This is a genomic window from Mycobacterium sp. NGS57 (assembly GCF_059812405.1).
Map to the genome: position 1 here is coordinate 56,159 of NZ_JCALCP010000010.1, position 114,438 is coordinate 170,596.

General features: G+C 70.2%; 100 protein-coding genes and 1 riboswitch (2 of these 101 only partly in view). Of the genes, 56 read left to right on the top strand and 44 right to left on the bottom strand.

All coding sequences use genetic code 11. From position 1 onward, the window contains the following. The 4 genes from AC5Y43_RS19435 to AC5Y43_RS19450 all read right to left on the bottom strand — a co-directional run. Positions 1–304: the 5' portion of a 3-beta-hydroxysteroid dehydrogenase gene (locus AC5Y43_RS19435; RefSeq protein ID WP_499975079.1), read on the bottom strand. 797 nt of this gene lie to the left of the window's left edge; 304 of the gene's 1,101 nt are visible here — the first part of the coding sequence; its start codon is at positions 302–304; its stop codon lies off the left edge, out of view. A 74-nt stretch (positions 305–378) separates the two neighbouring features. Beyond that, complete coding sequence (locus AC5Y43_RS19440) at positions 379–615, bottom strand: exodeoxyribonuclease VII small subunit (protein WP_499975080.1); 237 nt, start codon at positions 613–615, stop codon at positions 379–381. Continuing rightward, positions 605–1,840 (bottom strand): exodeoxyribonuclease VII large subunit, encoded by a 1,236-nt coding sequence (xseA, locus tag AC5Y43_RS19445; RefSeq protein ID WP_499975083.1) that lies wholly within the window; start codon positions 1,838–1,840, stop codon positions 605–607. The genes AC5Y43_RS19440 and xseA overlap by 11 nt, the downstream gene beginning before the upstream one ends. Continuing rightward, positions 1,837–2,427 (bottom strand): lipid droplet-associated protein, encoded by a 591-nt coding sequence (locus tag AC5Y43_RS19450; protein WP_499975085.1) that lies wholly within the window; start codon positions 2,425–2,427, stop codon positions 1,837–1,839. The genes xseA and AC5Y43_RS19450 overlap by 4 nt, the downstream gene beginning before the upstream one ends. Before the next feature lie 89 nt (positions 2,428–2,516). Between AC5Y43_RS19450 and AC5Y43_RS19455 the strand changes: the two genes are divergently transcribed. Next, positions 2,517–3,515 carry a 4-hydroxy-3-methylbut-2-enyl diphosphate reductase gene (locus tag AC5Y43_RS19455; protein ID WP_499975087.1) on the top strand — a complete coding sequence of 333 codons (999 nt, stop codon included), beginning with the start codon at positions 2,517–2,519 and terminating at the stop codon, positions 3,513–3,515. Here the strand turns inward: AC5Y43_RS19455 and AC5Y43_RS19460 are convergent. Further along, positions 3,512–4,501 (bottom strand): DUF6542 domain-containing protein, encoded by a 990-nt coding sequence (locus AC5Y43_RS19460; protein ID WP_499975088.1) that lies wholly within the window; start codon positions 4,499–4,501, stop codon positions 3,512–3,514. The genes AC5Y43_RS19455 and AC5Y43_RS19460 overlap by 4 nt on opposite strands. A gap of 97 nt (positions 4,502–4,598) precedes the next feature. On the opposite strand from AC5Y43_RS19460, the gene ychF reads away from it, so the two are divergent. Continuing rightward, positions 4,599–5,672, top strand: a complete 1,074-nt coding sequence (gene ychF, locus AC5Y43_RS19465) for a redox-regulated ATPase YchF (protein ID WP_499975090.1) — start codon at positions 4,599–4,601, stop codon at positions 5,670–5,672. 5 nt (positions 5,673–5,677) lie between these two features. Here the strand turns inward: ychF and AC5Y43_RS19470 are convergent, their stop codons facing one another. After that, positions 5,678–5,968: a VOC family protein gene (locus AC5Y43_RS19470; protein WP_499975092.1), complete on the bottom strand. Its 291-nt coding sequence runs from the start codon at positions 5,966–5,968 to the stop codon at positions 5,678–5,680. A gap of 347 nt (positions 5,969–6,315) precedes the next feature. On the opposite strand from AC5Y43_RS19470, the gene AC5Y43_RS19475 reads away from it, so the two are divergent. After that, complete coding sequence (locus AC5Y43_RS19475; protein WP_499975093.1) at positions 6,316–6,621, top strand: PIN domain-containing protein; 306 nt, start codon at positions 6,316–6,318, stop codon at positions 6,619–6,621. Between the two features lie 44 nt (positions 6,622–6,665). Further along, positions 6,666–7,016 carry an Mtp family mycobacterial-type pilin gene (locus tag AC5Y43_RS19480; protein ID WP_499975094.1) on the top strand — a complete coding sequence of 117 codons (351 nt, stop codon included), beginning with the start codon at positions 6,666–6,668 and terminating at the stop codon, positions 7,014–7,016. 39 nt (positions 7,017–7,055) lie between these two features. On the opposite strand, the gene AC5Y43_RS19485 is transcribed toward AC5Y43_RS19480, so the two are convergent. Then, a complete protein-coding gene (locus AC5Y43_RS19485; RefSeq protein WP_499975096.1) occupies positions 7,056–7,364 on the bottom strand; it encodes a hypothetical protein in 309 nt (102 codons plus the stop codon). A 92-nt stretch (positions 7,365–7,456) separates the two neighbouring features. Between AC5Y43_RS19485 and AC5Y43_RS19490 the strand changes: the two genes are divergently transcribed. After that, on the top strand, positions 7,457–7,855 hold the full coding sequence (locus tag AC5Y43_RS19490) for a VOC family protein (RefSeq protein ID WP_499975098.1): 399 nt from the start codon (positions 7,457–7,459) through the stop codon (positions 7,853–7,855). Between the two features lie 26 nt (positions 7,856–7,881). On the opposite strand, the gene AC5Y43_RS19495 is transcribed toward AC5Y43_RS19490, so the two are convergent. Further along, on the bottom strand, positions 7,882–8,478 hold the full coding sequence (locus AC5Y43_RS19495; protein ID WP_499975100.1) for a TetR/AcrR family transcriptional regulator: 597 nt from the start codon (positions 8,476–8,478) through the stop codon (positions 7,882–7,884). Between the two features lie 90 nt (positions 8,479–8,568). Between AC5Y43_RS19495 and AC5Y43_RS19500 the strand changes: the two genes are divergently transcribed. The 4 genes from AC5Y43_RS19500 to AC5Y43_RS19515 all read left to right on the top strand — a co-directional run bounded on the left by AC5Y43_RS19500 (position 8,569) and on the right by AC5Y43_RS19515 (position 11,774). Next, positions 8,569–9,492, top strand: coding sequence for a metal-dependent hydrolase (locus AC5Y43_RS19500; protein WP_499975102.1), 924 nt, complete (start codon positions 8,569–8,571; stop codon positions 9,490–9,492). A 10-nt stretch (positions 9,493–9,502) separates the two neighbouring features. Continuing rightward, positions 9,503–10,621, top strand: coding sequence for a hypothetical protein (locus AC5Y43_RS19505; protein ID WP_499975104.1), 1,119 nt, complete (start codon positions 9,503–9,505; stop codon positions 10,619–10,621). A 96-nt stretch (positions 10,622–10,717) separates the two neighbouring features. Beyond that, entirely contained in the window at positions 10,718–11,308 is a 591-nt protein-coding gene (locus tag AC5Y43_RS19510) for a peptidoglycan endopeptidase (RefSeq protein ID WP_499975106.1), read from the top strand. Between the two features lie 142 nt (positions 11,309–11,450). Further along, on the top strand, positions 11,451–11,774 hold the full coding sequence (locus tag AC5Y43_RS19515) for a putative quinol monooxygenase (RefSeq protein ID WP_499975107.1): 324 nt from the start codon (positions 11,451–11,453) through the stop codon (positions 11,772–11,774). On the opposite strand, the gene AC5Y43_RS19520 is transcribed toward AC5Y43_RS19515, so the two are convergent. Beyond that, positions 11,771–12,463, bottom strand: coding sequence for a guanylate cyclase (locus AC5Y43_RS19520; protein ID WP_499975109.1), 693 nt, complete (start codon positions 12,461–12,463; stop codon positions 11,771–11,773). The two genes, AC5Y43_RS19515 and AC5Y43_RS19520, sit on opposite strands and share 4 nt — an antisense overlap. Positions 12,464–12,490: 27 nt before the next feature. Here AC5Y43_RS19520 and AC5Y43_RS19525 point away from each other — a divergent pair, with 27 nt between their 5' ends. Then, entirely contained in the window at positions 12,491–12,664 is a 174-nt protein-coding gene (locus AC5Y43_RS19525) for a hypothetical protein (RefSeq protein ID WP_499975112.1), read from the top strand. On the opposite strand, the gene AC5Y43_RS19530 is transcribed toward AC5Y43_RS19525, so the two are convergent. Beyond that, complete coding sequence (locus tag AC5Y43_RS19530; protein ID WP_499975380.1) at positions 12,619–13,458, bottom strand: adenylate/guanylate cyclase domain-containing protein; 840 nt, start codon at positions 13,456–13,458, stop codon at positions 12,619–12,621. The genes AC5Y43_RS19525 and AC5Y43_RS19530 overlap by 46 nt on opposite strands. A 121-nt stretch (positions 13,459–13,579) precedes the next feature. On the opposite strand from AC5Y43_RS19530, the gene AC5Y43_RS19535 reads away from it, so the two are divergent. Together AC5Y43_RS19535 and gnd are read left to right on the top strand one after the other, a co-directional pair. Further along, positions 13,580–14,989, top strand: coding sequence for a glucose-6-phosphate dehydrogenase (locus AC5Y43_RS19535; protein WP_499975114.1), 1,410 nt, complete (start codon positions 13,580–13,582; stop codon positions 14,987–14,989). A gap of 9 nt (positions 14,990–14,998) precedes the next feature. Continuing rightward, entirely contained in the window at positions 14,999–16,021 is a 1,023-nt protein-coding gene (gene gnd / locus AC5Y43_RS19540; RefSeq protein WP_499975115.1) for a phosphogluconate dehydrogenase (NAD(+)-dependent, decarboxylating), read from the top strand. Positions 16,022–16,248: 227 nt separating this feature from the next. Here gnd and AC5Y43_RS19545 read toward each other — a convergent pair whose 3' ends face one another. From AC5Y43_RS19545 to AC5Y43_RS19555, 3 genes are read right to left on the bottom strand one after another with little or no spacing between them, the layout of a single operon-like run. Next, positions 16,249–17,109 carry an alpha/beta fold hydrolase gene (locus AC5Y43_RS19545; protein ID WP_499975117.1) on the bottom strand — a complete coding sequence of 287 codons (861 nt, stop codon included), beginning with the start codon at positions 17,107–17,109 and terminating at the stop codon, positions 16,249–16,251. 24 nt (positions 17,110–17,133) lie between these two features. Continuing rightward, positions 17,134–18,516, bottom strand: coding sequence for a cytochrome P450 (locus AC5Y43_RS19550; RefSeq protein ID WP_499975119.1), 1,383 nt, complete (start codon positions 18,514–18,516; stop codon positions 17,134–17,136). Positions 18,517–18,532: 16 nt separating this feature from the next. After that, complete coding sequence (locus tag AC5Y43_RS19555; RefSeq protein WP_499975121.1) at positions 18,533–19,858, bottom strand: hypothetical protein; 1,326 nt, start codon at positions 19,856–19,858, stop codon at positions 18,533–18,535. Positions 19,859–20,270: 412 nt separating this feature from the next. Here AC5Y43_RS19555 and AC5Y43_RS19560 point away from each other — a divergent pair, with 412 nt between their 5' ends. From AC5Y43_RS19560 to AC5Y43_RS19605, 10 genes are all read left to right on the top strand, one after another. Further along, positions 20,271–21,035 carry a thioesterase II family protein gene (locus AC5Y43_RS19560; protein ID WP_499975124.1) on the top strand — a complete coding sequence of 255 codons (765 nt, stop codon included), beginning with the start codon at positions 20,271–20,273 and terminating at the stop codon, positions 21,033–21,035. Between the two features lie 414 nt (positions 21,036–21,449). Then, positions 21,450–22,772 carry a beta-ketoacyl [acyl carrier protein] synthase domain-containing protein gene (locus AC5Y43_RS19565; RefSeq protein WP_499975126.1) on the top strand — a complete coding sequence of 441 codons (1,323 nt, stop codon included), beginning with the start codon at positions 21,450–21,452 and terminating at the stop codon, positions 22,770–22,772. Then, the gene (gene mbtD / locus AC5Y43_RS19570; RefSeq protein ID WP_499975128.1) at positions 22,772–25,783 is read left to right on the top strand and encodes a mycobactin polyketide synthase MbtD; all 3,012 of its coding nucleotides are present in this window, start codon (positions 22,772–22,774) and stop codon (positions 25,781–25,783) included. Before AC5Y43_RS19565 ends, mbtD begins: the two co-directional genes overlap by 1 nt. Continuing rightward, a complete protein-coding gene (locus AC5Y43_RS19575; RefSeq protein ID WP_499975130.1) occupies positions 25,776–32,150 on the top strand; it encodes an amino acid adenylation domain-containing protein in 6,375 nt (2,124 codons plus the stop codon). Before mbtD ends, AC5Y43_RS19575 begins: the two co-directional genes overlap by 8 nt. Beyond that, the gene (locus tag AC5Y43_RS19580) at positions 32,147–36,529 is read left to right on the top strand and encodes an amino acid adenylation domain-containing protein (RefSeq protein ID WP_499975132.1); all 4,383 of its coding nucleotides are present in this window, start codon (positions 32,147–32,149) and stop codon (positions 36,527–36,529) included. The genes AC5Y43_RS19575 and AC5Y43_RS19580 overlap by 4 nt, the downstream gene beginning before the upstream one ends. Then, complete coding sequence (gene mbtG / locus AC5Y43_RS19585; RefSeq protein WP_499975134.1) at positions 36,526–37,839, top strand: NADPH-dependent L-lysine N(6)-monooxygenase MbtG; 1,314 nt, start codon at positions 36,526–36,528, stop codon at positions 37,837–37,839. Before AC5Y43_RS19580 ends, mbtG begins: the two co-directional genes overlap by 4 nt. Next, positions 37,820–38,035: an MbtH family protein gene (locus tag AC5Y43_RS19590; RefSeq protein ID WP_499975135.1), complete on the top strand. Its 216-nt coding sequence runs from the start codon at positions 37,820–37,822 to the stop codon at positions 38,033–38,035. The genes mbtG and AC5Y43_RS19590 overlap by 20 nt, the downstream gene beginning before the upstream one ends. A 72-nt stretch (positions 38,036–38,107) precedes the next feature. Further along, the gene (locus tag AC5Y43_RS19595) at positions 38,108–38,575 is read left to right on the top strand and encodes a VOC family protein (protein WP_499975136.1); all 468 of its coding nucleotides are present in this window, start codon (positions 38,108–38,110) and stop codon (positions 38,573–38,575) included. Between the two features lie 101 nt (positions 38,576–38,676). Further along, on the top strand, positions 38,677–39,582 hold the full coding sequence (locus AC5Y43_RS19600; protein ID WP_499975138.1) for an alpha/beta fold hydrolase: 906 nt from the start codon (positions 38,677–38,679) through the stop codon (positions 39,580–39,582). A 4-nt stretch (positions 39,583–39,586) separates the two neighbouring features. Further along, positions 39,587–40,831 carry a WS/DGAT domain-containing protein gene (locus AC5Y43_RS19605; RefSeq protein ID WP_499975139.1) on the top strand — a complete coding sequence of 415 codons (1,245 nt, stop codon included), beginning with the start codon at positions 39,587–39,589 and terminating at the stop codon, positions 40,829–40,831. A 1-nt stretch (position 40,832) separates the two neighbouring features. On the opposite strand, the gene AC5Y43_RS19610 is transcribed toward AC5Y43_RS19605, so the two are convergent. Together AC5Y43_RS19610 and AC5Y43_RS19615 are read right to left on the bottom strand one after the other, a co-directional pair. Further along, positions 40,833–41,438, bottom strand: a complete 606-nt coding sequence (locus AC5Y43_RS19610; protein ID WP_499975141.1) for a MarR family transcriptional regulator — start codon at positions 41,436–41,438, stop codon at positions 40,833–40,835. Further along, positions 41,435–43,024: a pyruvate, phosphate dikinase gene (locus AC5Y43_RS19615; protein ID WP_499975143.1), complete on the bottom strand. Its 1,590-nt coding sequence runs from the start codon at positions 43,022–43,024 to the stop codon at positions 41,435–41,437. The genes AC5Y43_RS19610 and AC5Y43_RS19615 overlap by 4 nt, the downstream gene beginning before the upstream one ends. Positions 43,025–43,130: 106 nt before the next feature. Here AC5Y43_RS19615 and AC5Y43_RS19620 point away from each other — a divergent pair, with 106 nt between their 5' ends. Then, entirely contained in the window at positions 43,131–43,637 is a 507-nt protein-coding gene (locus AC5Y43_RS19620; RefSeq protein ID WP_499975145.1) for a DoxX family protein, read from the top strand. Between the two features lie 11 nt (positions 43,638–43,648). On the opposite strand, the gene AC5Y43_RS19625 is transcribed toward AC5Y43_RS19620, so the two are convergent. Next, positions 43,649–46,411, bottom strand: coding sequence for a PE family protein (locus AC5Y43_RS19625; RefSeq protein ID WP_499975147.1), 2,763 nt, complete (start codon positions 46,409–46,411; stop codon positions 43,649–43,651). A gap of 131 nt (positions 46,412–46,542) precedes the next feature. Next, a complete protein-coding gene (locus AC5Y43_RS19630) occupies positions 46,543–49,791 on the bottom strand; it encodes a LuxR C-terminal-related transcriptional regulator (protein WP_499975149.1) in 3,249 nt (1,082 codons plus the stop codon). Between the two features lie 354 nt (positions 49,792–50,145). On the opposite strand from AC5Y43_RS19630, the gene AC5Y43_RS19635 reads away from it, so the two are divergent. The 4 genes from AC5Y43_RS19635 to AC5Y43_RS19650 all read left to right on the top strand — a co-directional run bounded on the left by AC5Y43_RS19635 (position 50,146) and on the right by AC5Y43_RS19650 (position 55,233). Further along, a complete protein-coding gene (locus AC5Y43_RS19635) occupies positions 50,146–51,927 on the top strand; it encodes a PPE family protein (protein ID WP_499975151.1) in 1,782 nt (593 codons plus the stop codon). Further along, positions 51,924–52,940, top strand: a complete 1,017-nt coding sequence (locus tag AC5Y43_RS19640) for a PPE family protein (protein ID WP_499975152.1) — start codon at positions 51,924–51,926, stop codon at positions 52,938–52,940. Before AC5Y43_RS19635 ends, AC5Y43_RS19640 begins: the two co-directional genes overlap by 4 nt. Before the next feature lie 45 nt (positions 52,941–52,985). Then, a complete protein-coding gene (locus tag AC5Y43_RS19645; protein WP_499975154.1) occupies positions 52,986–53,732 on the top strand; it encodes a methanethiol S-methyltransferase in 747 nt (248 codons plus the stop codon). A 139-nt stretch (positions 53,733–53,871) separates the two neighbouring features. Beyond that, a complete protein-coding gene (locus AC5Y43_RS19650) occupies positions 53,872–55,233 on the top strand; it encodes an HNH endonuclease signature motif containing protein (RefSeq protein WP_499975156.1) in 1,362 nt (453 codons plus the stop codon). Positions 55,234–55,237: 4 nt separating this feature from the next. Here the strand turns inward: AC5Y43_RS19650 and AC5Y43_RS19655 are convergent, their stop codons facing one another. Together AC5Y43_RS19655 and AC5Y43_RS19660 are read right to left on the bottom strand one after the other, a co-directional pair. Continuing rightward, complete coding sequence (locus tag AC5Y43_RS19655) at positions 55,238–56,611, bottom strand: flavin monoamine oxidase family protein (protein WP_499975157.1); 1,374 nt, start codon at positions 56,609–56,611, stop codon at positions 55,238–55,240. Positions 56,612–56,674: 63 nt separating this feature from the next. After that, complete coding sequence (locus AC5Y43_RS19660; RefSeq protein ID WP_499975158.1) at positions 56,675–58,084, bottom strand: FAD-dependent oxidoreductase; 1,410 nt, start codon at positions 58,082–58,084, stop codon at positions 56,675–56,677. Positions 58,085–58,201: 117 nt separating this feature from the next. Between AC5Y43_RS19660 and prpD the strand changes: the two genes are divergently transcribed. After that, positions 58,202–59,698, top strand: coding sequence for a 2-methylcitrate dehydratase PrpD (gene prpD, locus AC5Y43_RS19665; RefSeq protein ID WP_499975161.1), 1,497 nt, complete (start codon positions 58,202–58,204; stop codon positions 59,696–59,698). Here the strand turns inward: prpD and AC5Y43_RS19670 are convergent. The 3 genes from AC5Y43_RS19670 to AC5Y43_RS19680 are packed head-to-tail and all read right to left on the bottom strand — an operon-like array spanning position 59,695 to position 63,168. Then, positions 59,695–60,609 (bottom strand): HpcH/HpaI aldolase/citrate lyase family protein, encoded by a 915-nt coding sequence (locus AC5Y43_RS19670; RefSeq protein WP_499975163.1) that lies wholly within the window; start codon positions 60,607–60,609, stop codon positions 59,695–59,697. The two genes, prpD and AC5Y43_RS19670, sit on opposite strands and share 4 nt — an antisense overlap. Before the next feature lie 17 nt (positions 60,610–60,626). Further along, on the bottom strand, positions 60,627–61,811 hold the full coding sequence (locus tag AC5Y43_RS19675; RefSeq protein ID WP_499975165.1) for a CaiB/BaiF CoA transferase family protein: 1,185 nt from the start codon (positions 61,809–61,811) through the stop codon (positions 60,627–60,629). Continuing rightward, a complete protein-coding gene (locus AC5Y43_RS19680) occupies positions 61,804–63,168 on the bottom strand; it encodes an LLM class flavin-dependent oxidoreductase (RefSeq protein ID WP_499975169.1) in 1,365 nt (454 codons plus the stop codon). The genes AC5Y43_RS19675 and AC5Y43_RS19680 overlap by 8 nt, the downstream gene beginning before the upstream one ends. Before the next feature lie 63 nt (positions 63,169–63,231). Between AC5Y43_RS19680 and AC5Y43_RS19685 the strand changes: the two genes are divergently transcribed. Further along, positions 63,232–63,906: a GntR family transcriptional regulator gene (locus tag AC5Y43_RS19685; RefSeq protein WP_499975174.1), complete on the top strand. Its 675-nt coding sequence runs from the start codon at positions 63,232–63,234 to the stop codon at positions 63,904–63,906. Here the strand turns inward: AC5Y43_RS19685 and AC5Y43_RS19690 are convergent, their stop codons facing one another. After that, positions 63,907–65,403 (bottom strand): potassium/proton antiporter, encoded by a 1,497-nt coding sequence (locus AC5Y43_RS19690; protein WP_499975176.1) that lies wholly within the window; start codon positions 65,401–65,403, stop codon positions 63,907–63,909. Between the two features lie 116 nt (positions 65,404–65,519). Between AC5Y43_RS19690 and AC5Y43_RS19695 the strand changes: the two genes are divergently transcribed. Both AC5Y43_RS19695 and AC5Y43_RS19700 read left to right on the top strand, forming a co-directional pair. Then, the gene (locus tag AC5Y43_RS19695) at positions 65,520–66,203 is read left to right on the top strand and encodes a potassium channel family protein (protein WP_499975383.1); all 684 of its coding nucleotides are present in this window, start codon (positions 65,520–65,522) and stop codon (positions 66,201–66,203) included. Between the two features lie 228 nt (positions 66,204–66,431). Continuing rightward, a complete protein-coding gene (locus tag AC5Y43_RS19700) occupies positions 66,432–68,165 on the top strand; it encodes a DUF3556 domain-containing protein (RefSeq protein ID WP_499975178.1) in 1,734 nt (577 codons plus the stop codon). Here the strand turns inward: AC5Y43_RS19700 and metE are convergent. The 8 genes from metE to AC5Y43_RS19740 form a co-directional block, all read right to left on the bottom strand. Then, complete coding sequence (gene metE, locus AC5Y43_RS19705) at positions 68,162–70,429, bottom strand: 5-methyltetrahydropteroyltriglutamate--homocysteine S-methyltransferase (RefSeq protein ID WP_499975180.1); 2,268 nt, start codon at positions 70,427–70,429, stop codon at positions 68,162–68,164. The genes AC5Y43_RS19700 and metE overlap by 4 nt on opposite strands. A gap of 139 nt (positions 70,430–70,568) precedes the next feature. After that, a riboswitch (cobalamin riboswitch) is annotated at positions 70,569–70,780 on the bottom strand. A gap of 9 nt (positions 70,781–70,789) precedes the next feature. Beyond that, entirely contained in the window at positions 70,790–71,434 is a 645-nt protein-coding gene (locus AC5Y43_RS19710) for an SDR family oxidoreductase (RefSeq protein WP_499975183.1), read from the bottom strand. Positions 71,435–71,525: 91 nt separating this feature from the next. Then, a complete protein-coding gene (locus AC5Y43_RS19715; RefSeq protein WP_499975186.1) occupies positions 71,526–72,368 on the bottom strand; it encodes an SDR family oxidoreductase in 843 nt (280 codons plus the stop codon). Positions 72,369–72,445: 77 nt separating this feature from the next. Further along, positions 72,446–73,756: a TetR/AcrR family transcriptional regulator gene (locus tag AC5Y43_RS19720; protein WP_499975189.1), complete on the bottom strand. Its 1,311-nt coding sequence runs from the start codon at positions 73,754–73,756 to the stop codon at positions 72,446–72,448. A 147-nt stretch (positions 73,757–73,903) separates the two neighbouring features. Continuing rightward, the gene (locus AC5Y43_RS19725) at positions 73,904–74,551 is read right to left on the bottom strand and encodes a nitroreductase family protein (RefSeq protein WP_499975385.1); all 648 of its coding nucleotides are present in this window, start codon (positions 74,549–74,551) and stop codon (positions 73,904–73,906) included. Between the two features lie 2 nt (positions 74,552–74,553). Further along, on the bottom strand, positions 74,554–75,642 hold the full coding sequence (locus AC5Y43_RS19730) for an acyl-CoA dehydrogenase family protein (protein WP_499975191.1): 1,089 nt from the start codon (positions 75,640–75,642) through the stop codon (positions 74,554–74,556). Then, positions 75,639–76,790: an acyl-CoA dehydrogenase family protein gene (locus AC5Y43_RS19735; RefSeq protein WP_499975193.1), complete on the bottom strand. Its 1,152-nt coding sequence runs from the start codon at positions 76,788–76,790 to the stop codon at positions 75,639–75,641. Before AC5Y43_RS19735 ends, AC5Y43_RS19730 begins: the two co-directional genes overlap by 4 nt. Positions 76,791–76,802: 12 nt before the next feature. After that, a complete protein-coding gene (locus AC5Y43_RS19740) occupies positions 76,803–77,792 on the bottom strand; it encodes an SDR family NAD(P)-dependent oxidoreductase (protein WP_499975195.1) in 990 nt (329 codons plus the stop codon). Positions 77,793–77,973: 181 nt separating this feature from the next. Between AC5Y43_RS19740 and AC5Y43_RS19745 the strand changes: the two genes are divergently transcribed. The 9 genes from AC5Y43_RS19745 (at position 77,974) to AC5Y43_RS19785 (ending at position 88,853) form a co-directional block, all read left to right on the top strand. Further along, on the top strand, positions 77,974–79,623 hold the full coding sequence (locus AC5Y43_RS19745; protein WP_499975386.1) for a nitric oxide reductase activation protein NorD: 1,650 nt from the start codon (positions 77,974–77,976) through the stop codon (positions 79,621–79,623). A gap of 112 nt (positions 79,624–79,735) precedes the next feature. Further along, the gene (locus AC5Y43_RS19750; protein ID WP_499975196.1) at positions 79,736–80,590 is read left to right on the top strand and encodes a CbbQ/NirQ/NorQ/GpvN family protein; all 855 of its coding nucleotides are present in this window, start codon (positions 79,736–79,738) and stop codon (positions 80,588–80,590) included. Between the two features lie 83 nt (positions 80,591–80,673). Further along, positions 80,674–81,786 carry an ABC transporter substrate-binding protein gene (locus AC5Y43_RS19755; RefSeq protein ID WP_499975198.1) on the top strand — a complete coding sequence of 371 codons (1,113 nt, stop codon included), beginning with the start codon at positions 80,674–80,676 and terminating at the stop codon, positions 81,784–81,786. Between the two features lie 7 nt (positions 81,787–81,793). Continuing rightward, positions 81,794–82,939 carry a spirocyclase AveC family protein gene (locus AC5Y43_RS19760; protein ID WP_499975199.1) on the top strand — a complete coding sequence of 382 codons (1,146 nt, stop codon included), beginning with the start codon at positions 81,794–81,796 and terminating at the stop codon, positions 82,937–82,939. Beyond that, a complete protein-coding gene (locus AC5Y43_RS19765; protein WP_499975201.1) occupies positions 82,932–83,906 on the top strand; it encodes an SDR family NAD(P)-dependent oxidoreductase in 975 nt (324 codons plus the stop codon). Before AC5Y43_RS19760 ends, AC5Y43_RS19765 begins: the two co-directional genes overlap by 8 nt. Then, entirely contained in the window at positions 83,906–85,123 is a 1,218-nt protein-coding gene (locus AC5Y43_RS19770; protein ID WP_499975203.1) for a cytochrome P450, read from the top strand. The genes AC5Y43_RS19765 and AC5Y43_RS19770 overlap by 1 nt, the downstream gene beginning before the upstream one ends. Before the next feature lie 101 nt (positions 85,124–85,224). Then, positions 85,225–86,709: an aldehyde dehydrogenase family protein gene (locus AC5Y43_RS19775; RefSeq protein ID WP_499975204.1), complete on the top strand. Its 1,485-nt coding sequence runs from the start codon at positions 85,225–85,227 to the stop codon at positions 86,707–86,709. 186 nt (positions 86,710–86,895) lie between these two features. Beyond that, complete coding sequence (locus tag AC5Y43_RS19780) at positions 86,896–88,053, top strand: thiolase family protein (protein ID WP_499975206.1); 1,158 nt, start codon at positions 86,896–86,898, stop codon at positions 88,051–88,053. Continuing rightward, positions 88,050–88,853 carry a crotonase/enoyl-CoA hydratase family protein gene (locus AC5Y43_RS19785; protein ID WP_499975208.1) on the top strand — a complete coding sequence of 268 codons (804 nt, stop codon included), beginning with the start codon at positions 88,050–88,052 and terminating at the stop codon, positions 88,851–88,853. Before AC5Y43_RS19780 ends, AC5Y43_RS19785 begins: the two co-directional genes overlap by 4 nt. Here the strand turns inward: AC5Y43_RS19785 and AC5Y43_RS19790 are convergent. The 3 genes from AC5Y43_RS19790 to AC5Y43_RS19800 are packed head-to-tail and all read right to left on the bottom strand — an operon-like array spanning position 88,850 to position 91,454. Continuing rightward, positions 88,850–89,866: an NAD(P)/FAD-dependent oxidoreductase gene (locus tag AC5Y43_RS19790; RefSeq protein ID WP_499975209.1), complete on the bottom strand. Its 1,017-nt coding sequence runs from the start codon at positions 89,864–89,866 to the stop codon at positions 88,850–88,852. The genes AC5Y43_RS19785 and AC5Y43_RS19790 overlap by 4 nt on opposite strands. Then, positions 89,863–90,363, bottom strand: a complete 501-nt coding sequence (locus AC5Y43_RS19795) for an isoprenylcysteine carboxyl methyltransferase family protein (protein ID WP_499975212.1) — start codon at positions 90,361–90,363, stop codon at positions 89,863–89,865. The genes AC5Y43_RS19790 and AC5Y43_RS19795 overlap by 4 nt, the downstream gene beginning before the upstream one ends. Positions 90,364–90,383: 20 nt before the next feature. After that, on the bottom strand, positions 90,384–91,454 hold the full coding sequence (locus AC5Y43_RS19800) for a type III polyketide synthase (RefSeq protein WP_499975388.1): 1,071 nt from the start codon (positions 91,452–91,454) through the stop codon (positions 90,384–90,386). Between the two features lie 90 nt (positions 91,455–91,544). On the opposite strand from AC5Y43_RS19800, the gene AC5Y43_RS19805 reads away from it, so the two are divergent. Then, positions 91,545–92,690 (top strand): NAD(P)H-binding protein, encoded by a 1,146-nt coding sequence (locus AC5Y43_RS19805; RefSeq protein ID WP_499975214.1) that lies wholly within the window; start codon positions 91,545–91,547, stop codon positions 92,688–92,690. After that, a complete protein-coding gene (locus AC5Y43_RS19810; protein ID WP_499975216.1) occupies positions 92,687–93,406 on the top strand; it encodes a CPBP family glutamic-type intramembrane protease in 720 nt (239 codons plus the stop codon). Before AC5Y43_RS19805 ends, AC5Y43_RS19810 begins: the two co-directional genes overlap by 4 nt. Here AC5Y43_RS19810 and AC5Y43_RS19815 read toward each other — a convergent pair. Next, a complete protein-coding gene (locus tag AC5Y43_RS19815; RefSeq protein WP_499975219.1) occupies positions 93,369–94,751 on the bottom strand; it encodes an NAD(P)H-binding protein in 1,383 nt (460 codons plus the stop codon). The two genes, AC5Y43_RS19810 and AC5Y43_RS19815, sit on opposite strands and share 38 nt — an antisense overlap. Positions 94,752–94,825: 74 nt before the next feature. Beyond that, positions 94,826–95,638, bottom strand: a complete 813-nt coding sequence (locus AC5Y43_RS19820; protein WP_499975220.1) for an enoyl-CoA hydratase — start codon at positions 95,636–95,638, stop codon at positions 94,826–94,828. A gap of 96 nt (positions 95,639–95,734) precedes the next feature. On the opposite strand from AC5Y43_RS19820, the gene AC5Y43_RS19825 reads away from it, so the two are divergent. Continuing rightward, the gene (locus AC5Y43_RS19825; protein WP_499975222.1) at positions 95,735–96,817 is read left to right on the top strand and encodes a CaiB/BaiF CoA transferase family protein; all 1,083 of its coding nucleotides are present in this window, start codon (positions 95,735–95,737) and stop codon (positions 96,815–96,817) included. A 42-nt stretch (positions 96,818–96,859) separates the two neighbouring features. Then, positions 96,860–97,624: a 3-hydroxyacyl-CoA dehydrogenase gene (locus AC5Y43_RS19830; protein WP_499975224.1), complete on the top strand. Its 765-nt coding sequence runs from the start codon at positions 96,860–96,862 to the stop codon at positions 97,622–97,624. A 135-nt stretch (positions 97,625–97,759) separates the two neighbouring features. Here AC5Y43_RS19830 and AC5Y43_RS19835 read toward each other — a convergent pair whose 3' ends face one another. After that, entirely contained in the window at positions 97,760–97,891 is a 132-nt protein-coding gene (locus AC5Y43_RS19835; RefSeq protein WP_499975226.1) for a hypothetical protein, read from the bottom strand. A gap of 259 nt (positions 97,892–98,150) precedes the next feature. Between AC5Y43_RS19835 and AC5Y43_RS19840 the strand changes: the two genes are divergently transcribed. From AC5Y43_RS19840 to AC5Y43_RS19850, 3 genes are read left to right on the top strand one after another with little or no spacing between them, the layout of a single operon-like run. Next, positions 98,151–100,499 (top strand): MMPL family transporter, encoded by a 2,349-nt coding sequence (locus AC5Y43_RS19840; RefSeq protein ID WP_499975228.1) that lies wholly within the window; start codon positions 98,151–98,153, stop codon positions 100,497–100,499. A 7-nt stretch (positions 100,500–100,506) separates the two neighbouring features. Continuing rightward, positions 100,507–101,208, top strand: a complete 702-nt coding sequence (locus AC5Y43_RS19845) for a TetR/AcrR family transcriptional regulator (protein ID WP_499975390.1) — start codon at positions 100,507–100,509, stop codon at positions 101,206–101,208. After that, positions 101,205–101,846: a class I SAM-dependent methyltransferase gene (locus tag AC5Y43_RS19850; protein WP_499975230.1), complete on the top strand. Its 642-nt coding sequence runs from the start codon at positions 101,205–101,207 to the stop codon at positions 101,844–101,846. Before AC5Y43_RS19845 ends, AC5Y43_RS19850 begins: the two co-directional genes overlap by 4 nt. 21 nt (positions 101,847–101,867) lie before the next feature. On the opposite strand, the gene AC5Y43_RS19855 is transcribed toward AC5Y43_RS19850, so the two are convergent. Next, positions 101,868–102,746: an endonuclease domain-containing protein gene (locus AC5Y43_RS19855; protein WP_499975392.1), complete on the bottom strand. Its 879-nt coding sequence runs from the start codon at positions 102,744–102,746 to the stop codon at positions 101,868–101,870. A gap of 120 nt (positions 102,747–102,866) precedes the next feature. Further along, on the bottom strand, positions 102,867–103,580 hold the full coding sequence (locus AC5Y43_RS19860) for an NAD-dependent deacylase (RefSeq protein WP_499975231.1): 714 nt from the start codon (positions 103,578–103,580) through the stop codon (positions 102,867–102,869). A 37-nt stretch (positions 103,581–103,617) separates the two neighbouring features. On the opposite strand from AC5Y43_RS19860, the gene AC5Y43_RS19865 reads away from it, so the two are divergent. After that, a complete protein-coding gene (locus AC5Y43_RS19865; RefSeq protein WP_499975233.1) occupies positions 103,618–103,983 on the top strand; it encodes an Rv1152 family transcriptional regulator in 366 nt (121 codons plus the stop codon). A gap of 8 nt (positions 103,984–103,991) precedes the next feature. On the opposite strand, the gene AC5Y43_RS19870 is transcribed toward AC5Y43_RS19865, so the two are convergent. Beyond that, on the bottom strand, positions 103,992–104,510 hold the full coding sequence (locus tag AC5Y43_RS19870; RefSeq protein WP_499975234.1) for a DUF1697 domain-containing protein: 519 nt from the start codon (positions 104,508–104,510) through the stop codon (positions 103,992–103,994). A gap of 36 nt (positions 104,511–104,546) precedes the next feature. On the opposite strand from AC5Y43_RS19870, the gene AC5Y43_RS19875 reads away from it, so the two are divergent. Together AC5Y43_RS19875 and AC5Y43_RS19880 are read left to right on the top strand one after the other, a co-directional pair. Further along, positions 104,547–104,990 carry a PPOX class F420-dependent oxidoreductase gene (locus AC5Y43_RS19875; RefSeq protein ID WP_499975236.1) on the top strand — a complete coding sequence of 148 codons (444 nt, stop codon included), beginning with the start codon at positions 104,547–104,549 and terminating at the stop codon, positions 104,988–104,990. A gap of 9 nt (positions 104,991–104,999) precedes the next feature. Then, the gene (locus AC5Y43_RS19880; RefSeq protein ID WP_499975238.1) at positions 105,000–105,179 is read left to right on the top strand and encodes a DUF5302 domain-containing protein; all 180 of its coding nucleotides are present in this window, start codon (positions 105,000–105,002) and stop codon (positions 105,177–105,179) included. Here AC5Y43_RS19880 and AC5Y43_RS19885 read toward each other — a convergent pair. Next, positions 105,176–105,727 (bottom strand): nuclear transport factor 2 family protein, encoded by a 552-nt coding sequence (locus tag AC5Y43_RS19885; protein WP_499975240.1) that lies wholly within the window; start codon positions 105,725–105,727, stop codon positions 105,176–105,178. The genes AC5Y43_RS19880 and AC5Y43_RS19885 overlap by 4 nt on opposite strands. Positions 105,728–105,758: 31 nt before the next feature. Between AC5Y43_RS19885 and AC5Y43_RS19890 the strand changes: the two genes are divergently transcribed. Both AC5Y43_RS19890 and AC5Y43_RS19895 read left to right on the top strand, forming a co-directional pair. After that, a complete protein-coding gene (locus tag AC5Y43_RS19890; protein WP_499975242.1) occupies positions 105,759–106,340 on the top strand; it encodes an HhH-GPD-type base excision DNA repair protein in 582 nt (193 codons plus the stop codon). Beyond that, positions 106,337–106,483, top strand: coding sequence for a DUF1059 domain-containing protein (locus AC5Y43_RS19895; protein ID WP_499975245.1), 147 nt, complete (start codon positions 106,337–106,339; stop codon positions 106,481–106,483). Before AC5Y43_RS19890 ends, AC5Y43_RS19895 begins: the two co-directional genes overlap by 4 nt. A gap of 13 nt (positions 106,484–106,496) precedes the next feature. On the opposite strand, the gene AC5Y43_RS19900 is transcribed toward AC5Y43_RS19895, so the two are convergent. Both AC5Y43_RS19900 and AC5Y43_RS19905 read right to left on the bottom strand, forming a co-directional pair. Beyond that, on the bottom strand, positions 106,497–107,531 hold the full coding sequence (locus AC5Y43_RS19900) for an Rv1157c family protein (protein WP_499975247.1): 1,035 nt from the start codon (positions 107,529–107,531) through the stop codon (positions 106,497–106,499). Positions 107,532–107,578: 47 nt separating this feature from the next. After that, positions 107,579–108,262, bottom strand: a complete 684-nt coding sequence (locus AC5Y43_RS19905; protein WP_499975249.1) for a hypothetical protein — start codon at positions 108,260–108,262, stop codon at positions 107,579–107,581. A 113-nt stretch (positions 108,263–108,375) separates the two neighbouring features. Here AC5Y43_RS19905 and AC5Y43_RS19910 point away from each other — a divergent pair, with 113 nt between their 5' ends. Beyond that, a complete protein-coding gene (locus AC5Y43_RS19910; protein ID WP_499975250.1) occupies positions 108,376–109,629 on the top strand; it encodes a mannosyltransferase in 1,254 nt (417 codons plus the stop codon). Here the strand turns inward: AC5Y43_RS19910 and AC5Y43_RS19915 are convergent. Beyond that, on the bottom strand, positions 109,626–109,910 hold the full coding sequence (locus AC5Y43_RS19915) for a 4a-hydroxytetrahydrobiopterin dehydratase (protein WP_499975252.1): 285 nt from the start codon (positions 109,908–109,910) through the stop codon (positions 109,626–109,628). The two genes, AC5Y43_RS19910 and AC5Y43_RS19915, sit on opposite strands and share 4 nt — an antisense overlap. A 26-nt stretch (positions 109,911–109,936) precedes the next feature. On the opposite strand from AC5Y43_RS19915, the gene AC5Y43_RS19920 reads away from it, so the two are divergent. From AC5Y43_RS19920 to narH, 3 genes are all read left to right on the top strand, one after another. Beyond that, positions 109,937–110,329, top strand: coding sequence for a (deoxy)nucleoside triphosphate pyrophosphohydrolase (locus AC5Y43_RS19920; RefSeq protein ID WP_499975254.1), 393 nt, complete (start codon positions 109,937–109,939; stop codon positions 110,327–110,329). A 356-nt stretch (positions 110,330–110,685) separates the two neighbouring features. Further along, a complete protein-coding gene (locus AC5Y43_RS19925) occupies positions 110,686–114,387 on the top strand; it encodes a nitrate reductase subunit alpha (protein ID WP_499975255.1) in 3,702 nt (1,233 codons plus the stop codon). Position 114,388: 1 nt separating this feature from the next. Then, positions 114,389–114,438: the start of a nitrate reductase subunit beta gene (narH, locus tag AC5Y43_RS19930; protein ID WP_499975257.1), read on the top strand. It continues 1,612 nt past the right edge of the window; the window shows 50 of its 1,662 coding nt (coding positions 1–50); its start codon is at positions 114,389–114,391; the stop codon falls past the right edge of the window.

Genomic DNA, 114,438 nt, shown 5'->3' on the forward strand with positions numbered 1-114,438 from the left:
CGGCGAAGCTGCGCTGACGGTATTCGTCGGTCACCGACGCGCCGCCCATCAGCTCGATGATCGCGGCGGTGTGGAACACCGTGTCGATGCCGTCCACCGCCGCGGCGCACACGTCGGCGTCGGTGATGTCGCCCTGCAACACCTCCAGCTGGGGGTGGTCGGGAAGGGGGGAGGGGGCGCGGTCGAAGGAGCGCACCTGGTAGCCGCGGTCGAGCAAGGTGCTCAGGAAGTTGGCGCCGACGAACCCCGAGCCGCCGGTGACCAGGACGCGGCCGAGTTCGGTTGTCAGTGCTGCATCACCCATCCGGAAAGCTTAACTGAAACGTGTTCCACTTTTGAGGGCCAATTTTGGAATCGGTTCCGTCCCCCGGTGGGTGCTCAGCCCTCCTCGGACGGGCCGGCCGCGAGCGCGTCCTCGACCCGCTGGCGGGCGCCAGCTAAGTGCTCCTCGCACCGTTGTGCGAGCTGTTCGCCCCTTTCCCACAGTTTCAGCGACGCATCCAGGTCCAGCCCGCCCTGCTCCAGCAGGCGCACCACCTCGATCAGCTCGTCGCGGCAGCTTTCATAGCCAAGCTGACTAATGGGTGTAACCGACTGGTTGTCCTCAGCGCCCATCGGTCGCCCCCTCGCTCACCGCCGCCACGGCCCCGTCGGCCACCCGCACGCGGAGCCGGGTGCCCGCCGGCGCGTCGGCGACCGAGCGCAGCACCGCCGCGGCCCCGGCGTCGGGGACCGCCTGCACCACGGCATACCCGCGGGCCAGGGTGGCCGCCGGGCCCAGGGTGGCCAGCCGCGCGGCCAGGTGCCCGACGCGCTCGGTCTCCGCGGCGACCAGCCGCTTGATGTCGCGGCGAACCGCGGAGCGGGCCCGGTGGATCTCGTCGGCGCGGGCCGACAGCGCCGCCAGCGGCTCGGCCAGCACCGGGCGGCTGCGCAACTGGGTCAGCGCCCGTTGCTCGCGCGACACCCAGTTGCGCAGCGCCTGCGCGCTGCGCCGGCGCAGCTCGCCGATCAGCCGCTGCTCGGCGGCGGCGTCGGGCACCAGCCTCTTGGCGGCGTCGGTGGGCGTGGCGGCGCGCAGGTCGGCGACCAGGTCGCACAGCGGGTTGTCGGGTTCGTGGCCGACCGCGCTGACCACCGGCGTGCCGCACGCCGCGATCGCGCGGCACAGGGTCTCGTCGGAGAACGGCAGCAGGTCCTCCACGCTGCCGCCGCCGCGGGCCACCACGATCACGTCGACCTCATCGTCGCGATCCAGGGCACGCAGCGCATCGACGATCTGCGCGACCGCGTTCGGCCCCTGCACGGCCGTGTTGCGCACCGCGAAACGCACCGCGGGCCAGCGCCCGCCCGCGACGGTGACGACGTCGCGCTCGGCGGCACTCGCCCGGCCGGTGATCAGCCCGATCGTGTTGGGCAGGAAGGGGATTGGCCGCTTCAGGCGCGGGTCGAACAGCCCCTCGGCATCCAGCAGGCGGCGCAGCCGGTCGATGCGCGCCAACAGCTCGCCGACGCCGACCGCGCGAATCTCGCTGAGCCGCAACGAGAATGTACCCCGAACGGTGTAGAACGACGGCTTACCGCACACCACCACCTGGGTGCCTTCGGCGAGTTTCACCGGCGCGTTGGCCACCAGGTCGCGCGAGCACGTCACGGTCAGCGACATGTCGGCGGCCGGGTCGCGCAGCACCATGAACACGGTCTTGGCGTCGGGCCGCATCGTCACCTGCGCCAGCTGGCCCTCGACCCACACGGTGCCCAGCTTGTCGATCCAGCCCGCGACGCGGATCGCCACCGCGCGCACCGGAAAGGGGTTCTCGGCGGAATTCGGTTGGGTCACTTCGCGTTCGCGCGGGTGATCCTGTTGGCGAGCAGCGTCTGGAACGGCGCGCGGGCCTTGGTGCCCTGCTCGTAGGCGAGCAGGGCCTCGAGTTCGTCGACGCTCAGCGATTGCAGCCGGGCCCGCAGCTGGGCCAGCGTCAGCGCCGCGTAGTCGAGTTCGGCCACGACCGCCGGTTGCGGAGCGCTCGCCGACTTCTTCGACTGCCGGGCCGGCTTGGTCAGCGCGCTGGCGTCCTCGTGCGCCTCGGCCACCGAGTACAGGGCGAACCGCCCCTCGGCGCGCCGGTCACCATCGGCGCCGTCGGGCAACGCTGCCCCATTGTCGCTGCCGTCGACGGGGAGGTCCTCGTCGAAGGTCGCCCACTCCGGCTTCTCGTCCTTGGGCGGAAAGATCGACTCCAGGGTGCTGTCGCCCTTGTTCACCAGCTCGGCGAGATTCTGCTGAAAACGCATCACCATGTGCGCCGCCTGGCTGGCCAGGGTCATCGGGTACATCAGGATGGTTTTCGGCAGTCTGATCGTCTCTTCGACGGCGACCGTCGCCGCGCCGACCAGCAGCCGAACCCCATACGGTGCAGAAGCCATGGGTCCCAGACTGCCTCAACCGGCGGCTAACTCCAAGCCCGCCGCCGCGAGTTGGCGGCGCCCGGGCGCCGGAACGTACCCTGAGTGTCATGCCGCCGACTATCGACATGGGAATTCCCGGCGCATCACGATCAGTAGCCGACGGACCGATCGGCAAGCGAGTGCTGCTGGCCGAGCCCCGTGGCTACTGCGCGGGCGTGGACCGGGCCGTCGAGACGGTGGAGCGCGCCCTGGAAAAGCACGGCGCGCCGGTCTACGTGCGCCACGAGATCGTGCACAACCGCCACGTCGTCGACACCCTGCAAAAGGCCGGCGCGGTCTTCGTGGAGGAGACCGACGAGGTCCCCGAGGGGGCCATCGTGGTGTTCTCCGCGCACGGCGTCGCACCGACCGTGTACGCCGCGGCCGCCGAGCGCAACCTGCACACCATTGACGCCACCTGCCCGCTGGTCACCAAGGTGCACAACGAGGCCAGGCGTTTCGCGCGCAACGACTACGACATCCTGCTGATCGGCCACGAGGGGCACGAGGAGGTCATCGGGACCTCCGGCGAGGCCCCCGACCACGTGCAGCTCGTCGACGGGATCGCCGCGGTCGACAACGTGACCGTCCGCGACGAGAACAAGGTGGTCTGGCTGTCGCAGACCACGCTCTCGGTCGACGAGACCATGGAGATCGTCGAGCGGCTGCGGCAGCGCTTCCCCAAGCTGCAGGACCCGCCCAGCGACGACATCTGCTACGCCACCCAGAACCGCCAGATCGCGGTCAAGGCGATGGCGCCCGAGTGCGAGCTCGTCATCGTGGTCGGGTCGCGCAACTCGTCGAACTCGGTGCGGCTGGTCGAGGTGGCGCTCGGCGGCGGGGCCGCGGCCGCGCACCTGGTCGACTGGGCCGACGACATCGACCCGGCGTGGCTGGAGGGGGTCACGACCGTCGGGGTCACCTCGGGCGCGTCGGTGCCGGAGGTCCTGGTGCGCGGCGTGCTCGAGCGGCTGGCCGAATGCGGTTTCGGCGTGGTGCAGCCGGTGACGACGGCCCAGGAGACCCTGGTGTTCGCGCTGCCACGGGAGATCAGGGCGGCTCGCTAGCCCTCGTACTCCCAGGACTCGGCGGGGAAACGGGAGCGGCTGCGGCTGCGCGGCTCCTCCACGGGGCCCGACCGGCGATAGCGCACCTGCGAGATCGGGTGGTGGGTGGTGCCGGAGCCGTTTGTGCTCGAGGCGCGGCGGCGCCCGGGCTCATAGGGCGCTTCAAAAGGGTCGTAGCTGTCGAATCGGCTGCTCCGGGGCGGGGGCCCGTCGTACGGCCGGTCGTACGGGTTGCGGCGGGTGCGCGGCTCGCGCCTTTCGCGCGGCTCGGGGTCGCCCTGCGGCCTGGGGCGGCGGCGCGGCCGCTCGTCGTCCAGCGGTGGCCGCGTGCGCCGCGAGTGGGTGCGGCCATCGCGCGCGGCGGACCTGTCGCTGCGCGGGGTGCGCGAACCGGCCTTCGGGGTCCGTGCGCCGGACCGCGCCCGCTTGGTGCCCGCCGCCGGCGCCTCGTCGGCGTCGTCGCCGCGAGCAGTCAGGCCGAGCAGCGAATTCAGTTTGGCGCCAATGACTCCGACGAACGAAGGGGTCCCCGGGCTGGCGGGGTCGGCCGTCGCGCGCTGCGACTTCCCGAAGTACCACCGCACCAGGCCGATCAGCAGCACGCCGCCGGCGGTGCCCAGCATCAGCGGGAAGCGCTCGATGAGGGGATAGCCGCAGTTGATCAGGAGGTCCTTGAGCTTGCCGATTTTGCGGCCGTGGAACATCCAGTAGGCCCCCGGCACCGCGCAGAAAAGTATCAGCGGTGGCTGGATGATCGCGGTGAACACGCCGTCCTGGCGCACGGCCAGCACCGCGGCCACGCAACCCGCTATATAGAAGCCCGCGAAGACGTGCGTCAGCTCCTTGTGGCCGGCGTCGATTCCGTAGCCGATCGCGGTCGCGGTCACGGCCAAAAGCAGGGCTGCGTACCACGGCAGTCCCGGGATATTGGGGTGGACCGAGCGGTGGCCAGCCTCGACCGCCGGTCTTGCCCGCTCTGCTGACACATGTAGACCGTACCGGGAATGCGGCCAAACGCCCGTAAAGACCTCTTAGAGACCGCGGGCGTGCCCTGGCCGCCGCGCGCTCTAGACTTGGGTCCCCGTGAGCCTGAGCCTGGGAATCGTGGGCCTGCCGAACGTCGGCAAGTCGACGCTGTTCAACGCGCTGACCCGGAACAACGTGGTGGCGGCCAACTATCCGTTCGCGACGATCGAGCCGAACGAGGGCGTGGTTTCGCTGCCCGACCCGCGGCTGGACAAGCTGGCGGAGCTTTTCGGATCCGAGCGCGTCGTGCCCGCGCCGGTCACGTTCGTCGACATCGCCGGGCTGGTCAAGGGCGCGTCCGAGGGGGCCGGACTGGGCAACAAGTTCCTGGCCCACATCCGCGAATGCGACGCCATCTGCCAGGTGGTCCGGGTGTTCTCCGACGACGACGTGACCCACGTCGCCGGGCAGGTGGACCCCAAGTCCGACATCGAGGTCGTCGAGACCGAGCTCATCCTCGCCGACCTGCAGACCCTCGAGCGCGCGATGGGCCGGCTGGAGAAGGAGGCGCGCACCAACAAGGAGCGCCGGCCCGTCTATGACGCGGCCGTCGCCGCCCAGGCGGTGCTGGACGGTGGCACGACGCTCTTCGGCGCGGGCACCGACGTTTCCCCGCTGCGGGAGCTGAATCTGCTTACCACCAAACCGTTTCTGTACGTCTTCAACGCCGACGAGGCGGTGCTCACCGACGCGGCGCGTCTCGCCGAGCTGCGCCAGCTCGTCGCGCCCGCCGACGCGGTGTTCCTGGACGCCGCAATCGAAGCCGAACTCGTCGAGCTCGACGACGAGTCGGCCGCCGAGCTGCTGGAGTCGATCGGCCAGACCGAGCGCGGCCTGGATGCGCTGGCGCGCGCCGGTTTTCACACTTTGAAGTTGCAGACGTATTTGACGGCGGGCCCAAAAGAGGCGCGCGCCTGGGTGATTCACCAAGGGGACACCGCGCCCAAGGCCGCAGGCGTGATCCACACCGATTTCGAGAAGGGCTTCATCAAGGCCGAGATCGTGTCGTATGACGACCTGATCGCCGCCGGGTCGATGGCGGCGGCCAAGGCGGCCGGCAAGGTCCGCATGGAGGGCAAGGACTACGTCATGGCCGACGGCGACGTGGTGGAGTTCCGCTTCAACGTGTAGGCGCGCTACGGCGTCGTGTTGATGTCCGGTTCGTCGACGGCGATCGGATGGACGAAGAACTCGAGTTGAATGTTGTCCGGGTCGCGAAAAGTCACCGTAGGGCCCCAGCCGATGTCGACGATGCCCGAATGCGCCACCGCTTTGGTGTCCAGATGCTCGACCCACCGCTGCAACTCCTCGTCCGCCACTTCGAACGCAAGATGATCCAGGCCGATGCGCCTTTCGTCGAACCGCGTGTCGCCCACCAGGTCGTAGTGGCGCATCAGCGTCACCACGACCCCCGATGGGTGAATCATGGATCGTGTCTCGAAAGTGTCGCCGCGCGAACTACTTACGCTGACGAACCCCAGGACCGTCTTCCCACCATTTCACCGACCGATCGCAATCTGTCACGGTCAGGTCGATGTGCGACCAGCCTTTGAGTTCGGGCATGGGGCCGTCCCCTCTTGCGGCCGTGTGTCGGTCGCAACTAGCGAAGCCTAGCCTGCCTTGCTCGTTGACTCTGCGGCTATGGCGGTGGGCTCTCGCACTTTTGCACCATAGATGCAGAGTCAACCGAGTGTTAGTCGACTGCTCAGCACGGATTGCCCATCGCGGGAACGCCTTTCGGCATACGCTTGCACGGTGATCTATCGCTGGTTGGTTGGCGGAACTGGCGGTCGGCCCGGCCGCCGCCGACGACGTCGACGAACGGGCGCGCCGCCAGGACCGATTGCGGCGGGCGGAAGCAGCGTTCGATCCGCTGCCGTTCGGCGTCGAGGCCGCACGCGCGTACGGCCGGGTCTACGCAGCCGCGCTGAACGCCGGGCGTCAACCGCGCCGAAGGCTCGCCGATCTATTGATCGCGGCAACGGCGCTTGCCGAGGGGCTGCCGTTGGTCACGTGCAACGGCGCTGACTTCGCCGGGCTCGCAGGCTTGGTGGAGGTTGTCGAGGTTCCGTCGAACTGAAATCACTACTTGCCTGGATCCGCTCCAAGGGAAAGGCTTGGTGCATGGCGTCTGTGTGGGTTCGGCGTTCCATCGGCATGCTGGCCGGCGGGTCGGCCCTGGCCGCTTTCGCACTGGCCGCCGCCCTGCCGGCCCGGGCGGCGCATTGGTGCCCGGGACAGCAATGGGATCCGGCCTGGGGCACCAACTACAACTGGGACTGGAACCTGTGCCACGACTGGCAGCCACCGGCCCCTCCGGGCGCCCTGGCGGGCTGGGGGCCCTGGGGGCCCCCGCCGCCGTGGGCGCCGCCGCAGCCACCCGCGCCGTCGTGGGCGCCGCAGGCCCATCTGATGTGGAACCCGACGGTCGGCAGTTGGGGATTCTTCAACAACGGCATCTGGACGCCGGTCTGACCACACGCCTTCGGCCCGGCCGGCGACACCTTCGCTGCGCTAGGGTGAGTTGTGGTCGCTGATGACCGTGCCGGTGCGCTCGAACCCAAAGCCGCCGAACCCGACGCGCGCGAAAATTCTCTCCTGCAGCGCGAGGCTGAGGTCAAAAGACGCGAACTGCTCGCCGCCCGAAGAGATCAGATCGCCGATTGGCGGGAGCGGGTTGCAGATGATCGCGAGCGATTGGCAGACGAACGAGAGCGGATCGCGGACAAACGTGAGGGCACGGCCGCGCAGCGGGAACGCGACCGACTGCGGCGCTTGGACGAAGGGGCGGATCGCCTGCGAGAGGGCGCGCGGCGGCAGCAAGCCGACATCGACCGTGAGGCGGCCAAAACCGAGGGACGCCCGGACTACGACTAGGGCGGTGATTGTCGGGGGTAATCCCTAGCATGCGTTGCATGAAGTTCGTTTCAACGCGCATCATCACCGCCGACGTCACCCGGCTCGTCGCTTTTTACGAGATGGTCACCGAAGCCTCCGCCGTATGGGGCAACGAGCTCTTCGCCGAGATTCCGACACCGGTTGGCACGCTGGCGATCGGCAGCGACAAGACCCTGCCCCTGTTCGGCGAGGGATCGGCCGAGCCGGCGGCCAACCGCAGCGCGATCGTGGAGTTCCTCGTCGACGACGTGGACGCGGAGTACGAGCGGCTGCGCGAGGGGGTCGGCGAGGTCGTGACGCCGCCGACAACCATGCCTTGGGGAAACCGCGCCCTGCTGTTCCGGGATCCCGACGGAAACCTCGTCAACCTGTTCACCCCGGTCACCGACGCGGCCCGCGCCAAATTCGGAGTCTGACTGCCGGCCAAGGAAATTCGACGAGGTCAGCCCGGGGCCAGCGCCGGCCCGATCCAGCGATGCAGATACGCGCGCAGTTCGGCGGCGGACCTGGGCGGGTCGGGCGGCGCGATGACCATCGACTGGATGGTGCGCAGCAGAAACTCGACGAGTTCGTCGATGGTCGGGTCGTCGAAACCCAACTGGTCCCAGTCGATCCGGGCGTGGTGCAGGATGGCCCGGCAGCGGGCGATGACGTCGTCCGTCAGCATCGCGCGGCTGAACACGTTGGAGCGGTCGTTGGCCAGCAGCAGCGTCAGCTGCGGTTCGTGCGGCAGCCGCTCGATGATGTGCGCGACGACTTCGACCAGCTGACCGGTGACGTCCATGTCGGCGACGAGCCGGTCGATCTGCGCCACGAAGCTCCCGAGCGCCACCTCGGCGACCGCGGTGAACAATTCCTCGGTCCCTGCGAAGTAGCGGTAGACCGTCCGGCGGGTGATGCCCAGCGCGTCGGCGATGTCGGACACCGTGGTCTGCGCCGCACCGCGCCGGTCGACCAGCCGTAACGCGGTGTCGATGATCCGCTTGCGCGCCTCGGCGTCGTCCGAGGGCGGCGAGCCCGCCCAGCCCTTACGCCCCATCAGCCTTGACTCTTCCGTTCGACTCAGCCAAGAATACACACAAGACACATGCATGGGCATTGTGTGTAATGAGCCAGCCTGGGAGAACCCGTGACAGCACTGGAAGTCCGCCGCCCGAAGTTCGACTTCACCGGCGACGTTCCGTGGGAATGGAACCCGGCCAACCCGCAATTCTCGTTCTTCATGAACGCGACCTCGATGATCGCGATCTGCTTCGAGCAGATGGTCGTGGCCGCCGTCCAGGAGGCCAAGCCGCTGATCACCGACCCCGACGTGGCGGCCGAGGCGACCGCGTTCCTGCGGCAGGAGGCCCAGCATGCCAGCACGCACCGCAAGTACGTCGCCGCGTTGATCCGTCGCTACCCCGGGCTGCAAGACACCCTCGACGCCGCGGCCGGCAGTTTCGACGAGGTCACCAGGAGCACGCCGTTGAAATTCCGGTTGGCCTACGTCGCCGACCTGGAGGCGACGTTCACGCCGAGCTTCAAATTGATGCTCGACAACGAGGCGACGCTGTTCCGTCCCGGCGACGAACGGGTGGCGTCGTTGTTGATGTGGCACTTCGTCGAGGAGGTCGAGCACCGCAGCTCGGCCCTGGTCATCTATGACGCCGTAGTCGGGGTCAGCTGGTATCGGATCCGGGCGCTGCCCGGTGTCTTTCGGCACCTGACCACGGTCGCGGCGCTCATCGCCGACGGCGTCAACGAACATGTGCCCGAACGTGATCGCAAGGTCGACGCCCGCACGTTTTTGCCGGCCTACCGCCTGCGCCGGGCGCTGCGTCCGCGGCTGCCATTCGCGGGCCGGCGCGCGCCGTCGGCAGCCTTGCCCAGCGCGTTTGCGACCGTGCCCCGCAAGCAACGCCTCCTGGCCGCGGGCCGAGTCCTGCTGAGCCAAACCCCCTTTCATAATCCCGCCAACGAGCCGCTGCCGAAGTTCGCCGACACATGGTTCGAGCGGTGGAACGCCGGTGAGGACGTAACCCGCTGGTACACAAGCCAACCCGTCGCCTGAGGCGCCGGCGATGGCTCAACAGTGCACGGCGGCCTTCGACGCAATCGCCGGACCGCTTGGCGGGTTCAGCTGCCGGCACGCGCCGGCCGTGGTCCACGTGCGCAACCCGTTGGCCCTGAGCAACTGGACGCTGCCGGTGCTCGAGGCGATGATGGTGGCCGGCGCCGTCCTGGCACTGGCCCACTCCATCCGGCGCCTGCGCCGCGAGGGCGATCCGACCAACCTGGCGCTGTGGTTCGCCACCGTCGTCTATCTGTTCGTCATCGAAATCCCGCTGTACTTTCCCAACGTATTCGGCATCGACGACCAACTCGGTACCGTGTTCGCCCACAACGCATTCACCGTGCAGTTCCTGTTCGACCGGCTGCCGCTCTACATCGTTGCGCTCTACCCGGCCGTCGTCACGCTGGCCTTCGAGATCGTCCGCGGCCTCGGTGTCTTTCGGGATCGCGGCAACCTTGTGGGCGCGATCTGCGTCGGGCTGGTCCACCACTGCTTCTATGAGGTGTTCGACCAACTCGGCCCGCAACTGCGATGGTGGGCGTGGAACACCGCCAACCCGATCAACCACCCGATGCTGGCGGCGGTGCCCATGACGAGCGTGTTCATCTTCGCCACCCTCGGACCGATCGTGGTGACCGTGCTCATCCTCGCGCTGGTGCCCGCACGAACCAGGGGCTGGGCCCTCGGCTGGCGCACGGCGCTCGCGGGCGCGCTGGTGCCCGTCGGGCTGGCCATCCTGAGCATCCCGACCTCGCTGTTCGGTGGCCGGCCGCCCCACACCACGGCGCAGGCCGTCGTCTTCTCGGCCGAACTGGCCGTGATCGCGGCGATCGCGCTGCCGGTGCTAATCGGGCAGTGGCGGCGCGGGTCGACCTCGCCCAACCGGTTCGTGCGCACCTTCGGCCCGCTGTACCTGGTGGTCCTGGCGGCGCTGTGGGTGGGCGCGTCGCACGACTACGTCACCGCGCGGGACGGGATCACCGCCGACGGCACGCCGACCGGAAACCTGGCCTACGCGGCGATCTGCTTCGTCGTCGCTGCCCTCGCCGTGTGCAGCGTCGGGCGGAGCCACCCACTGCGAGCCGGGCGGTTGCGGCCGGAGTTCGATATACCCTCGGCAATTTGAATTGCCGAAATGCGGCGCGCGCCATTGTTGAATTCGTAAGTGATACGGGCCACAAATTTTGATTACCGGTGAATTTTATTGCTAGTGTGCCTGCTCGTGTTTGTTCTAGCCACTTTGATATCGCTCGTCAATCAGGTTTCGGGGACGCCCTATATCGCGGGCGGGGATTCGCCCGCCGGCACCGATTGCTCGGGACTCGCGTCCTGGGTAGCCAATGCGGCGACCGACCGACCCGTTTTCGGCAGCAGGTTCAACACCGGAAACGAAGAAGCCGCTTTGCTGGCGCGGGGTTTCCAGTACGGGACCGCGCCCAACGCGTTGGTGATCGGCTGGAACGGCGGTCACACCGCGGTGACCCTGCCGGACGGCACCCCGGTCTCCAGTGGCGAGCGTGGTGGCGTGCACATCGGTGGCGCGGGAGCCTACCAGGCTGGTTTCACCCACCACATGTTCCTGCCGATGCCGGATGCCGAGGGCGCGCCGCCGCCGCCCCCGGACGCGCCGCCCCCGCCGCCGGAGCTGCCGCCCCCTGCGCCGGAGTTGCCGCCGCCGCCCGCGGATTTGCCGCCCCCGCCGCCGGATTTGCCGGCGCCACCGCCCGAGGCCCCGCCCGTTCTGGTCGACGCCGTGGCGCCCGCAATCCCGGATTCGCCGCCGCCGGCCGATCCAGGAATTGCGAATCCATAACAAATCACCTCGCAAATTGTCTCGATTTTATTCGACCGTTTTTGGCGCAGAATGAATCGGGGAAGCGCGCGCGCAAAGTGATCTTGCCCGTGGTGTTGACCTTTTGTGGCCTGCGTCACTGGTCGTGCGGCATGATCGGCTCATGATCTTCATCGTCGTCAAGTTCGAGACCAAACCCGAGTGGAGCGAGCGCTGGCCGGAACTCGTCGCCTCCTTCACCGCCGCCACCCGCGCCGAGGAGGGCAACCTGTGGTTCGAGTGGTCGCGCAGCCTGGACAACCCGGCGGAGTACGTCTTGGTGGAGGCCTTCCGCGACGGTGACGCCGGCGGCGTCCACGTCAACAGCGAGCACTTCCAGCGGGCGATGCAGGACCTGCCCCAGGCGCTGGCGTCGACCCCCAAGATCATCAGCCAGACGATCGACGCGGAGGGTTGGTCGGAGATGGGGGAGATGTCGGTCGGCTAACCCGCCGATCCCACCGACACCGCGATCTCCTCGCCCAGCCGATACCCCGGTGCCAGCGGGAGCGCGTCGCCGCTCCAGAACCGCCCCGGGTCGAACCAGTTGGCGTCCTTGTCGGTGACCAGCAACCCCATTTCCTCATAGGTGATCGCCACCGTCTCCGCGCAGTACGCCGTCTCCAGGCCCATCCTGCGGTGCTCGGCCTTGCGCCGCTGCGTCTCTTCGCGAACCTTCCTGTCCACCAACGGGATTCCGCGCATCCAGTCGTTGATGGTCGGGAGCCGGCCGCGAAACCAGCGGCCGGTGAGCCGGGCGGTCGTCGGGAACGCGGTGCCGTCCATCCGCGCGATGACTTGTAGCAGCTTGTTTTCCTGTTCCCGGGTGGCGTACGGCGTCAGCTGACGCAGCCAGCACCGCTGCTGGTAACGGTCGGTCCACTGCAGAACCGCCTGGCGCAGATCGTTGAGTTGCACGCCGCGGTGATGGGTGCCGGACCAGACGTCGACGAGCTTGTCGCCGAGCTCGGCGTGCCAGATCAACGGCGGCAGGTCGTCTATGGCCACCGTCATGCCGACGTGGTTCACGGGCGCGTTGGTCAGCGTCTGGATCGCGCGGTCGGGCCGCGATCGGCCGCGGAACAGCCAGAGGTCGCCGGTTCGCGTCTCGTCCAGCGCTTGGTCCAGTGTCAGCATGTGAGCCCCGGTAATAGCCTGTCAGCCATGCGCAGTGTTTGGAAGTGGGTGGGGTTGGCCGGCGTCGCCGGTGTTGTCGCAGGGGGAGTGCTGGTGGCCCGCGACCAACGCAAGCGCAAGTCCTACACCCCCGACGAGGTCCGCGCCCGGCTGCATCAGCGGCTCGCCGAATCCGACGCCGACACGGCGAACAACCGGTAGCTGCCCGAGAAGCCCTTCAGCTCGACCTCGCGGCCCCCGTCGAATCGGATGTCGTCACAGTCGGCGCACTCGTCGATGGCGTCGCGCACCGGCTCGCTCACCAGGATCTGCCCGCCGACGGCCTGCGCGGCGACCCTCGCCGCCATCGCGACGTTGCGCCCGAACAGGTCGTCGCCTCGTCGCACCGAGCGGCCCATGTGGACGCCGATGCGGACCCGAATGTCGTCGTGCCGCTTGCGTTTTCCGTTGTTGCCCAACGCGCGCTGGACGTCGACGCCGCAGCGCACGGCCTCTTCGGCGCGCGCAAACGCGATCATGTAGCCGTCGCCCTGGCTCTTGACCACGTGCCCCGAGCGCCGCTTCACCAGACCCGAGATGAGCTTGTCGTGGGAGCTGATCAGCCGGACCCAGGCGCGGTCGCCGATCCGCTCGTTGAGCGCGGTCGACTCCTCGATGTCGGAGAACAGGATCACCACCCGCCCGTCCGGCGTGACCCGGGCGAGGTCGGGCCGCTCGACCTCGGCCCAGTCGGCGAGGTCCTCGATCGAGCTGCGCACCACCGCGCCGAAGCCCTCCTTGCGCATCAGGTTGGCGGTGTTCCAGACCCGCTTGACGGCCTCGCGGCCGCCCGTCAGCAGCTGGTTGCGGGCATCCGTCCGCTGCCGCAACTGGTCGGCCTCGCGGCGGCTGCGCACCAGCAGCACCGAGAGCACCGCGATCGCGACGGCCTCGATCGCCGCGGCCCCGGCCAGGACATAGACCGCGAGATGCAGCATGTCACCCACGCCTGGAATCCTGCCAAAGGCCGTCACCGCCGCGCCTTGTCGGGCCTATGACGAATGTCTACGGTTGAGCTCGGCCGCCACGGGTAGTGATTCTGCAGAGCGAATCGGGTGATTTTCGGGAGGTGCGGGCTTGACGGACGGCGGCGACAATTCCTCGAATCTGCTGGTGATCTTCGGCATCACCGGCGACCTGGCCCGCAAGATGACCTACCGCGCGTTGTTCCGGCTCGAACGCAAGGAAATGCTGGACTGCCCGATCATCGGCGTGGCCAGTGACGAGATGACCGTCGAGCAGCTGATCGATCGGGCCCGCGACGCCATCAAGGCCTCGGGTGAGAAGTTCGACGACGCGGTGTTCGACCGGCTGGCCGGCCGGCTGTCGTACCTCCACGGCGACGTCACCGACGAAAAGCTTTACAAGCAGCTCGCCAAGCAGATCGACGCGGACGCCCGCCCCCTGTACTACCTGGAGATGCCGCCGTCGCTGTTCGCGCCGATCGTGGAAAACCTCGCCAAGGTCGACCTGGTGGAGAACGCGCGGGTGGCGGTGGAGAAGCCGTTCGGCCACGACCTGGAGTCCGCGCGCGACCTCAACGCACGGCTGGGTGCGGTGCTCGACGAAGAACAGATCCTGCGGGTGGACCACTTTCTGGGCAAACAACCCGTCGAGGAGCTGCAATATCTACGCTTCGCCAATCGCGCCCTGGCGAAGCTGTGGGACCGCGACAGCGTCTCCGAAATCCACGTCACCATGGCGGAGGACTTCGGGATCGAGGACCGCGGCAAGTTCTACGACGCGGTGGGCGCGCTGCGCGACGTCGTGCAGAACCACCTGCTGCAGGTGCTGGCGCTGGTCGCGATGGACCCGCCCGTCGGCCCCGGCGCCGACGACCTCAACGACAAGAAGGCCGAAGTCTTCCGGGCGATGCCGGCGCTGGATCCCCAGCGCTGCGTGCGCGGCCAGTACCGCGGCTACACCGACGTCGACGGGGTGGCCAAGAACTCGAAGACCGAGACCTACGTCGCGCTGCGCACCGAGATCGACAACTGGCGCTGGGCCGGCGTGCCGATCTTCCTGCGTGCGGGAAAGGCGTTGCCCGAGAAGGTCACCGAGGTGCGGATGTTTCTGCACCACGTGCCCGGGTTCTCCTTCCTGCCCAACCGCAGGCCGCCGGAGCCGAACCAGATCGTGCTGCGCATCGACCCCGATCCCGGGATGCGCCTGCAGCTGTCCGCCCAGGTCGGCAATTCGTGGCATGACGTCCACCTGGATTCCTCGTTCGCCGAGGACCTCGGCGAGGCGGTGCGGCCCTACGAGCGCCTGCTGTACGCCGGATTGACCGGCGACCGCCAGCTTTTCGCGCGTGAGGACGCCATCGAAGAGACGTGGCGGATCGTGCAGCCGTTGCTGGACAAGCCGGGCCGGATCCACCACTACGAGTCCGGCTCCTGGGGACCCGAGGCCGCGGAGTCGCTGCTGCACGGTCACCACAAATGGCAGGAGCCGTGGCTACCCAAGAGCACACCGGCGAGCAAGTAAGGAGACGAGATGCAGCTGGGGATGATCGGTCTGGGCCGCATGGGCGCCAACATCGTTCGGCGCGTGGCCAAGGGCGGACACGAGTGCGTGGTGTACGACCACGAACCCGACGCGGTCAAGGCGATGGCCGGCGAGGACAACACGACGGGGGTGTCGTCGCTGCAGGAGCTCGCCGAGAAACTCACCGCCCCCCGCGTGGTCTGGGTGATGGTGCCGGCCGGGACGATCACGACCGGGGTGATCGATGAGCTGGCCAAGACGCTGGACTCCGGGGACATCGTGATCGACGGTGGCAACTCCTACTACCGCGACGATATCAGGCACGCAAAGACGTTGTCCGAGAATGGCATTCATTTACTCGACTGCGGTACCAGCGGCGGCGTGTGGGGCCGCGAACGCGGCTACTGCCTGATGATCGGCGGGGACACCGACGCGTTCGAGCACGCCGAGCCGATCTTCGCCACCGTCGCGCCCGGCGTGGACGCGGCGCCGCGCACGCCCGGCCGCGACGGCGAGGTCGCGCAATCGGAGCAGGGGTATCTGCATTGCGGACAGTCCGGGGCGGGGCACTTCGTCAAGATGGTGCACAACGGGATCGAGTACGGGATGATGGCCTCGCTCGCCGAGGGGCTGAACATCCTGCGCAACGCCGACATCGGCAAGCACGTGGAGGCGGGGGACGCCGAGACCGCGCCGCTGTCGAACCCCGAGTTCTACCAGTACGACTTCGACATCCCCGACGTCGCCGAGGTGTGGCGACGCGGCAGCGTCATCGGCTCGTGGCTGCTGGACCTGACCGCGAGCGCGTTGCGGGAATCGCCTGAGCTGAAAGAGTTTTCGGGGCGGGTCTCCGATTCCGGGGAGGGCCGGTGGACCTCGATCGCCGCGATCGACGAGGGGGTGCCCTCGCCGGTGCTGACGACGGCGCTGCAGTCCCGCTTCGCCTCCCGCGATCTCGACGACTTCGCCAACAAGGCGCTGTCGGCGATGCGCAAACAGTTCGGCGGGCACGCGGAGAAGCCGGCCAACTGAGCGCCGGCGCTGTTTCGCGGATCCTCAATGCTCGCGGGGCACCGTTGCCGAGCATTCAGTGTGAAGCCTGGGCTTCGATGGTGAACTCGGGGCTTCGGCAGTGAATCGCGGGCGGAAAAATTGCCGGATCGGCGCCCTGGGCTCACGGTCAAAGCCCTGGATTCACAGTCAAATCCGCCAGGCCAGGCCGTGACGGCGCGGGCAGCCCGCGGGTACGGGTTGGGCTGTCAGCGTTTGACGAACGCGACCACGACGTCGCTGAAGGCGTCGTTGTCGTCGCCGGCGGCGGTGTGCCCCGCGTTGGCCAGCTCCACGAACTCGGCGTTGGGCACCGTCGCCAGGAAATGCTTGACGCCCTCGGGGCTGACGACGTCGGACAGCTTTCCGCGGATCAACAGCACCGGGATCGTCAGGCTCCTGGCCGCCTGCTCGAACTTCTCGGTGCGCAACTCGGGGTCGTCGCCGGGCTTGGTCATGAACGCGGGGTCCCAGTGCCAGTACCAGCGCCCGTCGCGCAGGCGCAGGTTCTTCTTCAGCCCCTCGGGGCTGCGCGGCTTCTTCCGGTACGGGAGGTAGGCGGCCACCGCCTCGGCGGCCTCGTCCAGCGAGTCGAATCCCTCGAGCCCGCTGATCATGAAGTCGCGGATGCGGGCGCTGCCGCCCTTCTCGAACCGGGGCACCACGTCGACGAGGACCAGCCGGGTCACCTTCGCCGGCCCGGCCCGGTGGGCGGCGAGGATGCCGGTCAGACCGCCCATGCTCGCCCCGATGATCATCACCGGCCGGCCGATCGCCTCGATGACGCGCAGGACGTCGGCGGTCAGCGTCTCGACGGCGTAGTCGGCCCCGGGAGCGCGATCGCTGTCGCCGTGCCCGCGGCTGTCCAGGGCGACGACGTGCAGGCCCTCGTCGGCCAGGATCTGGCCGGTGCTCTTCCAGGAGAACCGGTTCTGGCCGCCGCCGTGCAACATCAGGACCGACGGGCGACCGGTCGCGTTGGCGCCGCGGTTCCATTCGTCGGCGACAAGGGTGATCCCCTTGTGGCCGGAGAATTCGACCGTCTCGGGATCGCTGCTCACGACGCTCACGCGTCCTGACGTTACCTAGCGCGGTTAAGCACTTTTGCGCGGGTCGACGACCTGGCGCCGGCGCGGTGCGCGGCGATGCACCAGGATCCGGCCGCCGTCCTTCGGCAGGGAGCCGAGCCCGCCGCCCTTGATCTTCTCGGGGGGCGCCGTGGTGGTTTCGATGGTCAAGTGGCGCAACACCGTTCGCAGCACCACGTTCATCTCCATCTTGGCGAACGCCGCCCCCGCGCATCGCCGGGTCCCGCCGCCGAACGGAATCCACGCAAAGGGCGACGGCTTGCCGTCGATGTAGCGGTGCGGGTCGAAGCGATCGGGATCGGGAAACGCGTCGGGGTCGGCGTGGCACCGGGAAATGCTGACGACGACGGAGTGGCCCTCGGGGATGACCCAGTCGCCGAGCTCGAACGCCTTCGCCCGCACCCGGCGGCCGGAGAAGTCGATCACCGACCTGGTGCGCTGGACCTCGTAGATCGCGGCGTGACGCAGTTCGTTCTCGTCGGTGTCGGCCTCGTCGACCAGCGCCGAGAGGACCTGCGGGTGGCGGCTGAGTCGTTCGAACACCCAGGCCAGCGTGGTCGCGGTGGTTTCGTGCCCGGCGACCAGCAGGGTGAGCAGGTCGTCGCGGATGTCCTCGCGCGACATGGCCGAGCCGTCGTCGTACGCGCAGCGCAGCATCAGCGACAGGATGTCGGTCCGGTCCCCCGCGTCCCGCGTCGCGTCGGCCCGATCGATGATCCTGTCGATGACGGCGTCGTAGCGGCCCCGCCATTCCGCCAGCCGGCCCCACGGGGTGTAGCGACCGTAGGTCCGGGCCGGGATCGGCAGCGTCGACAGCAGCGAACCCCATCTGGCCCACGGGGGAATGATCCGGCGCAGCTCCTCGAAGTCGTCGCCTTCGGCCCCGAACACCGTGCGCAAGATGACGTTGAGGGTGATGCGTTTCATCGGCGCCAGCGTGGCGAACCCCTTGCCCTCGGGCCAGTCGCGGATTTCGCGGAGCGTCTCCTCCTCGACGATCTGCTCGTAGTTCTTCATGTTGTTGGCGTGAAAAGGCTGCGCCAGTAGCTTGCGCCGCTCCCGATGTTCGGCGCCGTCGAGCCCGAACACCGAGCCCGCGCCCAAAAGCCGGCTCAGGTTGGGCTGTATCGCGCCGAGATCGTGTATTCCGCCGGTGTAGACCTGTTTGGCCAATTTCGGGTCGGCCACCACCACCAGCCGGCCGAACACCGGGACATCGAGCCGGAAGGCGCCGCCGTACCGGCGCGCGAGCCGCACGGTGGTCCACCGCCGCGCCGCCAGAAAGGCGAGGCCCTGCACCGCCTTGGGAATGACTCGGGGAGGTGCCGGCGGCAAATTCACCGCCGTTCCGGGAGAGGCTCGCACCTCTGCGGGTCTACCCAGCGCCATGCGCGCGAAACGGGGCCTACTCGATCACGCCGGTGAGCTCGAACTCGGCCAGGGTGCGCGCCACCACCTCGCGTAATCCGCGCTTGGAGTTGCTTCCGCCAGGCCGGTAGGCGCCGACGGTGATGCACATCTTGCCGCCGATCCGCAGACACCACAGGGCGAGTTCGCCGTGTGCCTGCTCGAGTTCATGGCGCTTGACGCCCTGGATTCCCCCGCGCCCGAACGCATATTCGGGGTCGGTGCCATCGACGCGGAGCGCCATGGCAGGGATGTCGCCCATGCTGGAGTTCGCGACCGGCAGGTCGTCGAACGCGAACGCGGCCTCGGACACCCGCCTCAGCACCCTTTTGGGGGTGAATGTCACCAGCGGGGCCAGGGGAAGCATCGGCGACGCCTGCCGCGGGGCGTCGCGGAACGTTTCGAGCGTCCGTTTGACGGCCGCCCGGATGTCGGACAAATCTGTGGTCGCCCGCGTCGGGTCGACGGCGACGCTGACATACGACAGCGTGTTCGCGCGGGTGTCGTGCGCGCCGCGGTCGCTGAGCGGGATCTGCAGGACGACTGCCCCGTCAGTTGCGCGCCGGCGCCCCAGTCTCTCACCGAGTTTCGCCGCAAACCCGGCGACCAGGTGATGGCTGGATCCGCCGAGCGCTGTCGCTCGCGCGTCCCAGTCGTCCGTGTCGACGTGGACCGCGACGGCCGGCACCACAACCCGTTCGCGGCCGTGGGCGGCCCGGGCCGCGCGTGATCGCGACGGCTTCGTTGCGGGCCCGTCCGGCGCGGGATGACGCGCCATTTTTGCCGCCGCGGCGATCGCCCGCGCCGCCTCGGGAAGATCCCGAACGGTTTGGCGCGCGTCCTGCGCCAGCGCGCGCAGCCGGGTGCGTGACGACGGCGGTGGATAGCCGAGGTCCCGGGTGTGGCCGCCGGCCGCCTCGGCTACGGCCAGGCCTACCCCGAGGCCGTCGATCAGGCAGTGCGACGCCACCAGGGTGACCGCGGTCGACCCGTCGGTCAACCGGAGGACCCCCAGGTGCCAACCCGGCCCCCGCTCGGGGTCGACGCGCAGTTGGGCGCGGTCGTCCAGCCAGTCGCTGAGTTCGGCACGCGGGCGGGCGGTCTCGGCGATGTCGATGTCGGCCGGCCATCGGTCCCGGACCCAGCGATCGCGGGCGAACGCCAGCGGCGAACGCTCGATGCGCCGTCCCAACAAGCCGTAACCGAGGTTGTGGTGGAAGCGCCTCAGTCCGTCGATGTCGACGGGATGCTGGTAAACCCACACGCATTGCACGATCGCGTTGCGGTCGAGGGCCCGCAGCGTGCGGAACATGGCTTGGTCCATGAACGACAGCTGGTTGTCGGGTCGCGCGTCGGTTGCGTCGCGTCGCGAGAACAACGTTTGGGGACGCGTTTGGAGATGCACTGGTCCGCCTCCGATCGTTGCGGGTGGAGTGCCGGGCACCGGTTGCGCCGCAGTTTGGTTACCGCGGGTGGCCTCTGCGCGCCAAGTGTACGGACAATCCGTGCGGGCCTCCGCCGGGCGATTAACGGTCGACGGCTTGGGTATCAGGGGAAGATGTGGCTGACCCGGGCAGTGGTCACCCGGCGATCGCCTGCGGGGCAACCCCGGACTCGCCGGCTAATTGACGGTTCCGAAAAGCTGGCTCCGTCAACGTCATTCGCGGCCTTCGGGCGCCGTGGCCCAACCGCGGCCAAGCCCGTGCAGCAAACGTCCAACAGGAGGGCGGGACCAGATGACGTCTAGTGAAAGGGCTCCTGTGCCAACGACGTTCGCCCCCTGGATCAAGCGCATGCCGGCGCCCACCCGAGAGCCGTACCGCGGCGGCATCGTGGTGTTCCCGCACGCCGGGGCCGCCGCAGCCAGCTACCGGAAGTTGGCCCGAAAACTCGCCGCCGGTGGCGAGACCTTCGTGGTCGAGTACCCGCAGCGGGCCGAGCGCCTGGACGACCCCGCCCCGGAGACCGTGCACGAACTGGCCATCGGGTTGTTCGAGGCGGGGCCGTGGCGCAGGGCCGCGCCGCTGCGGCTGTTCGGACACAGCATGGGCGCGGTGGTCGCCTTCGAATTCGCCCGCATCGCCGAGCAGCGGGGGATTGCGGTGCGAAAGTTGTGGGTGTCGGCGGGACCCGTGCCCTCCAGCGTCGCCAGCCTTGCCGACCTGCCGACCAGCGACGAGGAACTGCTCGCCGACCTCGCCGATCTGGGCGGCACCGATCCCCGCCTGCTGGCCGACGAGGAGTTCGCCGAACTGCTGGTCAACGCGGCGCGGTGCGACTACGAGGCGCTCAACCGCTACGACTGCAGCGACGGCGTGCGCATCCGTGCCGATATCCACGCCGTCGGCGGCCGGCAGGACCGGCGCATCGACGTCGGGTCGCTGCGCCGGTGGGCCAAGCACACCAGCGGGACGTTCGCCCTGTCGTTCTTCGACGGCGGACACTTCTACCTGGACAACCACATCAACACCGTCGGCAATCGAGTCATCACGGAAGTCTGATTCCGAGCTGCTCACCGGGGGGCTTGACGCCGCCGTAAATTGGCGGTGCACGTCGCCGGTGACGTGCGCCAAACACGCTTCGGCGGAACGACTTAACGCTTGAGCCCGGGTGGGGCGGACACCGCGACGCAAACCTGAGAATTCCCTGCTGCCGCGTTTGTGCCCGGCCGGCACGGGTAGACCGAGGAGAGCGCGCGGCAGGGCGACGTTTATCTCGTCCCGCCCAGCGCGATCCCATCGGCGTGTAAAGCGACTGCGCCGGTCAACCAAGAAAACAACATCTCCGGACCGATCGTGGGTGGCGCTTCGGGGGCAGTATCGGAGGAATCATCGTGATGACGCGGTGCGTTGTGCCGGCACACATTCCGTGCCGATGTCTGGGTCGGGGGGCGGGCGTCAGTCGAGTCGCCGCCGATGTCTGATCAGCTGCCCGTTGCGGTCTTCGATCATGACCCGGTCGTCGTTGTGGGCATGGCGCTCGAGGCGCCCGGAGGCGTCGACACCGCCGACGGCTACTGGGCGCTGCTGTCGCAGCACCGGGAAGGGCTCAGCCCTTTCCCGACCGACCGGGGGTGGCCGATCCGCGAACTGTTGACCGGCTCCTGCCGTGAGGGGTTCAAGCGGATCCACGACTCCGGCGGATTCCTGGCCGGCGCAACGACATTCGATCCCGCCTTTTTCGGCATCTCGACGCGCGAGGCGATCGCGATGGACCCGCAACAACGCGTCGCGCTGCGGGTGTCGTGGCACGCCCTGGAGAGCAGCGGCATCAACCCCGACGACCTGGCCGGACACGACGTTGGTTGCTACGTCGGCGCCTACGACACCGGCTACGGCCCGGAGATGGCCGAATTCTCCCGCCACAGCGGCCACTTGATGAGCGGGACCGCGCAAAGCGTCATCTCCGGGCGCATCGCCTACACGCTGGGGCTGGCCGGCCCGGCCATCACGGTGGACTCCTCGTGTTCGGCCGCGCTGGTGGCGTTTCACCTGGCGGTGCAAGCGATTCGGACCGGCGACTGCGATATGGCGCTGGCCGGCGGGGTTTGCGTGATGGGCTCGCCCGGATTCTTCGTCGAGTTCTCGAAACAGCACGCCCTTTCCGACGACGGCCGCTGCCGCCCGTACAGCGCGCAGGCCAGCGGCACGACGTGGGCCGAGGGTGCGGCGATGTTCGTGCTGCAACGAAAGTCGGCCGCGCTGCGCAACGGCCGGCGGATCGTCGCCGAAGTCCGCGCCAGCACCCTCAACCAGGACGGGCGCAGCGCCGGGCTCACCGCCCCCAGCGGTGCGGCGCAGAGCCGCCTGTTCCGGCGGGCCATGACGCAGGCCGGGCTGCGGCCCGAACAGGTGGGAATGATCGAGGGGCACGGCACGGCCACGACCCTGGGTGATCGCACCGAATTGCGTTCGCTGGCGGAAACCTACGGGGACACGGAGCCGGGCCAGGGCGCGCTGCTGGGTTCGGTGAAGTCCAACTTCGGCCATGCGCAGTCGGCCGCCGGCGGGCTCGGGCTGGCCAAGGTCGTGTTGTCCGCCGAGCACGGTGCCGTCCCGCCGACCCTGCACGCCGTCGAGGCCAGCCCGGAAATCGACTGGGACAGCCAGGGTTTGCGGCTGGCCCGGGAGCTGACAACGTGGCCCGCCGTGGACGGCCAGCGCATCGGCGCCGTTTCCGCGTTCGGGATGAGCGGCACCAACGCCCATGTCATCGTTTCGGTGACGGAGGCCGCATGATGCCGGCCCACCGACTGCCCGATGACCGCGTCCCGGTGCTGCTCAGCGCGCACGAGAAGGACCTCATCGCCGACGACGCGGCCGCCGTCCTGGACTACCTGGAGCGCCTCGGCGGGGCAGAAGACCCGACCGCCTCGGTGGCTTTCACGCTGATGGGCACGCGGCGCATCCGTCGCCACCGCGCGGTGGTGCGGGCGGCCGATCGCGGCGAACTCGCGGCGGGGCTGCGCGCGCTGGCCGGCGGCGAAAACCACCCGCTCGTGGCCCGGTCCTCGGGAAGTTCCGGCCCGCGAACGGCTTTCGTATTTCCGGGCCAGGGCAATCAGTGGCCGTCAATGGGCGCAGAAACCTACCGGCGGCTGCCGGCGTACCGGACCGAAGCCGACCGGTGCGCGGAAACGTTCGTGGCCGCCGGTTTGCCGTCACCGCTGACGTACCTGTTGTCCGACACCGCTCGGGATTGGTCGCAGATAGACATCCAGGGCGCGCAGTTCACGCACGCCGCGAGCCTGGCGCAACTATGGCGGTGCTGCGGGGTGCTGCCCGACATCACCCTGGGCCACAGCCTGGGTGAGGTCGCCGCCGCCTACGTGGCCGGGGCGATCGCGCTGCCCGACGCGGTCGCCGTCGTCGCCGCCCGCGCCGCCGTCGTCGAACGGCTCCCGGGCCGGTACGGGATGGCGGTTCTCGGCGTGGGCGCCGACCACGCGGAGCGAATGATCGCCGAGACGCCGGGCTGGCTGGAGCTCTCGGTGGTCAATTCGCCGTCGTCGAGCGTGGTGTCCGGAGATCGTGACGCCGTCGCCGGCATCGTGCGGCTGGCCGAGAAGGACGGCGTCTTCGTCCGCGAGCTCGATGTCGACTACCCGGGCCACACGAGCAAGCTGGATTCGCTGCGCGGCACGCTGGGCGACCTGCTGCCCGCGGCGGCGTTTCGCGACGCCCCGGTCGAGTTCGTCAGCTCGGCGCGCGGCGGTGTCGTCGGCGCCGACACCGATTTCACCGACTACTGGTACCAGAACCTGCGCAATATGGTCCGTTTCGACAAGGCCGCGGAGACGGCCGTGCAGCGCGGCGTCGGCACGTTCGTCGAAATGTCCGCGCACCCCGCGTTGCTTCACGCGCTCGACGAGCTGGCCCCGGAAGCGGTGATCGTGGGTTCCGGCCACCGTGACGAATCCGCCGTCGACCAACTCTGCGCCAGCATCGTCACCGCCGCGCTCGCCAACCCGGGTTACCGGTGGCGCGATTTGGTCAACGTCGGCAACCGGCAACTGCTGCGGGCGTTTCCCACGGCGCCCATGCGCGCGGTGCACCTGTGGGCGACACCGGAGCCACTACCGCCGGCGCCCGGCTCCGTGGTGACGGTGCTCTACGAGCAGTGGGAGCCGCGCCCGGAAACCCCGCCCGCCGACGGCGACCGCCAACCGTGCGGTGTCGCGGTCGTGGCGCCGGAGCCGGACGACGCGATGGCGCGCCGGCTGATTGACGCCGTTGCGGCGGACCGCAGGTGCGAGGTCACCGACCCCGACGAGGCGGAGGTCGCCGTCCTCGTCGCGCCGGTCGCGGAGGAGACCACCGCGTTTGAAGCCGCCGACGAATTCCGTTGCAAGTCAAGGTCGGTCGACTATCGCCGGGCCATCGGCCCGCGCTGCCGGCGGGTCTGGCTGGTTACCCGGGGCGGTGAACACATGGATTGCGACCCGTCGCCCGCATCGCCGGCGCAGGCGGCGCTGGCCGCGGCGCACCGCAGCGCCGGCTTCGAATTCCCGGACTGCACATTCGCCCACCTCGACCTGCCGGCCGGCGGCCTCGGCGCCGCCAGTGCCCACGGATGCGTCGACGTGCTGCTGGGCGATCACACCGAGGTCGCGTTGCGGGATTCGGGCCCCACCGGTTTCGTCCGGACGTTGCGCGAGTGCGGCGCCGAGGCCGCGCCCGCACGCCTCCTGGACACAACGACCCTCGACAACGTGGTGATCACCGGCGGCAACGGGACCATCGGGCTGAGATACGCCCGGCACTGCGTCGAACAGGGCGCCCGGCGGGTGATCCTGTTGAGTCGCAAGGGTATCGCGCGAGAGCAACTCGACCGGCTGAGCGCCGGATATCACGCGGAGGTGCACGCGCCGGCGTGCGACATCACCGACGTCGCGGCGCTGACCGCGGTGGCCGGCGAGTACGCGGACGGCGGCGCATCACTGTTGATCCACGCCGCCGGTGCCGCCAGGTTCGCGCCCCACGACCAACTCGGCGAGGCAGATCTGGCAGAGGTGTTCGCGGCCAAGGTCACCGGGCTGGCGCGGATGACGGAGCTCTGGCCGCTGCGTCAGGACGTGCGCATCCTGTTGTGTTCGTCGGTGTCCGGGGTCTGGGGCGGCTACGGTCACGCTGCCTACGCGGCGTCCAACCGCATGCTCGACGTGTGCGCCGCCGAGCTGCGGGCCAGGGGGCTGGACTGCATGGCGGTGCGGTGGGGATTGTGGCGGGGCACCGCCATCGCCGAGGCAGACGAGATCGCGCGCATCGAGCGATCCGGTCTGGTCGCGATGGATCCCGACGCGGCGGTCATCGCCAGCCTGTGCCACCACGGTGGCGATCCGCTGATCCTCGCCGCCGACTTCGACCGGCTGCGAACTTTCTTCGAAAGCCAGGGCGCTGCAGCGCCGTTCGCGATGGAGAGCGCCGAACGAGCGGTCGAGACGGCGGCCGACGGCGAGAGCCCAGAGGGCGCATCGGTCGACGAGGTGGTGCGCGCCGCGCTCGCCGCGACCCTGAGCCTGGACGGCCCGGAGTCCGTCGATCTCAGCGCTCGGCTGGTTGACCTCGGCGTCGACTCGCTGCTGGGCGTCGACCTGCGCGATCGGCTGCGGCGGGGGATCGGCCGATCGGTATCGCTGGGCCGGCTGCTCGGCGGCATGACCGGCACCGAACTGGTCGAGTGCCTGCGCGCTGACGCACCGGACGCACGGCCCGAGAGATCAGAAAGGTTGGAATCCTCGCGTGACTGATACCACCGAGCAAGCCTCGCGCCCCCAGCTCAACCTCTGCGCGTCCTATCGGCTCACCGGTGCCGTCGACGTCGAGCGGTTGCACCGCGCCGTGGACGCGGTGGCGATCCGGCACCCCGTGCTGCGCACCACGTATCACGCCCAGGACGGTGCCGACCCGGATCCGGTGATCCACGACGACCTGCGGCCCGGCTGGGCCGAACACGACCTGTCCGGGCTGGCCGAGCAGGCCCGCCAGCTGCGGGTGGAAGTGCTCGCGCAGCGCGAGTCTCGCTGCCCGTTCGACCTGGCGGCGGATTCGCCGTTGCGGGTCACCGCGGTGCGCCTCGGCGCCGACGAGCTGATGCTGCTGATCACCGTCCACCAGGGTGCCTGGGACGAGCGATCATGGGCGCCGTTCTTCGCCGACCTCACCCGCGCCTACACCGACCCCGGCGCCGACGGCGCGCCGCTTGCGCCGCCATCGGCCGTCGAACCCCGCGACGACGACCTGGCCTACTGGCGCACCGTGCTGGCCGAGCTCCCCGAGCCACTGGAACTGCCCGGCCCCAAAGGTTCGGCCACACCCCACTCGTGGCGCTGCCTGCGCGCATCGACGTGCCTGTCCGCCAAGGCTTTCGACGATGCCGCCGCCCTGGCGCGCGACACCGGTGCGAGCCCGTACGCGGTGCTGCTGGCCGCGTTCTCGGCCCTGATCCACCGCTACACCCATAGCACCGACTTCCTGATCGCGGCGCCGGCGCCGAGCTGCGAGACCGTCACCGCGACGGCGATCGGCCGCTGCGCCAACACCGCCGTGATACGCAGCCGGCCGCGGCCGCGGCAGACATTCCGCGAGCTGGTCGCGCAGCTGCACGACGGCACCGCGGAAGCCTTCGCGCACCAGCGGGTGGACTTCGACCGGGTGGCGCGCGAGGCCGATCCCGATCACGAGCCCGAGCGACTGACCCGTCTCGGCTTCAACCTGCGCGAAGCCGACGGGGGGTTCTGCCCACCCGGGGTGGGGTGTGAACGCGGGCAGCTGGACAACCAATTCGGCGACCTGCCGCTGAGTTTCACGGTGACGCCGGCCCCCGCCGGAGCGCTGGTGGAAGCGGACTACCTGATCGAGGTGCTCGACGCCGCGTTGGTGTGTCAGCTGCTCGAGCACTACGCGGTCCTGCTGGACGCGGCGCTGGCCGACCCCGACACCGAGTTGGCACGGCTGCCGCTGCTGAGCGAAGCCGACGCGGAATGGTTGCGCCGCGCCTCGGCCGGCGAGCAGTTTTCGACGCCGGCAACCACGTTGCCCGCTTTGATCACCGAGCGCGCGACGCGGGCGCCGGAGGCCGTCGCCGTCGTCTACGAGGGCCGCCAATACAGCTACCGCCAGCTCAACGAGGACGCGAACCGGTTGGCGCACTGGCTGATCGAGCAGGGCATCGGGACCGAGGACCGGGTGGCGGTGCTGCTCGACAAGTCGCCCGAGTTGGTGATCACGGCCCTGGGCCTGCTCAAGGCCGGTGCGGTCTACGTGCCGGTCGACCCGACCTACCCCGAGGACCGGCTGAGCTTCATCCTCGAGGACGTCGACGCGAAACTCGTGCTGCGCGAGCCGGTCACCGGGCTGTCGCGGTATTCGGCGGAGAACCCGTCCGACGACGAGCTGGTGCGGCCGCTGCGCCCGAACAACACCGCCTACCTGATCTACACCTCCGGGTCGACGGGGCTGCCCAAGGGCGTGGCGGTACCGCACGCGCCGGTCGCGGAGTACTTCGTCTGGTTCGGCGACGAATACCAGGTCGACGAGACCGACCGGCTGCTGCAGGTCGCCTCGCCCGGCTTCGACGCGTCCATCGCCGAGATCTTCGGGCTGCTGATTTGCGGTGGGCGCCTGGTCATCCCGCGTCCCGACGGGCTGCGCGACATCGGGTACCTGACCGACCTGCTGCAGCGCGAAGGCATCACCTCGATGCACTTCGTGCCCTCGCTGCTCGGGTTGTTCCTGTCGCTGCCGCAAGTGAACCGGTGGCGCACCCTGCGCCGGGTCCCCGTCGGCGGCGAGGCGCTGCCCGGCGAGATCGCCGACAAGTTCCACGCCACCTTCGACGCGGCGCTGTACAACTTCTACGGGCCGACCGAAACCGTCATCAACTGCACGAGCTATCCCGTGGAGGGCACCCAAGGCGCACGCGTCGTGCCGATCGGCCGGCCCAAGATCAACACCCAGGTCTATCTCCTCGACGACACGCTGCAGCCCGTGCCGATCGGTGTCGTCGGCGAGATCTACATCGGTGGAACGCATGTCGCGCACTACTACCACCGCCGCCCGGCGATGACCGCGGAGCGATTCGTCGCCGACCCGTTCACGCCCGGTGGCCGGCTGTACCGGTCGGGGGACCTGGCGCGCCGGGACGCCGACGGCGACATCGCATTCGTCGGCCGCGCCGACGAACAGGTGAAAATCCGCGGCTTTCGCATCGAGCTCGGCGAGATCGCGGCGGCGATCTCGGTCGACCCCAGCGTCGGCCAGGCGATCGTCATCGCCGCGGACCTGCCCCAGCTGGGGAAGAGCCTGATCGGCTACGTCACGCCCGCGGAAGGCAAAGCCGTTGACGTCGAGCGCATTCGCGAGCGGGTGTCCGCCGCGCTGCCCGACTACATGACGCCGGCCGCCTACGTCGTGCTCGACGAGATCCCGATCACCACGCACGGCAAGATCGACCGCGACGCGCTGCCGCAACCCGAAATCGCGGTGGCCACCGAGTACCGCGAGCCGAGCACCCCCACCGAGCGCCGCATCGCCGGCATGTTCTCCTTGCTGCTCGGCCGCGAGCGGGTGGGCCTCGACGACTCGTTCTTCGATTTGGGCGGTCACTCCCTGCTGGCCACCAAGCTGGTCGCGGCCATCCGGTCGCGCTGCGAGGCGGAGGTCGGCATCCGCGACATCTTCGAGTTGGCGACCGTCGGGCGCCTGGCCGAACGAATCGACCAGTTGCGTTCCGGACAAGTGGCGGTGCCGCCGCGGCCGCCGCTGGTCAGGACGTCCCGCGACGAGCCCTTGCCGCTGTCCGCCTCCCAACTGCGGACGTGGTTCGCCTACCAGGTCGACGGACCCAGCGACGCCAACAACATCCCGTTCGCCGCCCGGCTGAGCGGCCCCTGCGACGTCGACGCGCTGGCGGCCGCCGTCGGCGACGTGGTGGCGCGCCACGAAATCCTGCGCACCACGTACGCGGAAAAGGACGGCGTCCCATACCAAGTCGTCAACCCGGCCGCCGACGTCGCGGTGCGGCGGGCGAGCGGCGAATCGGAGCAATGGCTGCAGGAGCAGCTCGACGCCGAGCGCCGGCACTGCTTCCGGCTGGACCGCGAGTGGCCGATCCGGGTGGCGGTGTTGCACACCGGTGACGCGCAGGTGGTGTCGCTGGTGGTGCACCACATCGCCATCGATCATTGGTCCGGCGGCGTGTTGTTCACCGACCTGCTGACCGCCTACCGGGCGCGCCATTCGGGCGAAAAGCCCGCCTGGACACCGCTTCCCGTGCAATACGCCGACTACGCGGCGTGGCAGGGCGCGTTGCTGAACGGCGACGGGCCCACCGTCGCGGAAACCCAGCGCGACTATTGGGTGCGCCGGCTCGACGGCATACCGGAGGACACCGGGCTGCGGCCCGACCTGCCGCGGCCGCCCGTGCCCGGCGGCGCCGGCGACGCGGTCGAATTCGGCATCGGCCCCCAGACCCGCGCCGCGCTCGTCGCGCTCAGCCGCGAGCTGGGCCTGACCGAGTTCATGCTGCTGCAGGCCGCGGTCGCGGTGCTGCTGCACAAGGCCGGTGGCGGCGTCGACATCCCGGTGGGCACCCCGATCGCCGCGCGCGGCGAACCCGAACTCGACCAACTGATCGGCTTTTTCATCAACATCCTGGTGCTGCGCAACGACCTGGGCGGTAACCCGACCCTGCGCGAGGTGCTGCGGCGGACCAGGGAGACCGCCCTGGGCGCCTACGCCCACCAGGACCTGCCGTTCGATCAGGTGGTGGACGCGGTCAACCCGGTGCGCTCGCTGTCGCGCAACCCGCTGTTCCAGGTCGTCGTGCACGTGCGCGATCAGCTGCCGACCGACCGGGTGATCGATTCCGGCCCGGGCGGGGACACCGTGTTCACCGCGCTGGAGCCGCCGTTCGACATGGCGCACGCCGACCTGAGCGTCAACTTCTTCACCACCGACGCACCGGAGGCCGCCGACAACGATGACAGCGGCTATCGTGGCAAGATCCTGTTCCGCACCGAGCTCTACCGCCGGGACACCATCGAGCGACTCGCCGGATGGCTGACGCAGGTCATCGAGGCGTTCGCCACCGACGTCGATCAGAACCTGCGCGACGTGCAACTGCTCGACGACGAGGAGCGCCACCGCATCCTGACCCAGTGGAGCCGCGGCGCTCCGCCGCCGCCCGAGCGCCCGCTCACCATCGCCGACCTGCTCGAGCCGAGCCGGCAATGGGGTTCGGATCGCGTCGCGGTGCGCTGCGCCGACGAGGAGATCGATTACGCTGGGCTGCACCGCCGTTCGGACAATCTGGCCCAGGTACTCGGTGACCGGGGGGTGGGACCGGGATCGCTCGTGGGCCTGTCGGCGCGCCGCGGCATCGACATGGTGGTGGCCCTGGTCGCCATCATGAAGGCCGGGGCGGGCTTCTTCCCGCTCGATCCCGCCTACCCGCCGGCGCGCAAGCGGCTCATGCTCGACGACGTCGACCCGCGTGTCGTCATCGTGACGGCCGACGCCGCCACCACCATGCCCGAACATCCCGGCACGACACTGATTTCCCTCGACGACCCGGCCGTGCGGACCGCGATGGACGCGGCGCGGCCCGCTCGCCCCTCGGTCAGGGCGCATCCCGACGACCCGATGTACCTGGTGTTCACGTCGGGTTCGACCGGCAAGCCGAAGGGGGTGCTGGGCACCCACCGCGCGATGACCACGCGGCTCAACTGGCAGCTGCGGCACTACCCGGTGGGGCGCGACGGGACCGAGGACGTGCGCCTGGCGCAGGCCTCCTGGACGTTCCTCGAGGGCTGCATGGAGACGCTGGGCGGGCTGGCCGCCGGCGCCACCACCATCCTGGCCGACGACGGCGAGCACCGCGACCCCGAAGCCCTGGCGTCGCTGACGCAACGCCATGCGGTGGCACAGGTGACCGCGGTGCCCAGCCTGGTCTCGACGATCGTCGACTCGTGGCCCGAGTCGCTGAAGTCGTTGACGCGGTTGGTGTGTGGCGCCGAGCCGATGACGGTGTCGCTGCAGGAGCGACTCCTCGCCGGATGCGGCGGCGGCCCGGCGGGACCCGAGCTGCTGAACAACTTCGGCGCCACCGAGACGTCCGGCGCGCTGGTCCGCGGGCCCCTGACCCCGCCGGTCCCGATCCTGGGCACGCCGATGCCCGGCTCGCAGGTCTACGTGCTCGACGACGCGCTCAAGCCGGTGCCGGTCGGCGTCGTCGGCGAGTTGTACTACGCCGGTGGGCAATTGGTCCGCGGCTACTGGAAGCGGCCGGGCCTGACGGCGTCGCGCTTCGTGCCCAACCCGTACGCGACCGAACCCGGCGCGCGGTTCTACCGCAGCGGCGACCGGGCCCGCTGGACCGAGGACGGCCGACTGGAGTTCGTCGGCCGCGTCGACCACCAGGTGAAGGTGCGGGGCTTTCGCGTCGAACTCGGCGAGGTCGAGGCCGCGCTGCAGTCGGCCGACGGCGTGGCCGTCGCGGCGGCGCGCACCTGGGCCGTCGACGGCAGTACCACGCTGGCCGGCTATGTCGTTCCGGACGAGCAGTGCGCCGACGACGCGGCGAAGTCGGCGTTCGCGATGGCGGTGCGCGCCGAAATCACCACGCTGTTACCGGGATACATGGTGCCGTCGTCGATCACCGTCCTCGACGAGATGCCCGCGACGGAGTCGGGCAAGCTGAACCGGCCCGGGCTGCCCCGGCCGGCGGTGAGCACCACCGGTCACAGCGAGCCACCGCAGACCGCCACCGAGCGCGCGCTGGCGAGCGTGTTCGTCGAGCTGCTCCCGATCACCGAGATCGGGCGCTGCGACGACTTCTTCGCGCTCGGCGGCGACAGCATCCTGTCGGTGCAGCTGGCGGCGCGCGCCCGGGACGCGGGCCTGCCGGTCAGCCCGCGGCTGGTGTTCGAGAACCCCACCGTGCAGCTGCTGGCCGCCGCGCTGGATCGCAAAGACTCCGACGCGGAGGCGCCGGCCGACGGCGCCGCCGACACCCGGCACGTCCCGATGAGCACGTCGGGGTTGTCGGACGACGACCTGCTGGCGGTGACCCAATCGTGGGCCGGCTCGCACCCGCCGGACGGAGATCGGCCGTGACCGCGACCGAGACCCGCATGCCCGCCGGCATCGAGGACGTGATGGCGCTCAGCCCCCTGCAGGAGGGGCTGTACTCGCTGACCATGCTGTCCGGGGAGGCCCCCGAGGACCCCTACGTCGTCGGGATCGTCGCCGACATCGCCGGCGAGCTCGACGTCGAACTGCTGAAAGGTTGTGCCGCGGCGATGTTGGCGCGCCACCCTAACCTGAGGGCCAGCTTCGTCAGCCGCGACATCCCGCGCCCCGTGCAGATCGTGCCGTCGCGGGTGGACCTGCCGTGGCGACAGGTCACCGCGCGGCCCGAGGAGCTCGAGGCCCTCGAGGCCGCGGAGCGCCGCCGGCCGTTCGACCTGGAACACACCCCGGCGATCCGCTTCCTGCTCGTCGAATTGCCCTCCGCCCGCCGGCGGTTGGTGATCACCGCGCACCACATCGTGATCGACGGCTGGTCGTTGCCGGTGTTCGCCGCCGAGATGATCGCCCTTTACGGGGCGGGCGGTGACGCGGGGGCGCTGCCCGCGGCGCCGCGGCCCTACCGCGATTACATCGGCTGGCTGGCGGGACGCGATCACGCCGCGAGCGAACGGGTTTGGCGCGAACACCTCGACGGGCTGCCGGGCCCCACGCTGTTGTCGGCGGCGATGGCGTCCCGCATCCCGGAGGCGGGCCTGCCGCGGCGCACCGAGTTGCGGCGCGACCGGCAGGCCACCGCCCGCCTGACCGACGGCGCACGCGCCCACGGGATCACCGTCAACACGCTGATGCAGATGGCGTGGGCGCTGGTGCTGTCCCGGTCGACCGACCGCGCTGACGTCGTCTTCGGCGTCACCGTCTCGGGCCGCCCGCCGGAGCTCGACGGGGTCGAAACCATGATCGGCCTGTTCATCAACACCGTGCCGCTGCGGGTTCGGCTCGAGCCCGACGACACCGTCGGCGCGCAATGCCTTGGCCTGCAACGCAATGCCGCGATACTGCGGGAACACGGCTACCTCAGCCATGCCCGGCTGCGGTCGCTCGGCGGCGTCGGCGAACTGTTCGACACCCTGCTGGTGTACGAGAACTTCCCCACGGGCGGACTCGCGGACGGCGGCGAATTGACCGCCGGCGGTGCGACATTCCGGCCCGCCGGCCTGGAAAGCGTGTCACATTTCCCGGTCGCCCTGGCGGCCCACCTCGACGACGGCGAACTCGTGCTGCTGGTGGAGCTTATCGACGGTGCGCTGGGCACCACGAGCGGCTCGCTGGTGGGGCACCGGATGCTGACCACGGCCGAGCGGCTGCTGGAGGCATGGGACCGGCCGCTGCGGGAGGTGAGCGTGCTGCTCGGCGACGAGCCGGTGCCGGTGCGCCCCGTCGAAACACCCGCGACCGCAACGGGTCTGCATGCCCGCTTCGCCGCGATCGCCGAGGTCACCCCCGAAGCCGTCGCGGTGAGCTGGGCGGACGGCGCCCTGAGCTACCACGCGCTGGATGCCGCCGCCAACCGGCTGGCCGCGGCGCTCGCCGCGCGCGGCGCCGACACCGAAACCCCGATAGCGATAAGGCTTCCCCGCGGGCCGCAGTACGTCGTCGCGCTGCTGGCGGTGCTCAAGGCCGGTGCGCTGTGCGTGCCGCTGGAGCCCGGGACCCCGCCCGAGCGGGTGGAATCCATCCTGCGCCAAAGCGGCGCGGCGATCGTCGTCGACGACGACCTGATGGCCGCCGCCGGCGACGCACCGACCGACTTCCGGCCCGCCGAGGCGCGCCCCGGGCAGGGGGCGTATGTGGTCTTCACCTCCGGGACGACGGGGGAGCCCAAGGGCGTCATCGGAACTCACGCCGCGCTCGGCGCCTACGCCGACGACCACATCGACACGGTGCTGCGGCCGGCGGCCGAGCGGCTGGGTCGCCGGCTGCGCATCGCGCACGCGTGGTCGTTCGCGTTCGACGCCGCCTGGCAACCGCTGATCGCGCTGCTCGACGGGCACACCGTGCACGTCGTCGACCAGGACACCCAGCGCGACGCCGAGGCGCTCGTGGCCGCGATCGCAGAACACCGCATCGACATGATCGACACCACCCCAACGATGTTCGCCCAGCTGAAGGCGTTCGGCCTGCTGGCGGAGGTGCCGCTGGCGGTGCTGGCGCTGGGCGGGGAGGCCGTCAACGCGCCCACCTGGGCGGCCATCCGTGAAGAGTGCGCGCGCACGTCAATGGCGGCCTACAACTGCTACGGGCCGACCGAGACCACCGTCGAGGCGGTGGTCGCCGTCCTCGCCGAGCGCGACGAGCCGTCGATCGGCACACCCACCCGGGGGATGCGCGCCTACGTGCTGGACTCGGCGCTGCGGCCGGTGCCGCACGGCGCGGCGGGCGAGCTCTACCTGGCCGGCGCGCAGCTGGCCCGCGGCTACCTCGGCCGGTTCGCCGAAACCGCAACGCGATTCGTGGCCGACCCGTTCGCGGCCGGCGGGCGAATGTACCGGACCGGCGACGTGGTGCGGCGCCACCCGGACGGCTCGCTGCCCTACCTGGGACGCGCCGACGCACAGGTCAAGATCCGCGGCTTCCGCGTCGAGCCCGACGAGATCGCCGCGGCGCTGCAGTCGCATCCGGGTGTGCACCAGGCCCGCGTCCTGGTGGACGGCGGCAGCGGCTCCCCGCGGCTGACCGCCTACGCGGCCGGCGCCGACGGCGCTGCGCCCGCGGCGGCCGAGCTGCGCGGCGCGCTCCGCCGGCGGCTGCCGCACTACATGGTCCCGCAGCGCATCGTCGTGGTGGACGACATCCCGCTGACCCCCAACGGCAAGCTGGACGAGGCCGCGCTGGCCCGGCTCGACCCCGCCGCCGACGCCGGGCCCGAACCCGAGACCGCGACCGAAAGCGCGCTCGCCGAACTGCTTTCGGAAATCCTGGACAGCCCCCGGGTCGACGTGACCGCCGATTTCCTCCAGCTGGGACTGGACAGCATCGTGGCCCTCACCGTGGTGCGGGCGGCACGGCGGCGCGGCATCGCGCTGCGGGCCCGGCTCATCCTCGAATGCGGCAGCATCCGCGAACTGGCCGCCGCCATCGACGGTGAAGCGGCCGACGTCGGGCCCGCCGGGGAGGACGCCGGCGGGCCGATTCCGTTGCTGCCCAACGCACATTGGCTCTACGAGTACGGCGAGCCGCGCCGGCTGGCGCAGACCGAGGCCATCCGGCTGCCCGCCGGCGTCGACGGCGATCAGCTGCGCACCGCGCTGGCCGGCATCGTCGAGGGCCACGAGACGCTGCGCTCGCGGCTGGACCGCGACACGATGACCCTGGTGCCCGGGCCGGTTCCCGATTTCCTGACCGAGGCGGAAGTGCCCGGCGACCTGCGGGCGGCGGTCGCCGACCACGCCGCCAGGTCGTTGGAGTCGCTCGACCCCGAGTGCGGGGCGCTGCTGGCGGCGGTGTGGCTGAAACCGCCGACCGGGCCGGGTGTGCTGGTGCTCACCGCGCACGTGCTGGCGATGGACCCGGCGTCGTGGCGGGTGGTGCTCGGGGAGCTGGACGCGGCCCTGGGCGCCTTGGCCGCCGGCGACGCACCGGCGCCGTCTCGCGAGCACACCAGCTGCCGGCGCTGGGCGACGGCGTTGCACAAGCGCGCCCAAAGCGCGGAAATCGCACGAAGCGAGCAGTTTTGGCGCACCCAGCTGGACGGCGACGACCCGGAGCTGGGCGCCCGGCGGGTCGATCCCGCCCATGACCGGGCCGGCCACCTCCTGGCGCTCGCGGCGATCACCGACGCCGATGTCACCGCCCGGCTGCTGAACTCCGGCATGCCGATGTTCGACCTGCTGATCGCCGCCGTGGCGCGCACGGTGACCCGCTGGCGGGAGCGCCGCGGTCAGCCGACGCCGCCGTCGCTGCTGGCCCTGGAGACCCACGGTCGGGCCGACGCGGTCGTCGAGGCCGCCGAGGACCAAACGGTAGACACCACCGACACCGTCGGCCTGCTGAGCGCGATCTACCCGCTGCGGCTGGATTCCGACGATCCCGCCGACATCGGGCGGCGAACGATTCCCGGCGAGGGCCTCGACTACGGCCTGCTGCGCTACCTGCGCGCCGGCACGGCGCTGGACGGTGTGGGCGGTCCGCAGCTGTTGTTGAACTACCTTGGCCGCCTGGATGGCCGCCTGGACCTCGAGGCGGAGCTGCGCTTGGACCGCGAGTTGCTGGCCGGGCTTCGGCCCGTGCCCGAGCCCGACCTCGCGGTGCGCCACGAGCTGACCATCCTCGCCATGGTGGTCGGCGCCGGCGACCGGCCGGTGCTCGCGACGCAGTGGCGCGCGCTGCCCGACATCCTGTCCGAGTCGGACATCGTTGCGCTGCAATCGATTTGGTACGACGTGCTGCGGGAGCTGATGACATGACCACGCTTGCGGTGCTGGGCGCCGGGGCCAAGGCGGTGGCCGTCGCGGCCAAGGCGGCGGTGTTGCGTGAAATGGGCCCCGATATCCACGACGTTCCCGACGTCCCCGACGTCATTGCCGTCGAACGCACCGGGGTGGCCGCCAACTGGCACGCCGGCGGTGGCTGGACCGACGGCTCGCAGCGGTTGGGCACCAGCCCCGAAAAGGACATCGGTTTCCCCTACCGTTCGTCGCTGGTGCCGCGCCGCAACGCCGAACTCGACGAACGGATGATGCGCTACAGCTGGCAGGCGTACCTGATCACCACCGGCCAGTTCCGCCAGTGGATCGATCGGGGCCGCCCGGCGCCCCGGCACCGCCGGTGGCACGAGTACCTGCGGTGGGTCTCCGAACAGGTCGACATGACCGTGGTCCACGGTGAGGTCGACCGCCTGTCCGTCGACGGCCGGCGCTGGGTGCTGCGCACCCGCGAGGGCACCGTGCACGCCGACGCCTTGATGATCACCGGCCCCGGCCAGGCCGAAAGGTCGCTGCTGCCAGGCAATCCGCGGGTGCTCTCGATCGCGCAGTTCTGGCATCGCGCCGCCCAGCACGAGCGGATCTGCGCCGAACGGGTCGCCATGGTCGGGGGCGGCGAGACCGCCGCCGCCATGCTGACCGAGCTGTTCGGTCACCGGGTCTCGACCATCACCGTCATCTCGCCGCAGGTCACGCTGTTCACCCGCGGCGAGAGCTTCTTCGAGAACGCGCTGTTCTCCGATCCCACCGACTGGACCGCGCTGACGCTCGACGAACGCCGCGACGCGATCGCGCGCACCGACCGCGGAGTGTTCTCGGCGAGCGTGCAGGACGCGCTGCTGGCCGACGACCGGATCCGCCACCTGCGCGGGCGGGTGGCCCACGCGGTGGGTCGCGACGGGCAGATCCGGCTGACGCTGAGTACCGATCGCGGCAGCGAAAACCTGGAAACCGTCCACGGTTTCGACCTGGTGATCGACGGGTCGGGCGCCGACCCGCTGTGGTTCACGTCGCTGTTCAGCCAGGACGCGCTGGACCTGCTCGAGCTCGGCCTCGGTGCCCCGCTCAGCTGCCCGCGCCTGCAGGAAGCGATCGGCCATGACCTGTCGGTCAACGACGTCACACCCAAGCTGTTCCTGCCCAACCTGGCCGGACTGAACCAGGGGCCGGGATTTCCCAATCTGAGCTGCCTGGGACTGCTGTCCGATCGGGTGCTGGGTGCCGAGCTGTCCGCCGCCGAGGGATCGACCGCGAAAAATACAGGGAGAAGCGATGAGCACCAACCCCTTTGATGACGAGACCGCCGCTTTCGTCGTGCTGGTCAACGACGAAGACCAGCACAGCCTGTGGCCCGCGTTCGCCGACCTGCCGGCGGGCTGGCGCCAGGTGTACGGGGAGGCCAGCCGCGCGGATTGCCTGCAATACGTCGAGGAGAACTGGACCGACATGCGGCCGCGCAGCCTTCGCGAGGCGATGGATTCGCGCTAGCGCGGTGAGTTTCCGTCGTCGTCGGGGTCTGTCAGTGCGCGACCACACCAACGACGACGCAAGGAGACCGCCATGCCCTCGATCACGCCCTCGCTGTGGTTCGACCACAACCTGGAGGAGGCCGCGGAGTTCTACACCTCGGTGTTTCCCAACTCGCGGATCGAGGGCTTCAACCGCACCACCGACGCAGGCCCCGGAGAGCCGGGCACGGTCCTGACGGGCAGCTTCGTGCTCGACGGCAACCGGTTCATCGGCATCAACGGCGGCCCGCACTTCACGTTCAGCGAGGCGGTGTCCTTCACGATCCACTGCAACGACCAGGACGAGGTCGACTACTACTGGGACCGGCTGACCGACGGCGGCGAGGAATCGCAGTGCGGCTGGTGCAAGGACCGCTTCGGCCTGAGTTGGCAGATCGTCCCCGAACGGCTCTACGAGCTGATCGGCGACCCGGATCGGAGCCGCGCGACGGCGGCGACCCGGGCGCTGAACGGCATGCGCAAGATCGTCGTCGCCGAGCTGGAGCGGGCGGTGCGCTGAAGCCCTGGTGTAGCGCGCCGGTCCAGGCCCGTTAGGTTTGTCGTGCAGACCAGCCGAACAGGGAGTGACGATGCCCGACGATGCCGACGGGGCCGGCGCCGATGTCTGAGCCGGGCTGGATCGACGTGCCCGGGCCCGCCGGCGGCCTGAAGGCCCTCAGCTGGGGGCCGCGGGACGCCCCGATCGCGTTGTGCCTGCACGGCTTCCCCGACACGGCCTACGGGTGGCGCAAGCTCGCCCCGCGGCTCGTCGAATCCGGCTGGCGGGTGGTCGCGCCGTTCATGCGCGGCTACGCGCCGTCGTCGATTCCGGTGGACGGCGACTTTCACGTCGGCGCGCTGATGGACGACGCCCTGCGGGTGCGCGAGGCGGCGGGCGGCACCGAGCGCGACGTCGTGATCGGCCACGACTGGGGTGCGATCGCCGCGACCGGCCTGGCCGCGATGACCGACAGCCCGTTCGCCAAGGCGGTGATCATGTCGGTGCCGGTCGCGGCGGGGTTCCGCCGGCGCGGCGGGGTCGCCGACCGGGCGCGGCTGGTCGGTCACCTGCCGGCGCAGCTGCTGCGCAGCTGGTACATCCTGTACTTCCAATTGCCCTGGCTCCCTGAGCGTTCCGCGTCCTGGGTGCTGCCGCGGCTGTGGCGGCGGTGGTCGCCGGGCTACCGCGCCGACGAGGATCTGCGGCACGTGGACGCGGCGATCGGCACGCCGGAGAGCTGGCGGGCCGCGCTGGGACCCTACCGGGCCACGATCCGCAGCCCGCGGCCGTCGGCGCGATACGCCGAGTTGAACCGGCTGTGGACCGAGGAGCCGCTGCTGCCGTGCCTGTATCTGCACGGCCGCGACGACGGCTGCATGACGCCGGCGTTCACCTACTGGACGGAAAAGGCGCTGCCGGCGGGCAGCGAGGCCGCCATCGTGGACCACGCCGGCCATTTCCTGCAGCTCGAACAGCCGGACAAGGTCGCCAACCTGGTGCTGACGTTCATCGGCTCGCCCGGCTGACGCCATGGCGGCCCACCGGATGGCGGCCGTCGATGCGCAGTTCTACTGGATGTCGGCCAAGCTTCCCAACGACCAGTTCCTGCTGTACGCCTTCGACGGCGAACCGGCGGATTGCGCCGGCGCCATCGAGCAGGTGTGCCGGCGGGCGGGCGCGTGCCGCGAGCTGACGATGCGGGTGCACGAGCGCGGCCGGCTGGCCTACCCGCAGTGGGTGCCCGCGACCGTCGGGCCGGAGCGGGTGGTCCGCCACGACCTGACCGACGACGGCTGGCCGGCGTGCCTGGCGGCCGTCGTCGCGCTCGCCGACGACCAGCTCGACGTGCGCCGGGCGCCGTGGCGGCTGCACCTGTTCACCCCGGTGCGCGGCGTTCCCGGCATCCGGGAGGGCGCCGGCACGGTGGCGGTGTTGCAGGTCGCCCACGCGCTGGCCGACGGCGCCCGCGCCTCGGCGATGGCGGCCTGGCTGTTCGGCCGTCCCGCGCCCGTGCCCGCTGCGGCGCGGCCGGCGACGGGGTGGTTGCCATGGCGGGCCGCCGACGCGGCCCGCGCCCATCGGCTGCTGGTGCGCGACACCCGCGCCGGGTTGCTGGCCCCGGGTCCCGGCCCCCGGCCGCTGCAGCCCACCAACACCCGTCCCGGCGGCGGCCGTTCGGTGCGCACCCTGGTGCGGCGCCGCTCGCAGTTGTCCGGCCCCACGGTCACGGTGGGAGTGCTGGCGGCGGTGTCCACGGCGCTGGCCGGCCTGCTCGGCGCGGGGTCGGACGCACTGGGCGCCGAAGTCCCGATGGCCAAACCCGGTGTGCCGCAAGCGCATAACCATTTCGGCAACGTTGTCGTCGGGCTGTACCCGGAACTCGGAATCCACGCCCGGATGGCGCGCATCGCCGCCGATCTGGCGAACGCCCGGCGCCGCTTCGAGCACCCGGCGACCGCTGCCGCCGACCGGGCGTTCGCCGCGATGCCCGCGGCGTTACTGCGTTGGGGTGTCGGGCAATTCGACCCCGATACCCGCCCAGCCCAGGTGGCCGGCAACACCGTGGTGTCCAGCGTGCACCGCGGCGCCGCCGACCTCAGCTTCGGCGGCGCGCCGGTGGTGCTGACGGCCGGATACCCGGCGCTGTCGCCGGTGATGGGGCTGACGCACGGGGTGCACGGCATCGGGGACACCGTGGCGATCAGCGTGCATGCCGCCCGGTCGGCCGTTGGGGACGTCGACGAGTACGTGCGGCTACTCGACGCGGCGTTGTGATCTACTGCGCGTCACCGGACCTCGCCGCCTCCTCGCGGGTCATGCCCATGGCACCGATCAACTCCTCGTGCAGCTCGAACCACACGGTGTGGTACGAGTCGATCAGTGGCCTGGTCAGCCAGGCGGTGTCGCCGGCGGTGATTTTGTCCAGCGCCGCAGCCAATTTCGCCGCGTAAGCCTGGAGCCGCGGCAGCTGTGCGGCGGCCGCCCCCAGGATCGGGAGGGCCCGCGCGTGCACCCCGTCGAGGCGGGCCAGCACCGCCGCGTCATAGGCGGCGTCGTCGTGGGAGTTGGGCGCTCCGCCCTTGAGCTGCCAGTCGGTGACCAGGGACTTGAAATCGGTGTTCACGCCGCGGAAGTCGTCGTAGGCGGCGGTCATGGCGCCCGCGTCGATGCCCGCGCGCTCCTCGGCGAGCAACGCCTCGAGCCGGGCGCGGCCGCCGGGGGTGATCCGCAGCGCCGCGCCGCCGGCCAGCAGGCCCGCGCCGGTCAGCCGCTCGACGATCGGAGCGATGTCGCCGAGGTCTGCGCCCAGGGTCCCCGCGACGTCGGCGGCCGCCGCCCGGCCCTTCAGCCGGACCGCCTGCAGCACTGCCAATTCGGTCATTCGGTAGCGCCCATCGTCAGTCGCAGCGCGGTCAGCATGGCGATCAGCGGTGCGGTGGAAACGACGTCGGTGTGCCCGGCGTCGAGGGCGGCGCGGACCTCGGCGTCGGAGGTGTCGTCCAGCCGCGGGTGATCGCCCGTGGCGTGCGCGCGCAGCGGGCTGATTCGCCGCGCGAGGCCGGCCAGCTCACGCAGCTCCGGCGTCTCTTCCTCCGACCACGCCGACGGGCTCAGATCGCCCTCGCGCACTTCGCCTTCGTAGCCGTCGACGGTGATCTGCTTGCCGGCCAGCGCCGCCGCGGTGCCCCGGCCGCAGCCCACCACGGCCACCCGGCCGAGCTCGCGGCTGACGACCGCGGCATGGCTGGCGGCGCCGCCCACCTCGGTGACGATGCCCTGCGCGGCGAGCATGCCCAGGACGTCTTCGGGCCTGGTGTGATCGCGGACCAGGATGACCCGCTCGCCGCGATCGGCGGCGCCCAGCGCCTCGTCGACGTCGGTATAGGCGCGGCCCGACGCCACGCCCGGGCAGGCCGGCAGCCCTTCGGCTAAAAGCCGTGCGGCAGCACGTGTTTCGGGCTGCAGCGCGGGCCGCAACACGGCCGCCACGTGCACCGGGGTCACGCGGCTCAGTGCCTCGGCGTCGTCGATGAGCCCCTCGCGGCGCAATTGCAGGGCCAGCCGCACCGCCGCCTGCGCCGAGCGCTCGGCCGAGCGCGTCTGCAACAGCCACAACGCGCCGTCGTCGACGGTGAACTCGATTTCTTGCACGTCGGACGCGAGCCGCTCGAGGCAGCGGGCGGCGTCGGCGAGCCGGTCGTAGACGCCCGGTTGCGCGTCGCGCAGGGCGGTGATCGGTTCGACGTCGACCAATCCCGAGACCACGTCGTCGCCCTGGCCGCCCGGCAGCCATTCGCCGAAGGGTTCGTCGGCGCCGGTGATCGGGTTGCGGGAAAAGAACGCTCCCGCACCGGAATTGGCGTTCCGGTTGCCGAACACCATCGCCTGCACGACGGCGGCCGTGCCGCCCCTGTCGTCGAGGCCGTAGTGGGTGCGGTAGGCGACCGCGCGCGGCGAATGCCACGAGGCGAACACCGCCTCGATGCCGGCACGCAACTGCGCGTAGGGATCGGCGGGGACGTCCTGCCGCCCGGCGGCGCCGACGATGCGCCGGTACATCGTCGTGAACCGCCTGCGGGTGTCGCGGGCGAAGGCTTGGTCGCCGAGTTCGGCGAGCGCCTGTTCGACGGCGTCGTTCATGCCCACGTCCAGGATCGTGTCCATCATGCCGGGCATGGAGTGCGTGGCTCCCGAGCGCACGCTGACCAAGAGCGGGAGCGGGCCGCGCCCGAACGTGCGCGAGGTTTGGCTTTCCAGCCAGCGCATCGCAGCGAGCACGTCGTCCCAGATCGCGTCCATCGTCGCGGCGGGGTCCGCGAGATATTTCAGGCCCGCCTCGGTGGTGATGCAGAACGCGGGCGGCACCGGCAGGTCCCGCGCGCGCATCGCGACGATGCCGTGTCCCTTGTTGCCCAGCAGCTCGCGGGGGTGGCGCGCGTCGGCGGTCAGTGCGACCACGGCGGTCACAGTGCACCCCCTCGTCGTGCGGCCTGTCCCGGCGGGACCTTCCCAGCGGGCCCCGACGAGTATGTCAGGACGGTCCGCGCAGGTCCGATGATCTAGGTTTGCACCTATGTATGTGGATGTCGGGTTACTGATTCTGCGGCTTGTGCTGGGACTGACCCTCGCCGCGCATGGCTTCAACAAGTTCTTCGGCGGCGGCCGGATACCGGGAACCGCGCGCTGGTTCCAAAGCATCGGGATGAAGCCCGGCAAGTTCCACGCCGTGGTGGCCGCCACCACCGAGGTGTCCGCCGGCCTGGGCCTCGCGGCCGGGCTGCTGACCCCGATCCCCGCGGCGGGCTTCGTCTCGCTGATGCTGGTCGCGGCCTGGACCGTGCACCGCGCCAACGGCTTCTTCATCGTCAAGGAGGGCTGGGAGTACAATCTGGTGCTCGCGGTCAGCGCCGTCGTGGTGGCCACGCTGGGCGCCGGGAGGTTGAGCCTGGATTGGCTGATCTTCGGCCACAACTGGTTCGACGGCTGGCCCGGACTGATCATCTCGGTGGGGCTGGGCCTGGCCGGGGCGATAGGGCTGTTGGGCATCTTCTACCGGCCGCCGGTCAAACAGGCGGGATAAGCGCGGGCCGGCTACGTCGTCCCGTTCTTCCCGTCCTGGCCGAGCAGCATCCCGGCGGTCCCGCCGGTGCCGGGCGCGCCGGGCGGCGTGCCCGGTCCGCCGTTGCCTCCGTTGCCGCCGTCGCCGATCGATACCGCGTTGCCGCCCCTGCCGCCGGGGGCGCCGGCGCCGCCGGTGTCGGCCGCGCCGGCGCCGCCGGCGCCGCCGTCGCCGATCGCTCCGGCCCTGCCGCCGGCCCCGCCTGCGCCGCCGGGGTCGCCGAGCTCCCCGGCGCGCCCGGCGCCGCCCGCGCCGCCGGAGCCCATGAGCATGCCGGCGTTGCCGCCGTTGCCGCCCGCCGCGCCCTGGAATCCGCCGCCGCCGCCGATGCCGCCGGCCCCGCCGTCGCCGAAGAACATGCCGCCGTTGCCGCCGGCGCCGCCCGCGCCGCCGGTGCCGCCGCCGTTGTTGCTCCCGCCGTCGCCGCCGGCCCCGCCGGCCGCGCCCATGCTCAGCAAGCCGGCGTTGCCGCCGCGCCCGCCGGCGCCCGCGGTGGTCTGTCCGAATCCGCCCGCCCCGCCGTGCCCCCCGCCGCCGAACAGCCCGCCGTTGCCGCCGGCCCCGCCGGCGCCGCTGCTGCCGTTGAGGTTGCTGGCCCCGCCGGCCCCGCCGGCCCCGCCGCTGGAGAACAGCCCGCCGTTGCCGCCGGCGCCGCCCGCCCCGCTGGTTTGGCCGAACCCGGCGTCCCCGCCGACCCCGCCGCCGGTAAACAGCCCGCCGCTACCGCCTACCCCGCCGGCCCCGCCCGTGCCGTTGCCGTTGACGCCGGGGGTAAAGGCAACGGCGCCGTTGCCGCCGTTGCCGGCGGCGCCCGCAAGGAGGCCGGCGTTGCCGCCCGCCCCGCCGGCTCCGCCGATGTTGGCGCCCGGTGCCCGTCCGCCGGCTCCGCCGGTTCCGCCGGAGCCGAACAAGCCCGCACTGCCGCCGGCGCCGCCCGCGCCGCCGTTGCCGGTCGCCGACGCGCCGCCCGCGCCGCCGGCGCCCCCGGAGCCGAACAGTCCTCCGCCGGCCCCGCCGTGTCCGCCGGCGCCGCCCGCGGCCCCGGAGCCGCCGATCCCGCCGTTGCCGAACAAGAGTCCGCCGTCCCCGCCCGCGGCCCCGGTCCCGGCGGCACCATTGACGCCGTTGCCGATCAGGGGGTGACCCGTGAGCGCCTGGACGGGCGCGTTGATCGCGGCGATCGTCTGTTGCTGCGCGGTGTGCAGCGGGCCGGCGCTCGCGGGGGCGTTGAAGCCGTCCAGGCCCAGCAGCTGACCGCCGATGCCACCGGCGCCCGTCGCGCCGCGCACCTGGCCGAGGCCGCCGTTGCCGCCATTGCCGCCGTCGCCGATCAGCATGCCGTTGCCGCCGGCCCCACCCGCGCCGCCGACGCTGCTGGCGGCGCCCTCGGCGGTACCCCCGCTGCCGCCGTTACCGCCGTTTCCGATCAGGCCGGACCCGCCGCCGGCGCCCCCGGCCCCGCCCTGAGCGGTCCCGCCGTCGCCGCCGGCCCCGCCCGCGCCCCCGGAGCCGTTGAGCATGCCGGCGGCGCCGCCGGCCCCGCCGCGCCCGCCGGTTTGGGGGCCGAACCCGCCGTTACCGCCGGCCCCGCCGTCGCCGAAGAGCAGGCCGGCGTGGCCGCCGCCCCCGCCCGCCCCACCGATGCCGACCACCGGCGTGATGCTTTCGCCGCCGGCGCCGCCGGTCCCGCCGCCCCCCATGCTGAGCATGCCGGCGTTGCCGCCGTCCCCGCCGGCGCCGCCGAAGGTTGAGCCGTGCCCGCCGGTGCCGCCGGCCCCGCCGGCCCCGAACATCCCGCCGGTCCCGCCGGCCCCGCCGAGCCCGCCGGTCCCGCCCGTGGTGGCTCCGCCGCCGCCGCCGGCCCCACCGGCACCGAACATCCCGCCGGTCCCGCCGGCCCCGCCGGTGCCGCCGGTCCCGCTCACGCTGGTCCCGCCGAGCCCGCCGGTGCCCCCGGCGGAGAACATCCCGCCGGCCCCCCCGGCGCCCCCGTCCCCGCCGGGAAAAGTGATGCTGTCGCTGTGCCCGCCGGCGCCGCCCGCCCCGGCCGCGCCGAACAGCATGCCGGCGTTGCCGCCGGCGCCGCCGTTCCCGGCGGAGGCGTTCGAGTTTCCGCCGGCCCCGCCGGCCCCGCCGGAGCCGAACAGCCCGGCGGCCCCGCCGTTGCCGCCGGCACCGCCCGGGCCGCCCAGCGCGAGGGGCTGTCCGCCGGCGCCGCCGGCGCCGCCGTTGCCGATCAGCCCCCCTGCCCCGCCGTTGCCGCCGTTACCGCCGGCGTTGCCGCCGTTGGTGCCGGACCCGCCGGCGCCGCCGTCGCCGATCAGCCACCCGGCGGCGGTGCCGTTCTGTCCGGTGCCCGGGGCGCCGTTGGTGCCGTTCCCGATCAGGGGGCGCCCGGTGGCCGCCTGGACGGGCGCGTTGATGCCGTCGAGCAGGGTTTGCAGCGGGGACGCGGCGGCGGCCTCGGCGGCGGCGTACATCGCGCCGCCGTTGCTCATCGTCTGGGCGAATTGCTGATGGAACGCCGCGGCATCGGCGCTCACGGCCTGGTAGAGGCGGCCGTGTTCGTTGAACAGCGCCGCCAGCGCCGCGGACACCTCGTCGGTGCCGGCGGCGAGCACGGCGGTGGTCGGTGCCGCCGCGGCGGCGTGCGCGGCGCTGAGCACCGATCCGATGCTGTCCACGTCGGCCGCGGCTGCCGCCACCAGGTCGGGGGCCACCATCACAAACGACATCGCAATCCTCCCGGTATTCGTGGAATTCAGGATGCGGGGCGGCGCGCCGACGAACGTCGGTCATAGCTCGTAGATTGCGCGCGTAGGGGGGTCGTAGATTTTCCGTGGCCCGTACGCAGGGCCGCCAAGCGCTAGCCGCGCGCGGCCACTTCCTGGGCCAGCTGCACGCGGGAGGAGATGCCCAGCTTCGCGTACACGTGGGTGAGGTGCGTCTGCACGGTGCGCCGGGACACGAACAGCCGGCCGGCGATCTCGTTGTTCGCCAGGCCGTCGGCGACCAGGCGTGCGACGTCCCGCTCGGTCGGGGTCAGCGACGCCCAGCCGCTGCTCGGTCGCTTGCGCTCCCCGCGTCCGCGCCGCGCATACGCGACGGCTTCCTCGAGCGACTGGCCGGCCCCCTCGGCCCACGCGGCATCGAAGGCCTGATCGCCCAGCGCGCCGCGAATCGCCGCGACCGCCCGCTCGTGATCGGCGTCGTGGACGGCGAAGCGGACCACACCGATCTGCCGCCGAATCGTGTCCGCCGCGCCTATCAGCCGCGCCGCGTCGCGATGGCCTTGCCCGTCGGCGGCGAGCCGGCCGAGGCACTCGAGGACATCGGGGACGGCCAGGTGCGCGCCGCACTCCGCCGCACAGGCCAGCGCCTTGTGGGCGTCGCGGTCGGCCTGGTCCGGCTCGCCTTTGGCGAGCGCGATGCGCGCCCGCGTGGTCAGCGCACGGGCCAGGTGCCAGCCCGCCGACGCCGCGACCTGCTGGTCGGCCCAGCGGCCGGCCTCGACCAGGTCGCCGCGCGCCAGGGCGACCTCGGCGATCGGGTTGACGATCGCCGCCCCCAGCTCGCCCTGCACGCTCAGCCGCTGCTGGGCCGCCTCGCACGCGCTCACCGCCGCCGCGACGTCGCCGCCGGCCACGGCCGCGGTGGCCAGCACCGCATAGCTGAATCCCTCGTTGTACGGCCACAGGTCGGCGGCGGCCCGCAGCGACGCCTCGGCCGCGGCCGCGGCCGCCTCGGTCCGGCCCTGGAACGCCAGCGCAAGGCTCAGGCTCAGCCGGCCGCCCCACCGGAACAGCACGTCGTGCGACGCGTCGGCGTCGGCGGTCACCGCGTCGAACTGCCCGACGGCGTCGGCCAGATCGCCCGTCATCAGCTGCGCCAACCCGAGGGTCCAGCGGCACGATCGGGCGTCGAACCGGTCGCCGATCGCGTCGGCCAGCGCGCATCCCTCCCGGGACGCCGCGCCCGCGGCGACCGGGTCGCCCGCGTAGAAAGCGCCGTTGGCCTGCCAGGTCAGGATCTGGGTCAGTCGCCACTGGTCGTCGAGCTCGCGCGCGATCCCGATCGCCTCGGCGAGGTAGGGGCGGGCCGCGTCGGCGCTGTACGACGCGATCGCGCCACAGGCGGTGAGCGCCCGCGCCAGCAGCGCGGGGTCGCCCAGCTCGCGGGCGATGGCCACAGCCTCCTCGGCCTGGTGCGCCTGCTCGAGGTTGTCGGCGATGCTGCGCGACGCGTCGAGGGCCGCCTTGTCGGCGAGCGCCCGCCCGCGCACCACGGCCGCGACGTCGGAGTGCCGCGCGGTGCGTTCGGTGAGGGTGGCGTCGAACCAGGCCAGGCCCTCCTGGATGCGGCCCCGCGTCTGCCAGAGCGGCTGCAGCGACGACGTCAGTTCCAGCGCCCGCTCGATCTCGCCGTGGTGGCGGCTCCACTCGAACGCGGCCCGCAGGTTGTCGATCTCGATCTCGATCTGTTCGAGGCGGCGCTGGTGGTCGGCGTCGGCGGGGCTGTCCAGCAGGGCGGCGAGCGCCGCGTAGTGGTCGCGGTGCCGCGCGTGCACCTCGTCGGCCTCGCCGGACTCCTGCAGCCGGGCGTTGGCGTAGTGGCGCACCGTCTCGAGCAGCCGGAAGCGCGTCCGGTCGCCGGCGTTTTCGGCGACCACCAGGGATTTGTCCACCAGCTGGGCGAGCCGGTCGAGAACTTGCAGCTGCGGCGCCGGATCACCGTCGCCGACGACCCGGGCGGCGTCGAGGTCGAACCCGCCCCGGAACACCGCCAGGCGGCGGAACAGGACGCGTTCGGGCTCGCTGAGCAGCGCGTGCGACCAGTCGATCGATTCGCCGAGCGTCCGTTTGCTGCGCGTCCCGGCGGAAACCTCGGTCACCAGCCGGAACCGGTTACGCAGCCCGTCGAGGATCTCGGCCAGCGACATCATGCGCACGCGCGCCGCCGCGAGCTCGATGCCCAGCGGCAGGCCGTCGAGGCGGTCGCAGATCTCCCGCACCGCGGCGCTGTCGTCGACGGCGATGCCGAAGTCGGGCCGGGCCAGGCGCGCGCGGTCGACGAACAGCTCGATCGCCTCGTCGGCGAGCGAGAGCGCCGGCACCCGCCAGGTCACCTCGCCGGCCACCCCCAGCGGCTCGCGGCTGGTCGTCAGCATGGTGAGCTGCGGGCAGGCCCCCAGCAGCGCGACGGCCAGTTCGGCGCACACGCCGAGCAGGTGCTCGCAGTTGTCCAGCACCAGCAGCACCTCGCGGTCGCCGAGGAACCGCACCAGCGTTTCGGTCGCCGACCGGCCCGGCTGGTCGGGCAGGCCGAGCGCCCGGATCGCCGCGACCGGCACCACCTCGGGGTCGGTGACGGGCGCGAGATCGACGAACCACACGTTGCCGTCGAACTCGGCCGCCGCCTGCGCGGCGACTTGCACCGCCAACCGGGTCTTGCCGACGCCACCGGTGCCGGCCAGCGTCACCAGCCGGTTCTCCGACAGCGCCTTGGCCACCTCGTTGGTCAGGGTGACGCGGCCGACGAACCGGGTGAGCTGCATCGGCAGGCCGTGCGGGACGAGACTGCCGGTCGTGCGCAGCGGCGGGAACTCGACGTCCAGGTCGGAGTGGCACAGCTGCGCCACCCGTTCCGGGCGGGGCAGGCCGCCGAGCTGATGCGCGCCCAGGTCCGTCACCCAGGCGCCGTCCGGCAGTTCATCGGAGACAAGGTCGCGCGTGACGCCGGACACCAGGATCTGACCGCCATGCGCAAGGTCGCGCAGGTGCGCCGCCCGTTCGGCGGTCGCGCCGACGTAGGCGCCGGCGCCGTCCAGCTGCACCTCGCCGGTGTGCACGCCGACGCGCAGCCGGACCGGCTCCGGCGTTGCGCGCTGCAACTCCACGGCGCATGCCACCGCGTCGGTCGCCTGCGCGAACGCGGCCACGAACCCGGCGTCGGCGCCCGGCTGCACCGCCAGGACGCCGTCGTGCGCGGAGACGATCTCGACGGCCCGGCGGTCGAGCCGCGCGGGGGCGGCCGTCATTTGCTCCGGTTGGGTCTCCCGCAGGCGCTCGGAGCCGACGACATCGGCGAGAAGCAGGGTCACTGTTCCTGCGGGCATGAGCTCCCTCGCGCCACGGCCACGCCGGATGCGTGGCCCTTTCTGCGCGCGTACATCAGTTTCGCTCATGCCCGCCGCCGTGGGTCGGATACCGAGCGAAAAAGATCGAGGTCACCGCGGCGGCGGAGGGGCTCGCGGCCCGGCCGGCCGGCCGTTTGCCGTGGCGCGGGCCTACGACCCCGCGCCGCGCCGCATTTACGACCCCTCATGTCGAGTATCTACGCGTTTCGACCGACGTTAGTTCGACGTGGCGCCCCCCATATTTGACTCGTTTGGAAAAGGACGTCAGGGCCGGGCTTTTGTAATTCGCTGCGCTTACCGGGCCCCGGGCGTGCTCGACGAGGGGATATCTCGGTGAACTTCTTGGTTTTGCCGCCCGAAATCAATTCGGCGCGGGTCTATCTGGGTGCGGGCCCGGGCCCGATGTTGGCGGCGGCGGCGGCCTGGGACGGGTTGGCGGGCGAGTTGGGTTCGGCGGCGGGTTCTTTCGGCTCGGTGACGTCGGGGCTGGCGGGTGCGGCGTGGCAGGGCCCGGCGGCCGGGGCGATGTTGGGTGCGGCCGCGCCGTACATGGGGTGGCTGTCGGCGGCGGCCGCGCAGGCGCAGGGGGCGGCGGTCCAGGCGCGGGCGGCGGTGTCGGCGTTCGAGGCGGCGGTGGCCGCGGCGGTGCATCCGGGCGCTGTGGCCGCCAACCGCAGCCAGTTGGTGTCGTTGGTGCGGTCAAACCTGTTGGGGCTCAACGCGCCGGCGATCGCGGCGGCCGAGGCCCAGTATGAGCAGATGTGGGCCGCCGATGTGGCAGCCATGGTGGGTTATCACGGCGAAGCGTCGGCGGTGGCCGCGCAACTGGCCCCGATGGCGCAGGCGCTGCAGACTCTGCCCGGGCCGCTGGGTCAGGTGCAGGCGGCCCTGGCCAACCTCGCCCTCGGCCCGGGCAACACTGGCAACGGCAACGTCGGCGGCGGCAACACCGGCGGCGGCAACCTGGGTGTCGGCAACAAAGGCAGCGGCAACGTGGGCGGCGGCAACATCGGCAACGCCAACGTCGGCAACGGCAACAACGGGATGGGCAACATGGGCAGCGGCAACCGCGGGCTGCAGAACATGGGCAACGGCAACGCGGGCAACAACAACGCCGGCTTCGGCAACACCGGCATCGGCAACGTCGGCGCCGGAAACCTCGGCAACGCCAACACCGGCAACGGAAACCTGGGCAACGGCAACCTCGGCAGCGGCAACCGCGGTGACGCCAACATGGGCGTCGGCAACCGGGGCAGCAACAACGTCGGCATCGCCAACACGGGCAGCCACAACATGGGGTTCGGCAATACCGGCAACAACGACATCGGGTTCGGACTCACCGGCGACAACCAGATCGGTTTCGGCGCACTGAATTCCGGGATCGGCAACATCGGCTTCGGCAACTCGGGCACCGGCAACGTCGGCTTCTTCAACTCGGGCACCGGCAACGTCGGCATCTTCAACTCCGGCAACCACAGCTTCGGCATCGACAACTCGGGCAGCTTCAACACGGGCTTCACCAACACGGGTCAGGGCAACACCGGCTTGTGGAACGGCGGCTTTTCCAATTTCGGCCTCGGCAACGGCGGTTCGAACAACATGGGTATGGCGAACGGCGGTTCCCAGAATTTCGGGATGGGGAACTCCGGCTTCCAGAACACGGGCAGCGGCAACGCGGGAAGCTTGAACACGGGCGACTTCAATGCGGGCGACATCAACACCGGATGGGGCAATTCGGGCGCCAGCAACACCGGCGGTTTCGACTCGGGCAAGCTGAACACCGGCTTCGGCAGCGCGATCACGCCGGTCGGCGTCAAGAACTCGGGGTTCGGCACCACCGGCCTGGATTCCTCCGGCTTCTTCAACTCGGGCGGCGACACCTCTGGCTTCCAAAACACCGGCCTCGCCTTCGAATCGGGGTTCCGGAATTCGGGAAACGGCAACAACGTCGGCATCGGCAACATGGGCAGCTTCCTCGCCGGTATCGGCAACACCGGCTTCGACAACATCGGCATCGGCAACTCGAACGTCTTCAACTCCGGCATCGGCAACTCCGGCAACGACGACTCCGGATTCTTCAACAAGCGCGACGCGGTGGCCGGATTCTTCCTGTGACACCGGACTTTTCGCTGCTGCCGCCGGAGGTCAACTCGGCGCGCATGTACGCGGGGGCGGGGACGGGCCCGTTGTTCACGGCGGCGACGGCGTGGGACGGGCTGGCCGTCGACCTCGGGGCGTCGGCGTCGTCGTTCGCCGCGGTGGTCTCCTTGTTGACCGCCGGGCCGTGGTCGGGTCCGGCGTCCGGCGCGATGGCCGCCGCCGCCGCGCCTTATGTGTCGTGGCTGGCGGGGTCGGCGGCGCAGGCCGAGGCGGCCGCGGTACAGGCCCGCGCGGCGGCGACGGCATTCGAGGCGGCACGGTCGGCGACCGTCCACCCGGCGGCCGTCGTGGCGAACCGGATGCAGCTGATGTCGTTGGTGGCCACCAACTTTCTGGGCCAGAACGCACCGGCGATCGCGGCCGCCGAGTTCCAGTACCTGGAGATGTGGGCCCAGGACGTCGGTGCGATGCTCGTTTATCAGTCCGGGGCGATGGCGGTCGCGGCGTCGCTCGCGGGCGCGGCGCAGTCGCTGGTTTCCGGTGTGCCGGTGGAGTCGTTGTCGTCGCTGGCGCAGGTCGCGTCGCTTCCGGTCAGCATGCTGATGTCGCCGATCCTGTCGTTGGCCCAGGGGGCGAACGCCGGCACGACGGGGCTGGCGGGGCTGGCTGCGGCCGATGCCCCGAAGTTCGTGAGCGACAACGGGTTCCGGCCGCTCGGCGGTGGCGGCCCGGGTCCGGCCGTGTCGGCGGGCCTGGGCGGGGCGCGGCTCGTGGGGGCGATGTCGGTGCCACCGGCGTGGCAGGGGTCGATGCCGGCCCGGATGGTCAGTTCGGCGATGTCGGGTGTGGGCGGCGCAATGCCCGGTGCGGCGGGCGGATACGGATCCGGGATGGGCGGCATGCCGATGATGCCGATGCCGATGGGCGGCATGGGTGGCGGGGCGCCGGTGCTGGGACGCGGTGGGGCGAGCCCCAACCACGTGGTGCAGTCGCGGCCCAGCGTGGTCCCGCGGACGGGGGTCGGATAGGGCGTGCTGTCACAGCGCAGGGGATTGCCGACCGGAGGAAAAGATATGACGCTGTGGGACAACGCCGTCAGAGGCTACGGGGCCTTCTGCTACCTGATGTCTCGCGCCGCGCTGCTGTGCGGGATCGGCTTCGTGGGCAACATCGCGATGCCGCGCTGCATCGACCATGCGGTGGCTTCGGCGCCGCTCCATAAGGCCGTCGTGGTCGATCTGCTGCTGCTCGGCCTGTTCGCGTTCCAACAGAGCGTGATGGCGGATCCTGTTTTCAGGCAGTGGTGGGCGAGCTCCGTGGCGCAGCCGCTGGAACACAGCACCTATGTGTTGTTCGGGAGCCTCGCGTTGTTCCTGCTGTATTGGCAGTGGCGCACGATCCCCGCGGTGGTGTGGTCTGTGACGGCGCCGGCGGCCGGGCTGGGGCTGAGCGGCGTGTTCTGGCTGGGCTGGGTCGTCGTCATGGCCGGCGCCGTCAAGCGGTCCAGCGCAGCGGGTTTCGGTTCTCCGCTGCCGTATTGGCCTGCGCGCCACCCGGTTATGTCCGGTTTCGTTGCTGCGTTCTGGGCCGCCCCGATGATGACCGCCGGGCACCTGCTCTTTGCGTTAGCCGCCACCGGATACATCGTGGCCTTCGTGCGGCGGGAGGAACGCGAGCTTCGGCGGCAATCGGCGCTCACGGTCGTCGCCGAACTGTCCGGCACCGTGTTTCCGGTGCTGCGCCGGGCGACGGTCTACCCGACTTCATCGGACAACGGATTCCCGTGGAACGCCGCCGGCGAGAAACTCGATCGGCGCTAGACCGGATTGGACGGAACCGTACGCCGGGCTTGTGCGTCTAATCGCGGGTCTTCGGAGGCGCGAAATTTCTTGTGTCACTTCGGTTTCAGTGGTCACATTGCCGGGATTGTTGTCGGTGGGCGTCCCTACGATTTGAGGTATGACCGCGAGCAGTCGTGAGCAGATCGTCGAAGCCTTCGACGCCCTCGACGCTGAGCTGGACCGGCTGGGCGAGCTGTCCTTCGACGCCTTGACCACCCCGGAGCGGCTGCGCGCGCTGGAGCGCCTCGAGCGCGTCGCGCGCCGGCTGCGCACCCCCCAGCACGCGCTGATCAACCAACTCCGCGCCCAAGCCGGCGAGGCCGAGCTGGGCGGCACGCTGCGCCGCGCGTTGGCCGACCGGCTGCGCATCACCAAAGCCGCAGCCGCCCGGCGCATCGACGACGCCGCCGATTTGGGCGTGCGCCGCGCCCTGACCGGGCAGGTGCTGAGACCGCGGCTTTCCGCGACCGCGGCCGTCCAGCGCGACGGGCTCATCGGCGACGGCCATGTGCGCGTGATCCGCGGGTTTTTCGACCACCTGCCCGTCGAAGTCGACGTCTCGATCCGGGAAGCCGCCGACAAAGACCTGGCCCGCAAAGCGTGCGGCTACCGGCCTGATGAGTTGGCCAAATACGCCCAGCGGATCATGGACTGGCTGCACCCCGACGGCGCCTACACAGAACAAGAACGCGCGCGCCGGCGCGGCATCGTGTTCGGCAAGCCCGAATACGACGGCCTCTCACGCATCAGCGGCCTAGTCACCCCCGAGCTGCGCGCGGCCATCGAGGCGCTGCTGGCCAAGCTCGCCGCCCCCGGGGCGTGCAATCCCGAAGACGACACCCCCGTCGTCGACGACCCCCCCGACGAGGCCGCGGTGCGCCGCGATCACCGCAGCGCCGCCCAACGCAACCACGACGCATTCCTAGCCGCCCTGCGCGCGCTGTTCGCCTCCGGCGATCTGGGCTCGCACAACGGGCTGCCGGTGAGCATCGTGGCGATCACCACCCTCGCCGAGCTCGAGGCCGCCGCCGGCAAAGCCCTGACCGCCGGCGGAACCCTAGTACCGATGTCCGATGTCATCCGGTGGTCGCAGCACGCCCACCACTACCTCGCCATCTTCCACCACGGCAAGGCGCTGGCGCTGTATCACACCAAACGCCTCGCGTCCCCCGCCCAGCGGATCGTGTTGTACGCCAAGGACCGCGGCTGCACCAAGCCCGGCTGCGACGCCCCGGCCTACCACAGCCAGGTCCACCACATCAACGGCTGGCAAACCACCCGCCGCACCCACATCGACGAACTCACCCTGGCCTGCGGCCCCGACAACCGACTGGCCGAAAACGGCTGGACCACCCGCACCAACGCCCACGGCCACACCGAATGGATACCACCACCGCATCTGGATCACGGACAGCCGAGGACCAATTCGTATCACCACCCCGAACGACTCTGCCACGACGAAGACGACGACGACCCCTAGCGGGTTAGGCCGGCAGCGCCGCGCCCGCGGCGTCGTGCGCCATCACCTCCGCGGCGGCGCGCTCGCCCGAGCGGATCGCGCCGTCGACCCAGCCGCACATGATCGCCGAACTCTCGGTCCCGGCCCAGTGGACGCGACCGCAGGGCTCGCGCAGCGTGTAGCCGAACTGGGTGAGCACACCCGGTGCGGCATGGCTGATCATGCCGCCGCCGGAATAGGGGTCCACGGTCCAGTTCTGCTCGTGGAATTCGCGGTGGCCGTTCGCCTTCTCGCCGAACCGATCGACGAGTTCGCCGACGACCACCGCCCGGCGGTCGGCCCCGTCGAGCCGGCCCAGTCGCCGCGCGGCGGGTCCCTCGGTGATGACGCACATGACGCCCGGGCTGCCGGTGTCGGTGCAGGCATCGATGGTCAGCGTCGCGGGGGATCCCGGCGCGGCCGACTGGCCCGACAATCCGTCGGCGCGCCAGAAGGGATCGTCGTAGACGACCGAGACCTTGACGACCGCGCCGCCGGGCATGCGCTGATGCAGAAACGCCCGATCGACCGGCAAGAGCGGTTCGTAGACGATCGACGTGGCGATCGCCAAGGGGATCGCCACCACCACCCGCCGGGCGCGCACCGACATGCCCTCCGCGCGGACGGTCACGCCGTCGTCGTCCTGGGCGATCTGCCGGACCGGCTGCGAAAGGTGCAGCGCGTCACCGAGTTCGGCGGCCATCGGCCCATAGATCGCGCCCATCCCGCCGACCGGGCGGGCGTCCTGGGAGCCACCCTTGCCGGAGATGGCGAAGGTCGGGCCGCCGGCGGATCCCGTCTGCAGCAACGCCCACAACAACGACGTCTCCGACCCCGCCGAGGTGTACAGGCCGGCCAGTGCCATGTCCAGCATCTCCCGGGCCTGCCTGGACATGGTGTTCTTCTCGATCCATTCGCCCAGGCTGATGCGGTCCCACTCCTCGGCACGCTCTGCCTCCCAAGGGGATTCGAGCGGAACGGCTTTGCACATGCTTTCCACGGCGCGCAGGCCCAGGGCCAGGTTGATGACGGTCCAGGGGTTCATCGTCCAGGGGATGGTGCCGCCGTAGCGGTGCTTTTTCCCGCCGACGACCATCATGGAGTCGCCGTCGTTGTGCTGCTTGTACTCCGGCACCCCGAACTCGTTCATCAGCGCGTAGACGCGATCCTGGCCCGGCCCGATCCACGCGCCACCACGATCGACCCACGTTCCGTCGGGGCGGTATTCGGTGAACGTACGACCGCCGACCCGGTCGCGTGCCTCCAGCAAGGCCACGGAGCGACCGGCCCGCTGCAGTCGCAGGGCGGCTGTCAGGCCCGCGAACCCCGCCCCGACCACGCAGTAATCGACCTCTGGCATGGCTGGCTCCTTAGCTCGTCGGGCCCCAGCAGCAAACTACACCCGGTGGAGCGTCAGAGCGCGCTAACCGGCCCGGGAGTCGGCGCGGCCTGCGACGACGGCCGGCGAGGCCAGCGAGGGAAGTTGTGCGCCAACGCGTTTGACGGCGGCTAACCGGTAGAGGAACGAGGGGCGCAGCAGGCGGGTGGGCGGATCGAGCAGCCCGGTGACCCGGAAGAACTGCGTGCCGATCGCGGTATCGAACTCGGAGGCGGCGAGCACGCGTTCCACCAGCCGATTGGTGATGCGCATCGAGCGGGTCCGTCGCCCCTGTACTTCCGGGAACGCCAGGTCGGACGTGGCTCCGGTGCGCCAGGCCACCCCGATCGACTTGGCGGTGGCGCGAAAGTACCGCCGGGGCAGGTCGGTGACGCCCCGGCGCAAGCAGTCCCGCAGCGCCACGGCGTCCAGCGCGGCGACCGACATTCCTTGCCCATAAATCGGGTTGAAGCTGCATATCGCGTCCCCGCAGGCCAGCAGGCCGTCGGGGAGGCGGCGCATCTTGTCGTAGCGCCGCCACTGGCTGGACGGCATTCGATGCTGCACCACGGGCCCGAGCGGTTCGCCGGCGCGCACCGCCGCCAGCAAGTGCGGCGGCCCGTACTCCTCCGCGTAGGACAGCATGCCGTCCAGGTCGCGCGGCGGCTCTTGCCCGGCGAGCGCGAAGACCGTGAATATCCAGGTGTCGTGCTCGTAGCCGACGAGGAACATGCCTTTGGGCCGCCCGGGCGCGGGGCTGACGAGCGCCAGCATTTCCGTCAGGGTGCCGCGCGGAATCCGCAGCTGTTGGCTGACGTACGTCGTGTGCATGGTGATGTGATCCTCGGCCGGTCGCCCGTAACCCAGGCTCTCGAGCAGGGCAGGCGTGTGGGCGCCGCGGCCCATGGCGTCGACAACGAGGTCCGCCGTCAACTCCTCGTGCGCGCCGCCGGCACGGCTGGTCACCCGCACCCCGCTGATGCGGCTGCGGTCCGGGGTCGACATCAGTTCGGTGACGTCCTGGCCGGCGCGGATCGTCACGTTCCCCAACTGCCGCAGGCGCCGCCGAACGTGGTACTCGAGCAGCGGCCGGCTGGGCATGTACAGCGCCATCTCCCGAGGATCGCCGGCCAGCACCCCCGTCGGGAGCACTCGGTGGCCGTTGTAGCTGAAGTGACCCTTGGTGAGGTCGCCGTCGTCCCACACGGGGGCGCCGGCGGCGGCCAGCTCGTCGAGGAGACCGGGGAAGAGCTCATCGAGCACCTGGGCGCCGCGCGGCAACAGAGCGTGCACGTGCCTGCCCTGCGGTACCCCGCGCCGGTTGACCGGGTCGTCGGCCAGCTCGTCGCGCTCGAATACCGTGACGGTCCCGAAGGATTCGGCCAGCACTCGCGCGGCGAGCAGCCCGCCCATGCTCGCCCCCAAAACGACCGCCCGCTCACCCAATACCGGCATCGCGAAACACCTTTCAGCGCAACGTGGGCTCAGATCACTCCGGATCAGCATGCGGGGCCGCGCCGGGCGCCGATAGGGTAGTGCACTACCCCATACGCAAGCTTCACGGCGGTGATCATGATCGTGCATGCCGTCCGGGCGCGGCGCAGCTCAGACGACTTCCCGCGCGCCGAGCACCTCGCGGCCAAGATCGCCGACGTCGCCGCCGATCCGGTCGCCGTCGAGCCGGAAACCGCGGAGATGGTGGCGAATCGGATCATCGACAACGCCGCCGTCAGCGCCGCGGCCGTGTCGCGCCGGCCGGTCGCGGTGGCCCGCGCGCAGGCGCTGGCCCACCCCGCGCGGCCTGGGGCCGCGGTCTTCGGCCTCGAGGGCACCTATTCCGCCGAATGGGCGGCCTGGGCCAACGGCGCCGCGGTGCGCGAGCTCGACTTCCACGACACGTTTTTGGCAGCGGAGTACTCGCATCCCGGCGACAACATCCCCCCGCTCGTCGCGGTGGCGCAGCAACTCGGCGTGCGCGGCGCCGACCTGATCCGCGGCGTGGCCACCGCATACGAGATCCAGATCGACCTGGCCCGCGGAATATGCCTGCACGAGCACAAGATCGACCACGTCGCGCACCTCGGCCCGTCGGTGGCCGCCGGCATCGGCACCATGCTGCGGCTGGACACCGAGACGATCTATCACGCGGTCGGCCAGGCGCTGCACCTGAGCACCAGTACGCGGCAGTCCCGCAAAGGCTCGATCTCCAGCTGGAAAGCGTTCGCGCCCGCACACGCCGGCAAGGTAGCGATCGAGGCCGTCGACCGGGCGATGCGCGGCGAGCGGTCGCCGGCGCCGATCTGGGAGGGTGAGGACGGCGTGATCGCCCGGCTGCTGGGCGGACCCGAACGCGAGTACCGCGTGCCGTTGCCCGGTCCCGGTGAACCCAAGCGCGCGATCCTGGACAGCTACACCAAGGAGCACTCGGCGGAATACCAAAGTCAGGCGCCGATCGATTTGGCCCGGCGGATGCGGCGGCGCATCGGCGACCCCGCCCGGATCGCGAAAGTCGTGCTGCACACCAGCCACCACACCCACGTGGTGATCGGGACCGGATCCGGCGACCCGCAAAAGTTCGATCCCGGCGCGTCGCGGGAAACGCTGGACCATTCACTGCCTTACATTTTCGCCGTCGCGCTGCAGGACGGCGCGTGGCACCACGAGCGCTCCTACGCACCCGAACGGGCCCACCGGCCCGACACCATCGCGCTGTGGCGCAAGATCAGCACCGTCGAGGATCCCGAGTGGACCCGCCGCTACCACTCCAGCGACCCGGCGGAGAAGGCGTTCGGCGCCCGCGCCGAGATCACGCTCGACGACGGCAGGGTGGTCGTCGATGAGCTGGCCGTCGCCGATGCTCACCCGTTGGGCGGCAGGCCCTTTGGGCGCCGGGAATACATCGCGAAGTTCGCCGCGCTGGCCGACGGCGTCGTCACCGACGCCGAGCAGCGGCGGTTCCTGGCCGCGGTCGACGGCCTCTCGGCGCTTCGGGCCGTTGACGCGCTGAATATCATCGTGGATCCGCGGGTGTTGAACGCCGCGCCGACGATCCCGCCGGGCATCTTCTAGCCGGCGCCGCCGTCGATCGATGCGGCGCGCGCCAGCACCTCCCGCGCCATCTTGACGTGTGCGGCGTCGACCAGGACACCGTTCACTCCCACCGCGCCGCGCCCGTTGGTCTCGGCCTCCCGATAGGCGGCGAGATTGCCTTGGGCGCGGGCGATCTCGTCGGCGGTCGGCGAGTAGACCGCGTTGGCGACCGGCACCTGATCGGGGTGGATCGCCCACTTGCCGGTGTAGCCCAGCAGCGAGGCGCGCCGCGCGTCGCGCTCGTATCCGGAGAGGTCGCGGTAGTCGGGATACGGGGCGTCGATCGCGTCGACGCCGGCGATGCGCGCCGCGACGATCACCTTGTTGCGCGCGTAATGCCAGAAGTCGCCGGGGTAGTCGCCGAGGGGGACGAAGTTGGTGTCCACCCGGGCGCCCTGCGACAGCGAGAAGTCGCCGACGCCGAAGATCAACGCGTCCAGCCGGGGGCTGGCCACCGCGATCGCTTCGGCGTTGGCCAGACCCTCCACCTCCTCGATCAGCACCTCGAGCCGAATGTGTTGGCTCAGGGCGAGTTTGGCCTCCAGCTGGGTGAGCAGCACGTCCACCCACCAGACGTCGCGGGCCCGGCGGGCCTTGGGGATGATGATCGTGTCGAGGTTGTCACCGGCCCTGGTCACCACCTCGATGAGGTCGTCGTGACACCACGGGGTGTCCAGGCCGTTGATCCGCACCGCCCGTGCGGTGCGGCCCCAGTCGATGTCGTTCAGGGCGGTGATCGCCTTGGCGCGCGATTCCTCCTTGAATGCCGCCGGCACCGCGTCCTCGAGGTCGAGGAACACCAGGTCGGCACCGCACCCGGCGGCCTTGTCGAACATGTTGTCGTTGCTCGCCGGCACGGCGAGCTCGGAGCGGCGGAGAAGATGCGTCATCGATGAATTTCCCTCTCTCACAACACGCCTCGGGCGTGCAGGTCGTCGAGTTCGTCGGAGTTCAGGCCGAGCAGGCCGCCGTAGACCTCGGCGTTGTGCTCGCCGAGGCGCGGCCCCAGGTGGGCGACGGTGCCCGCGGCGGCCGAGAACCGCGGCACGGGCGCCTGCACGGTCATCGTCCCGAGCTGGTGGTCGTCGACGGAGACGAACACCTCGCGGTGCGCGAGTTGCTCGTCGGCGACCAGGTCGCTGACGTCGTACACCGGTGCCGCGGCCACCTCGTGGACGTCGAAGACCGCCATGGCATCCGAAAGCGTCTTGCCGGCGACCCAATCGGCGACCGCGTCGTCGACCTCGCGGGCCCGCGCCAGCCGTCGCTGCGGGTCGGAGAAGTCGGCGTCGGCCAGCAGGTCGTCGCGGCCGATCGCCTTGAACACCCGCAGCGCCAGCGCGGGGGAGCTGCCCGACATGGCCAGCCACCGTCCGTCGGCGGTGCGATAGGTGTTGCGCGGCGCGGAGATGTCCCACCGATTGCCGGATCGCTCGGGCACCAGCCCCAATTGGTCATAGCCCAACAGCGTCTGCTCGAGCAGCCGGGCCAGTGGGTCGACGAGGTTGACGTCGATCAGCTGCCCGGGCCCGCCGTGGACGTCGCGGTGATACAGCGCCATCAGCACCGCGTAGGCGGCGTTCAGCGAGGCGACGCCGTCGGCCAGCATGAACGGCGGTAGCGTGGGCGGCCCGCCGGCCTGGCCGGTGAGGTGCGCGAAGCCGCTGATCGCCTCCCCGAGCGTGCCGAAGCCCGGGCGTTCGCTTTTGGGCCCGCTCAACCCGTAGCCGGTGATGTGCAGCATCACCAGTCGGTCGTTGACCGCGCGCAGGCTGTCGTAGTCCAGGCCCCACGCGCGCAGCGTCTGCGGGCGGGTGTTGGCGATGACGACGTCGGCGTGCTCGACCAGCCGGCGCGCCAGCGCCTGGCCGTCGGCGCACCGCAGGTCCAGCGTGATCGACCGCTTGTTGCGCGAGATCGACTTCCACATCAGGCCGATGCCGTCGCGCTGGTGTCCCCACCCGCGGATCGGGTCGCCGCGTTGTGGTTCCTCGACTTTGATCACGTCGGCGCCGAACTCGCCCAGGTAGGTCGCCACCAGGGGAGCGGCGGCCAGCGTGGCGAGGTCGAGCACTCGCAGGCCGTCAAGCACCGGCGCCCACCCGGGTGTTCGACGGCCGTGGCAGCCCAAGGTGTCCCCGCAGGGTCGACGATTCGTAGGCGGTGCGGAACAGCCCGCGCTGCTGCAGCTCGGGGACCACCATGCGCACCACGTCCTCGAAGGCGCCGGGCAGATGCGTTGCGGCCAAGACGAACCCGTCGCACGCGCCGGTTTCGAACCACTCCGCCATCTGGTCGGCGACCTGCTCACCGGTGCCGACGAAGCGCGGGCCCTGCAGCAGGGTGGCGCGGTGGCTGGCCAGGTCGCGCAGCGTCACCGTGTCGCCGCCGATATGGGCGCGCAGGTTCTGTACGAGACCGCGGATACCGGAGACCGAGGCGAGCAGCTCGTCGGTCACCGGATCGTCGAGATCGTGTTGCGCGAAGTCGTAATTCATCAATTCCGACAACAGCGTCAGCGATGCCATGGGATGGACCAGGTCGTTGAGGAACATGGCCTCGCGGTCCTTGGCGTGGGACTCGGACTCGCCGACCACGGCGTAGGCCATCGGGCAGATGCGCACGGCCGCAGGATCGCGGCCCGCGTCGGCGATGCGGTCCTTCTGGTCGGCGTAGTGGTTGCGCGCGACCTCGATCCCGGGGTCGCCGGTGAAGATCAATTCGGCCCAGCGGGAAGCGAATTCGCGGCCGCGGCCCGACGAGCCCGCCTGGATGATGACCGGCCTGCCCTGCGGGGTCCGCGGCACGGTCAGCGGGCCGCGCGCCGAGAAGAAGCGGCCGGAGTGGCCCAGTTCGTGCACCTTGGCGGGGTCCGCGTAGCGCCCGGCCCCCCGGTCGTGCACGACGGCGTCGTCCTCCCAGCTGTCCCAGAGGCCGGTGACCACGTCCATGAATTCGTCGGCGCGGTCGTAGCGTTCGTCGTGCCCGAGGTGGGCATCAATGCCGAAGTTCTGCGCCTCGTTGTCGTTGACGGAGGTGACGACGTTCCAGGCCGCCCGGCCGCCGGACAGGTGATCCAGCGTGGCGAAGCTTCGGGCGACGTGGAACGGCGCGTAGTACGTCGTCGAATACGTCGCCCCGAGACCGATTTTCGACGTGGCCTGGGCCAGCACCCCCAGGATCACGTTGAGGTCCAGCTTGACCGGTCGCGCGCCGTAGCTCACCGCGTCGGCCACCGAGCCGCCGTAGACGCCCGGCATCGCCAGGCGGTCGTCGAAGAACATCAGGTCGAAGCAGCCCTCTTCGAGCTGGCGGCCGATCTTCGCGTAGTAGGAGGCGTCGAGATAGCGGTGCTCGGTGGCGGGATGCCGCCACGAGCCCGCGTAGACGGACGTGCTGCCCGCCTGCATGAAGGCGACCAGCGCCATCTTGTCGGTCCGCGTACCCATGATTGAAATCTAACATCTGATATATCAGATTTCAAATGAAGGGCGCCGTGTAAAGTCCTGACCATGCCCGGAGTCGCCGACATCGCCGCGACGGTGCGCGAGCGTGCCGCCCGTGAGCTGCGCAACCGCATCCTCACCGGCACGCTGCCCGCCGGGACACGACTCGACCTGGACGCCATCACCGAGGAGTTCGCGACCAGCCGCACCCCGGTGCGCGAAGCCCTGCTGGAGTTGTCCTTCGAGGGCCTGGTTCGCGTCGCCCCGCGCAGCGGCATCACGGTGATCGGCGTCAGCTCCCGCGACGTGCTGGACAGCTTCACCATCCTGGGGGTGCTGACCGGGCAGGCCGCCGCCTGGGCCGCCGAACGCGTGACCCCCGACGAGCTCGGCCGGCTGCGCGAGCTGGCGGCCGACGTCGCCTCGCGATCGGGGGACGAGGGCATCGGCGAGGCGAATTGGCTGTTCCATCAAGACATTCACCGCGCCGCGCATTCGCCGCGGCTGCTCGCCCAGATCAGGCAGGCCGCGCACGTGGTGCCGACGAATTTTTTGACGCTGTTTCCCGATCACGAGCGGCAGTCGCTCAACGAGCACGAGGAATTGCTGGACGCGCTGGGCGACGGAAACGGCGAGCGTGCCCGCTCGATCGCGGAGCGCCACGTGCTCGAAGCCGGCCGCTCCCTTGTGGATTGGCTTGAGCAGCGCGCAGATGGCCTGGCTACGCCTGTGCAGCAATAATCAGTCGGGCTCGCCATACTCGTCGAACCAATACGCGAGTTTGCCGCGGCGACTTACCGCACGGAGTCTGCGCTCGGTGGAGGCGCGCATCTTGGGTGTGGTGACGATGAGCAGTTCGTCGCCGGCCTGGATGCGGGTGTGGGGCTGGGGGACGAACGTGCGCCCCTTCCGGATGATCAGGGTGATGACACTGGGGTCCGGTAACCGCAATTCCAGGATCGAGACGTTGTGCAGCCGGGACAGGGGCGACACGGTCATCGTCAACAGTTCGGCCTCCAATACGTCCAGCGGCGCCGCCTCCACCTGGATCTCCCGAGTGGCCTCACCGGAGATCAGCCCGATCCGGTGGGCGATCAGGCTCAACCCGGGACCCTGGACCAGGGTGAAGACCACGACGAGGATGAACACGATGTTGAGCAGGCGGTAGCTGTCCGCAACGTTTTCGACGATGGGAAATGTCGCAAGCACGATCGGGACCGCGCCACGCAAACCGGCCCAGGAGAGGAACACCTGCTCGCGCCAGGGCACCCGAAACGGCGCGAGGGAGATCAAAACCGAGAGCGGCCGACCGAGCAACAGCAGTATTGCCCCCGTGACGATGGCCGGCACCAGTTCGCCACCAAGCTGGCGCGGGCTCACCAACAGGCCGAGGAGGACGAACAGCCCGATCTGGGCGAGCCAGCCGAGTCCTTCTGCGAAGGACCGGGTGGCAGAACGATGGGGCAACCCCGAATTCGCCAACACCACTGCAGACAGATACGCGGCGATGAACCCGCTGGCGTGAGCGCTGGCCGCCGCGGCGAAGGCCACCATGCCCAGCGCGAATGCGGCCAGCGGATAGAGGCCGGAAGCGGGCAGCGCCGCTCTGCGCAGTGCGATTGCACCGAGCAGACCGCTGAACAATCCGACAGCAATGCCGACGACCAATTCGTATCCCACGTCGGCCACGGCGGTTCCGGGCGCGAGTGTCAGTGGCGTGGTGCTGAACATGAGCACGAGGATGGCGGCGGGGGCGTCGTTGAATCCGGACTCCGCCTCGAGCAGCCCGGCGATGCGCTTCGGCAACGGCAGGACACGCAGGACTGAGAACACCGCCGCGGCGTCGGTTGGCGAGACGATGGCACCGAGCAGCAACGACAGTTGCCAATTCATGCCGAGCAGCAGGTGCGCGCCCGCAGCCGTGACCACCATGCTGACGCCCACCCCGACAGTGGCCAGAACACCCGCGGGTGCCAACAGCTTGCGTATGTCGGCAAAACGGGTCGTCAGGCCGCCTTCGACCAGGATGACGGCCAGTGCCGTCGTGCCGAGGGCGCTGGCAAGTTGGACGTCGTCGAACTCCAGCCCGAGGCCGTCGTTGCCCAGGGCGACGCCGACTGCGAGGAACAACAGCAGGCTGGGCAACCCGACCTTTGCGGCCGCGCGAGTGGCGACAATACTGGCCAGCAGCACGAGCCCACCGATGAGGAGCGTCACGTACAGCTGCTGCAAGGTCATTTTTTATCGCCGTTCGGCCGCGGCTCGGCCCAGCAAGGTGGGTTGTGTGCGGGTTGGTCAGTCGTAACGCTAGTGACAGCCGTGGTCCACGCTGAAACGGCATCGGGAGGCGGATGGTGCGGATCGGGATTGCCGGCGCGGGCGCGGTCGGACGGTCCGTCGCGCGCGAGCTACTCGAGGCGGGCCACCGGGTCTTGCTGATCGAGCGCAAAGTCGACCACTACCAACCGAATACCGTTCCGGAGGCGGAGTGGTTACTCGCCGACGCGTGCGAGTTGGCTTCACTGCAAGAGTCCGGATTGGATATGTGTGAAGTTGTCATCGCAGCCACCGGAGATGACAAAGTGAACCTCGCGGCGGCGCTACTGGCCAAGACCGAGTTCGACGTTGCCCGGGTGGTCGCCCGCGTCAACGACCTGCGAAACGAGTGGCTGTTCACCGAGGCGTGGGGTGTCGACGTCGCAGTCTCCACGCCGCGCGCCATGATCGCCGGAGTCGAGGGGGCCATCGATGTCGGCCACCTCGTGCAATTGATGGGCCTCGCGGGTGGTCAAGTCAACCTGTCGAAGCTGACTCTGCCGACCGACAGCCCCCTGGTGGGCCAGCGGATTTGTGATCTGTCGCTGCCGAAGGACGCCGCATTGATCACCGTGCTGCGTGGCGACAGCGTCATGTTCCCGCCGCCCGACGACATGCTCGAGGCCGGCGACGAAATGTTCTTTGTCGCCGGCAGTGCCGCCGAGAGGCAGATCCGGGCCGTCATCGTCGACGGCGCCCCGACCGGTCAGCGCATTCAATGAAATATCGGTTGCCGCAATTGGATTCGGGATATCGCACCATACTGCCACACCAGGTTGTGGGCGCCGGTCATCGTCGGGTTGTACCACGTCGTGCGACCGTTGACGTCCTCGTGGCGTGCAGGACGGTGCAGGAATCGCCCGGTCCGGGCGCGTCGGTCCGTGCGACACCGGGTGAAGTACCCCCCAGCCGATACCGCCCGCCTAGAACACGTTCTAATCTGTCAAACCATGGGATTTCTCAAGCCCGAACTGCCCCAGGTCGACTTTGCCGAGTGGAGCAAGGGCACCCGCAGCGAGAAGATCCGGCCGATGGCCCGGCACTGGGCCGAGGTGGGCTTCGGCACGCCGCTCGTTCTGCACCTGTTCTACGTCGCCAAGATCCTGCTCTACATCCTCGGCGGGTGGCTGTTCGCCTCGGCCACCGCGGGACTGGGCGGGTTCACCAACGTCGCGCACTGGTGGTCCGAGCCCATCGTCTTCGAGAAGGTCGTGCTCTACACGATGCTGTTCGAGGTGGTCGGGCTGGGGTGTGGCTTCGGCCCGTTGAACAACCGCTTCTTCCCGCCGCTGGGCTCGATCCTGTACTGGCTGCGGTTCGGCACCATCCGGTTGCCACCGTGGCCGGGCCGCGTCCCCCTGACGAAGGGCACCGCGCGACGGCCGGTGGACGTGCTGTTGTACGCGGCGCTGCTGGTGGCGACGCTGTGGGCGCTGTTCTCCGACGGCACCGGTCCGGTGCCCGAGCTGGGCACCACGGTCGGGCTGCTGCCGAGCGGGCGGGTGGTGCTGATCCTGCTGATCCTCGGCGTGCTCGGACTGCGCGACAAGGTGATTTTCCTGGCCGCCCGCGGCGAGGTCTACGCGACGATGGCGGTGACGTTCCTGTTCGGCGGTGTCGACATGATCGTCGGGTCGAAGGTGGTGTTCCTGGTCATCTGGATGGGCGCCGCGACGTCGAAGCTCAACAAGCACTTCCCGTTCGTCATTTCCACGATGATGTCCAACAACCCGCTGGTGCGGCCGCGCGGGCTCAAACGGCGCTTCTTCGAGAGCTTCCCGGACGACCTGCGGCCCGGAAGGTTGTCGCGGTTTTTGGCCCACATGAGCACCGCCATCGAAATGCTGGTGCCGCTGCCGCTGTTCTTCTGCCACAGCGGGTGGCCCATCGCGGTGGCCGCGTTGGTGATGGTGTGTTTCCACCTCGGCATCCTGGTGTCGATCCCGATGGGGGTGCCGCTGGAGTGGAACGTGTTCATGATCTTCGGCGTGCTGTCGTTGTTCGTCGCCCACGCCCGGCTGGGATTGGCCGACCTCAGGCACCCGGTGCTGGTCGCGATCCTGTTCGTGGTCATCGCGGGAATCGTGTTGCTGGGCAACATGTTTCCCCGCAAGATCTCGTTCCTGCCGGGCATGCGGTACTACGCCGGCAACTGGGACACCACGCTGTGGTGCATCAAGCCGTCCGCCAACGAGAAGATCGGCCGGGGCATCGTGGCGATCGCCAGCATGCCGCAGGCCCAGCTGGAACGGTTCTACGGCAGCCCGGAGGCCGCGCAGATCCCGGTCTACATGGGGTATGCGTTCCGCGGGTTCAACACCCACGGCCGCGCGCTGTTCACGCTGGCGCACCGCGCGATGGCGGGCCAGAACGAGGACGACTACGTCATCACCGACGGCGAGCGGATCTGCAGCACCGCCATCGGCTGGAACTTCGGCGACGGCCACATGCACAACGAGCAACTCATCGCCGCGATGCAGCAGCGCTGCCACTTCGAGCCGGGCGAGGTGCGCGTCGTCCTGCTCGACGCGCAGCCCATCCACAGGCAGACCCAGTCCTACCGGTTGGTGGACGCCGCGACGGGCGAGTTCGAGCGGGGCGTCGTGCGGGTCGCCGACATGGTGACGCGCCAGCCCTGGGCCGACGACGTCCCGGTCGAGGTGGTGTCGTCTGCTCAGCCTTAGCCCGCCCGCACCTCGCGCGCAGCGGCGACCATGTTCTGCAGCGACGTGGTCACCTCGTCGGCGTTGCGGGTCTTCAGCCCGCAGTCGGGATTGACCCAAAGCCGTTCCGCCGGTACGGCTCTGAGCGCCGCGCGCAGCGACTCGGCCATCTCGCCGGTGCCCGGCACGCGGGGGGAGTGGATGTCGTAGACGCCGGGGCCGACGCTGTTGGCGAAGCCCGCCGCGTTCAGGTCGTCGAGCACCTCCATGTGCGAGCGCGCCGCCTCGATCGAGGTGACGTCGGCATCGAGGTCGGCGATGGCGCCGATCACCTCACCGAACTCCGAGTAGCACAGGTGGGTGTGGATCTGCGTCGAGTCGTCGACGCCGGAGGTGGCCAGCCGGAAAGCGCCTACGGCCCAACGCAAATAGTCGTCCTGCTGGGCGCGGCGCAGCGGCAGCAGCTCGCGCAGCGCGGGCTCGTCGACCTGGATGACCGCGATCCCGGCGGCCTGCAGGTCCACGGTCTCGTCGCGGATGGCCAGCGCCACCTGGTTGGCGGTGTCGGCCAGCGGCTGGTCGTCGCGGACGAACGACCAGGCCAGGATCGTCACCGGGCCGGTCAGCATGCCCTTCACCGGCTTGTCGGTCAGGGACTGGGCGTAGGTGATCCACTCGACGGTCATCGGGTGGGGACGGGACACGTCGCCGTAGAGGATCGGTGGGCGCACGCAGCGGCTGCCGTAGGACTGCACCCAGCCGTTCTGCGTGGCGAAGAAGCCCTCCAGCTGCTCGGCGAAGTACTGCACCATGTCGTTGCGCTCCGGCTCGCCGTGCACCAGCACGTCGAGGCCCAGTTCCTCCTGGAGCTTGATGACGTCGGCGATCTCCTGGCGCATCTTGGCGACATATTCGGCCTCGTCGATGTCGCCGGCCCGAAACGCCGCGCGCGCCTTGCGGATCGCCGACGTCTGCGGGTACGAGCCGATCGTCGTGGTGGGCAGCGGGGGCAGGTGCAGCCGCTCGTCCTGGCTGGCGCGGCGCTGGGCGGCGTCGCCGCGCTGGGCGCCCGACGCGACGATCGAGTCGATCCGGTCGCGGACCGCGGCGTTGCGCAGCCGCGGGTCGCTCTTGCGGGAGGCGACCGCGGCGTTCGACGCGGCGATCTCGTCGGCGACCGTGTCGCGCCCCTCGCGCAGCGCGCGGGCGAGCGTCACCACCTCGCCGACCTTCTCGGCCCCAAAAGCCAGCCAGCTGCGCAGCGCTTCGTCCAGGCCGGTCTCGGGATCCAGCGAGTACGGCACGTGCATGGTGGAGCACGACGTCGAAACCGCCACCTGAGCAGCCGAATTCAGCAGCGGCGCCAGTTTACCCAGCGCCGCGTCCAGGTCGGTTCGCCAGACGTTGCGCCCGTCGACGACGCCCGCCACCAGGGCCTTGCCGGCCAGCTCGGGAACCGCTGCGACGGCCGTGTCGGCGCCGTAGACGAGGTCGACGCCGATCGCCTCGATCGGCGTGCGGGCCAGCCCGGCCAGGGATGCGCCCGGGTCGCCGAAGTAGGTGGCGACGTGGATGGCCGGGCGGTTGCGCACCGCGCCGAGCTTGTTGTAGACGGCCTCGGCCAGCGCGGGCGCGTCCGCGGAGATGTCGGTCACCAGCGCCGGCTCGTCGAGCTGCACCCACTGCGCGCCGTTCTCGGCGAGCAGCGCGAGCAACTCGGCGTAGAGCGGCACCAACTCTTCGAGCCGGTCGATCGGCGCGCCGGCGCCGTCGACGGCCTTGCTCAGCAGCAGGAAGGTGATCGGCCCGATGATCACCGGACGTGCCGGAATCCCTTGCCCCAGCGCCTCCGTCAACTCCGCGAGCACCTTGGCCGGGTTCAGCGTGAACCGGGTCGCCGGCTCGATCTCGGGAACCAGGTAGTGGTAGTTGGTGTCGAACCACTTCGTCATCTCCAGCGGCGCGACGTCTTTGTTTCCGCGCGCGAGGGCGAAGTAGCGGTCCAGCTCGTCGGGGACTCCCTGCGCCCGCGCCGGCAGCGCGCCGAGCATGACCGCCGTGTCGAGCATCTGGTCGTAGTAGGAAAAGGTGTTCACCGGCACCGAGTCCAGTCCGGCGGCGGCCAGCTGGGACCACATGTCGCGACGCAAGGTCGCGGCGACGGATTCCAGTTCGGCCCGGTCGGTACGCCCGGCCCAGAAGCCCTCGGTGGCGCGCTTGAGTTCGCGGTTCGGGCCGATGCGGGGGGAGCCGGTAACGGTCGCGGTGAATGGTTGAGCGGTCACGTTGTCGTCCTTCAGATCGACGGAGTGGTCACCGCCAACGGACGCACAGCCGATCCGCGATGCGGTGTCTTAAACCGCAACGGCCTCGGCCACCCGCCCATTCCACGAGGCGATGAGCCGCCGGACGCGGCGCGCCCGGCACAGCCGGCAGGTCTTCGGACTCGCAGGCGCGCACCGTGGTGCTCCTAGTGGCCGTCGCTTCCCGGTCGGGGTGACCAGTGCTGGTGACGGCGGTCGTTCCTGCTTACCGCTGCGGGACAGTCCCGGATTTTCACCGGGTTCCCTCTTGCGATGCATGCCTAACGTGCTTCGCTCGATGCCGGCGCCAGGGACGACGGCAGACCAGCTGCGTAGCGCAGCTTATACCGCTGGCCGGAGCGCTTCGGCGATGGGGATGTCCCCGTTGTTGAAGTCGATGGTGCGCCCGATGGTCGAGTCGTCCGCCAACACGGCCGCCGCGACGAGTGCGACGTCCGTCCGCGAAACCGCGTCACCGGCGCCGATCGCGATGCGGCCGGTGCCCGGCTCCAGGGTGAGTCGGCCCGGCCCCAGCACCGTCCAGTCCAGGTCGCCGGCGCGCAGGTGCGCGTCTGCGGCCGCTTTGGCCTCCGCGTACGGGAAGAACGAATTATCCCGCGGCACACCGTGATCGGGGCCGGCGCCGAAGTAGGACACCATCACGAACCGCTTGACGCCGGCCTGCGCGGCGGCGTCGATCACCCGGATCGCCGCGTCGCGGTCGACGGCGTAGGTGCGTGCCGGGTCGCCGCCGCCGGCCCCGGCCGAGAAGACGACCGCGTCGTGCCCCGCGAGGATGCCGGCCAGCTCGTCGGTGTCGAGCCGCTCGACATCGGCCAGCACCGGGCGCGCACCCGTGCCGGCGACGTCGTCGGCGTGCTCGGGGTTGCGGAAGACCGAGCTCACCTCGTCGCCGCGCTGGGACAGGATCCGGGCCAACTGCAGCGCGACCTTGCCGTGGCCGCCGATGACGACGATGCGTGCCATGGGCTCCACGGTACTTTCCCGCGAGACTGCACCTAGCGACGCAAACCTCGAGCTCTCGGCAGTTAACAGTCTGGCGGGAAGAAAAGCGGAGTTAGAGCTTCACCTTGCCCATGATGATGTCGATGATCGGCTTGCCCGGCGCGTAGGCGCCGGTCATCGAGGCCATGGTGTGGCCGGAGTCCACGAGCAAGGTGACGCCGCTGACGCCGCACGCCGCCTCGCTGTTGAGGAAGGCCATCACGTCGCCCATCTGCTCGGGCGTGTGCACCTTGGAGCCCGTCTCGTCGCGGTAGTCCTGGGCGAAGGACAGCCACAGGTCGGCGTTGGCCTGGGCCAGCGGGGTGTCGGTCGGGCCGGGGCAGATCGCATTGATGCGAATTCCCTTCTTCGCCAGCGGGTAGCCCTGGGTCGCCACGTAGGTGTTGATCACCTTCTTGCTGGTGCCGTAGTGGTTGATCCCGTCGGCCTCGTGCGCCTGGCACCACGCCTCGGCCGCCGCGAAGTCCGGCGTGGCCAGGAATTCCAGCATCAGGTCCAGGTCGTTCTCCCAACCCATGCCGGCGACCGAGGAAATGAAGCAGATGGCCGACCCGTTGGGCAATTGGTCCTTTTCCAGCAGGCGGTCGATCAGGTGGCGGTGGCCGATGAAGTTGATCTTCATCAGGTCGATGGTTCCGTCGGCGACGCCGGCGGCGGAGAACACCGCGTGGATGGGGCCCTTGACCTGCTCGAGGGCGGAATCGATGGACGCGGGGTCGCGCAGGTCCACCTGGACGGACTGGGCGACGTGAAAGTCCACCGGCGCGTAGTCCATCACGATGACTTCGGCGCCGAGTTCGGCCGCCGACTTGGCCGCGGCGGCGCCCATGCCCGTCGCGCCACCGACTACCAGCGCACGCTTGCCGTCGTAGCGCAAGCGATCGACAATGGTCATGGAAATCCCCTTCTCGTTATCTGCCAATCAGATTCTAGTCGCCCTACTGTATGTAGAACAGTTATTAGGTTCAATACCTAATTGCCCCGAACCGCGACTCCGCGCAGGACGGTGTCGCGGGCGTGCACCAGCGCCGCGCGCTTGCCGATGGCGCGCAGGATGTTCTCCGGTATCCACTGCAACCCGATCAGGCAGCGCGCCAGCATCGTGGTGGACGGGGCGTCGATCGTGATCTCGCCGGACCGGATCCCTTCGGAGAGCAGCGATTTCATCTGCCGAAGGCGCGTCGCATACAGCCAGCCGGGGTTGGGCGTGTTCGGCGGGGATTGGCGCATCCAGGCCAGCTGAATCCTGAACTCGTCGGAGAAACGATCGAGGGCGTTGACGTTGACCCAGCTCAGGGCGTCCAGCTTTTCGATCGCGGTGGCTTCCGAGCGCAGCACGGCGACCCACCCGGCCTCGACCTTGCGCCCGAACGATTCCATGATCGCGGCGAGCAGTTCGTCCTTGGAGCCGATCACCCGGTAGACCGTCCCGGTGCCGAGGCCGGCCGCCGACGCGATGTCCCGGATGGTGGTGACCTCGTAGCCGCGGCGGCCGAACTCCGCGCGCGCGACGGCGAGGACGTGGGCGGCCTTGTCGTCGGGATCGGTGTCGCCGTCGTCGGCCCAGGTGGCGATGACGTCTTTGGCGGCCGCGAAGGCCTTGGACCGGTCCAACGCCGAATCGGTGAAGGGCCGGGTTGTCAAGCCTTGCAAGATGATTCGGCACAGCAGCTCGGCCACCTGGTTGGCCGGCGAATTGTGGCGCATGACGGCGAGCCCGACCTGCAGCATGGTCTGGCAGATGCGGTCGGACAGCGTCGGCAGGTCGATGTCGGGCTTGATGTAGCCGCTCCAGCGGCCGGCGCGCAGCGTTTGCAGCATCGCCTCCTGAATGGCCGCCGGCTGCTGCTGGGTCAGCTCGATGAGCTGGGGATCGGCGCTCGGCCCCTCGTAGAAGGACATCTGCAGGGCGGCGCCGTGCCGCACGGCGCAGTTGGCGATCGCCGTGCCCAGCTCGACGATCTGCTCGGAAACCGGTCGCGAGTCGGGCTCGTCCAGCCGGGCCTGGGCGGTCTGCCCGATGCGGTTCAGCTCGTCCTGGTAGCGGCGGATCAACTCGACGAGGATCGCCTCTTTGGACTCGAAATGGTGGTAGAGGCTGCCGGGGAGAATGCCCGCCGCGTCCGCGATCTCCTGCAGCGACGTGCGCAGCCCCGAGGAGGCGATCAGCGTCGCGGCGGTCTGCAGGATCTCGGTGCGCCGCGTGCCGGAGTCGTCGGAGGCGCTATCCATGTGGCCCGCGGCCGCCGGCCGGCCCTTGACCGATGACTCGGCTTTGGTCATGGCTAGGGGCGCGCAATTCGGGACGACTGCGGTTTCGCACGCATACGCATCGCACTCCCACTGGACTCCCGCCGAACCAAATCTTTGTTAGAGATTATCAGACCCCGGTGGAACAAACGCGCTGCGCAAAGCGCTGACGGGCCCATTCTAGAACGCGGAACCGTCCCAGCGGTCGCGCGCGACCACGTCGTCGAGGGGCCGCCGGCGGGCCGGCCGAAAGGTGTGCCCGGCGCGCAGGCGGGCCACCGGCAACAGGCAGCCCTGGGTGTAGGTGGCCGGAATGCCGAGCAGCTCGCGCACCTCCGCCTCGCGGTGCAGGTGCAGGGTCGTGACGCACGTCCCGTAGCCGCGGGTGTGCAGGGCGAGCTGAAAGTTCCACACCGCCGGGAAGATCGAGCCGTACAGCGTCGCCTGATAGAACGACTCGTCGCCGTCGATGCGCGGCAGGTAGGGCTCGTAGCAGGGGATGACCAGCAACGGCACCGACGCCATGTTCTCGACCAACCACTCCGTCGACGACATGATCCGGGTCTCCGGAGTGCCCGCCGGCATCAGGTCGGCGATCATCTGCCCCCCGACCCGCAACAGATACGCCTCGCGGTACAGCTCGGCGATCGTGGTGCGCGACGCGGGGTCGGTGACCACCAGCCACCGCCAGGACTGCTGGTTCGAGCCGTTGGCCGCCTGCAGGCCGATGCGCAGGCACTCGCGAATCTCGTCCATGTCGACCGGAGCGCCGACGTCGAGCGTCTTGCGCGCCGAGCGGGTGGCGGTGAGCAGGTGCTCGATGTCCATGGTCATGCTCCCCGGTTGGTAAGGCGCGCACCGATTTCGGTGAGGTAGCGATCGGGGCCACCGAGCAGCCCGCTCCAACTCAGCAGCCGCTTGAGGTAGAGGTGGGCATCGTGTTCCCACGTGTAGCCGATGCCCCCGAACACCTGGATGGCGGTGTCGCCCACGGTGGCCAGCCGCCCGGCGAAGGCCTTGGCCCGCAGCGCGGCGAGGTGCCGTTCGCCGGGGGCCGCGTCGGCGGCCCACAGCGCGTGGATCACGCCGCTGCGGGCCAGCTCGACCGTTTCGTACATATCGACGCACAGGTGCTGGACTGACTGGAACGAGCCGATGGCGTGCCCGAATTGCGTTCGGACCTTGGCGTATTCGACGGCCAGGCCCATGACCGCGCGTGCGGCTCCGAGCGCGTCGGCGGCACGGGCGATCAACACGTCGTCGACCACCGCCGCGACGTCGTCCGGCGCGGCCGCGGCCAGTCGCCGTGCGGGTACCGCGTCGAGCGTGACGCGAAACCGCTTGCGGGTCTGGTCGATCCCGTGTTCGGGCGACACCGAAACCCCGGCCGAGCCGGTGTTCACGGCGAAAAGCGCGGTGCCGTCGGCATCCTCGGCGAGTGTCAACAGGACGTCTGCGGCCGCGGCGTCGGGCACCGAGGCGATCTCGCCCCGCAAGGTGGCGTCGGGGGCGGCGGTGACGGGACCGGCGCCCGTGTCGAGAAATCCGACGGTGGCGATCGAGCTGCCGTCGGCGATCCCGGTCAACAGCTCCGCGCCGGCGACGCCGGCGCCAAGCCGGGTCAGTGCGCGCGGGGCGGCCACCGCTGTCGACAGCCACGGCCCCGGATGCAGCGCGGCCCCGAGCTCCTCGGCGACGACGCCGGCCTCGACCATCGTCATGCCTGCCCCGCCGTATTCCTCCCGCACGAGCAGCCCGGTCGTTCCGAGTTCGGCAAGACCGCGCCACACGGCTTCGTCGGTCCCGGTCGGATCGTCGAGCAGCGGTCGCACATGGGTTGGAATGGATGCCTTTTCGGCGAGAAAGCGCCGCGTGGTGTCGCGCAGCGCGACCTGCTCGTCGGTGAGTTCGAGGTTCATGCGCGCGGCAACCCCAGGACGCGCTGCGCGGTGATGTTCTTGTTGATCTGCGTGGTGCCGCCCGCGATGGTCAGCGAGCGCGACGTCAGGCGGTAGTTCGCCCACGGGGCATTTTCGCCGCGGGTGCCGAGCACGTCGAAGGCCAGGGCGGCCAGCTCTTGCCCGATCTCCCCCCACACGGTCTTGGCGAGGCTGGCCGTGGCGAAGGCGGCGCTGTCCGGGCCGCCGTGCAGCGCGGCCGAGATCGACCGCTGGCAGAGGACCTCGAGATACTTGATGCGGACGGCGATTTCGCCGAGGCGCCGCAACGTCACGGGGTCGTCCGGTGCGCCCGCCGCCGCAATGTCGTCCACCAGTTCCTCGAGCCGCACCTGCATTTCGGCGTACAGCCTGGCGGCGCCCGCGCGCTCGTGGCTGAGCGTCGTGGTGGCCACCTGCCAGCCCCCATTCAGCGGCCCGAGCAGCGCGCCGGTGGGTACCCGCACGTCGCGGAAGAACACCTCGGCGAAGTCGGTGTCGCCGTTGAGTGTGACGAGCGGGCGGACCTCGATGCCGGGCAGGCTCATGTCGACGATCAGGCAGGAGATCCCCTTGTGCTTGGGAGCTTCGGGATCGGTGCGCACGTACAGCTGGCACCACTGCGCGCGATGCCCCAGCGAGGTCCAGATCTTCTGGCCGTCGACGACGAACTCGTCACCGTCGCGCACCGCCCGGGTGCGCAGCGACGCGAGGTCGGACCCGGCTTCGGGCTCCGACATGCCCTGGCACCAGATGTCGTCGGCGCGCATCATCCGGGGGAGCAGCGTCGTCTTCTGGGATTCGGTGCCGTACTGCATGATCGCCGGGGCGATGTTGTTCATGCCGATGACGTTGAGCGGCAACGGCGCCCGGGCGCGGGTGGTCTCCTCGGTGTAGACGAGCTGCTCGAGGATCGTCGCGCCCCGGCCGCCGTATTCGAGGGGCCACGACACGGCCGCCCAGCCCGCGTCGGCCATGGTGCGATTCCACGCGCGCTGCTTCGCGAACGCCGCGTCGTCGTGGCCGGCGGGGCGCCGGGCGGCGATCAGCTCGTCGGTCAGGTTCGCCGACAGCCAGTCACGCAATTCGGTGCGGAATTTTTCCACTTCCGCTGGGTAGGAGAAATCCACGGCTTGTCGACTCTAGCTCGTGTCTCGCCCGGGTTCGGGGAACGCGACGTCCGCGTCGCCCGGCATCGCGCTGACGCCGCGTCGCGCGCAGACCTCCAGCACCTCGTCGACGATCGACGCGGGCACGATGAAGCGGTCGGTGGCCGAGATCTGCTCGAGGTGCGCCTGGATGTCTTCGGCCGTCGGTTCGGTGTCGGGGTCGGCCAGCCAGCCCTCGCTCAGGCCGACGAACACTCTCGCGTAGCGTCCGGCGGCGGCCGAGTAGTTGCGATGGGTGAAGGTGCAGGCGCGGCTGGCCAGGAAGGTGACCAGCGGCACGACGAGTTCGGGCCGGATCGCGCGCATGAAGCCGGATTCGGCCAGGAATTTCTCGTCGCCGACGGTTTCGGTGACCATGCGCGAGAAGCCGGTGGGCATCACGGAATTGGCGAGTATTCCGTGCGCTTCGCCCTCGATCGCGATCACGTTCGTCAGACCGACCAGACCCGCCTTGGCCGCCGCGTAGTGGGCCTCCATGGGCTGGCCGAAGATTCCGGCCGACGACGAGATGAACACGAACCGCCCGCCGCCGTTGTTCTTCATCACGCGGTAGGCGGGCTGGGACAGGTAGAAGCCGCCGTCGAGATGCACGCGCAGCATCCGGGTCCACTCGTCGGGCGAGAGGTCTTCGAAGGGCACGGTGCCGAAGATCCCGGCGTTGCTGACGACCGCGTCGAGGCGCCCGAAGGTGTCGACCGCGGCGTCCACGATCGCCCGGCCGCCCGCCGGGCTGTCGACCGACTCGTAGGAGGCGATCGCCCTGCCGCCGGCCTTCGTGATCTCGTCGACCACCTCGTCGGCGACGCGCGAGTCGGCGGCCTCATCCGGGAGGCCGCGCATCGACCCGCCGAGGTCGTTGACCACCACCGCGGCGCCGCGGCGGGCGAGGTCGAGCGCGTAGAGCCGGCCGAGTCCGCGGCCGGCACCGGTGACGACGGCCACCCGGCCGGTGAAGTCAATCATGGTGTGCTCCCGGCTAAGTCAAGGGACGGACGACATCAGACAAGCGTGCAGACAACCGACCCGATTGACTTGCAGTCGCAGCGGACTTTACGGTGGAACAGATATTTGGTCAACATGGTCATGGGTTCGGAGGTCGGGCGTGGTGGATGAGGCGGGGGGCGACCGGCTGCAGGGGCTCGTCATGCTCGCCTCCGCACTCGCGGGCAGGGCCGTGGCGGTCGACGAGCTGAAACCGGGCGAACCCGCCTGGACGGACGGCCAGACGATCTACGTGGGTGCGGACGCGCGGGGTCGCGGGCAGCTCGAGGCGATCGCGGTGCAGGCGTCGATGCTCGCGGCGGGCAGCCTGGAGCCCGACGTCGTGCGTTCCCTTGTCCGCCGGCCCGGGGTGGCCAGGCGGTACCTGGCGGTCGAGGGCCACCGTGCGCTGGTCGCCAACTGCGCCCTGCTGCCGGGCATCCTGACGTCGGTGGGCGACCGCGACATCGCCGGTCGCAGCGATTCGCCCGACGCTTCGCTGCGGATTGCCGCTGAAAAGACGGGAATCGACGCCCCGCCACCGGAATTCGGCGTGATCCGCGCCGCGAAGGTGTTGGCCGCGTCCTCGCGGGCAGCCAGGCAACCGGAGCAGGAAAGCCCGCAGCACGTCCCGCGCCGTCCCGCCGCGAACGAACTCGAGGAGCTTGACGACGGCACGATCGACGATTCCGACGAGCCGGATCTCTTTTCCAGTCCGGTCGGCGGGGGCGGTTTCATCGGCAAGTGGCTGAAGAAGATGCTGTCGTCCGCCCGTAAGACCGGCAGCGGCGGCGGGCCGCCCGGCGCGGATACCCCGACGCATCGGACGAACGCCACGAACCGGGGCCTGCATGCCGTGTCGTCGCTGGCTACCACGTCGAGCGACGACAGCAACAGCGAAGACGTCAAAGCCGAGGGCGTGACGTATCCGGAGTGGGACGCGGCGCGCAGGGCCTACCGGCCCGCGTGGTGCACCGTGCGCGAGGTCGAGGCGAAAATCAAGCCGGCCGCGACCCAGGCGATCGACGACGCCATCGGCGTGCGGCGCCCGTTGTCGCGGCTCGGGATGGGTCTGCACCGCCGGCACCGCCAGCCGCAGGGCGACGACATCGACATCGACGCGGCCGTGGAAGCCCGCGTCGAGGTGCTGGCCGGATCGGTTCCCGACGAGGCGGTCTACCTCGACAGCCTGCGGCGCCGGCGCGACCTGTCGGTGCTGCTGCTCCTGGACGTGTCGGGTTCGGCGGCCGAGCCCGGGACCGTGGGCCGGACGGTGCACGAACAGCAACGCGCGGCGGTAGCCAACCTGACCGTCGCGCTGCACGACCTGGGCGACCGGGTGGCGCTGTACGCCTATTACTCCCAGGGCCGCCGCGCGGTGAGCATGGTGCCGGTCAAGCGATTCGACGACCACCTCGACGCGCACGTCATGCGGCGGCTGAACAGCCTGGAGCCCGGCGCATACTCGCGGCTGGGTGCGGCCATCCGGCACGGCTCGGCGGTCCTCGAGGCCCGGGGCGGCACGTCACGGCGGCTGTTGGTGGTGTTGTCCGACGGGCTCGCCTACGACCACGGCTACGAGCGGCCCTACGGCGCCGCGGACGCCCGGCGCGCCCTGACCGAGGCGCGCCGCCGCGGGACCGGGTGCGTGTGCCTGACGATCGGCGCGGGGACCGACGTGCATTCGCTGCGCAGGGTCTTCGGCAGCGCCGCGCATGCGACGATCGCGCGCCCCGATCTGCTCGCAGGCGTCATCGGGCCGCTGTTCCGCTCGGCACTGCGCTCGGCGGAGGTCCGCCGGAAGGTTTCGTGATGCCATGTCGCAGAACGCAGTTGGCGTGCCGGCGCCCGGAAGCCGGTCACCCCACGGGGCTTGAAACAAACATCTGTTCCGGTTAGGCTCCCATCAACACGGAAGGGAAACTATGGCCAACGAGTCCGGCGTTGCTTACCGGAACGGTGCTCCGTCCGATGCGGACGGAGGATCAGAGATGCGGCCCTACTACACGGCGATCGGCAGCGAGGAGGCCGTCTTCAAGGCCGCCTACCGGCAGGGCCTGGCGCTCGTGTTGAAGGGACCGACGGGGTGCGGCAAGACCCGCTTCGTCGAGGCGATGGCCCACGACCTGGGCCGGCCGCTGATCACCGTCGCCTGCCACGACGACCTCACCACCGCGGACCTGGTCGGCCGGTATCTGCTGCAGGGCGACGAGACGGTGTGGGCGGACGGGCCGCTGACCAGAGCGGTGCGCGAGGGTGCGATCTGCTACCTGGACGAGGTGGTGGAGGCCCGCCAGGACACCACGGTGGTGCTGCATCCGCTCGCCGATTACCGGCGGCAGCTGCCCATCGAGCGGCTCGGTGTCACGCTGGACGCGGCGCCCGGGTTCGGCCTGGTGGTGTCCTACAACCCGGGCTATCAGAGCGTGCTCAAGGACCTGAAGGACTCGACGAGGCAGCGGATGGTGGCGATCGAATTCGGTTTCCCCGCAGCCGATGTCGAGGAGGGCATCGTCGCGCACGAGGCCGGCGTGGACGCCGCCACCGCCGCCGAACTGGTGCGCTTCGGGCAGGCCATCCGCCGCCTGGAGACCGGCGGGCTGCGTGAGGTCGCGTCTACCCGGGTGCTGATCGCGGCGGGCCGGCTGATCGCCGAGGGCCTGACCATGCGCGAGGCGGCCCTGGCCGCGATCGCCGGACCGCTGACCGACGACGCGGCGGTCGGCCGGGGCCTGTCCGAGATGATCGACCTCTACCTGGGTGAGCCGGCGAATGATTGACGCTGCATACCGCCGCCGCTAGTCTCTGAACAAATATTAGGTTTGTAGCCGGGCGCGCGTGAGTTCGTCACCCTGGAGGTCGGATGTCCTACGAGAGCAGCGCTGAGCCGATCAAGGTCGGCTACCTGATGGACTTCACCCTCCCGCCGGGGTTCCCGGAGGAGCTGTTTGCCTCCTTCACCCAGACCTTCGACCTCGTCTTCGAAGAGGCCGTCGCCCACGGCCTGATGGACCGCCCGGTGCAGATGATCTACCGCGAGGTCGAGGGCCTGCCCAAGGGCTCGGTCAAGGCGGTGATCGACGCCTACGGCGAACTCGTCGACGAGGGCTGCCTGGTGGTCTTCGGGCCGAACATCACCGACAACTGCGTGCCGTTGCGCGAGGCGATCGAGGAGCGGTTCAAGGTGCCCGCGATCAGCGTGACCGGTACCGACGACTGGCTGGGCGAGTGGACCTTCTCGTTCCCCCAGGGATCGATGACCGACGAACCCATCTTCCTGGCCGACCTCATCGCCAAGCGCGGGCTCGGCGAGATCGGTGTCCTGGTCGAGCAGAGCCTCGTCGGTGAGAGCTACCTGAAGAACCTGCGAAGCGCCTGCCGGCGCCAAAACATTCGGATCGTGGCGGAAGTCGCTATCGCCCAGACGGCTCAGGACATCAACGCCGCGGTGCGGACGCTGCACGAAGCGAAGGCCGAGGCGATCGTGCACCTGGGCTTCGGCTTCGGAATCGTCTTCATCAACCCGGCGCTCGAGGTCCTCGGCTGGGACCCGCCCCGCTTCACCACCACCGCCTGGCAGAACGCGTGGGTGAACCCGATCATGTGGAACGCCTTCATGGGCTGGACCGGTGTCGACCAGTACGACGAGGCGAACCGGATCGGCCAGGACTTCCTCGACAGCTACGCGGCGAAGTACGACGGGAGTCGCCCCGAGTTCTGCGTGACCGTGGTCAACCGCGACGTCGCCGCGACCCTGGTGCGCGCGTTCACCGACGCGCACCCGCTCAGCCCGCGCGGGGTCAAGGAAGCGCTGGAGCGGGTGAAGATGATGCCCGCCGCCTCCGGCGCCCCCGGCACCCGGGTGTCGTTCGGCAAGTGGACGCGGCGGGCGTGGATGGGGGCCGGCTACCTGGTGGCGCGGACCCTGGACGCCGACGGCGTCAACTCGCATTTGGTCGATCGCTTCGGAGAGTGAGACGCGCATGAGTACCGACCAATCCACACCCCTTGCCGCGCAGGACAAGCCGACAGCCCGGGACGGCAAGCGCGGCTGGGGCGGCTGGCTCGCCGGCGCCGCCCTGGCGGCGTTCGTGCTCTTCTTCATCGCGAACATGCGCACCGCGCTCGACCCGCGCGTCGCCAACCCGAACGTGCAGGGCCGGCCGCGGCCGGTCAAGTTCCTCTTCGGCCTGGACTACATCACGTTCCTGCACGTCTCCACTGTGATCATGCTGCTGGTGCTGCTGGTGGTTTTCATCCGGGGCTGGCGGCGCAACCCGGGCAGCCCGGGCATGCTGATGTTCCTGTGCACCACCTTGATCGTGTGGCAGGACCCGATCATGAACTGGGCCCCGTTCGCGGTGTACAACCCCGACCTCATCCACTGGCCGGAATCGTGGCCGCTGGTGTCGATTTCGCCGACCGTCGAGCCGTTCGTCGTATTCGGCTACGTGATGTTCTATTTCGGCCCGTACTTCCCGGCGGTCTGGATCCTGCGCAAGCTGCAGGCAAGGAAAGGCCCCGAGCACTTCGTGTCGCGGCACCCCCTGCTCTGCCTGGGCGCCATAGTCCTCGCCATCGGTTTCGTCTTCGACGCGTTCCTGGAGATTCAGCTCGTCCACTTCGGCATGTACATCTACTCGCAGGTGATCCCGTGGGGCTCGGTGTTCACTGGCACCACGTTCCAGTTTCCGCTGATCTGGGAGTCGTTCTCGGTGTGCTTCGTGATGGTGCCCGCGGCGATCCTGGTCTATCGCGACGACACGGGTAAATCGGTGGCCGAGAAGCTGGCCGCCAAGGCCAGGCTCTTCCCGACGCGCCCGGTGCTCGGCACGTTCCTGGTGATGTTCGTGATCATCAACGTGTCCTACTTCGCCTACGGCACCTGGTTCTGGGTCATCAAGGCCACCCATTCCGCGACGTCGGTGGCGTGCCCGTGGCCGTATCCGGAGGCCAAAGTGTATGACCCGCAAGGCTATTACGAGAAGGCGGGCGCGCAGGGCCCGTACTCGGTCGGCATCTGGTCGACCTGGGCGAGTGGGGAGCCCAACGGCCGGCCCCACGTCGATCCGCCGCCGCCGGGGGATGGCCCGTGTGCGACGACCTCTGCTCCGGGCAAGCATGGCTGAGCCGCGCACCGCCGTCATCACCGGGGCGTCGCGCGGGCTGGGATTCGCCTCGGCCGTGCGCCTCTACCGCGACGGGTGGCGCGTGGTCGCGGCCATGCGCGACCCGGACAAGGCAATGCCGGTGCTGCGGGAGGCCATTCAGGACCACGGGGCGCCCCCCGACGACGACCGGCTGATCGGCGTGCAACTCGACCTGCTGGACTCCGCCTCGATCGCCGCGGCGGCCAAGGCGATCGAAGGGGCCGTCGGCGCACCGTACGCCGTGGTACACAACGCCGGGATCTCCGCCGCCGGGATGGTAGAGGAGGCCGACACGGCGTTGTGGCAGAAGATGTTTGCCACCACCGTCCTGGGGCCGGTCGAACTCACCAAGGCCCTGCTGCCGTCCATGCGGGCGGCGGGCGAAGGACGGATTGTGTTGGTGGCCAGCACCGCCGGGGTGCGCGGCCAGCCGGCCACCGCGCCCTACTCGGCGGCCAAGGGCGCGCTGGAGCGCTGGGGTGAATCGATGGCGTGCGAGATCGCGCCCTTCGGCCTCGGGGTAACCGTTTTGGTGTCGGGCACCTATGACACCGAGATCATCACCGACGCGGGCACCACCGACGATCGCAACTTCGCGGGCCCGTACGCGCGGCTGCACACCACGATGAACAGCCGCGGGCGCTTCGCGATGAAGTTGGCCCGCCCGCCCGAGCGGTTCACCGACGGCCTGGTCAAGGCGCTCGATGACCATAAGCCGTTCCGCCGCCGCGGCGTGGGCCCGGACGCCTCGATGCTGTTGGCGCTCAACAGGATTCTGCCGGCACCGGGCATGCACCATATGTCGCGGATCGTGCTGGGCATCCCCAGGCAGGGGTCGATGCGGGGCGGAGCATGGCCGTTGACGACGGGGCAGAAGGCGATGGTGCTCGTCGCGCGCGTCATTCCGCAGCCGTTGCTGCGGCGCTTGGCATCAAAGGAGCAGTGATGGAACAGCTTTTCGACGACCTGGACGACTTCGGCGCCTTCGACGACGCGATCTCCGGCGACGTGCGCGACCCCTACACCGAACTGGCGCGGCTGCGCCGCGAGGAACCGGTGCAGCGGCTCGAGACGTCGGGGGCGCTGCCGCACGAGGAAGGGTTGCCGATGTTCATCGTGTACCGCCACGAGGACATCCAGCAGATGCTGCGCGACAACGAGACGTTTTCCTCGTCGGCCGTCATCGCCGCGTTTGGACCGGTGCTGGGTGAGGGCGTGATGCTCGGCATGGATGAGCCGATCCACGGCCGGCTGCGGTCGCTGGTGTCGAAGGCGTTCTCGCAGAAGTCATTGGCGCGCTGGCAAGACGAGTTGGTCGCCCGGGTGGCCAACGGCCTGATCGACAAGTTCGCGCCCAACGGCAAGGCGGACCTGGTCAAGGAGTTCACCTTCGACTACCCCAGCCAGATCATCGCGGGGCTGCTGGGCTTGCCGGAACAGGACTACCCGCAGTTCCAGCGGTGGTCGATTTCGCTGCTGAGCTGGCTGATGAACCCGGAACGCGGACTGGCGGCCTCGGCGGCGTTGTGCGACTACTTCGCGCCGATCCTCGAGGCCCGCCGCGCCGAGCCGAAGGACGATCTGATCAGCGCGCTCGCCGCGGCCGAGATCGACGGGGAGAAGCTCGCGGACGAGGAGATCTTCTCGTTCTTGCGACTGCTGCTGCCCGCCGGCGTGGAGACGACCTATCGGTCGCTGGGCAGCCTGCTTTTGGCGCTGCTGTCCGACCCCGCGCAGCTGGACGCCATCCGTGCGGACCGCTCGTTGCTGCCGCAGGCCATCGAGGAGGGCGTGCGGTGGGAACCGCCGCTGCTGACCATCACCCGGGTGGCCACGCGGGACACAGAACTCGGCGGCGTTGCCATCCCGGCCGGGGCTACGGTGATGCCGATGCTCGGTTCCGCGAACCGGCAGGAGGATCGCTATCCCGATCCCGACACCTTCGACATCCACCGCGAGGCCCGCTCGCACCTGGGCTGGGGGCACGGCGTGCACGTGTGCCTCGGCATGCATCTGGCGCGGCTGGAGATGCGCACCGCCATCAACCTATTGCTGGACCGGCTGCCCAACCTGCGGCTGGATCCCGACGGCGACGATCCGCACATCCGGGGTCAGGTGTTCCGGTCCCCGACGTCGGTGCCGGTGCTGTTCGACCCGCAATAACCGGCCCGGACAAGGTTGCAACTTGCCAATCGGCTAGTTTCCGGTAAGGCTCTCCATAAACGTATGGCGCCCCCGCAACGATCCAGAAGAGAGTGACAGATATGACCGAGGCTGTAAAGGTTCGCTTCGAGCCGAAGATGATGATCGACGGCAAGCTCGTCGAGGGCCGGGCCGGGTCCTTCACCAACATCAACCCGGCCACGGAGGAATCCCTCGGCGAGGTTTCGGACGCCTCGAAGGCGGACATGCACCGTGCCATCGACGCCGCCCGGCGCGCCTTCGACGAGACCGACTGGTCGACCAACAAGGAGCTGCGCAAGCGCTGCCTGCTGCAGCTGCACGAGGCGATCGAGTCCGAGAAGGAAGAGCTGCGCGAGGAGCTCATCCTCGAGGTCGGCTCGCCCCGCGCCATCACCTTCGGGCCCCAGCTGGATGCCCCGCTGGCGGACGGGTTGAAGTATCCCGCCCGGCTGATCGACTCGTATGCCTGGGAGACCGACCTGGGCGACCGGGTGATCAGCCTCACCGGCGCGAACACCACCATCAAGGTGTGGCGCGAGCCGGTCGGTGTGGTCGGTGCGATCGTGCCGTGGAACTTCCCGTTCGAGGTCACCCTCAACAAGCTCGGCCAGGCGCTGGGCAGCGGCAACACCGTGGTGCTCAAGCCGGCGCCGAACACCCCGTTCAACGCGAACCGGCTGGGCCGGCTGATCGCCGAGAAGACCGACATCCCCGCCGGTGTCGTCAACGTCGTCACCGCGTCGGATCACTTTGTGGGCGAAGAGCTCACGCTGTCGCCGAAGGTCGACCTGATCTCGTTCACCGGCTCGACCGTGGTGGGCAAGCGGATCATGGAAAAGGGCGCGGCCACCATGAAGCGGCTGTTCCTCGAGCTCGGCGGCAAGTCGGCCACCATCGTCCTCGAGGACGCGGACTTCGGGACGGCCTGCATGGTCGGCATCGCGCCCTGCATGCACGCCGGTCAGGGTTGCGCCAACCCCACTCGGCTGCTGCTGCCGCGGTCCCGCTACGACGAGGGCGTCGAGATCCTCAAGAACATCTACGAGAACGTGATGCCGGGCGACCCGCAGGACCCCGGCACCCTGTGCGGGCCGGTGATCTCGCAGCGCCAGTTCGAGCGGGTGACCGGCTACATCCAGAAGGGTGTCGACGAGGGTGCGACCGCGCTGGTCGGTGGTCCCGGCGCCGAGACCGGCTTCGACAAGGGATACTTCATCAGGCCAACGCTTTTCACCAACGTGGACAACAAGATGACGATCGCGCAGGAGGAGATCTTCGGCCCGGTGCTGTCGGTCATCCCGTTCGACGACGAGGAGGACGCGATCCGGATCGCCAACGAGAGCGTGTACGGCTTGGCCGGCAACGTGTTCGCCGGTTCGCTCGAGCGCGCGCTGTCGGTGACCCGCCGGATCAAGGCCGGCTTCATGGGCGTCAACGGCGGTGCCGCGTACGCCGCCGACGCCCCGTTCGGCGGCTACAAGGAAAGTGGCATCGGGCGCCAGAACGGCGTCGCCGGGTTCGACCAGTACACCGAGATCAAGTCGGTCGCCTACCCCGCCGGCTGACCCGCCACCCTCACCTGCCGCGTGGGGTCCCCCCGCTTGCGGGGGACGCGCGGGTCTGCACGCAGACACGCCGCCGCGCGTGGCATTTTGCGGACGCTCGGCGGGTGGGACCGGCCCCGCCCACCGACCACCCAACGCGTTGGTTGACAATCGACGCAAGGCCCCAACGTAAAAGGAGACACAACCATGGCTGAAGCAGTCATCGTCGAGGCGGTCCGCTCACCGATCGGCAAGCGCAACGGCGGCCTGTCCGGGGTGCACCCGGCGGACTTGTCCGCGCAGGTCCTCAACGGGCTGGTCGACAAGACCGGCATCGACCCCGCGATCGTCGACGACGTGATCTGGGGCTGCGTCATGCAGGCCGGCGAGCAGGCGCTCGACATCGGCCGCACCGCGCTGCTGACCGCCGGCTGGCCCGAGACCGTCCCGGGCGTGACCGTCGACCGCCAGTGCGGGTCGAGCCAGCAGTCCATCCACTTCGCCGCGGCCGGCGTCGTCGCCGGGCACTACGACGTCGTCGTCGCCGGCGGCGTCGAGTCGATGTCGCGTACCCCGATGGGCGCGTCGCTGGCCAACGGCGGGCGGCCCTACCCGGAGGCGTTCATGGCGCGCTACGACGGCCAGGTTCCCAACCAGGGCGTCGGCGCTGAGATGATCGCCGAGCAGTGGGGCCTGAGCCGCACCGCGCTCGACGAGTTCTCCCTGGGCTCGCACGAAAAGGCTGCCGCCGCACAGGATTCCGGTGCTTTCGACGATCAGATCGTGGGCATCAAGGTAACGGACGGCTCGGAAAATTCAGTGGTGCTCAAGGATGAGGGCATCCGCCGCGGCACCCCGATGGAGAAGATGGCGTCGCTGAAGCCGGCGTTCAAGGAGGACGGTGTGATCCACGCTGGCAACTCCTCGCAGATCTCCGACGGCTCGGCCGCGCTCCTGTTCATGTCGGCCGAGAAGGCAAAGTCGTTGGGCCTCAAGCCGATCGCCAAGGTGCACACTGCGGCGCTGGCCGGCGCCAACCCGGTCATCATGCTGACCGCGCCGATCCCGGCGACGCAGAAGGTGCTGAAGCGCTCCGGGCTCTCCATCGACGACATCGGGGCCTACGAGGTCAACGAGGCCTTCGCGCCGGTCCCGATGGCGTGGCTCAAGGACATCGGCGCCGACGAGAAGAAGCTCAACCCCAACGGCGGTGCGATCGCGCTGGGCCACCCGCTGGGCGGTTCGGGGGCACGGCTGATGACCACGCTGCTTTACCACATGCGCGACAAGGGAATTCGCTACGGCCTGCAGACGATGTGTGAGGGCGGCGGCCAGGCCAACGCCACCATCGTGGAACTGCTGTGACGGAAGCTGATGCCCCTGCGAAGGGGGCCCTGGCCGAACGTCAGGGCAACGTGATGGTGATTACCATCAACCGGCCCGAAGCCCGCAACGCGGTGAACGCCGCCGTCAGCATCGGCCTCGGGGATGCGCTGGAAGAGGCGCAGCGCGACCCCGAGGTGCGGGCGGTGGTGGTCACCGGCGCCGGCGACAAGTCGTTCTGCGCCGGGGCCGACCTCAAGGCGATCGCGCGCCGCGAGAACCTGTACCACCCGGAGCATCCCGAGTGGGGATTCGCCGGATACGTCCACCATTTCATCGACAAGCCCACGATCGCCGCGGTCAACGGCACCGCCCTGGGCGGGGGCACCGAGCTCGCGCTGGCCAGCGACCTGGTGGTCGCCGACGAGCGGGCCCAGTTCGGGTTGCCGGAGGTCAAACGCGGGCTGATCGCGGCCGCCGGCGGGGTGTTCCGCATCGTGCAGCAACTGCCCCGCAAGGTGGCGATGGAGCTGCTGTTGACCGGCGAACCGATCACCGCGTCCGACGCCTACGAGTGGGGCCTGATCAACCAGGTCGTCCGGGAGGGCTCGGTGCTCGAGGCGGCGCTGGCGCTGGCCGCGCGGGTGACCGTCAATGCCCCGCTGTCGGTGCAGGCCAGCAAGCGCATCGCCTACGGTGTCGACGACGGGGTGATCGGCGACGAGGAGCCGGGCTGGGAGCGCACGATGATCGAGATGCGGACCCTGATCCGCTCCGAGGACGCCAGGGAGGGCCCGCTGGCCTTCGCCGAGAAGCGCGAGCCGGTCTGGCAGGCGCGCTAACGCGCGAGGGTGTTCACTCCCCACCGAAACACCGGCGGTAGTGCCGCGGCGGCCGGGACGATGGCGCGACGCGTCCCGCGCGGCGCGCTGGCCAGCACCAGCGCGCGGGTGAGCAACCGGTAGTTGCGGGTGACCCGGTGCCACGCGGCCTCGTAGGACGCCGGCGCGTCGTCGACGATGGCCTCGACGACCGCGGCGGCCTGCTTGACCGCGAGGCTGATGCCCTCGCCGGTCAGCGCGTCCTCGTAGCCGGCCGCGTCGCCGACCAGCAGCACCCGCCCCGCGACGCGGCGCGCCACCACCTGACGCAGCGGCCCGCAGCCGCGGGCCGGCCCACGCGCCGCGCCGTCCAGCCGCCGGGCCAGCCACGGGAACCAGGCCAGATCGGGTCGCCCGCCGGACAGGATGGCCACGCCGACCAGGTCCGGCTCCACCGGCGTCACGTACGCCTCGCCCCACCGCGACCAGTGCACCTCGACGAACTCCGACCAGGCAGGCACGCGGTAGTGCCACCGCACGCCGTGGCGGCGCGGTGTGCCGGCCGTGGCCTTGATACCGACGGCGCGGCGCACCGGCGAATGCAGCCCGTCGGCCGCCACCAGCCACCGGGCGCGCACACCCGCGGCCGTCACGCCCTGCGCGTCCTGCGCGACGCTGGTCACCCGTGTCCGAATCCATTCGGTGTCTTGCTCTTTGGCCCGCGCCGCCAGCGCCGCGTGCAGCGTGGTGCGGCGCACCCCGCGGCCGGGCCCGCTGCGGAACAGCGCCTCGGCCCGGCGGTGTTCGCTGACGTACGCGATGCCGTGGAAGGGCAGGCCGGCCGGGTCCACGCCGAGCGAGGTCAGCTCGGCCAGGCCGCCGGGCATCAGCCCCTCGCCGCACGCCTTGTCGATGGGGCCCTCGCGCGGCTCGGCCACGATCACCGACAGCCCGTGGCGGCGCGCCTGCAACGCGGTGGCCAGGCCGCCCGGTCCGCCGCCGACGATCAGCAGATCGGCGTCGTAGTCACTCACGTGTATCCCAAAGCGGAGTTCTCCACCCGCAGCCGCGCCCGCAGCACCAGCGCGTTGGCCAGCGTGAACGCCAGCGCGGTCAGCCACGCGGTGTGCACCAGCGGCAGCGCGAACCCTTCGGCCACCACAGCAACATAGTTCGGGTGGTGCAGCCACCGATAGGGGCCCTCGCGCACCAGCGGCGCGTCCGGCAACACGATCACCCGGGTGTTCCATCGCCGGCCCAGCGTCCTGATGCACCACCAGCGCAGCACCTGGCTGGCCGCGACCAGCACCAGCATCGGCCAGCCCAGCCAGGGCAGAAACGGCCGGTGCAGGGCCCACGGTTCGACGAGGCAGCCGATCAGCAGGCCGGTGTGGATGGCGACCATCGCCACGTAGTGGGGGCGGCCAAACTCCTTGGCGCCCTGGTCAAAAGACCACTGCGCGTTTCGTTTGGACACCACCAGCTCCACGAGGCGCTCGACCCCGACCGCGACGATCAGCAGGTAATACATGGCTACAGTCTTTACCAGCCCTACCAGGCCAGCAGCACCAGCTCGGAGCAAAAGGCCGGGCCCATCGCGATCATCAGCCCGATCGACCCCGGCGCCGGCGGGTCGGCCATGTTGGCGCGCAGCACGTCCAGCACCGACACCGATGACAGGTTCCCGTTGGCGCGCAACGAGTTCCGGGTGTGATCCAGGGCGTCGCCGGGCAGGTCCAGCACCTGCTCGACGGCCTCGATCACCCGCGGCCCGCCGGGGTGGCACACCCAGGTCGACACGTCCCGGGGGGTCAGGCCGTGCTCGCCGAGGAACTCGCGGACGTCGTCGCCGAGGTATTTCTCGGTGACGGTGGCGACGTCGACCGACAGCACGATCCGGAATCCGTCGCTGCCGATCTTCCAGCCCATGACGTCCTCGGTGCCGGGGTATATCCGGCTCCGCGTCGCCAGCACCCGGGGACCGCGAGCCGCCCGCTCGGCGCCCGTCGCGATGACGGCGGCCGCGCCATCGCCAAAGAGGCTGGTGGCGACCAGGTTTGCCACCGAATTGTCCTGCCGCTGAATCGTCAGCGAACACAGCTCGACGGCCAGCAGCGCCGCCACCTGGCCCGGGAAGGCGCGCAGGTAGTCGTGCATGCGGGCGACCCCGGCCGCCCCGGCCACGCAGCCCAGGCCGAACAGCGGGATGCGTTTGACGTCCTGGCGCAGCCCGACCCGGTTGGCCAGGCGGGCCTCCAGCGTCGGCACGGTCAGCCCGGTGACCGTCGTGGAAAACACGATGTCGACCTCCGACGGCCTGACCTTCGCCTGGTCGAGCGCCGCGAGGAACGCCTGCTCGGCCAGGCCGAGCGCGGTGTCGACGTAGGTGTCATTGGCCTCGGTGAAGCCGCTGAGCTGGCCGTATCGCGACAGCGGCAGGGCGATGTTGCGGAATTCGACCCCGCTGCTGTCGGCGAACCGCCGAAATTCCGGGCCGGCGAAGCCGCTCAGCGCGCGGGTGGCTTCGTCCTGCCGGTACCGGTTCGGTGGGAAGGTGACGGCGACGCCCGCCACGGCCGGATAACTGGTTGGTGTTGATGTGGGTGTAGTTGTGGCGCTCACGCGTGCGGAAGTGCCCCCGATGATCTCCTCCATGGTCTGCTCACGGTGCCGGCCCGGCATCGGTTCAAAACCGTCGCTAGTGTCGGGAGTATGCGGATTCTCGTCACCGGCGCCACGGGCTATGTCGGATCGCGGCTGGTCACCGCGCTCCTGGAGAATGGTCATCAGGTCGTGACCGCCAGCCGAAACCCGAAGCGGCTCAAGGGGTTCGGGTGGTTCGGCGACGTCGCCCCCGTCACCCTCGACGCGTCGGATCCTGTATCGGCGCAGGCCGGGATGGACGCCGCCGGACCCGTCGACGTGGCGTATTACCTGGTGCACGCGATCGGCCAGCCCGGCTTCCGCGACGCCGACCGGGCCGCGGCGGCCAACCTCGCGGAGGCGGCCCGGGGCGCTGGCGTGCGGCGCATCGTCTACCTGGGCGGATTCGTGCCCGCCGACGAGGCCCTGTCCGAGCACCTGACCAGCCGGGCCGAGGTGGCCGAGGCCCTGACGGTCGAGGACGGCCCGGAGCTGGTGTGGCTTGGCGCCGCGATGATCATCGGCGCGGGCTCGACGTCGTTCGAGATGATGCGCTACGTGGCGGACCGGTTCCCGCTGCTCCCCGTCCCGAGCTGGATGGACAACCCGATCGACCCGATCTCCATCCGCGACGTGCTGCACTACCTGGTCGCCGCCGCGGACCCGGCCCTGGTGCCCGCCGGCGCCTACGACATCTCCGGTCCCACCACCACCTCCTACCGGGGGCTGCTCAAGACCTACGCGCAGATCTCGGGCAGGTGGCACGCGGTCCTGCCGGTCGGCAGGGTCGACACGGGGCTGGCCTCGCTGGTCACCGGGGTTGCGCTGCCGGTGCCGCCGGGCCTGGCGGCCGACCTGGTCGAGTCGCTGGACCATCCGATGGTGGCATCGGTCAGCGGCCTGCGCGATCGGGTGCCCGACCCGCCCGGCGGCCTGCTCGGCGTCGAGGACGCCATCACTCTGGCGCTCGCCGGATCCCATGGTCGGCCGCTTCCGGTCAACAAGCTGACCGACCCCCATCAGCTGGCCGACAGCGATCCCGCCTGGGCGGGCGGCGACGCCCTGCGCATCCGCCGGCTCGCCCGCGCGGTCACCCCGCGCATCGCGCGGCCGACCCTGCGCCTGGTCGACAGCGTGCCCGGCCCGCTCGCCGGCGCGCTGCGCACCGGCCTGGACATCGTGGCGGCGTTGAACGCAAAGGTGCGACCCGCGTGAGCCAGGCGGCCCCATCCCGCGCCAGCGTCGCCTCCGAATTGTGGCGTGCGATCACCAATGTCGCCGTGCCCCATAACGAATCGCCGGCAGTGGTGCGGCGCCGGCGGGTCGTGGTCGCCGTCACGCTGGTGATCGGCGCGGTGGTGCTCGGGTTTTCGTTGCGCCGGCACCCCGGCGAGTCGAGCTTCTACTGGTTGACCCTGGCGCTGGCCGCGGTGTGGGTCGTCGGCGGGTTCGCCTCGGGCCCTTTGCATCTGGGCGGCATCTGCTGGCACGGGCGCAACCAGCGGCCCGTCATCACCGGGACGACCGTCGGGCTGCTGCTCGGCGGCGCCTTCGTGGCGGGCGGGCTCGTCGCCCGCGAGATACCTGCCGTCGCGAGCCTGATCGGCCGGGTGCTGGCCTTCGCCCATCAGGGCTCTTTTTTGCTGGTCGTGGTGATCACGGTGGTCAACGGCGTGGCCGAGGAGATCTTCTTCCGCGGCGCGCTCTACACCGCCCTGGGCCGCCACCACCCGGTGCTCATCTCCACGCTGCTGTACATCTGCGCCACCCTGGCCAGCGGCAACCCGATGCTCGGGTTCGCCGCGATCATCCTGGGGACGGTGTGCGCGCTGGAGCGCCGGGCCAGCGGCGGAGTCCTGGCGCCGGCGCTGACTCACCTGGTGTGGGGCCTGATCATGGTGCTCGCGCTGCCCCCGATGTTCGGGGTTTAACCGGCCGCACCGCGTCGGTCGCCAGCGCACGGAGCGCGGCGGTCCACAAAGGCCGCATCACGAGCCAGCAGAGCCGACCAGGAAGGCCGGCGGGCATGAAGGTTGCCCGCTGCGTGTACCGGGTGCCCCCGCCGACGCGCGGTGCGACGGCGATCTCCAGCCAACGCTGGCCCACCGAACGAGATCCGCCGCGCAACAGCAGCCTGCTGCCGGGCTCGCGCTCCGCCACGATCAACCCTTTGAGGATGCGCCGCCGGCTGGACCGGGCGGCATCTTCCGCGGCGCTCCACACGCCGGCGGGCTCGGCCGTGGTGTCGGCGATCCGCACGTCGGTGTGGATTTCCTCCCCGGCCCAGTCGGGGTCGCTGGGCAGCGGCTCGGCGGGGTCCGATTGCAGCGAGTTCCAGGTGGCGTCGGCGAGCCCTCGCGTCGTGCGGTCGAGCGCCAATTCGACGGCGCGACGGTAGCCGGTGAGGCCACCGGGTGGCGGCGCGATGACGGAGTCGATGTCGGCGTTGCGCATCACCGCATCGCATTCCAGCGATTCGATCAGCGGCCGCGCCAGCCCGGGCGGGATCGGGGTCACGGCCCCGATCCACAGGCTGGCGATCGTCGGCGTCAGGAACGGCAGCACGACCAGATAGCGCCGCCCCAGCTCCGCGACCTCCGCGTAGAGGCGCATCATGTCGCCGTACTCCAGTACGTCGGGCCCGCCGATGTCCCACGTCCTCGACTTCTGCTCCGCCGGCACCGTCGCCGTCGCCGCACCAACCAGGTAGTGCAGCACGTCGCGCACCGCGATCGGCTGGATCCGGTTGTGCACCCACTTCGGCGTGGTCATCACGGGCAACCGGTCGGTGAGGTGCCGGATCAGTTCGAACGAAGCCGACCCCGATCCGATGACCACCCCGGCCTGTAACACCAGCGTCTCGATGCCAGAGTCGATTAACGCCCGACCGACGGCGGTCCGCGACTCCAGGTGCGGCGAGAGCTTGGTGCCCTCGGGATGCAGTCCGCTCAGGTACACCACCCGTCGCACCCCGGTGCGGCGAGCGGCCGTCACCACGTTGCGAACGGCGCGGGTCTCCTCGGCGGCGAAATCCCGGGATGCCCCCATCGAATGGACCAGGTAGTAGAGGACGTCGATCCCGTCGAAGGCGGCGATCAGGGAATCCACATCACCGAGGTCACCGCGCACCACCTCGGCCCCGTCGCGCCACGGGACGTCGGCCAGTTTGTCCGGGTCGCGGGCCAGCGCGCGAACCTGGTGGCCCTCGTCGATCAGTCGCGGCGCCAGCCGGGCGCCGATGTAGCCGGTCGCCCCGGTCACCAGGCAGCGGACCATCGACCCTCCGTCCCCTGCATAAAGTATTCGGACCCGACGCAAGGAAGGATTGCCGGTTCAGGGAAAAGTAAGCCCTACTGATCGGTGAAGTTGGGGGCGCGCTTCTCCTGGAAGGCCGTCGCGCCCTCCTTGAAGTCGTTGGCGCGCAACAGGCCCGACTGTCCCTCGAACTCGCGCTGCAGGGCCGGCTCCAGTTCGGTCAGCGTGGCCGCGTTGATCGCCTGCTTGGTCTTGGCGAACGCCACCGCCGGACCCGCCAGCAACCGGTCGATCACCTTGTCCACCTCGGCGCCGAAGTCCGCGGCCGGGTAGACGGCGGTGACCAGGCCCGCGGCCAGCGCCTCGGCGGCCGGCAGCCGCTCGGCCAGCAGGGCCATGCGCATTGCCCGAACGCGGCCGATCGCCGCGGCGATCAACGCCGACGCGCCCCCGTCGGGCATCAACGCGATCTTGGTGAACGCGAGCATGAAAAACGCTGCGTCGGAAGCAAGTACGACGTCACAGGCGAGCGCCAGGGAGACGCCGACGCCGGCCGCAGGGCCCTGGACCACGGCAACCACCGGCTGCGGCGCCGCGACGATGGCCCGGATCAGCCGGTTGATCTCCAGGATGATCTCGTCCGGCGGGACCCCGCCGCCGCCCGACATGTCGTCGGCGCCGATGCCCGCCCCCGAGCAGAAGCCGCGACCCGCGCCACCGACGCGCACCACCTTGACCGCGGGGTCGGTGGCGGCGCTTTCCATCGCGTCGGCGAGCCCGGTGATCACGGGAATGGTCAGCGAGTTCAGGCTGTCGGGGCGGTCGATGGTCACCGACAGCACACCGTTGCTCAGGGCGAGGTCGAGACCGGCGACGGGGGACAGCGTGTCGATCGCGGATTGCGGCATGGGCTCACCATAGGTGACCGGGCTGCGGGGCCCGCTGGGGCGGCTGCGAAGATGCGAAGCGAACGGGCATCGGAGCGGACGGAAGGTCGGGAGATTGTGGCGGGACCGCTGAACGGACTTCGGGTTGTCGAGTTGGCCGGCATCGGGCCGGGCCCACATGCCGCGATGATCCTGGGGGATCTGGGCGCCGACGTGGTGCGCATCGACCGGCCGTCTGCCGGTCCCGGTGGCGTCGCGAAGGACGCCATGATGCGCAACCGGCGCGTCGTGACGGCCGACCTCAAGTCCGACGAGGGACGCGCACTCGTGCTCAAGCTGGTCGCCAAGGCCGACGTGTTGATCGAGGGCTACCGCCCGGGCGTCACCGAGCGGCTCGGCCTGGGCCCCGAGCAATGCGCCGAGGTGAACGACCGGCTGATCTACGCCCGGATGACCGGCTGGGGGCAGACCGGCCCGCGCAGCCAGCAGGCAGGCCACGACATCAACTACATCTCGCTCAACGGCATCCTGCACTCCATCGGCCGCGTCGACGAGCGGCCGGTGCCGCCGCTGAACCTGGTGGGTGACTTCGGGGGCGGCTCGATGTTCCTGCTCGTCGGCATCCTCTCGGCGCTGTGGGAGCGGCAGAGCTCCGGCAAGGGCCAGGTCGTCGACGCCGCGATGGTCGACGGATCGAGCGTGCTGATCCAGATGATGTGGCAGATGCGCGCCTCGGGCATGTGGACCGACGTGCGGGGCACCAACCTGCTCGACGGCGGGGCTCCTTACTACGACACCTACGAGTGCGCCGACGGCCGCTACGTCGCCGTCGGCGCCATCGAGCCGCAGTTCTACGCGGCCATGCTGGCCGGACTCGGCCTGGAGGGCGCCGACCTGCCCGGGCAGAACGACGTCACCCGCTGGCCCGAGCTGAGAGCGGTGCTCACCGACAAGTTCGCCGGCCACGACCGCGACCACTGGGCCAAGGTGTTCGCCGACTCCGACGCCTGCGTGACGCCGGTGCTGGCCTTCGGCGAGGTGCACACCGAGCCGCACATCACCGAGCGGAACACCTTCTACGAGGTCAACGGCGGCCTGCAGCCGCTGCCGGCGCCGCGGTTCTCGCGCACCGCGCCGGACACGCCCCGCCCGGCGGCGCCGGAGACCGACGTCGAGGCGGTTCTCCGGCACTGGGTATAGTCCCCAACCAACTGGTTGGCTGGACGAGAGGGAAGGACTCGCATGGAGATCAAGGACGCCGTAGCCGTCGTCACCGGGGGAGCCTCGGGGCTGGGCCTGGCCACCACCAAGCGGCTGCTCGACCGCGGCGCGCAGGTGGTCGTGCTCGACCTGCGCGGTGAGGAAGCGGTCCGCGAGCTGGGTGATCGCGCGCGCTTCGTGGAGGCCGACGTCACCGACGAGGCCGCCGTCGGCAAGGCCCTGGACGCCGCCGAGGCGATGGGCACGCTGCGCATCAACGTCAACTGTGCGGGCATCGGCAACGCCATCAAGACGCTGTCCAAGGACGGTCCGTTCCCGCTGGACGGGTTCAAGAAGGTGATCGGGGTCAACCTGATCGGTACGTTCAACGTGCTGCGGCTGGCCGCCGAGCGGATCGCGAAGACCGAGCCGGTCGGGCCCGAAACAAGCCCAGAGCGGGGCGTCATCATCAACACCGCGTCGGTCGCCGCGTTCGAGGGCCAGATCGGCCAGGCCGCCTACTCGGCGTCCAAGGGCGGCGTGGTGGGCATGACGCTGCCGATCGCGCGCGATTTGTCGCGCGAGCTCATCCGGGTGGTGACCATCGCGCCGGGGCTGTTCAAGACCCCGCTGCTGGGTTCGCTGCCCGAGGAGGCCCAGAAGTCGCTGGGCAAGCAGGTGCCGCACCCGGCCCGGCTGGGCGACCCCGACGAGTACGGCGCCCTGGCCGTGCACATCGTCGAAAACCCGATGCTCAACGGGGAGGTCATCCGGCTGGACGGCGCCATCCGCATGGCCCCGCGCTGACCCCGGCGCGCCCCGTACAAACGAAAGCCCCCCAGCTTTGCCGGGGGGCTTTCGGATCGAGAGAAACTTACCGACGGAACCATCGGGTGATCGCGGGTTCGGCCATCAACAGCCGTGCTATGACGCTCATGGCGGTCAGCTTGCCGTAGGCAGCGGTTGCGGGTCTTCGAACTGCTCGGAGGTCTCGCCTTCGACCAGCACGTCGCCGTGGTAAAGGGCCTCGAAGTCAGCTTTGATGACGTCGGCACTCGAGTCGTCGATCCACATGACACTGAGCGTATGGGCCTCTCCTAAGGAATCAGTGAGTCACGATTCGGAAAATGGTGGCAATTTACTCGCGGGTAGGTTTGCCGGGCGCCGGGCGCCGAATTCGGTCCCTGAGCGGGTGAGATGCCGCTTTGAACCGTTCGGTGGCCCGACGACGTTACTTCGGGGTAATGTTTGTTTGACACCTGTCAGTTACCACTGATAAGTTACCGCGGGTCGGGGGCGCGGCGAATCATGGGTACGGGGAGGACCGGGGAACGTGCTGCAAGCGATCGCTCGATTGGCCATCAGGGCGCCACGGCGCATCGTCGCGGTCGCGGTACTGATCTTCATCGGCGCGGCGGTGTTCGGCCTTCCCGTCGCGAAGAGCCTGTCGCCCGGGGGCTTCATGGACCCCAACTCGGAGTCGGCCCACGCCATCGACGTCCTGGCCGACAAGTTCGGCCAGAGCGGTCAGCAGATGGTGATCATGGTGACGTCCCCCGCGGGTGCCCACAGCGAGCAGGCGCGCAAGGTGGGCACCGAGCTCGTCTCCGAACTGCACGCCTCGCCGCTGGTCTACAACGTGACATCCGCCTGGACCGCGCCGCCCCAGGCCGCCGACGACCTGGTCAGCACCGACGGCAAGTCGGGGTTGCTCGTGGTCAACCTCAAGGGCGGCGAGAACCTCGTGCAGAAAAACGCCCAACGCCTGGCCGACGAATTCGTTCACGACAGCGACGGCGTCGCCGTCCGCGCCGGCGGACCGGCGATGCAATACGCCCAGATCAACAAGCAGAACCAGGACGACCTGGTGGTCATGGAGATGATCGCGCTGCCGCTCAGCTTCCTGGTGCTGATCTGGGTGTTCGGCGGGCTGTTGGCGGCGGCGCTGCCGATGGCTCTCGGGGCACTGGCCGTCGTCGGCTCGATGACGGTGTTGCGGCTGATCACCTTCAGCACCGAGGTGTCGATCTTCGCGCTCAACCTGAGCACTGCGATGAGCCTGGCGCTGGCCATCGACTACACCCTGCTGATCGTCAGCCGCTATCGCGACGAGCTGGCCGAGGGCGGTGACCGCGACGAGGCGCTGATCCGCACCATGGCCACCTCCGGCCGCACCGTCTTGTTCTCCGCGGTCACCGTGGCGCTGTCGATGTCGGCGACGGCGCTGTTCCCGATGTACTTCCTGAAGTCGTTCGCCTACGCCGGCGTGGCCTCGGTCGCGTTCGTCGCGATCGCGTCGATCGTGATCACCCCGGCCGCGATCGTGCTGCTCGGCCCGCGGCTGGACGCGCTGAACGTGCGCCACCTGCTGCGCCGGACGTGGTTGCGACGGTGGACGCGTCCCGATCCCGTGCACAAGCCGGTCGAGGAGCTGTTCTGGTATCGGTCCAGCAAGTACGTGATGCGGCGGTGGGCGCCGGTGGGGCTGTCGGTGCTGGCGCTGCTGTTGCTGCTCGGGCTGCCGTTCTTCTCGGTGAAGTGGGGTTTCCCCGACGACCGGGTGCTGCCGCGTTCGGCGTCGTCGCACGAGGTCGGCGACCGGCTGCGCAGCGGCTTCGCCGACGATTCGGCGACCGCGGTGCCGGTCCTCATCCCGGATGTCCGAAACGTGAGCCCGGCGGACCTCGACCGCTACGCCGCCGACCTGTCCCGCGTCCCCGACGTGACGGCGGTGTCGGCGCCGAGCGGGACGTTCGTCAACGGCATACCGTCCGGACCACCGGTTGCCGCAACGGGTTTGGCCGACGGCAGCGCGTTTTTGACCGTGAACAGTTCGGCGCCGCTGTTCTCGCGGGCGTCCGACGAGCAGCTGACGCGGCTGCACAAGGTGGCCGGGCCGGGCGGCCGGTCCGTCGAGATGGCCGGGGTGGCCCAGGTCAACCGCGACAGCGTCGATGCGGTGACCGATCGTCTCCCGCTGGTGCTGGGGCTGATGGCCGCGGTGACGTTCGTGCTGCTGTTCCTGCTCACCGGCAGCGTGCTGTTGCCGGCGAAGGCCCTGGTGTGCAACGTGTTGTCGCTGACCGCGGCGTTCGGGGCACTGGTGTGGATTTTCCAGGACGGCCACCTCGGTGCGCTCGGCACGACGCCGAGCGGGACGCTGGTGGCGAACATGCCGGTGTTGTTATTCTGTATCGCTTTTGGGCTGTCGATGGACTACGAGGTGTTCCTGCTCTCCCGGATCCGGGAGTACTGGCTGGCATCGGGGGCGGCCCGGCCCGCGACACCGACCGCGAAGGAGGCGCACGCCGCCAACGACGAGAGCGTGGCGCACGGCGTCGCGCGCACCGGCCGGGTGATCACCGCCGCGGCCCTGGTGATGTCGATGTCGTTCGCCGCACTGATCGCCGCGCACGTCTCGTTCATGCGCATGTTCGGCCTCGGCCTGACCCTTGCGGTGTTCGCCGACGCGACCCTGGTGCGCATGGTCCTGGTTCCGGCGTTCATGCATGTGATGGGCCGCTGGAATTGGTGGGCGCCAAAGCCTTTGGTGTGGCTGCACGAGCGGTTCGGGATCAGCGAGGGCGGCGAGGAGGTCAAAAAGCCGGCCCTGGCGACGGACTCCGCGCCTGCGCAGCCCAACGGGCGCCAGGTCAGGGAGTCGGTGACCCACAGTGGTTGACGTGTCGATCGAGGGCCTCACCGAGGCCCGCCGTGTCCGGGCGCGCCGTGGGTCCGGCGAGCGGCTCCGCGACGAAATCCTCGATGCCACAACCGAACTGCTGCTGGAGACGGGGCACGCCAGGGCGGTGTCGATCCGGTCGGTCGCGCAGCGCGTCGGCGTCACACCGCCGTCGATCTACCTGCATTTCGCCGACAAAGACGCCCTGATGGATGCGGTGTGTGCGCGGTACTTCGAAAAGCTCGATCCGGAAATGCGGCGGCTGGCCGCCGAGCACACGTCCCCGATCGAGGTGCTGCGCGCCCAGGCGCGTGCCTACGTGCGGTTCGCGGTGCAGACGCCCGAGTTGTACCGGATCGCCACGATGGGCGAGTGGCGCTCCGGAAGCAGCGTCGACACGACGCTGAACAGCTCGGCGTTCAAGCACATTCGCGCCACCGTGCGCCGGCTGATGGACGACGGCACCTACCGCCCGGACGATCCGACCGGCGTCGCCCTGGAACTGTGGAGCGCGGCGCACGGCGTGGCGGCGATGCTGATCGCCAAGCCGCACTTGCCGTTCGGTGACACCGAGGCGTTCGTCGACCGGGTGCTGTCGGCGGTGTTCTGCGGGCAGCTGGTGCTGGGGTACTGCGGGCGCGACGCCACGCCGCAGAGGCTGGCGGCGTGGGTGGTGGCGCACCGGCCCGGCGAGGAGTCGCGGCCGTGACGGCGGCGGCCGAGTCCACCGTCAACCACCCGTTCTTCGCGCGCGTGTGGCCGCTTGTCGCGGCGCACGAGGCCGAGCCGGTGCGGGCCCTCCGCCGGGAGAACGTGGCCGGCCTGTCGGGCCGGGTGCTGGAAATCGGCGCGGGTGTCGGGACGAACTTCGCCAACTATCCGCAGACCGTCTCCCAGGTGGTCGCCGTCGAGCCGGAGCCGCGGCTGGCGGAGCGCGCCCGCGCGGCGGCCGCGGCGGCCCCCGTGCCGGTGGTCGTCATCGGGGCGACGGCGGAGGCGTTTCGTGACGAGCAGCCGTTCGACGCGGCGGTGTGCTCGCTGGTGTTGTGCTCGGTGCGCGACGTCGACGGCGTGCTGCGCCGGGTGCACGCGATGCTGCGGCCGGGCGGACAGCTGCGCTACCTCGAGCACGTGGCCAGCGCGGGCGCGCGGGGCAGGCTGCAGCGGCTGGCCGACGCGACGCTGTGGCCGAGGCTGTTCGGCAACTGCCACACCCACCGCGACACCGAGCGCGCGATCGCCGGCGCCGGGTTCGAGGTGGACGCGTCGCGGCGGGAATGGACGCTACCGGTGTGGGCGCCGCTGCCGGTGTCGGAGCTGGCGCTGGGCCGGGCCGTTCGCCGCTAAGGTTTCGCGCCGAGACTGCGCTCAGATCGCGTTCCGCGACCTCGGCCGCGATCTGAGCGCAGTCCCGATCGCCCGGAATTCCCACGCGTCGCGCACCCGCGCGACGACGTCCGCGGGACGATCGGATGCGATCACCCGGATGACGATCCAGCCGAGCCGGTCTATCGCCTCCCTGCGACGGATGTCCCACGCGTACTGCACGGGATCGAGGCGGTGTTGTTCGCCGTCGTACTCGGCGGCGACCATGATGTCCTCCCATCCCATGTCGAGGTAATACCGTTGCGTCCCGGCCAGTACCGGGATTTGGGTCGTCGGCCGCGGCAGGCCCGCGCGGATCAGCAGCAGGCGCAGCCACGTCTCCTTCGGCGACTGGGCGCCCGGGTCGACGAGGTCCAGCGCGGCTTCCAATTGCCGGAGTCCCCGCGCGCCGTGCTGCCGGTCCGCAATCGCGAGGATCTCGTCGACCTTCGTGCCCGTCGCAGCCATCAGTGCGTCCAAGCGGGCGACCGCCGTGCCGATCGGGCGGCACCGGCCGATGTCGAATGCCGTGCGCCCAGGTGTCGTTACGGGAAGGCCCGCCACCACCTCGAGGTCTTGCGGAACAAGGCTGTAGTCATACGTTTTCATGCCCCGGGGCGGGCGGGCGTTCGACCACACCAGCTCGGCGGGCAGATTCTCGTCCACCCACTTGGAGCCGTGCCACGCGGCCGCGGTCAGCCCCGCGAGCACGCCCCGCCGGTGCGACCACAGCCACGCCGCGACCGCGCGGTCGCGCGGCGTCAACTTGTGATCGCGCCGCACATAGACGTCGGGAAACACCGCCCGGAACCGGGACCGCAGCTGATACTTGCGCAGCGCCCCGGCTTTCACCGCCTCGCTGCCGATGAAGGGTTCGTCGATTGCCATGACCGCACGCTCGCCGAACGGACCGACGCAAACCCCGCCGAAACTGCGCTCAGCGCGTGTTCTTGTGCACCAAACGCGATCTGTGCGCAGTCTCGGCGCGAAGGGTTGGCAGGGTTACCGCAGCAGCGCGGGCAGGCGCTGCAGCAGCTCGGGCAACGCCTGGCTGGCGCTCTCGCGGATGCTGATCGTGGCGCTGGCGCTCAGCGGCGTCGGCTCGGGGTTGACCTCGACGACGACGGCGCCGCGCGACAGCGCCAGGTCCGGCAGGCCTGCCGCCGGATAGACGATCGCCGAGGTGCCCACCACCACCATCACGTCGGTGGCCCGAGTCGCTTCGACCGCGCGCTGCCACGGCCCGTCGGGCAGCGCCTCGCCGAACCAGACGATGTCGGGCCGGATCAGGCCGCCGCATCCGCAGACCGGGGGCTCGACCTCCAGCGCCGGCTCGGCCATCGCGGGAAGCGTCTCGGTGTAGGGCAGATCGCAACGCTCGCAACGGAATTCGAAGAGGCTGCCGTGCAGGTGGTGCACCGGGGCGCTGCCGGCGCGCTCGTGCAGGTCGTCGACGTTCTGCGTGACGACGGTGACGTCGGCGTGGTCTTGCCAGGCGGCGATCGCGAGGTGCCCGGCGTTGGGTTCGACGTCGGCCACCAGGTAGTGGCGCCACAGATACCAGCCCCAGACGCGTTCGGGGTTGTCGCGCCATCCTTGGGTGCTGGACAGCTCGTAGGGGTCGAAGCGGGCCCACAACCCGTTCTTGTCGTCCCGGAAGGTCGGCACGCCGCTCTCGGCGGAAATCCCCGCGCCGCTGAGCACGGTTACTCGCATCCCACAAACATAGCCTCGCGTGCGGGATACTGGACGGGTGGAGCTGCGGGATTGGTTACGGGTCGACGTGCGGGCTGGCAAGCCGCTGTTCGACCAGCTCAGGACCCAGGTCATCGACGGGGTCCGCAGCGGCGCGCTGCCGCCCGGCAGCCGGTTGCCGACGGTGCGCGACCTGGCCGGCCAGCTGGGCGTCGCGGCCAACACCGTGGCACGGGCCTACCGCGAGCTGGAGTCGGCGGCGATCGTCGAAACCCGCGGGCGCTTCGGCACTTTCATCTCCCGCTTCGACCCGACCGACGCCGCGATGGCCGCCGCGGCCAAGGAGTACGTCGAGGTGGCCAAGGCGCTGGGGCTGACCAAGTCCGACGCGATGCGGTATCTGACCAACGTGCCCGACGACTGAGAAGCCCGTCAGCGCAACACTTTGTCCAGCGTGCGCAGGTTGCGCGTCGTCGTCGAGGACTTGTAGCGCGCCTTGCCCATCGTCTTGCCGATCGTGCTGTCCAGCGTGGCGCCCTTGGCAACCTGCCAGTAGACGACGCCGTCACCGCGGCCGATCTTCTCGTCCGCGGCGGAAGCCCTCAGGCCGGCGAGCTCGTCGAGCACTAGGGGGTCGGCGACGAAGGTGACGTACGACTGGTACCCCTCGACCTCGCGCTCGAACGGGTAGGCGCCGACGATGGCGCGCACCGCGTCGACGGCGTACACCAGCACCCACGCGTCGTAGCCGAACCGCTCGCGCAGCGCGGCCTCGGCCTTCTTGCGCACCCCGGCCGCCTTGGCCGGCGACTCCAGCAGCACGTTGCCGCTGGCCAGGATCGTGCGCACCCCGGCGAACCCGGCGTCGGTCAGCGCGGCCGCCACCTCGGCCATTTTGAGGTTGACTCCGCCGACGTTGACACCGCGCAGGAAGGCCGCGTAGCTGGTCACCCTCCGATCCCACCACGACGACGTAGGCTTTCTCCCATGGGACGCCAGGTCTTCGACGACAAGCTGCTGGCCGTGATCAGCGGGAACTCGCTGGGGGTGCTGGCCACGATCAAGCGCGACGGGCGACCCCAGCTGTCGAACGTGAGTTATCACTTCGACCCGCGCGAGTTGGTCGTGCAGGTGTCGATCACCGAGCCGCGGGCCAAGACCCGCAACCTGCGCCGCGACCCGCGGGCATCGATTCTGGTGGACGCCGACGACGGCTGGTCGTATGCCGTCGCCGAGGGCGCCGCGGAGTTGACGCCCCCCGCGGCCGCGCCCGACGACGAGACCGTCGAGGGCCTGATTGCCTTGTATCGCAACATCGCCGGTGAGCACCCCGACTGGGACGAGTACCGCCAGGCGATGGTCACCGACCGGCGGGTGTTGATGACGCTACGGATCTCGCACGTCTACGGGATGCCGCCGGGCAAGCGCTAGGCTGCCGGTATGGCTGAATCGAAGTCCGCGGAAGACGACGAGAACAAGCGCAAATTCCGTGAGGCGCTGGACCGCAAGATGGCCAAATCGTCGGGCGGATCCGATCACAAAGACGGTGGCGGCAAGCAGTCGCGGGCACATGGCGCCGCCGGCGGCGGCCGTCGGGAGTTTCGCCGCAAGAGCGGCTAATCTTCGTTGTCGGACAACACTTTTGACGGTGTGAACAGGCCGACGGATGGGTCGGCCTTGCCCGGTTTGCCGCGCAGGCTGCCCCGGGTGCTGGGGTGCGAAAAGTCCACCCGGGACGGGTCGTTCCGGTAGGCCCAGTCCGCCGCGATGGTGCGCTGCCGAAACTTCCAGCGGCCCTCGTGTTTGGTGTAGGTGTCAAGGTACCGGCCGCCGATGACGATGTCCGAGTCGTGCTCGGGACCGGCGAAGGTGTGGAACACCAGGCAGTAGATCTCGCCGCGGGCGGTGTCACCGTCGATCACGAAGTTCGTCGTGGTGACGTGGTGTTGGGAGACACGCACATACGGCTCCGCGGCCTGAAGTTGCGCGATGAACTCGTCGACGCCGCCGGTGGAGAACGAGCCGTGCGAATCGGTCGCGTCGGGGTGGTACAGGTCCCGAAGCGCCGCATAGTCGGCGCGGTCGACGGCGCGGCAATAGGCGGTGACGAGCTGGTGCAGTTCGTCGCGGGCCAGCATCAGCGCCAACTTGGCTTCGTCCGCCACCACGCCACACTAGCCCGGTGGCTATGCTGTGCGAGTGCCCAGACTGCAGTTGGCCCAGGATCCGGCCGCCGACGCGCTGCTCGACGACGATCCGTTCGCGTTGCTGATCGGGATGCTGCTCGACCAGCAGGTGCCGTTCGAGACCGCCTTCGCGGGGCCGAAGAAGATCGCCGACCGTATGGGCCGCCTCGACGCCGGCGAGATCGCCGGCTACGACCCGGACAAGTTCGCCGCGCTGTGCTCGGAAAGGCCGGCGGTGCACCGCTTCCCGGGCTCGATGGCCAAGCGCATCCAGGGACTGGCGCAGATCATCGTGGATCGCTATGACGGTGACGCGGCCGGGTTGTGGAAGGCGGGGGAACCCGACGGCAAGGAGCTGCTGCGGCGGCTCAAGGGACTGCCCGGTTTCGGCGAGCAGAAGGCGAAGATCTTCCTGGCGTTGCTCGGCAAGCAGTACGGCGTGACGCCGACGGGCTGGCGGGCGGCGGCCGGTGAGTTCGGCAAGGCCGGCACGCACGTGTCCGTCGCGGACATCGTCGACGATCGCTCGCTTTCACAGGTGCGGTCGTACAAGAAGCAGTTGAAGGCAGCAGCGAAGGGAAAGGCGGCAACGTGAAGACACATCTGTCGTGTCCGTGCGGCGAAGCCATCGTCGGCAAGGATGAGGACGAGCTGGTGGAGCTGACCCAGGCGCACCTGGCCAGCGCCCACCCCGGCCTCGAGTACGACCGCGACGCGATCCTGTTTATGGCGTACTAGCGGCGGTGCCCGGTCAGGGCACCACCGTCGAGCCGATCGTGGGCATGAACTGGCACTGCTTTTCCTTGGTGGTGACCTGCCCGAAGATCGTCGACATGATGCTGCCCGAGCCGGTGTCGACGATCGCCGTCAGCGTCGTCGGGCCGTCGCCATTGATGTCGGTGCGCGGCTTGAGCGTGACCGTCCCCGACTTGCCCGTGGTCAGGTTGACCCAGGTGACGTTCAGCGGCAGCTTCTGCACCTCGGCGGGTCCCGCCGTGCCGACCGCGGTGAACACGTAGGCGGTCTGGCCGGGCCCGGGGCCGGGCGTCGGGATCTTGGCCGGCCCCGCGACCGACAGCGCGGTCGCGATCGAACTACTGCCGTCCGCAAGGCAATTGGTGCCGATCGACGGGTACATGAAGTCCTGGGTGGGCGGGGCGTCGGGGCCCAGACCCGGGGCCGCCGCGGGAGCGGCGTCGGGTGCGGGAGCCGGTGCCGGAGCGGCCGCGGCGGGCGCGGGTCCCGGAGCCGGCGCGGCGGCCGGTGCTGCCGGTGCCGCCGCCGGTGTCGCCGAGGGCGCCGGGGCAGGGGCGGCCGAAGGCGCCGCGACGGGCGCGGGACCCACCGCGTGGGCCGGATCGATGCCGGGCGGCAGGTGCGACTGCAGCCCCGGCTCGATGCCCGCCGGCGGCACGTGCTGCACCGGGGCGGTGTCGGCCGCGGGTGCCGGCGCGCCGGGAACCGGTGCGCCCGGCTCCTGCACGAACTGATTCACCGAAGCCGCCACGTTCTTGGACTCGGTGGGCGCCGTCGGGTTGTGGGTGAAGGCCTGGGCGGCGGCCATGAGCAGCTGGGTCGCCTGCCCGGGATTGCCGGCCGCCTGCTGGATGATCGGGCTCAACTGCGACAGCGCCGGCAGGCCCGGCAACTGCTGGGCGGCGCCGGGTTGCGGCGTCGGCTGCGGTGCCGCGGGATCGGCCGCCGCGCTCGGGCAGAACCCGAACGCGGCAGCCGACGCCGTGACGACAGCGGCCACACCTTTAGACAGATTCCAAGTGTTTCCCACGGTGTCCTCCGGTCCTGGGTTGGTGGGTCAGCTGTCTAACGGGTTACTCAGGGAATCGCCGCGAGCAGCGGTGACATCGGGTTGGGCAGGGCCGCGGCCGGAGCAGCCGGGGCGGCCGGCGCGGCCGGGGCCTGACCGGTGGCCAGCGCCGACAGATCCCCCGGGAGGTTCAGCTGTGCGGGCACATTGACCGGCATGCCCGACGGCAGCGCCGGCATGTTGACCCGCGCCTGCGGTAGCTGCGGCGCCGTCGGGGCCGCGGGGGCCGCCGGCGTCGACAGCCCCGGGATGGCCGGCAGCCCCGGAATCGTCGGCGCGGCCGGGGCGGCGGGTGCCGCGGGCGCCTGCTGCGCCAGGCCCGGGATCGAGCTGAGCCCCGGAATCGACGGCGACGCCGCGGGGGCCGCGGGTGCGGCGGGCGAGGTGAGCCCCGGAATCGCCGAGAGCGGCGACGGCGCCGACACCGGCGAGGCCGGCGAGGCCGCCGCGGGCAGGCCCGGGAAGCTGACGCCGGGCGTGGCCGGCGCCGCCGGCGGCGTGGCGCCGAGGGCGGTGGCGAGGTTCTGCAGGATCTGCGGCGCGTTGGCCGCCGAGCTGATCAGCTGCTGCGGAATGTTCGGCACGGCCGGCGCCGGCACGGGGTCGGCGTGGGCGATACCGCCCGTGAGCAAGGCTGCGGACGAACCGACGAGGACGGCGGTTGCGCGCAAGTAGGTCCAGATGGTTGGCATGACTCTCCCTGGTTGTCGATGACGGGTCCCGGGGCCGAAGTTACTTTGATGCTGGTGTGACTCAAGTGACACGTGTGGCATTTATTCGATCGTTACCGATACGTGCGACGGCGGTGACCGGACGGCCCGCCGCGCCCGGCGCGCTCGCTAGAGTCAGGCGGATAGACACCACCACCCCCACCACGGCCGCGCCGGCGGCGCGGCTGCGGGCGGCCGCGCCGGTGCTGTTGCTGGTCAGCGTCGCCGCGCGGCTGGCCTGGACGTACCTGGCGCCCAACGGCGCGAACTTCGTCGACCTGCACGTCTACCTCGGCGGCTCCGCGGCCCTCGACCACCCCGGCACCCTGTACAGCTACGCCTACGCCGATCAGACGCCGGACTTCCCGCTGCCGTTCACCTATCCGCCGTTCGCGGCGGTCGTCTTCTACCCGCTGCACCTGTTGCCGTTCGGGCTCGTCGCCTTCCTGTGGCAGCTCGCGACCATGGCCGCGTTGTACGGCGCGATACGGATCAGCCAGCGCCTGATGGGCTGCCCCGCCGGCGCCGGGCGCCGGGTGGCGATGGCGTGGACGGCGGTCACCATCTGGATCGAGCCGCTGCGCAGCACCTTCGACTACGGGCAGGTCAACGTGTTGCTCATGGTCGCGGTGCTGTGGGCCGTCTACACCACTCGGTGGTGGCTGTCGGGGTTGCTGATCGGGGTCGCGGCCGGGATCAAGCTGACGCCGGCGATCTCCGGCCTCTACCTACTCGGCGTGCGGCGGTGGGGCGCGGTGGCGTTTTCGGCGGTCGTCTTCGCCGGCACCGTCGGCGTGTCGGCCCTGATCGCCGGCGACCAGGCGCGCTACTACTTCACCCACCTTTTGGGCGACGCGCGCCGGGTCGGGCCGATCGGCACGTCGTTCAACCAGTCCTGGCGCGGCGGCATCTCCCGGATCCTGGGCCACGACGCCGGCTTCGGCCCGTTGGTTCTCGCCGCCGTCGCCGCCACGGCGGTGCTGGCCGTCCTGGCCTGGCGGGCGCTGGAGCCCACCGACCGGCTGGGCAGGCTGCTGGTGGTCGAGCTCTTCGGGCTGCTGCTGTCGCCGATCTCGTGGACGCACCACTGGGTGTGGCTGGTGCCGCTGATGATGTGGGCCATCCACGGCGCGCCGCGTCGACGCCCCGGCGCGCGGGTCGTGGGCTGGGGCTGGCTGGCGCTGACGATCGTCGGCGTGCCGTGGTTGCTGAGCTTCGCGCAGCCGACCATCTGGGAGATCGGCCGCCCGTGGTACCTGGCGTGGGCCGGGCTGGTCTACATCGTGGCGGCGGTGGCGACGCTGATCTGGATCGCGGCCACCGGCAGCCGCGCCGAGCCGGAGCGCTAGCCCCCGAGGATCCCGTCGATGTCGCGAGCCATGTCGACGTCGTTCTGGGTGATGCCGCCCTCGGAATGCGTGACGAGTGCGAAAGTGACTGTCCGCCAACGAATGTCGATGTCGGGGTGATGGTCCTTGCTCTCGGCGTGCTCGGCCACCCGGCGCACCGCGTCGATGCCGTCGAGGAAGCTTCCAAACTTGATCGAGCGGCGCAGCGCGCCGCCGGAACGTTCCCATCCGTTGAGTCCGGGCAGTGCGGCGTCCACTTGCTCATCCGTTAACACAGCCATCTTTCGACCGTATACCGTCTCAGGCCATGCCGACCCAGATCGTCGTCGCCGCCGCGGTCATCTCGGGCTCCCGGCTCCTGGTCGCGCAGCGCGCGCGACCGCCGGAGCTGGCCGGGCGCTGGGAACTGCCCGGCGGCAAGGTCGCTCCCGGCGAGACCGAGCGCGACGCGCTGGCCCGGGAGCTGACCGAGGAGCTGGGCCTGCGGCCCGGCGACTTTGCCGTGGGCGACCGGCTCGGCGCCGACGTCCCGCTCAACGGCGCGATGACGCTGCGCGCGTACCGGGTGCGTCTGGATCGCGGTGAACCGCACCCACACGACCACCAGTCGCTGCGCTGGGTGACCGCCGCAGAACTGCCCGACGTCGACTGGGTGCCGGCCGATCGGGCCTGGTTGGGGGACCTCGCCCGGGCGCTGTGAGCAGCCTCATAACCGGTCCACAGGTTTCGTCCAGTCAACCTTCAGCGCTGTTCCAGCTGACACGCGTGGAATCGAACGGTAATAACCCAAAAAGTCCCCCTAACCTCGATTTGCATGCCGGTAGCGATCCCGATGGTTGTTTGCGGCGGTGTGGTCACGGCCGACACACCGGCTACCGGGGTGTGCGCACCACGTAACCCCGCATTGACGGCAAAAACACGCGCTAGCAGCGCGCACCCGGCGCGGCTGGCAGGACTCCTGCCGGCTGCCTATCCTGGTGCGCTGGCGCGTGCCGCCCCGGCGCGATCGACCCAGGGACTCCCCGACACGACGAGCCGGAGTAGGAGGGTTACCCCTTGACCGTCACACCCCATATCGGTGGACCGCTCGAGGAGTTACTGGAGCGCAGCGGGCGATTTTTCACCCCGGGCGAATTCTCCGATGACCTGCGCACCGTCACCCGGCAGGGCGGCCGGGAAGGCGACGTCTTCTACCGCGACCGGTGGAGCCACGACAAGGTGGTCCGCTCGACGCACGGGGTGAACTGCACGGGCTCGTGCTCGTGGAAGATCTACGTCAAGGACGGGATCATCACCTGGGAAACCCAGCAGACCGACTACCCGTCGGTGGGCCCGGACCGGCCCGAATACGAGCCACGCGGCTGCCCCCGCGGCGCGTCGTTCTCCTGGTACAGCTACTCGCCCACCCGGGTGCGCTACCCGTACGCCCGCGGCGTGCTGGTGGAGATGTTCCGCGAGGCCAAGGCGCGCCTGGGTGACCCGGTGCTGGCGTGGGCCGACATTCAGGCCGACCCCGAGCGCCGGCTGCGCTACCAGCGGGCGCGCGGCAAGGGCGGGCTGGTGCGGATCACGTGGGCCGAGGCCACCGAGCTGATCGCGGCGGCCCACGTGCACACGATCAAGACCTACGGTCCGGACCGGGTCGCCGGCTTCTCCCCGATCCCGGCGATGTCGATGGTGTCCTACGCGGCCGGCTCGCGGTTCTACGAGCTGATCGGCGCTCCGATGACGTCGTTCTACGACTGGTACGCCGACCTGCCGGTGGCCTCGCCGCAGGTGTTCGGCGACCAGACCGACGTGCCGGAGTCGGGGGACTGGTGGGACGCCGCGTATTTGATGATGTGGGGCTCCAATGTCCCGATCACCCGGACGCCCGACGCGCACTGGATGGCCGAGGCTCGCTACCGCGGCACCAAGGTGGTGACCGTCAGCCCCGACTACGCCGACAACACCAAGTTCGCCGACGAGTGGATGCCGTGCGCCGCTGGCACCGACGGGGCGCTGGCCATGGCGATGGGCCACGTGATCCTGTCGGAATGCTATGTGCAAAACCGGGTTCCGTTCTTCGCCGACTTCGCGCGCCGCTATACCGACCTGCCGTTTTTGATCAAGCTGGAACAGCGCGGCGACATGCTGGTTCCGGGCAAGAACCTGACGGCGGCCGACATCGGGGGCGCGGCGGAGAACGCCTCGCTGAAGCCGGCGGTGCTCGACGAGGCGACGAATTCCGTTGTGGTGCCGCATGGTTCGCTCGGCTTCCGGTACGGCGAGGACGGCGTCGGCAAGTGGAACCTCGACCTCGGCGACGTGCTGCCCGCGCTCAGCGTCGCCGACGCGCCCACCGGCGAAGACGATCCCGGCACGGCGCTGGTCCACCTGCCCAGCTTCGACACCGTCAACGGCGAGGGCAGCACGGTGGCGCGCGGCGTGCCGGTGCGCCGAGTCGGCAACCACCTGGTGTGCACGGTGTTCGACCTGATGCTGGCCCAGTACGCGGTGGCGCGCCCGGGCCTGCCCGGTGCCTGGCCCACCGGCTACGACGACGCGACCCACCAGAACACCCCGGCCTGGCAGGAGCCGATCACCGGCGTGTCGGCCGCGCAGGCCATCCGCGTCGCCAAAGAATTCGCCCGCAGCGCCGAGGAGTCCGGCGGCCGCTCGATGATCATCATGGGCGGCGGCATCTGCCACTGGTTCCACAGCGACGCGATCTACCGCGCGGTGCTGGCGCTGCTGATGCTGACCGGGTCGATGGGCCGCAACGGCGGGGGCTGGGCCCACTACGTCGGCCAGGAGAAGGTCCGTCCGCTCACCGGCTTTCAGACCATGGCGATGGCCACCGACTGGTCGCGCCCGCCGCGCCAGGTGCCCGGCGCCTCCTACTGGTACGCCCACACCGACCAGTGGCGTTACGACGGGTACGGCGCCGACAAGCTGGCCAGTCCCATTGGGCGGGGCCGGTTTTCGGGCAAACACACCATGGACGTGCTGGCCTCGGCGGTGGCGATGGGGTGGAGCCCGTTCTATCCGCAGTTCGACCGGTCCAGCCTGGACGTCGCCGACGAGGCGCGCGAGGCCGATCGCGACGTCGCCGAGTACGTCGCCGAGCAGCTCGGCCAGCGCAAGCTCAGGCTCTCGGTGACCGACCCCGACAACCCGGTCAACTGGCCCCGCGTGCTCACCGTGTGGCGGGCCAACCTGATCGGCTCGTCGGGCAAGGGCGGAGAGTACTTCCTGCGCCATCTGCTGGGCACCGATTCCAACGCGACTGCGCAGCCGCCGCAGGACGGGGTGCGGCCCGTCGACGTGGCGTGCGGCGCCGAAATCCCCGAGGGCAAGCTCGATTTGATGATGTCGATCGACTTCCGGATGACCTCGACGACGCTGGTGTCCGACGTGGTGTTGCCGGCGGCCACCTGGTACGAGAAGGCCGACCTGTCCAGCACCGACATGCACCCGTACGTGCATGCGTTCAGCGCCGCCACCGATCCGCCGTGGGAAACCCGTTCGGATTTCGACGCTTTCGGCGCGATCGCCCGCGCGTTCAGCGGGATGGCCAAGCGCCACCTGGGCACCCGCAGCGACGTGGTGCTCACCGCGCTGCAGCACGACACCCCGGACGCGATGGCCTACCCCGACGGCACCGAGAAGGACTGGCTGCGCAACGGCGCCACCCCGGTCCCGGGGCAGACGATGGGCAAACTCACCGTGGTGGAACGCGACTACGCAGCCATCCACGAGAAGTGGCTGACCCTGGGCCCGCTGGTCGATCAGTTCGGGGTGACCACCAAGGGCATCACGGTGCACCCGTTCCGCGAGGTCGAGGAATTGGCCGCGCGCTTCGGCGTGATGAATTCCGGTGTGGCGGCGGGTCGCCCGGCCATCACCACCGCCCAGCGGATGGCCGACGTGCTGTTGATCCTCTCGGGAACCACCAACGGCAGGCTGGCCGTCGAGGGCTTCCGCGAGCTGGAGAAGCGCACCGGTCAGCGGCTGGCGCACCTGGCCGAGGGCAGCGAGGAGCGCCGGATCACCTACGCCGACACCCAGGCCCGTCCGGTCCCGGTGATCACCAGCCCGGAATGGTCGGGCAGCGAAACCGGCGGCCGCCGCTACGCCCCGTTCACCATCAACATCGAGCACCTCAAGCCGTTTCACACGCTCACCGGGCGGATGCACTTCTATCTGGCCCACGACTGGGTCGAGGAGCTCGGCGAGCACCTGCCGGTCTTCCGGCCGCCGCTGGACATGGCGCGGCTGTTCGGCCAGCCCGAACTGGGGTCCGTCCCCGACGAGGGGATCGGGCTGACCGTGCGGTATCTGACCCCGCACTCGAAGTGGTCGTTTCACTCCACCTACCAGGACAACCTGTACATGCTGTCGCTGTCCCGGGGCGGCCCGACGATGTGGATGAGTCCCGGCGACGCCGCGAAAATACAAGTGCGCGACAACGATTGGGTGGAGGCGGTCAACGCCAACGGGATCTACGTGTGCCGGGCGATCGTGTCGCACCGGATGCCCGACGGGGTGGTGTTCGTCTACCACGTCCAGGAACGCACCGTGGACACCCCGCGCACCGAGACCAACAACAAGCGCGGGGGCAATCACAACGCGCTGACCCGGGTGCGCATCAAGCCCAGCCACCTCGCCGGCGGCTACGGCCAGCACGCCTTCGCGTTCAACTATTTGGGCCCCACGGGCAACCAGCGCGACGAGGTGACGGTGGTGCGTCGCCGCAGCCAGGAGGTGGTGTACTGACATGAAGGTCATGGCGCAGATGGCGATGGTGATGAACCTCGACAAATGCAT

What these genes read in the sequence shown, in the direction of transcription:
- AC5Y43_RS19755 (WP_499975198.1), top strand. Translation starts at nt 80,674, where the DNA reads ATGTCCTACGAGAGCAGCGCTGAGCCGATCAAGGTCGGCTACCTGATG.
- AC5Y43_RS19520 (WP_499975109.1), bottom strand. Translation starts at nt 12,463, where the DNA reads ATGCTGACACTGGACCAAGCGCTGGACGAGACGCGAACCGGCGACCTC.
- AC5Y43_RS19600 (WP_499975138.1), top strand. Translation starts at nt 38,677, where the DNA reads ATGTCTGAGCCGGGCTGGATCGACGTGCCCGGGCCCGCCGGCGGCCTG.
- AC5Y43_RS19730 (WP_499975191.1), bottom strand. Translation starts at nt 75,642, where the DNA reads ATGAACCTCGAACTCACCGACGAGCAGGTCGCGCTGCGCGACACCACG.
- AC5Y43_RS19760 (WP_499975199.1), top strand. Translation starts at nt 81,794, where the DNA reads ATGAGTACCGACCAATCCACACCCCTTGCCGCGCAGGACAAGCCGACA.
- AC5Y43_RS19685 (WP_499975174.1), top strand. Translation starts at nt 63,232, where the DNA reads ATGCCCGGAGTCGCCGACATCGCCGCGACGGTGCGCGAGCGTGCCGCC.
- AC5Y43_RS19480 (WP_499975094.1), top strand. Translation starts at nt 6,666, where the DNA reads ATGGCGTCTGTGTGGGTTCGGCGTTCCATCGGCATGCTGGCCGGCGGG.
- AC5Y43_RS19905 (WP_499975249.1), bottom strand. Translation starts at nt 108,262, where the DNA reads ATGCCAACCATCTGGACCTACTTGCGCGCAACCGCCGTCCTCGTCGGT.
- AC5Y43_RS19505 (WP_499975104.1), top strand. Translation starts at nt 9,503, where the DNA reads ATGGCTCAACAGTGCACGGCGGCCTTCGACGCAATCGCCGGACCGCTT.
- AC5Y43_RS19565 (WP_499975126.1), top strand. Translation starts at nt 21,450, where the DNA reads ATGTCTGATCAGCTGCCCGTTGCGGTCTTCGATCATGACCCGGTCGTC.
- AC5Y43_RS19700 (WP_499975178.1), top strand. Translation starts at nt 66,432, where the DNA reads ATGGGATTTCTCAAGCCCGAACTGCCCCAGGTCGACTTTGCCGAGTGG.
- AC5Y43_RS19795 (WP_499975212.1), bottom strand. Translation starts at nt 90,363, where the DNA reads ATGTATTACCTGCTGATCGTCGCGGTCGGGGTCGAGCGCCTCGTGGAG.
- AC5Y43_RS19725 (WP_499975385.1), bottom strand. Translation starts at nt 74,551, where the DNA reads ATGGACATCGAGCACCTGCTCACCGCCACCCGCTCGGCGCGCAAGACG.
- AC5Y43_RS19780 (WP_499975206.1), top strand. Translation starts at nt 86,896, where the DNA reads ATGGCTGAAGCAGTCATCGTCGAGGCGGTCCGCTCACCGATCGGCAAG.
- AC5Y43_RS19595 (WP_499975136.1), top strand. Translation starts at nt 38,108, where the DNA reads ATGCCCTCGATCACGCCCTCGCTGTGGTTCGACCACAACCTGGAGGAG.
- AC5Y43_RS19630 (WP_499975149.1), bottom strand. Translation starts at nt 49,791, where the DNA reads ATGCCCGCAGGAACAGTGACCCTGCTTCTCGCCGATGTCGTCGGCTCC.
- mbtG (WP_499975134.1), top strand. Translation starts at nt 36,526, where the DNA reads ATGACCACGCTTGCGGTGCTGGGCGCCGGGGCCAAGGCGGTGGCCGTC.
- AC5Y43_RS19605 (WP_499975139.1), top strand. Translation starts at nt 39,587, where the DNA reads ATGGCGGCCCACCGGATGGCGGCCGTCGATGCGCAGTTCTACTGGATG.
- AC5Y43_RS19490 (WP_499975098.1), top strand. Translation starts at nt 7,457, where the DNA reads ATGAAGTTCGTTTCAACGCGCATCATCACCGCCGACGTCACCCGGCTC.
- AC5Y43_RS19655 (WP_499975157.1), bottom strand. Translation starts at nt 56,611, where the DNA reads ATGCCAGAGGTCGATTACTGCGTGGTCGGGGCGGGGTTCGCGGGCCTG.
- AC5Y43_RS19440 (WP_499975080.1), bottom strand. Translation starts at nt 615, where the DNA reads ATGGGCGCTGAGGACAACCAGTCGGTTACACCCATTAGTCAGCTTGGC.
- AC5Y43_RS19555 (WP_499975121.1), bottom strand. Translation starts at nt 19,858, where the DNA reads ATGGACCAAGCCATGTTCCGCACGCTGCGGGCCCTCGACCGCAACGCG.
- prpD (WP_499975161.1), top strand. Translation starts at nt 58,202, where the DNA reads ATGATCGTGCATGCCGTCCGGGCGCGGCGCAGCTCAGACGACTTCCCG.
- AC5Y43_RS19670 (WP_499975163.1), bottom strand. Translation starts at nt 60,609, where the DNA reads ATGACGCATCTTCTCCGCCGCTCCGAGCTCGCCGTGCCGGCGAGCAAC.
- AC5Y43_RS19765 (WP_499975201.1), top strand. Translation starts at nt 82,932, where the DNA reads ATGGCTGAGCCGCGCACCGCCGTCATCACCGGGGCGTCGCGCGGGCTG.
- AC5Y43_RS19775 (WP_499975204.1), top strand. Translation starts at nt 85,225, where the DNA reads ATGACCGAGGCTGTAAAGGTTCGCTTCGAGCCGAAGATGATGATCGAC.
- AC5Y43_RS19550 (WP_499975119.1), bottom strand. Translation starts at nt 18,516, where the DNA reads ATGGCGCTGGGTAGACCCGCAGAGGTGCGAGCCTCTCCCGGAACGGCG.
- AC5Y43_RS19860 (WP_499975231.1), bottom strand. Translation starts at nt 103,580, where the DNA reads ATGCGAGTAACCGTGCTCAGCGGCGCGGGGATTTCCGCCGAGAGCGGC.
- AC5Y43_RS19455 (WP_499975087.1), top strand. Translation starts at nt 2,517, where the DNA reads ATGCCGCCGACTATCGACATGGGAATTCCCGGCGCATCACGATCAGTA.
- AC5Y43_RS19450 (WP_499975085.1), bottom strand. Translation starts at nt 2,427, where the DNA reads ATGGCTTCTGCACCGTATGGGGTTCGGCTGCTGGTCGGCGCGGCGACG.
- AC5Y43_RS19715 (WP_499975186.1), bottom strand. Translation starts at nt 72,368, where the DNA reads ATGACCATTGTCGATCGCTTGCGCTACGACGGCAAGCGTGCGCTGGTA.
- AC5Y43_RS19590 (WP_499975135.1), top strand. Translation starts at nt 37,820, where the DNA reads ATGAGCACCAACCCCTTTGATGACGAGACCGCCGCTTTCGTCGTGCTG.
- AC5Y43_RS19625 (WP_499975147.1), bottom strand. Translation starts at nt 46,411, where the DNA reads ATGTCGTTTGTGATGGTGGCCCCCGACCTGGTGGCGGCAGCCGCGGCC.
- AC5Y43_RS19805 (WP_499975214.1), top strand. Translation starts at nt 91,545, where the DNA reads ATGCGGATTCTCGTCACCGGCGCCACGGGCTATGTCGGATCGCGGCTG.
- AC5Y43_RS19880 (WP_499975238.1), top strand. Translation starts at nt 105,000, where the DNA reads ATGGCTGAATCGAAGTCCGCGGAAGACGACGAGAACAAGCGCAAATTC.
- AC5Y43_RS19830 (WP_499975224.1), top strand. Translation starts at nt 96,860, where the DNA reads ATGGAGATCAAGGACGCCGTAGCCGTCGTCACCGGGGGAGCCTCGGGG.
- AC5Y43_RS19650 (WP_499975156.1), top strand. Translation starts at nt 53,872, where the DNA reads ATGACCGCGAGCAGTCGTGAGCAGATCGTCGAAGCCTTCGACGCCCTC.
- AC5Y43_RS19750 (WP_499975196.1), top strand. Translation starts at nt 79,736, where the DNA reads ATGGCCAACGAGTCCGGCGTTGCTTACCGGAACGGTGCTCCGTCCGAT.
- AC5Y43_RS19620 (WP_499975145.1), top strand. Translation starts at nt 43,131, where the DNA reads ATGTATGTGGATGTCGGGTTACTGATTCTGCGGCTTGTGCTGGGACTG.
- AC5Y43_RS19680 (WP_499975169.1), bottom strand. Translation starts at nt 63,168, where the DNA reads ATGGGTACGCGGACCGACAAGATGGCGCTGGTCGCCTTCATGCAGGCG.
- AC5Y43_RS19770 (WP_499975203.1), top strand. Translation starts at nt 83,906, where the DNA reads ATGGAACAGCTTTTCGACGACCTGGACGACTTCGGCGCCTTCGACGAC.
- mbtD (WP_499975128.1), top strand. Translation starts at nt 22,772, where the DNA reads ATGCCGGCCCACCGACTGCCCGATGACCGCGTCCCGGTGCTGCTCAGC.
- AC5Y43_RS19720 (WP_499975189.1), bottom strand. Translation starts at nt 73,756, where the DNA reads ATGACCAAAGCCGAGTCATCGGTCAAGGGCCGGCCGGCGGCCGCGGGC.
- gnd (WP_499975115.1), top strand. Translation starts at nt 14,999, where the DNA reads ATGCAGCTGGGGATGATCGGTCTGGGCCGCATGGGCGCCAACATCGTT.
- AC5Y43_RS19745 (WP_499975386.1), top strand. Translation starts at nt 77,974, where the DNA reads ATGCTCGCCTCCGCACTCGCGGGCAGGGCCGTGGCGGTCGACGAGCTG.
- AC5Y43_RS19515 (WP_499975107.1), top strand. Translation starts at nt 11,451, where the DNA reads ATGATCTTCATCGTCGTCAAGTTCGAGACCAAACCCGAGTGGAGCGAG.
- AC5Y43_RS19875 (WP_499975236.1), top strand. Translation starts at nt 104,547, where the DNA reads ATGGGACGCCAGGTCTTCGACGACAAGCTGCTGGCCGTGATCAGCGGG.
- AC5Y43_RS19740 (WP_499975195.1), bottom strand. Translation starts at nt 77,792, where the DNA reads ATGATTGACTTCACCGGCCGGGTGGCCGTCGTCACCGGTGCCGGCCGC.
- AC5Y43_RS19920 (WP_499975254.1), top strand. Translation starts at nt 109,937, where the DNA reads ATGCCGACCCAGATCGTCGTCGCCGCCGCGGTCATCTCGGGCTCCCGG.
- AC5Y43_RS19835 (WP_499975226.1), bottom strand. Translation starts at nt 97,891, where the DNA reads ATGTGGATCGACGACTCGAGTGCCGACGTCATCAAAGCTGACTTCGAG.
- AC5Y43_RS19560 (WP_499975124.1), top strand. Translation starts at nt 20,271, where the DNA reads ATGACGTCTAGTGAAAGGGCTCCTGTGCCAACGACGTTCGCCCCCTGG.
- AC5Y43_RS19915 (WP_499975252.1), bottom strand. Translation starts at nt 109,910, where the DNA reads ATGGCTGTGTTAACGGATGAGCAAGTGGACGCCGCACTGCCCGGACTC.
- AC5Y43_RS19525 (WP_499975112.1), top strand. Translation starts at nt 12,491, where the DNA reads ATGCGCAGTGTTTGGAAGTGGGTGGGGTTGGCCGGCGTCGCCGGTGTT.
- AC5Y43_RS19495 (WP_499975100.1), bottom strand. Translation starts at nt 8,478, where the DNA reads ATGGGGCGTAAGGGCTGGGCGGGCTCGCCGCCCTCGGACGACGCCGAG.
- AC5Y43_RS19660 (WP_499975158.1), bottom strand. Translation starts at nt 58,084, where the DNA reads ATGCCGGTATTGGGTGAGCGGGCGGTCGTTTTGGGGGCGAGCATGGGC.
- AC5Y43_RS19610 (WP_499975141.1), bottom strand. Translation starts at nt 41,438, where the DNA reads ATGACCGAATTGGCAGTGCTGCAGGCGGTCCGGCTGAAGGGCCGGGCG.
- AC5Y43_RS19470 (WP_499975092.1), bottom strand. Translation starts at nt 5,968, where the DNA reads ATGATTCACCCATCGGGGGTCGTGGTGACGCTGATGCGCCACTACGAC.
- AC5Y43_RS19820 (WP_499975220.1), bottom strand. Translation starts at nt 95,638, where the DNA reads ATGCCGCAATCCGCGATCGACACGCTGTCCCCCGTCGCCGGTCTCGAC.
- AC5Y43_RS19645 (WP_499975154.1), top strand. Translation starts at nt 52,986, where the DNA reads ATGACGCTGTGGGACAACGCCGTCAGAGGCTACGGGGCCTTCTGCTAC.
- AC5Y43_RS19710 (WP_499975183.1), bottom strand. Translation starts at nt 71,434, where the DNA reads ATGGCACGCATCGTCGTCATCGGCGGCCACGGCAAGGTCGCGCTGCAG.
- AC5Y43_RS19690 (WP_499975176.1), bottom strand. Translation starts at nt 65,403, where the DNA reads ATGACCTTGCAGCAGCTGTACGTGACGCTCCTCATCGGTGGGCTCGTG.
- AC5Y43_RS19815 (WP_499975219.1), bottom strand. Translation starts at nt 94,751, where the DNA reads ATGGTCCGCTGCCTGGTGACCGGGGCGACCGGCTACATCGGCGCCCGG.